This is a genomic window from Reichenbachiella ulvae (genome assembly GCF_025833875.1).
Taxonomy (GTDB): domain Bacteria; phylum Bacteroidota; class Bacteroidia; order Cytophagales; family Cyclobacteriaceae; genus Reichenbachiella; species Reichenbachiella ulvae.
Genome location: NZ_JAOYOD010000001.1, coordinates 2825903 through 2941245, shown reverse-complemented (window position 1 = coordinate 2941245; position 115343 = coordinate 2825903). Strand labels below are relative to the sequence as shown.

Genomic DNA, 115343 nt, shown 5'->3' with positions numbered 1-115343 from the left:
CTGGTCGTGGGCAGAGAGATGAGGTGAAAGTACCTGTAGGTGCGATCAAGATATTAGACGGAGCTACCAGAGGAGATGTGCTCATGATAGTGAATGATCAATGGAATTATACGAAGATGGGATTAGGTAACTATATGAAACTGCCTATTTACATCGAACCAGGATATAAAAATCAGGTGCAAATGAGATTAATTGGTAAGGAGTCATTCAACAATTGAGAGGGATGAATCATTTTGATTGGAAAGGGATAGTAAAAGGAAAGCGAGCTTTGAAAACTGAGAACATCCTCATTCAGAGCGTTTTTCTTATGGCATGGTTCACTTTGGTCAGTTGTGATGAAACATCATTTGTAGATCTTTCAGGACAATGGATGTACAGATTGGACACGGTAGAAGTAGGGGAACAGGAAAAATGGTTTACGCAGCATTTTGAAGAAAATGGTTTGTTTTTGCCAGCTGCCCTTCGGGATCAAAATATTGGTCATACCCCATCAGTGGAAACCCAATGGACAGGTGGTATATATGATAGTTCCTGGTACTTTTTGCCCGAGATGGCTAAATACCGAAATGCCGTTCCATCAAAATTTCCTTTCTGGCTGACACCCGTCAAGCGATATGTAGGAAAGGCGTGGTATCAAAAAGAAATCAACATTCCGGCAGATTGGAAAGGGGAGCAACTGGAATTGTTCCTGGAGCGGCCACATTGGCAAACCCAAGTTTGGTTTGATGATCAGGAGATCGGTAGTGAAAACAGCCTGTCCACTCCACATGTTTTTATCCTTGCATCCGCGCTGGTTACGAGCGGGCAGCACCGTATTACTATTTGTGTGGACAATGCCATTCGGGGAATCGATCCGGGCATCAATTCCCATAGTATCTCAGACCATACTCAGGGTAACTGGAATGGAATAGTTGGGAAGATGGAGTTAAGACGCGTCGAGTCGATCTCCATAGCTCAGGTTCGTATCATGCCCAATCTTCAGAAACAGCGGGTAAGTGTTGAGATATCACTTTCCGGTAATAATGCCACCGGCGAGGTGGATGTGACGCTGGCAGCAGTCGGGGTTAATCATTCACATGAGGTAAAGGCAAATACTAAGACCTGTAACCTCAAGGATGGAAAGATACTGGCCCATTTAGACATGGGCGAGGATTTTAATACCTGGAGCGAATTTGCTCCTAACCTTTACGAGCTATCCATTGCCTTAAAAGATTCAAACGGCAACTCGCTGCAACAAACACAGACTTTTGGTATGCGTGAGTTTACCATAGATCAGAAGCAATTTGAGATCAATGGTACGCCTGTTTTTCTGAGAGGCACTACAGATTGTAGCGTTTTTCCATTGACAGGCTACCCCCCGACTGACGTTCCATCCTGGGAAAAGATATTCAAAAAGTGCCGGTCTTTTGGGCTGAATCATGTTCGGTTTCATTCCTACTGTCCACCCGAAGCAGCCTTTGTAGCGGCAGACAAGATCGGTATCTATCTGCAAGTGGAGGGGCCGAGTTGGGCGAAGTATTCCGTCACATTGGGAGACGGCCTGCCAATTGATCAGTATTTGATGGATGAAACCAGGCATATCATAGATACCTATGGCAACCACCCATCATTTGTCATGATGGCTTATGGAAATGAACCTTCGGGCAATTATGTGCCGTATCTGGAAAATTGGGTAGATTATTTCAGAGAATATGATCCGCAGCGTGTATTTACAGGCGCTTCCACGGGACGTAGTTGGTCAATTATAGACAACAGTGATTTCATCGTTCGCTCTCCACCACGTGGACTAGAATGGGATAAAAGAAAACCGGAAAGCGATTTTGATTACCGGGATAAAACAGAGAATCAAAACCGGCCTTATGTAACCTTCGAAATGGGGCAGTGGTGTGCATTCCCGAATTTCGAAGAGATTGACAAATACACAGGTTCGCTAAAGGCGCTCAACTTCGAGCTTTTTCAAGAAAATCTGCATGATCATCATATGGGAGATCAGGCGCATGATTTTCTGATGGCATCAGGAAAACTACAAGCCTCTTGCTATAAACAGGAAATAGAGGCGACCTTGCGAACGCCCAATCTGGCCGGATTCCAATTGCTAAGCCTCAATGATTTTTCAGGACAGGGGACAGCACTGGTGGGCGTGCTGGATGCCTTTTGGGAGGAAAAAGGTTATATCTCTGCTGATGAGTTTCGACAATTTTGCCAGGAGGTCGTACCTCTGGTTCGATTGCCGAGGTATACTTTTTCTAGTCAGGAACAGTTGAAGGCTGAAATAGAGGTGGCTAATTTTGGTGCTGCGGTTATGAAAGATGCCTCCATCGGATGGAGACTCTCTACTACTGATAGCACCGTCGTGAATAAGGGTGAATTGGATTCCAGGGACATACCCATTGGCCTTGTGGCTGTTGGAGGTATTAGCGTACCTCTTGAATCCATCAAAAAAGCTCAAAAACTTATTCTGGAAGTTCAGATAGGAAACTATCGCAATCAATGGAGCATTTGGGTATATCCACCCATTCAAAATCCCGCAGAAACGAAAGATATCTTCATTACCGATACCTTGGGTGAAAAGGCAGTCAATATGCTAAAGGATGGAGGTAAGGTGCTTTTGCAGGCCGCAGGCAAGGTGGAGAATGGCAAAAATGTGAAGCAACACTATATGCCAGCATTCTGGAACACATCATGGTTCAGGATGCGTCCTCCACATACTACCGGAGTGCTGATCGATGAGGCACATCCTGTTTTTGATCAATTTCCCACGGATTACTACAGTGATTTGCAGTGGTGGGAGTTGGTAAATCAACAGCAAGTGATGAATTTGGAGTATTTTCCTCCAGCATTTAGACCAATTGTTCAGCCCATTGATACCTGGTTTCTCAACCGCAGGCTGGCCATGCTGTTTGAAGCTAAAGTAGGGGAAGGCCGATTAATGGTTTGCAGCATCGATTGGGATAAAGAAAATTCGGGTGTTGTATCTCAGCAATTTCGACAAAGTCTGTTGTCGTATATGAATTCTACAGCTTTTCAACCTGAAAACCAGATGGAGCTGTCTGTAATACAGGAGTTGTTTGAAGAAAAAGAACGTGAAGAATGGCATTCCTTTGTGAATGATAATCCATAAGTGAATAGAAATGAAAGTGAATATAAGAATGAAAATGAGAGAACTACTATTAACGCTATGTTTCGGATTAGTAGCGGTTACTGCATCCATGGGACAAAGCAATTACTCTATCAATATAGACGTGCCCGAAAAGCAAATTAAAAGAGGCCATCTGGATCTTGGAGGTACTAATCCCGGAGGGGACGTTATCGATGTAAACAGCTATTACATTACCATAAATGATAAACCCTTTTTTCCGGTAGTAGGTGAACTTCATTTTTCCAGGTATCCTGAGCAATATTGGGAGGAATCTATCCAAAAGATGAAAGCTGGCGGGATCAATGTCATTGCCACCTATGTCTTTTGGAATATTCACGAACGTGAAGAGGGAACGTTTGATTGGTCTAAGAATCTCAATCTCCGACGTTTTGCTGAGCTATGCGAGAAAAACGATGTATTTCTGATTGTACGAATGGGGCCTTTCTGTCATGGCGAAATGCGCAATGGAGGGATTCCGGACTGGATGTATGGGCGGACTTTCGAGATCCGCTCGAATGATCCGGATTATCTCAGTTATGTAGATCGCCTGTATGGCGAGATAGGCAAGCAATGCAAAGGTTTGCTCTACAAGGACGGAGGTCCGATTGTAGGGGTACAGTTGGAGAATGAATTCCAGCATTCGGCCGCACCGTGGGAAATCACCTATCCGGGAGCCAGAAAAGAATTGACAGTGGCAAACATCAATACTAATGTGACACACGAGCAAATCTCAGAAACGCAAGGACAGAACCCATATGCAGACATGGGTAAGGATCACATGGCCAGACTAAAGCAACTCGCAAAAAATCATGGAATGGATGTGCCTCTGTATACCGCCACCGGTTGGGGAAATGCCGCCATAGTCGAGAAAGGAAGTATCCCTGTTACCGCGGGCTATGCCTATCCATTTTGGGCGCCACCGAGTCCTTCTACTTTCTACCTTTTCAAGGATATTCACAAATACCCCGATTATATGCCAGTGAGTTATGATACGGATTTGTACCCATCAATCCCAGCCGAGATAGGGCCAGGCATTCAAGTGAAATACAGCCGAAGACCTGTGGTAGATCCTGCCAGTGTGCTTCCGCTGATGGTGCGCATCATTGGTAGTGGATCCAATGGGATCGGTTATTACATGTACCATGGTGGCTCTACACCCGTGTTTGATGGCAAGTATTATAATGAAGAGGTGAATGGGATACCAAAGGTTAATTATGATTTTCAGGCGCCTATTGGACAATATGGACAGGTTCGCCCTCATCATAGTAGTTTAAAGACGCTTCACATGTTTTTGGATGAATATGCCGAAATGCTAGCTCCGATGAAAACGGTACTTCCTGAAGGATATGAAGACATCAAACCGGAAAATACCCAGACCTTGCGCTATGCGGTGAGGTCGAAGGGTCAGCAGGGCTTTCTTTTTATGGTCAACTTTCAGGATGACGTGGAGATAGCCGATATCAATGACGTAAGTGTAACAGTGGAGAGTGGTGAAGAGACCCTTCGTTTTCCATCCACAGGAACCTTCGATCTGAAAAAATCTACCTCTGCCATTTTCCCTTTCAATCTAAAACTGGGGGAGACGATGATCAAGTCAGCTACAGTGCAACCGCTCACTACGCTCAGAATGGAGAAAGGAAATTGTTATGTTTTTAGTTCATTCGAGGGGATTGTGCCAGAGCTGCTTCTTGCTGGAAATGTTAGCCTTTCAGATCTTCAAAACGCGAATACCAGCCAAATAAAGAGTCACACGCTGGTGAAAGGAAAGAATGAGAAAGTGTTTTCATTTAGTGTTGGCAAGGATCAATTTCTCATCATTCCACAAGCCATGGCCTTGAATGCAACTAAGGTAGATGAGCGCCTCATCATCTCAGATGGCTTAATCCTGAGCGATGGGGATCAATTAACTATGGTCACAAGATCGTCTAATGCAGCCATTTATATTTATCCTTCGACTACTAATAGTCCTAAAGTGGTTAATGCCTCTATTAGCAAAGCTAAAGCAGTTTTTAAAGGCGCTTCTTCATATGAATTGAGTTTTGAAGAAGTAAAGGCACCTGTATCTGTCAAGCAGGTAACGGATCGAAAGTATACCATTACCACCGATGGAGATCTGGGGCAACTGAATGACGTTTTTGTAGAAATAGACTATGTAGGTGATCGGGGCATGGCTTTTATCGATGGCTTGCTAACCACGGATCATTTTTATCACCAAAAGAAATGGGAAATAGGCATGAAAAGCTATCTCTCAGATTTGGCAGGAAAGGAAATGGTTTTGATTTTTCATCCCCTTTATGATGATCAGGAGACATTGGTGGATTTTTCAGAACTGCCGAAGTTTGAAGGTGGTAATTATCTGGATATCCGAGGTATCGAGGTAGTGAATGAATATAAGGCGATCCTGACTTTTTAATAACAATTGCAGGGAGTGAGAGTCGATAAAGTGGATATTGAAAAGGAGTTTTTTGGCTTCATAGAGGGTCAGCCGGTATATCTATATACACTCAAGGCAGGTCATATGGCTTTGAGTGTGATGAATTATGGAGCTACGATCACAGCCATAGAAGTGCCCGATCGCAATGGCCAGATGCACAGTGTGGTCGCTGGGTTCTCGACACTGGAGAAATACCTGCAACCACATCCATACATGGGGGTGATCGTAGGTCGCTTTGCCAATCGCATTGCCGATGGAAGATTCACTTTGGATGGAAAGGAATATCAGCTTTCGATCAATGATAGCCCCAATCATCTGCATGGAGGAGATAGTGGCTTTGATAAAAAGGTCTGGATGGCTGAAGATCCGATGATAGGTCCAGACCATTGTGCGATTGCATTTACGACTTCTTCGGCAGATGGGGAAGAAGGGTATCCTGGTAATTTGTCCATAAGGGTGGTTTATAAGGTGACAGAGCAGAATGAAGTGGAGATCAGCTATCATGCGATTACTGATAAAGCCACTCCGATTAGCTTAACTAACCATTCGTATTTCAACCTGTCCGGTTTTCAGAAGTCCCGTATTTTGGATCACGAACTGTCCATCAACAGCGCATTTTTCACCGAAAAGAATGAGAATAACACTTCAACTGGCCGCTTAATCAAATGTGCGGATACAGCCCAGGATTTTCGTCTTCCTAAAAAGTTGGGAAAGGATATAGATCAACTCGTAAGCGATAGGGGGTACGATCACAATCATGTGATTGAGGGGCATGGTTTTCGATCGGTGGCACAGCTCGTGGATCCCTATTCCGGAAGGATGCTGGAGGTGCATAGCGATATGCCTGGTGCACAGATCTATACCTCCAATTGGTGGGACGCTACATTGATCGGATCGCAGGGAATCCCCTATGAGAAGCATGGAGCCATCGCCATCGAGACACAACAGTTTCCTGATGCACCCAACCACACGAATTTTCCCAATGCTATTTTGAGACCGGGAGAAACTTATGAATCGAAGACTCGATTCAGCTTTTCGTGCCAAGCTGATTGATAAGTTTTTGACATTCAAGAGAGGACTAATATGGGACAATAATTACGATAAGCTTATGATCCAGATTTTGCTATAAATGCCAATGAACATTGAAAGATGAATTATCATCCAAAAGAGACGCATATTGACCATAAAAAGACCAATTATCCCCCCATCGGAATCCTGATTTTATGGGAGTTTTGAAAATAAGAAATTCCTGTTAAGCCAATTTATGCTTTAGATAATATGAATGCGCTGAATGAATTGCCAGCCTAATGGCAAGGGCGTTTATGGAATTATTTGACTTGAAAATCGAAACAAGTAGATGTGCTTATTGCTACGTCTAATTGGTTTCTCAATGAATTGAAATTATGAAGACATTAAATCAATTGCTATTTATTCTTAGTGCCCTATTATTTTCATTTGGATGTTATGGCCAGGTGTCCTTTGGTGATCCTGTCAAAATCAACAATCAATGGAAGTTCAAATTAGACGATGTAGAGCAGGCACAAGCATCAGATTTCGATGATGAAAAATGGCAAACCGTAGACCTGCCTCATGATTGGAGCGTGACACAGCCCTTGAGTCCTACACTCGCCAGTGCCCAGGGTTATTTGCCAGGTGGAATAGGCTGGTATCGCAAAGCCATTCATATCCCAAAAGACAAGGTGGGAGAGAAGGTTTACCTCTATTTCGAGGGAGTATACAATCGTAGTGAGGTATACATCAATGGACAACTTCTGGGCAAACGACCCAATGGGTACATCTCCTTTATGTATGATGCTACGCCTTACATAAAAACAGGAGAGGAAAATGTGATTGCCGTACGTGTGGATCACAGTAGACAGGCCGATTCCAGGTGGTATACGGGCTCAGGGATCTATAGAGATGTTTGGTTGGTATATGCCAACCCTATGCATATTAGCCAGTGGGGTGTATATGCTTACCCAGAGCAGGTAACTGAAAAACAAGCTACCCTAAAAGTAGAAGTGTCTATTGCCAATGAAGCGGATAAAAAAGGGAAGTTAACCGTAAAGAACGAACTGCTTTCCCCTCAAGGGAAAGTAATCAGTGTGTCTAATTCTAAGCTTACAGTAGCGGCAGGCGAAGAGGCAAAAGTTGTCATAGATATGCCAGTGGCTAATCCACAGCTTTGGAGTATCAATAGTCCAAACCTATATCAACTGAAGACCACTGTGTACCGTGGCAATCGTGTGATCGATGAAACTACCACCACTACTGGTTTTAGATCTCTTAGTTTTGATCCCAATCGTGGCTTTGCGCTGAATGGAGAGTGGATGAAAGTCAAAGGTGTTTGTCTGCATCATGATGCAGGTGTATTGGGTTCTGCTGTGCCTAAAGAAGTATGGAGAAGAAGACTCCAGACGCTAAAAGAGGTGGGAGTAAATGCGATTCGAACCAGTCACAATCCACAATCTCCCGACCTATATGAGTTGTGTGATGAGCTGGGGTTGTTGGTCATGAATGAAGCCTTTGACGAATGGGAATTTCCAAAACGCAAATGGCTGGAAGGCTGGAATGTGGGTACGCCGGGCTTTGAAGGCTCTTACGATTATTTTAAAGAGTGGGCAGAGCAGGATATGGCCGATATGGTACAGCGCGACCGAAACCATATATCCATATTTGCCTGGAGTATAGGCAATGAGGTCGATTATCCTAACGATCCTTATTCTCACCCTATTTTGGATGGTAGCAAGGAAGACGGCTTTACACAAGCCATCTATGGAGGCTACAAAGAAGACGCTCCTGATGCTATGCTGCTAGGTGATATTGCGAAAAAACTGGTCGCTACTGTGAAACAATATGACAATTCGAGACCAGTGACGGCCGGATTGGCAGGTGTGGCCATGTCCAACGAGACAGCATATCCTTCAGCCTTGGATATCGCAGGATATAATTATACCGAGAGCCGCTATCAGTCGGATCATGAGAAATACCCGGACCGTGTGATTTTCGGAAGTGAAAACAGACACGAAATCTACGCATGGCAGGCAGTGGTAGACAATGAGCATATTTTTGGCCAGTTTCTATGGACGGGTATCGATTACCTGGGAGAGTCGGGCAGATGGCCTTCTCGTGGGTTTTACTCGGGACTTTTGGATTTTGGTGGTTTCATCAAGCCAAGAGGCTATTTTCGTCAGTCGCTATGGGCCGATGAACCGATGGCTTACATAGGCACCTATCCTACTAGTACGATCAATAGATGGAACCGCTATTCGATAGATGCCTGGCCTATCTGGAATTATGAAGAAGGGGACAGTATCAGAGTGGTATGCTACACCAATGCAGCCAAAGCAAGACTGGAGTTGGATGGAAAAGTAGTGGGGCAGGTGAAGGATTATGATAAGAAAACAGGTGTGATATTCTGGGACATTCCTTTCCAGTCTGGTAAATTGGAAGTCATAGGACTGAATGAAAACAATGAAGAAGTATCGTCATACTCCATTTCATCATCTAAGAGACCAGAAGCTCTGACTGTTATCAAAAGTGATAAGCAGATCGATGAAGAGAGTGGTCTGGCTCAGGTGGTGATTCAGGTAGTGGATGAAAATGGAGTCCCAGTGATGCTCTCAGACAATGAGGTGACCTGCACCATCGAAGGGCCAGGTGAGCTGCTAGGATTAGAGGCCAGCAACAATTCGGACATGGGCGATTATACGGACAACAAACAGCGGGTCTTTCATGGTCGATTGTTGGCTTACATCAAATCGACTGGTCAGACTGGTGATATTACTGTCAGGTTCACTTCGCCATGGCTGAAATCCGCGGAAATTTCGATCAAAGTGCGATAGTAAACAGGAGACTAAAATAGACTTTGCGCATTTTTTGAAATACCAGAGGCTGGAAGGATGAACGGTTATATCATAGACCTTCATCCTTTTAGCCTAAACTTAGAATTCCTTCTTAACCCTCATAAAACTTTACGGTTTAGAGAGCTCTATTGACCTGGTCAAGCGTGTCGCCTAAGGTAATTCTTAGATAAAGGAGATCACGAAATGCTAACAGCATATGCATTAAACGAACTACTAGAGGAATAACAACCTCCCACATCAATATTGCATGTGGGGATTTTGGTAGTCAGCGGTCGCAGAGACCTAAAATAGTAAGAGGATCTTAATCTTTCTGAACTACGACTAATTCATCATCTTTCCATATTCCACTCGCGACTATCTCGCCATGTTTGTCATAGAAGATGCCTTCTCCATTGCGGAGGTCCTTTTCCCATTGACCGGTAAATTTCTCTCCGTTGGGCCAGTAGTAGGAGCCGAGCCCTTGTCGTTGATCATTGTGGTACTCGCCTTGATAGTATTCCCCGTCAGGCCAATAGAAGGTCCCTTTTCCGTGACGCAGGTTGTTTTTCCATTCTCCTTCGTAACGGCTGCCCGTACTCAGTAGTGCGATGCCCTGACCGTTGGCTTTTTCATTGCTGACTTCCCCTACGAAATAAATCGTAGTACCCTTTGTGCTTTCGAAAGTGAGGTATTCGCCATGAGATTTACGTTTGAGCTGCCCTTTGATCTTTTCTAGTTCTACCTCTCTTTTGCGTAGGACGAATTGTAGCGAATCATAGTCTCTCACCTCTTTTGGAGTGGCTACAGAGGGGATAATCTGAAACGTCTCGATCGCAATGGAGTCAAGTTGAGAGGAGTCCAAATGATAGATTTTTTTCTGAAGGCTGAGGAGTCTTTTCATCAATACGATTCGAAGCTTCATCGAGTTGGTATCGAGCAGCAGCCCCTGATTCAATTTACTTTCGCTTTCAGCCAGGGCTTTGGTGTAGTTACCCTGCATCATCAGCGAATCGATGCTGATCAGTTGTTCCTGTTCTAGTGCTATTTTTTCCCTTTGATCTAAGGAGGAAGTGACTGCAAACTCACGTTTCACTTTTCTGGTCTGAAGAAAAAAGTAAACGGCCAAACTGGAACTCAGCAGGAGCGCGATGAACAGGGCGGTATTGATTCCTTTAAATTTCATATTAGACACTAGTCGTTGGTGTGTATGGACGGGAGTTTGTTTTTGACTCTTCTAAAATCCGGTGAGAAATATAAGTGACAGCGTATGGCCCACTTTTGCTTGTAATAGGCACCATTGGACAGGTCCTGGCCCAGTGAATACATGAGCCCTGTGGCCGCTGTGATTCTGGGACTGATGATATAACCGAGGGTGGTAGTGATCCGAAGATCCTCCATCGGGCTATCGATCACGGGTTTTCCACTCTGCATGATCAGTTCCGTCTCTGGTGCTATGTAAAAGGTCTTTGGGACGAGCTTGTGTTGATTGAGCGGAATCTTAAGTCGCAGCATATAGCGGTAGCGATTGCGATAGAGGTATTCACTGTCCTCGTTGAATCCTTTGGCCCATCGATGTTCGATACGCAAGCGGTGGTATACCATCACTCTGGATAGGGGCATGGCAAACTGGTACTGGTGCCAGATACGCCATTCAGGCACTGCATATTTATCATACTGGTTGTCGCTGGTATTGAAGTTGACACGCAGTACGCCTCCTACAGCCATGTTGAAACTTTTGGAGAATAGATAACCAATCGCATGGCGGTTGTAAATCTGTGCGATCTGACCTGCAAATGGTGTGTTTTCATCCTCCTGAAAACGGAAGTGGGTCTGTGCTACCCAAAACAACCTTTTAGTCAATCGGATGTTGCCATAGGTATTGACCCAGAGTAGGGATACAGGTTCTTTGATGACTGATTCTTCAGGTCGGGGCTTGTCCTGTGCCTGGACTGGAGACGAATAGCAGACTAACAGTAGTGCAGCTCCGATAAGAATATTCCTGACATTCTTTTTCATCCCTTCGATTTTTGATAAGCTGGTTGAATACCGAACAGTGCCATGATTCGAATTGGCTCCTGTTCTTTTCTTAGTTTCTTTTCGATTTTGTAGGTGTCCTCTTCCTTCATTTGGATCACTCGCTTGTATATCGAATTCAGGTCCGAAAGTACTGCATTCACTTCCTCACAGGACATATCTGCCTGAGTCGCTTTCAGGTAATAGGGAATCAAAACATGATTGTAGGCTGAGGTGATTCTTTTCTTGCCCTCTTCGTCCATCAGTGTGGCGGTAAATGGATTCCAAACAGCATCGGTATAGGTTTCCTTGATTTGTGCCGATCGATCAGGTAGTTCAGCTAGGGTAGTCGAAAGTGCCTTCAAATTGGTGAGACAAAGTATCAGCTGATCTGCACGGGTGCTTTTTTCAGCAACAGTCTCCAGGGCTGAATAGGCCTGTATGTCCTGATCGATTTTTTCATTTAGACTTTTGAGTGCCTTGCTTTCTGCAGAAGGAGTGACTGTAATGAGAGAATCCAGGATTTCCTTGAGTGCGGTAACTTGCAATACCATGTGCTCTTCTTTTGCCTCCAGTTCTTTTTCACGTTCGCGCTGGGTGAGTTTGTGATCCAAAACTCGGTTGATAGAATCAAGGTTAGACCAGGTGAACTGGGCTATTTGTTCAACCTTGGCTACACCGACTAGTGCAGTGTCTAACTCTTCAAAGCTTTTCATTCTGTATGATTCTGATATCTCTCCCTTGCTGCCATCATAGGCAATGGCTAGTTCTGCATCAGGTGTTTGAGGCCATAGTTTGTTTCTGTTTACATATTCCAGCACATTTTGTTGATGGTAGGTCGATATTTGAGCGAGAGGTTGGACATACTGTTGGTCGATGGCTGCTACTACTGCCAGATAGTACTTTACCTCATCGTCGGCCAATTTTAGAATCTTCAGCTGAGTGCTTTCCAATAAGGTCCTGGCCACTCCGCTGCAGTTTGCTGATACTTTCGAGAGAGTGGAGAGCGATTTCTTCTCCTCTTCGGATAGAGGAAAATGTGATACTTTGACTTTGAATTCCGGCATGAATTCCGAATCCCCCAGCTCAGATAGGATGTCGTCTATCTTTTGGTAGTGCGCGGCATTTTCGGCCAGTAGATCGTCCATATTGGTGATGATCTGTTTGTTGGCGCTTGTGTCCTTCAGTTGATTCTGGAGGTAAAGGATGTCGATATACTGTTTGTCAAGGTTGATGATGGTAGGCTGAGTCAGTTCCGAATAGCCCTGAATGGTATAGGAGCTGTCCTTCTCTTGTACTTCGATGTTTTTCAGTTTTCCTTCGTCAAAGTGCCAATCCTCCATGGACCCAAGCGCATCGGTACTGTATAGTTCCCAGATGTCATGCGCCAGTCCATCTCTGAGAAAGCGCCCCACTAGGGTCAGGGATTCGTTTTCGATGCTAAAGCTCTGTTGAGGTATACCCTTGTCGAAACCTATGATGCTTTCAAAGAGGAGTTTTTCGACTTGGCTGTCCTTGAGTTGCTCCATCTTAACGGTCCACTGGCCATCGGGCTTTCCTTCCTTCATAGTTCCCGATATGGTGTGGATGATTCCAGAGACATTGACTTGATACTGACGATTCGCAAGGGTGGCGGTATTACCTGCTTTAAATTTCCCAAATTCAAACTTCCACTCCCCTATAGGTAGATTTTGATTAAAAAAGCCCACAAAGGAGAAATAAGAATCTCCATGGCCTAGTAGTTCTTGAGGTTGTGCTTTTTGGAGTGAAAAGTCCCCATGAAGGATCGTGTCACCTTCGTCTAGTAAATAGTCGAATTCAGCGAGACCAGAATAGCTGTCGACAGTGAAAGACCCACTGTAATGCTGGGTGGTCTGTCCCTTGGCCAATAGCGGTTGAAGGGCAATCAGTAGCAAAGCAACTGATCTAACCCGGTGGATTGTTTTGAGCAGAAACATTAACGCAAATAACGAAAAATATCACAGTAAGAAAATAGTTGCAGGAATTGTAATGGATTGCGCAAGAGATATTTGGCATGTACTGTGAAAAACACATGGCGGGAAATGCCAAATGAAAGTATTTGGTTTAAATATTGTTATTTTATATATTTAAGAAAATTAAATATTATGAATTCGAAAGAGTACATCAAGGGGACTATCAAAACTATCGTGCTGAAGCTGCTCGCCGAGCAGGAAAGCATGTATGGTTATGAGATAAGCCAGAGGGTGAAAGAGCTGACATCTGGTGAGATTGAATTGACCTACGGTGCGTTGTATCCTATCCTATACAAGCTAGAAAAGGATGGTATGCTGGTGACCCAGTCGGAGATCGTGGAGGGGCGTGTTCGTAAGTATTACTCTCTGACCCAATCGGGTAATGAAACGGCCAAAGTGAAGATTGCTGAACTTAACCGCTTTGTAGAATTATTACAAAATATCATGGCTCCAATGCCAGGATCAAATCTCAGCACATGGGGAGCTTAAGTCAAGAGCAAATCAATCGAGTGATCGAAGATCTGGATCAGGAGGGCATCACTTTCGAACCGTTGCGTTCGGAGCTGATCGATCATATGATCAGCGACATAGAGTCTAAAGTATCCGAAGGTATGTCATTCGAAGAGGCCTGGCAGGTAGTCAAGGCTCAAATACCGGAAAATCATTTCAAACAACTACAAAAAGAGACCATGGAAGTACTAAGTGGAAAATTCAAATGGGTGAGCCTGTTCGCCTGGATAGCAGCGGGATTGTTAGCCTTGGGTGGAGTCTTTAAGATGATGCACTGGCCGGGGGCGGGCACTATGCTGTTAGGCTTTTTGGTCATGTCTGCAGTGACTCTTTTGGCTGGATCGGGAGTAAGCGTTCGAGTATATAAAGAATCTAAAGGTCGGGCGGCCATCTGGGCCATTTCTTTGCTGGCTTCTGTCTACACGCTGGGGCTTTGTTTCAAGGTGCTGCATCTACCCGGTGCTAATCAACTCATCTTTTTCTCGAGTTTGGGTGTCACTGTTTTATTTGCAGGGTTGTCTATTTACTTTTTCCTATCTGGAGGTACACTGAGAAATCATCTACTGATTCGCCTGATCGAGGATAACCAGAAAAGGATGAGACAGATCGCCCTTTTTCTGATCGGGTTTGGAGTGATGATGAACTATGGACCGCTATTTCAAGAGGTACCTAACTATACTGGGACTATTTTCTTTCTCTTCTCGATCATTTTGGTTGGTATGTATACCTATGCTTTTTCGTGGAAGTATTTCATTGACCAGCCTAAAGACAATAGCAGTCGACTATGGTTGCTCCTTAGCTCTGTGACTGCTTTCGTCATGTTCATGATGCCGATGTTGGTCATTTATTTCTTTGGTGGGGGCGAAGAAGGATTGGGGTATGTGATTCGCCAGTTCGCAGCTTTTGGCGCTTTGATCCTTTTCGATGTGATTGTTTGCGTTCATTATGCTAAATATTCCGATTCTGAATACAAAAAGTGGCTCGCACCGTTGAGTACCTTTTTGGTGTTTTACCCATTCATGAGATTAGGAATCAAACTGGAATGGTTTGAAGGAATGCTGGGAGGCTTGATGACCAACCCTGTCTTTGTCCTTAGCTTTATGGTTTTTCTGGTAATATTACTCATCAGATTCCGAAAGGAACCTTTGTTTTCTTCATTGATCATTCTGACCATGACCTCTCATATGTTGCCCAATATTGGGTAGGAGTGAAAAATGCAAAATATGACTTCTTAATTGTCGATGAATTGCCTCACTTCATTCATATAAATTTTTGATGATATAAGTTTGTTTAAGAGTAGTTGTCTGATCTGAAAAACCACCTCTGAATCGATTGAAAGCCCAATGACGGGTAAATGACGGGTGAAGATTTTGATCTAAATTTCAGCATTCGAACGTATGGGTATAGCATTGCCAACGAAACAAACACACAAATGATGAAACAACCGGAACTCGGGAAAAAGATCAGTTCCCTCAGAAAGGAGCAGGGCTTGACGCAAGAAGAATTGGTGGAGAGATGCAACATAAGTGTACGTACGATCCAGCGGATCGAAAATGGTGAAGTAACCCCACGGCCGTATACTGTTAAACTCTTGTTGGAAACCTTGGGTCATGATTTTAATACCATTCGGCAGGAAGCTCAAGGCTTGCAGCACTACGTCGATCAATTTCTACAATTCTTTTACCTCTCAGAGGAGGAGGTTGATCCTAAGCAAGCCAAGGCGGATCTAAGAACTTCCTTTACCTTGGGACTTTTTAGCTTCATTCTGGGCTTTGTAGAAGCTGGCTTTGACTTCAATTTTTGGTTCGATGAGTTTTCCTCATTTACTAGAGGCATATACATCATGGTGAAGATCAGTGCGCTGGTGGCAGCCGTCTTCTTTTACCGTGGGTTTGTGATCATTGGCGCTCTGCAAAGAAATGCTTTATTAAAGATCATATCGCTGTTGCTCATAGCGAGTTTCACTGCCACGATCGCCTATGACATCATAGCGGTAGGATTCGATAGCATCAATTTTGATTTTGTACTGGGTATGGAAGCTTTGACTTTTGGGGTGTTGGAGTTGGCCTTTGGGATAGCACTTTTTAGGCAAGGAGCGCAATATGGCACTACAGCCAAACTATCTGGAGTAGGGGAGATCGTATGTGGGTTGTGCTTTCTCACTTTTGTGCTGGCACCTGTAGGGTTGGTGCTGCTCATCCCCACCATGATTTTGGAACTACTCCTGCTCTATAAGGCGATGGACAGGAGCTAGAAGCCATGGTATGTAGGAATACTCCCACCTTCCATAGCATCTAAAAAGTAGAGCGCTTTTGATTTTTCGACGAATCGCAGGGCGGGCTGGGATGTTAGCTGTCGATACAATAGTTTGGTAGCACCAAGCAGGTCAGCAGCCCGCTTCTCTGCAAATATTGGAGAAAGACTTAATAAGAAATAATGGGAACTGTTCTCATTATCCATTAAAATAGTAAGTGTTAAGCGCACCCTGCGCATTGATCAAAAGTTTTGCTTCTTAAAAATCAATAGCTAACCAATGATAAAGTTCTTTAGAAAAATTAGACAAAATCTCATCACTGAAAACAACTTTAGCAAATATCTCTTTTATGCCATTGGCGAAATTATTCTTGTGGTAATTGGGATTTTAATTGCAGTACAAATAAACGACTTTAAAAATACAAGTGTTGAAAATGAATTAGAGCAAAATTACCTTACGAATCTTATTATAGAACTAAGACAAGATTCTGTTGGCTTCACTAAGAATTATAGAGAAATAAAAACACAGGCACGAACCAAGAGTCTTTTTTTAGATATAATCAGAGGACGCAATAAAAGTGATTCTATTATAGTGTTTTTTGAATACCAATGGAAGCCAATTCAACCTTATATCCCGGTCAAAGCAACATTTACCGAAATGAGTTCAAGCTCACACTTGAGAATAATTAAAAATGATATGCTGCGAGAGAAAATAATCAAATTGTATAGTTCATATGAGGCGTTCGAGAAAGAAGAAACCCTATTACTTCAGACTTCAACTCAAAATATAATAAATAGAATATCTCAAAGAATACCAGATATGTCTAATTACAATACAGATGATATTATGTCATTAAAATCTGATAATTATCTGTTGAATTGTATTCAATTGAATGGTGCATATACGAGAAGAGATAATTATAAAGAAATGATCGATAGATGTACTGACTTGATTAAAAGTATTGAACAATATAGATTACAGAAATTTCGATAAATAAAATGTGGACCAATGGATTCTCACTAACACCACCATACTGGTACTGCAGTGGTTCAGTGAATAAGGGTAAATCAGGGATAGTGAAATAATAAATGGACTCATCCCCATTATTTAGGAATCGAAACCCAAAATTGGGTGCCTAGTCCTTCTTCGCTTTTGACCCAAATTTCTCCCTTGTGTTTTTCAACGAACTCTTTGCAAATAAGCAACCCAAGTCCAGTGCCCTTTTCGTTATTAGTCCCCTTAGTCGTGGATTTCTGGTGAATGTTGAACAAAGCATCTTGCTGTTTCTGATTCATGCCCACACCAGTGTCCTGTACGGACAATAAAATTCGACCTTTTTCTTCTATTGCCATGATGGACACCTTTCCGCCAATAGGGGTGAATTTGATAGCATTGGACAGCAAGTTTCTTAGGATGGTTTTGATCATGTTTTTGTCAGCGAATAATGAAAGCTCCTCCACGTTTTCGGCATCCAATACGACCTGCTTTTCTAGCGCATTGCCTTCCATTTCTAGTAGAGCCTCATCCGCTAGTGACTTCAATGACAGTGGCTCTGGGCGGAAAGGGATATTGTCCGATTGAGATCTAGCCCACTCCAACAAATTTTCCACCAGCTTCAATACGATCTCCGAATCTTTCGACAGCATTTCCATCAATTCCTCTTGTTTTTCCTCCTTGAATTGTCCCTGTTTGATCAGGCGAGTCAAGCCAACTAAGGCAGACAAAGGGCTCCTAAGGTCATGAGATATAATTCTAAAGAACTTATTCTTGGTCTCGTTGGTCTGGGCAAGTACTTTATTGATTTCTTCTACCTGTTGATTTTTTACAGCTAGCAATCGATGGGCTTTCTTTTTTGAGAAGTAACTGGTAATGGCAACAAATAGTAATAATACCAATAGGGCAAGAGCTACCAAAGTAAGTTTAAGCACGTTTTTTTCATGTTTCAATTCTGCTGCGAGAATCTTTTCTTTCACTTCCTGCTCTAACAATAGGGTTTGCCTTTCTTTATCGAACTTAAATTGTTCCTCGAGACTAGTGACCTTTCTTATGTTATCCTTGTTCAGCAGGCTATCACTGACTTGCTTAAAAGTCTGATGATACTGATAGGCCAACTCGTAGCGAGACAAGGCAGCATAGATCTGTGACATAATCTCAGCCCCTTCCTTGATGTAATCTTTTTTACCTAGCTTTTCTGCAAGATCAAAGCCCTTTTTGCCAAATTGTAAAGCTTCGGAATAGGAACCTAATTGATATTGCGTTTTGGCTATCCCCAGGAGGCTTCCAACTATGTCACTTTGATAGCCGAGAGCTTCTGAACCTTTCAAAGACTTTTCAAAGTAGTCAAGCGCCTGCCGATACTCTTCTTGAGAATAATAATTGTCTGCAATATTGAGGAAGCACCGCACCACCCCAATTTTATCATCTAATTCAGTTTTGATCTCCAGAGACTTTTCGTAGTAATTGAGCGCCTGGTCATATTCTCCAAGATGGTTATAGATGATGGCCATGTTGTTGTAGCACTTAGACGCCCCGGATTTGTCCTCTAATGCCAAATCAATCTCCAGAGATTTGTTGTAATACTTTAAGGACTGATCATAATTTTTCTGATAATAATATACAATCCCAATGTTGTTGTAAGCAATGGAAATACCTGTTTTGCTATTGATTCTCTGGGCCAAATCAAGCGATCGTTGATAATATTCAAGTGCTTTGGGATGATTGCCTTGAAAGCAACTTATTGTCCCCAGGTTGTTGTAACTATTCAATATCCCATCCTGATAACCTGCCTCAGTAGCAAGTTGCAAGGACCTGTCGTAGAAGGATAAAGCTTCTGTATAATCTCCCTTGTATTCAGATATAATGCCCAATTGGTTGAATGCTCGAGATTGATAGGTAATGTCTCCTAATTCCTCTGCCAGTGCCTGCGATGCCTGGCTGTACTGGAGGGCAAGAGTCAGATCAGAATTGATGGTATGGCACCTCGCCAACATCAATTGACTCATCATATGTCCCCTTTGAAATCCGATGGTTTTGGACAGGCTATCTGCTTCGAGCGCATACTGGATGGCTCGCTTCGTATCATTGAGTATCAATAACTCAGAGAGACTATTCAAATAACTGAAACGAAGGGTATCCACATCAGGATAACTGGAAAGCAGTTGTTCCAAACTGTCTACTTTGACTTGTTGGGCAAGAGTCGGACTACAAATCAAATGGAGATGAAAGATGAACAAAATCTTTAGTACTCCACCCCTCAAAAGTCTGAATGTAGCCATGTACTTAATGTGTTTTTGTTTCAATCTGTGTAAGCACAAACATTGTTATCCAAATTAAGGATTTTCTCTTTTTTCAGGTGCCGGTTTCCTAATATAATGCATTCAGCCCATAGATAGTCTAAAAAGCCATTTTTTGACTAAAAGGATGATTCAAAAAACTTACATCTTTCAAGAAACAGGAGACGAATAAATAACCCAACTGAACAGCATCTTCCAAAAGGTGATAGAAGAGGAGCAGTGTGAATATGCCTTTAAAGCTGACCTGATTCGCAAATAGATTCACTTGATTCACCAACTTCTACTCGCAATGTGGATATGTGAGTTGAGGGGTTGTGTCATTTGATTTTTCGATGAATCGCAGGGCGGGTTGGGATGTTTGCTGTCGATACATTAGTTTGGTAGCACCAAGTAGGTCAGCAGCCTGCTTCCCGCAGCAAGTATTTGAGAAAGAGAAGCATTTTTTTAAACGTTTATAAACGACAACAAACGGGTATATAGTGCACTGGATCACCCCTATATATAAGTTGGGACAAAGTAAAATAGAGTTAGTTCTAGGTAGTTGTGAATGATTTTTTATAAATTTAGGTACACTAAATATTATCGTTATGCCAGAAGAAGAAGACAAGCCGATAAACATTCCCACAAATGAGTCCATTATGAAAGGTGAAAGATCAGATGCACCAAAACCACAATCTGGAGGCGATAAGAGTCAGGGGGATAAGAAGTAAAAATATCATTGCCCAATTAACGTTTTTATGTCGTTTATTATTTGAAGCGCTGACAAAGGTTATTCTAGTTTGATATTGTTGGCACTCACTATACAGTAAGTTTTTCAATTGATTTTCCGGCTTTGATTTAAGCAATGATTCTACTCCCATAATTTTTGATGGGCTAGACCCTATAACATGCGTTTCATAAGACCACAGCGGTCGTATGAGAAGAATTAATGAAAACAGACTTAGTAATATTGACATTTTAGCAGCAAGGGTAAGTATTTCCTCGCTTTCATTACTAAAAATGTATCCGAAGCAAATTATTAGAATAGTTATAGCTATTCCTAATATTTTATGTGCCTTGTCAGTAATTTGTTCACTCACTCTATCAAGCTCTATCAACAATTTTTCAGCTTGATCAAATGAGAATTTTAAAAATTCAATGTCTAGGTTTTTATAATTTTCTTCAACGAATTTCTCAAACCTCCATTCTTGCCTATTGGATTTTCTTTTCTTCCAGAACATTAATAAATCGTTTATTCTCATGTTACTACCTATTAACAAGTTAAACGATCTATTCTAATTTTTACAATCGCTAAGAATTAAGCAGATCAAAACTGCCTACCTGAAAGGAATAGAGTTAACTATTAATCCCTAGCTCTTTTGTCAAAGAGCGATTTGTAAGCTGTCAATATTCATAGTCGTATCTTCCTCTATGATGCTCCTGACATACGGCTATCACCGACTTACTTTTTATTAGTATTCTTAGTAGAAGCCTTTAAAACATCATCAAAGCTTCCTTTGATTTCTATCTTCTCTTCTAGTTCTTTTTTTGTCGGTTTCTTTTCTTTCTTTTTGTCTGACATATTTCAAATATAATCAATTAAGCTTTGGCTTATTTTGCAATAAGCCTTTTGTAACTCAAATAACTCTCGCTCTGATGCAAGAAGGTTTTAATCTTTTCCTCAGATTTCAAATCTCTTGCATTAAACCTAGATGAAAATTCATCTAAATATCTTTCTAGGTGCTTCTCGCTCACTTGATGATAAACACCGTACAAGCCCCTTTTTAGAACGCTCCAGAAGCTTTCTATTGTATTGGTATGTATGTCACCCTCTGCATATACTTGAAGGCTGTGAGTAACTGTTTCGTGAGTATAGATGTTTCCTAATCCAGTGTATCCTTTGTGATCATCAGTATAAAGAGTTGAGTCTTTTGATACATTAGACTTGATGAAGTTTTGAAGGTTTGTTTTAGTTGCTCTTGGAACATGCTTTAGAACTACTCTACCACTTCTTTCTATTATTCCTAGTACTACTTTTTTATCCTTAAACACCTCACCATTATTAAGCAATGCAGGGTTTTCTTCTGATCTTCTTTTGCTGTAATGCTTGTTTCCTTCTTTACCTCCTATATAAGTTTCGTCTGCTTCTACTGTATTGTTTTCTCCTAGCATTTGAGGTGCTTTATCTTTCAACATTTCACGGATTCTATGAAGCACAAACCACGCAGTCTTTTGGGTAATTCCTAAGTCAATAGATAGTTGAACTGAACTAATACCCTTCTTATGAGAAGTAGCTAAATAGATAGCTGCAAACCAGATTCTAAAAGGGATTTTAGAGTTCTCGAATATTGTTCCTGTTTTAACTGTGAACTTCTTGTAGCACTCACTATTTCTACACTTATAGCCTCTAGTAGTTACATATGCCTTATCAGTATTGCAGTGAGGACATGTAGGATTTCCAGCCCAACGAATATTAGCATAATACTCTTTACCAGTTTCTTCTTCTTTGAAGTAATCTAAAAGCTGTGGAAGTGATTTAAAGTTCATGGCTCTATCTGTTAACTATAATGCTATTATAGTCGGTTATTTTATCATTCACAAACAATAATGATAATTTATTCGGATTATTTATCATATATTTGAGTCATGACAACATATCAAGAGCGAAAAAAGAACGAAACCAAGTTTGTGCTTTTAGAAAATGATACTGTGCTGGGTGTGTTTGGTAGCCTTACTAGAATGTGTAAATTCATGGAAGGTAAAGACTTTCCTAGCTATTCCTTTCTGTCCAAAAAGAAAGCAGATAGAATAGATGCTAAAGGGTATTCTATACAGAAAGTGAGGAGTTATTAATAGTCCAAACATACAAATATGAATAATGAAGTAGAACGGGATGAAATTCTCAAAAACATGGCTGATTTATGCTCAAAGTACAGGGGCATAATTATACATGAAACAATTTTTATTGAAACTGGAATTGACTTATTGATTAGTGGATACTTTACTAATAATGACAAAATCAGATCAGAGGATTTACATATATTAATTGCTCATAAAAGCTCTGGAATTAGCTTTTCCTCTAAGTTTCAAATACTTTCATATTTATTAAACACTCACTTTATAGACTTTAAAAAGAAACATCCTAAATTTTTAAAGTCTCTTGACGACTTAATGAATATTAGAAATAAGGTTGCACATAGACGAATGCTTGTGCCAGAGAAAATAATTGACTTTGATAATGATACAATACATCTTTATTGGTCAAGCACAAAGAAGGGTAGATTTGTAATGGAAACCGAAATACTAAATTCAAAAGTCATTAGTGATTTCATTGATAGTAAAAATAAAATTTATCACCAATTAAATGAATTAATAGATTTAGCAGAAAATAGGTGAGTGATTAGTGTTTTGCTTTTCAACTCTACCATCTTACGCCCTAACTACTAATCACCCCAGATCTGAACCTATCTCAAACTTTTCGTCAAAAGTCTAATTATCTTTAGAAACCAATAAAACAAAGAACTTATGGAATTAAGAGAGCTTATTTACAAATATTATCAAGCCAATAGCCTGAAAGAAAAGGCAGAATTAAAAAGTAAAATAATGAAGGCTAAGGAAGGCCTTAATTTACCCCTAGCCTTCGAAGTTACTGTAATGGCTCATTATGATGCTTATGAGATGGGAGGAGTAATAACTTCAATTGATACAATGCTTAGTTTCCTGCCTGAACAAGGATAGATAGTTTTGCATATTCCGATTCAACCTTAGAATCATCAAAGGTCACCTTATACCCCTTTGTTTTTAGAAGGCTTTTTATTTCATCTGCAATTTCATAGTTATTGTAAAGGGTTATTATTGATATAGCTTTCTCTTGTCCCATGTTAATCTCTTCTTTATTTTTAAAGGGTGATACAGATCGTTTGAGTTAATCTTTAACCAAATACCATGTCTGACAAACGTAGGCAGGACTGTGCTATTAAGTGGGTGTCGTTAGCCCTAATAGCTGCTAAAATCCTTTTGGAGTATTTTAAATACTTTCAATAAAAAATAACTACCAGATCGTATCTTATCACAAGCCCTTGGTTAAAACCTACTAATCCTAGGGCTTATTTTATCCCTTTAAATTTATTGTCCCAATTTGTAAGTAAGTTCCCACTGGATGTAATGTAGATATAGTGCATTGCTTATATTCGGATGTTGTGCACAACTATCACATGAGTAGAATTCTTTTAATCATTTCAACCATTTGTCTGCTTATAGGGTGCGAGACCTCTTCAAGTTCCCATAAAGGAATCGATATTCCTCATTCAACAAAGTATAAAACCACAGTCATAGAAACTGAAAGATTTAGGATACATTCGTACACGAACGATACCATTTATCAGAATTGTGGCTATGAACTGGTAATGGAACCACATGACTCTTCTGCTAACTACACTTTCGAACCGTCAAATGGGAGATTACTTCGCCATAGTTCTGATCCTTATAGGTTTGTAGTTCAACCTAGTGCAGAATCATTTGAACTAACAATAATTGAAAATGGTAAGGATTCCACGATACTTAAATTTGTCTCACCTAAGTTGCCAAGCCCCAAATTAGCAGTCGAAAAATTCTCAGATTCAGTCTCTCTTACATTGACTTTTTCAGATGAACGTTTAAAACAACTCTTGCCAAAAGACATCAGGTATGCATTCAGGTTGGAAGATGAACTCAGCAAAGAAATGACCGTAAGTATGGATGCTTTTGATACCATGACAGTCAAACCAGTTAGGTTGAATTATCGAAACGAAATCTACGATATAGAAGTAGAGTAAAAAGTGCATAACATAATATGTGCAGTCATGGCTGGTGAGTGAGTTATCGTGGCTTTGGCTGTTGTAGCTGGGCCGTCAATCCGCTGGATTGACTCTGTGGTAAACTGAAAGTTTATATCTTTAAATCAGCCACGATTCTTACAGTGGCGTTAGAGGATCATAATTCCAATCAAAAGAGAATCCTGAAAATACTTACCCACTCGTCCTCGTTTAGCGGAGCGCAACGAGGATGACCGAGCCTAGCGTTTGCAACGCGGAGGGATTGTCTACTAACCCCCACTAAGAGTAGTTTTCAACTGCACTTGCTTATCTTCAGTGAATTTGATTTCCGTACTAATCCCCCTGGCCCCCTTTTAGAAAGGGAGCATCATCAATAACTGTCATTAAATCGCAACTGAGAGTATAGCGCATATTTGGGTAAGAGGAATAACGCATCATTCTTACTCCCCAAAGCACAGCCGGTCACCACGCATAATTCCCCATTTTCTCTCCCAAATAATGGGGCGACTGTAGAACCCTTCCATTTTCGAAAAAGTACCTTGATCATTTGGTGTTAGGGCTTTGAATTTTTTGAATGAGGAGACTCATTTTTTAGTTGACGAGGGTGATTTTTTGACGAGGGGTACTCATTTTCTGACCGAGGAGGGTCATTTTCTGATGGAGAGCACACGTTTTTTACTCAATGGTGGTCATTTTCTGGCTGAGGATAGGCATTTTCCAATTGGCGATGGTCATTTTCTAGCCTACGGCATACATTTTTTGTCTGAGGATGTCCATTTTTTAGCTGTGGATGGTCATTTTCCACTTGAAGACAGGCATTTTCTGAGTTGTAGATTCTATTCCACCAGGCCTCATGAGGTCTATTCAGTAAACTGTGTCAATATTAAGGAAAGTGCCCTAGTTCAAAACAAGCGAAGGAATATCCGTATCCCTGGCCATTTGCTTGCTTACACTTTTGTCGAATAGCTGTTCGAAGAAATTGCGATCCCTTGGAATGAGCACTAGCATGTCGGGTTTGTGTTTGGAGATGTAGTCTATGATCCCATCGTACACGCTTTCGTTGATCATGGATACATGTTTGTGTTCTATCTCCTCCATATAGCGGTGCATGGCGGTGTCTTTCATGGATACAGATTTTTCTTTTTCTTCCTCACTTTCGTAGACATGTACTACCTCCAGGGCCGCATCGTGTTGGTCGATCAGGTCTTTGACCAGCTTCAGTGAAGTATAGGGGATGTGGAGAGGCTCCAGATCTGTGGCAAAAGCGATGGTTTTGGGGCTTTTGCTTTTTGCCTCACGGGGTACGATCAGCACGGGTGTCTCGGCGTTTTGTGCCACTTGCAGTGTGTTAGAGCCAAAAGTCATGCGTTCGAAAAAGGATTTTTCTCGAGTAGCCATGACCACCAGATCGTGGCTTGAGTCGTTTTTTTCGAGTCGGTGGACGACCTCATAGACCCCACCTCTTTTCAGTTCAGGCTCTACGTCGATCGTGTACTCATCCTTCAGGTTCCATTGCATTTCTTCCAATTCCTTCTTCAACTTGTCTTTCAAAGCTGGGTTTTCCAGCACGGGAATACTTTTTTCTCCACTATAGCTAACCATAGGCTTGTGGGCGTGAACTAATTTGTACTTCACCTGGTCTTCTTTGGAGAGTAGTTGGATGGCATAATCTATCGCGTTCTTTGACGAGTCTGTAAAATCTGTTGTGAGTAATGTTTTCATGATGGTTTTATTTTAGGAGTTAATAGGTGATAGAGTGAAAAGACAATGCCATCAGCCATAGGAGGTGATAGCGCCAGATTGGCGAGTTGCGGTTGCGTATCTGCTTGCACATGGTGTGAATTTAGTTGCACATAGTAAAGTCAACGGAATGCATAGCATATGGAGGGGCAATAGGTTTATTCAACGAATTATGTGAGGGGCAATGCTAATCGAAGAGGACAATGATACTGGGATAGACCAAAGAGCAAGATAGCTTCCTGCAATTGAACTGTTGACTTTCGATTTACCTTTCTATCTTCACGGTAGATTCAAACAAACCATGCCTGCAAGTCAATTATTTCTTATTATCATCAGTGGACTGGGAGTGATCCATGGTTTGTTTCTGGCCATATTTTTATGGGCATATCCTAAGGGCAACCGTTTGGCCAACCGACTTCTGGCTACTCTTTTGATTGTTTTGTCGTTTCGAGTGGGCAAATCTGTCTTTCTGGAATTTCTGGAAAATCTGGATGCCAAATTCATCTTTATCGGTTTAGGGACCATGATGGCCATTGGCCCGTTGTTTTATCTCTATGCCAGGGCCAGTATAGATCGTTCATTTGTATGGACGCGAAAATTATGGCTGCATTTTGTACCCTGCATTTTTGCCATTCTTTTTGGTTTCTGGATACATGAGGAAGACATGGAGGCCTTGCCTATCATGTTTTTTGTGTTTCTTTTTTTTAGCTACTACGGTCATTTCTTATTCTACCTGATCTGGACCCGATTGTACGTGTCCAAACAGCGCAAGATTGGGTTGTCAGACAAGACTTATCAACTAATGTTGTGGCTCTTTTATGGTCTGTTGATTGTTTGGTTGGCATACTTTACCAATTTGTTTGATGACTTGATTCCCTATATCGTAGGGCCGATTCTCTATTCCCTCGTGGCATATGTGGTGAGTTTTGTGGTCATATCCAGGGGATATCTGGATGAGGCCAATCAGGACAAATACAAAACTACCCGAATATCGGACGAACAAATGGAAATCTTATTTTCTAGAGTACAGAGGGCTGTCGTAGACGAAAAGCAATACAAGAATCCAGCACTCACGCTCAAGTCCTTGAGTGCGTCGTTGCATGTGAGTACGCAGGTGCTATCGATGGTTATCAATCAGATGAGTCAGAAGAATTTCAATGCCTATGTCAACCATTATCGAGTGGAGGAGGCCATAGGGTTGTTTAAGGAGCCAGAAAACAATCACCTGACGATCTCGGCTATCGCCTATGCAGTGGGTTTTAACAGTCTTTCGAGTTTCAATTCGGCTTTCAAAAAACAAACCAAGCTCACCCCTCTGGCATACAGGAATCAGCTGACTGAATGATCTATTGCTCTGACGAAATGATCATTTGAAAAGCAATTGAGTGTTTTCGATCGTTGATTTGCTTCAAAAAAAATGAAAAGCATGTCACGATTTAAAATAATCTTGAAAAGATCTCTTGTCACCATCCTTGGATTGGTTCTGATAGTTTTCCTATTTGGATATTGGTTCTTCAGTTTGATTCCAGCACCTGACAAAGAAAATAATATAAGACTGTCGCAGGTTCAATCAATTCCTTACTTGAATGAAAACCCTGTGGAATATCGAGGTAGGATTTTGGCAGTGGTGACCAGCGCAGGTACGATGGGGTCAAGTGGGAAACCTACTGGCTATGAACTCACCGAGTTATCCCGTGCCTATTATGTGTTTCAGGCCAATGGTTGGGAGGTGGATGTGGCAAGTCCAAAAGGAGGAGAGCCACCCGTGATCATCGACGATGAGGATATGGGTATCTACGACTATGCCTTTCTTAATGATGCAGCGGCCCAATATAAGATACGACACACGCTAGCGATGTCCGATGTGGAACCCTCTCGATATGATGCCATTTATTTTGCCGGAGGCAAAGGGGCCATGTATGACTTTCCGGACAATCCTCATATTCAATCTGTGGTCAAAGCATTTGATCAGTCAGGCAAAGTGATGGGTGCTGTGTGCCATGGACCCGCGGCACTGGTTAATGTCAGGTTGGAGGGTGGTCGGTCCATGTTGGCGGACAGGAAGGTCTGCGGTTTCACCAATGAAGAGGAGTTGTTTCTCATCCCGGATGCCCAGACCATTTTTCCCTTTCTGCTGGAAGATAAGTTGGCGGATTGTGGGGCCCACTTTCAGGAGGGGCAGATGTATCTGGAAAATGTAGTGCAGGATCAAAACCTGATCACAGGCCAAAACCCCTGGTCCACCTGGACAATGGCCGAAACAATGGTCAAAGCCTTGGGCTACCCACCTAAATCTCGAATCAAAACGCCAGAAGAAAACACCATACAGGTATTGGGGATCTTTCATACACAGGGTTATGAATCGGCTAAAAGCCGGATTTCTACAATGATGCATGAGGGTAGAGCATTGGATCGAACTTTACTCGCCATGCATAGTATCGTAGCGGCTATGCAATGGGACCTGGTCAAAACAATCAAGCTGATAGCCTTATTAAAACATGCAAAAGACGAATTTGAGCAATAATAGCTCGACAATTGTAAGAGAAAGGGATAAGAGAAATAATGGGAACTGTTCTCATAATGCATTATAATAGTTGCTGTAATGAGTGCTTTATGCGTGTTATTATGATTTTATCGGGATACAAAAACATTCAAAAATGTTCAGGAAAATAACCCTTGGTTTTACTTTCTCACTTCTCTTTTTTCAATTGTACTCTCAAAATGAGTTTAACTCTTTGAACGAGCAATTAAGTATTTATGAAGCAAACAAAGATTTCAACGGAGTTATTCTAATAGCTAGTGAGGATCAAATCATTTTTAGTAGAAGTGTAGGTTATGCAGATATAAAAAACGATATCAAATTGGATCTTAGTACCCCCATGCACCTTGCATCAAATACGAAAGCATTTACGAATATGGGGATTATGATTCTTGCTGAAAGAGGCTTGCTGGACTATGATGATAGGGTTGTGAATTATTTGCCAGGCTTTCCTTATCCCAATGTAACTATCAGACACCTCATGACAATGACAAGTGGGCTAAAGAGACTATATAACAAAGACCTGGACAAGGATGGATTTATCACCAATAATGAGATTTTAGAATATTTATCGAAGAAAAAACCAAAGCTCTCTTTCTCGCCGGGCGATCAGTTTCAGTCTAGTGTGGTAGGGTTTTGCATCCTTGCTGAAGTAATCTCAGAAGTGGCGAAGAAGGATTATATCGAGTTTATGAAGGAGGAAATATTTCAACCCTTGCAAATGTCTGACGCATTTATAGTCAGTAAAGAAAACCTGGATAAGTTCAGGGCCATCAGCTACAATGACAAGTTTGAGGAGGAGGAGTGGTTTTTAGGTTCTTATATTGGTGGAGTAGGCATCTACGCATCTGCAAATGATATGTTAAAATGGGGTCAGTCTTTTTATTCTACTAAACTCATATCCAATGAAACCTTGAACAAAGCTTACGAAAAACATCACTATAACAATGGCGAGGAAAGTCATATAAGCTTAGGCGGTTGGATGTACTGGAAGGGGTACGACAATCTTATTTTTAAAAATGGGGAATGGGTGGCAAACCAATCACTACTCTGGCGTGATCTTGATAGAAAAACGACGATTATCATTTTAAACAATCGAAAAAGTAAAATATCTAAGTTTGAAATGATGGATCTGATTTTACCAATACTTGGATATGACTTAGGAAAATCCTGATGGTATCTATTGACTTTCATGGGGGTTATTCTCTACTTCAGATCGTAGATTAGCAAGTAACTTTATCTTTAGATCCGTAGGGGATAATCACCTCTAATAGGCCATTCACTAAGTCTGTATAACAAGAGGTAACACTACAATTATTGAAATGAAGAAAATAATCATAACTCTGACTTGTTGCTTGTTCATATGCATGAACGTAAACGGACAAGCTAGCTCTATTGATGTTTTTGAAGAACTGTGGTCAGAGTTTGAACAGCAATATGCTGGTTTTGAAATAAGGGGTATAGACTGGGATAAGCTCTATGATACCTACAGATTACAAATTAACGAACATTCTGATCCTGAAAATCTGTTTGAGGTATGCTGCGAGTTACTTCAAGAACTTCAAGATTCTCATGTTAATCTAATAGATAAAACTGGAAGCCAAGTAAACCGATGTAATTCTAATGATTTCCCAAATTCTACTAGTATTCTAAGGGAGTATTCTGAATATGACTTTTATAATATTGTCGACGGTACTTTGTATAGCAATGGGTTTGCACCTTTAAAAAAACGGCAAGTCATTGAATACTCTAAATCAGATAGCATAGGGTACATTAGGATTTCCAAGATGTCAGAAAACTCAAAAGGGTTAAATCAAGCCCTTGATGAATTAAGGGATACTAAAGGAATTATTCTTGATATTAGACTTAACCCAGGAGGTAATGATCAATATCTATATCAAATAGCGGGTCGATTTGCAGACAAGAAAAGAATAGGACATTATAAAAAAGATAGAATTAAAGGGACAAATAATTTTAGTAAAGCCAAGGCTTGGCACTTAAAGCCCAATGGCAAATACCAATACAATAAACCTATTTTAATTCTTACAAGTGACTTCACTGCTAGTGCCGCCGAGATATTCGTACTGGCAATGAAAGAACTTCCATATGTCAGAACGATTGGTGGGGTCACCAATGGGGCTACTTCTCATATGAAACCAATTAAGTTGAGTAATGGATGGGTAGTTACACTATCCAATCAAATAGCCTATTCCGCTAAAATGAAAAATTATGAAGGAAAAGGAATTGAGCCTGATATTGTCCTTAAGAACAATGTTGAAGGTGATACGGATGTCGTATTGGTAAGAGCAATTAATGAATTGAATAAAGCCCAGATAACAAGCTCTAAAAATCCATAGAATAATGGCTTTTTGAAAAGCGTGATTAATCATTGTTACTCGCAGTTTCAAATGCTCACTTTCTCTCTTGTGCTATTTTTAGAGCATATACACATCTATTGGTTTGTTTCCTCCAAAGTTTTTAGCTTGGTTTAGTTTATCGAATTGATTGATGACTCACGCCATGGATTCATTGTTAGCTGAAATTAAGAATTGCACGCTTTGCCAGGCCCATCTGCAGCATGGTGTCAATCCAGTATTGTCGGCACATGCCACGAGCAAGGTGGCAATAATCGGACAGGCCCCTGGTAGTGTCGTGCATCAATCCGGCATTCCCTGGGATGATAAGAGTGGAGAGAGGCTCAGAGATTGGTTAGGAGTGAAGGAGGAGGAATTTTACAACCCTCAATTATTTGCCTTGATCCCTATGGGCTTTTGCTATCCCGGAAAGGGGAAAAGTGGAGACCTGCCACCCAGGCCTGAGTGTGCGGTCAAATGGCACGAGGCACTGATGAGTCAAATGAATGATCTGGAACTCATACTGCTGATAGGGAGCTATGCGCAAAAGTATTACCTGGGAGAGAAAGCCAAAGGCACCCTGACAGCTACCGTCAGGAATTTCAATGACTATTTACCGAAACACCTGCCATTGCCTCACCCTTCGCCCCGAAATAACATCTGGCTGAAGAAAAATCCCTGGTTCACAGATGAGCTTCTGCCCTCACTCAAAGCCAGGGTGAAGCTGTATCTGTGAAAACTAGTAGAAAAGTAGGAATGGATTTAACAATTAATCAACTTTTGAACAGAAGTTAAATCATTGATTTGTCTTTAATTACTTCCAATCCAACGCCGGGTCTTTTTCTGGTAGTCTAGATAGGGTTGCCCATGTTCTAGTTTCAGGAATGCTTCTTCGAGTCTGATCTGCGTATTGATGGTCACTGTCGATAGTGCGACTATCAGCAGGGTAAAGGCATTGGGGAGGATGAGAAACAAACCCAAATTGGCTGTCATGATGCCCAGAAAGATGGGGTTTCGCGAGAATGAAAATAGACCGTGTGTCACCAGTTCAGTAGTGTTCACCTCATCGATTCCTATTCTCCAGGATCGAGACATTTGTACCTGAGCGATCCAAATCCATATTAAAGAAAAAAAGAGCAATCCCCAACCTACATAAGCGAGCGTGGTACTCTCCAGGTACCAAAAGGGAAGAAGGTAATCGTACCAGTCCAGCCGGAACGCGTAGAGACCTACGAGCGTCAATTCCAGAATCGAAATGATCTTGAAAACATTGCCATTGGAGCTATGTGCATCGTCTGTGCGGCTAAAGGTGAAAGGATTGATGCCTGTCCTTTTCCAAACAATCAAGGAACGAAGCACGAAAACGATCAAATAGAAACAAATGAAAAAAAGGAACAAATACATGACTTCTGAGTCTTAGTGAACATTTAATTGACGGGTCAAAGATAGATTTCTATCGCTGCAACCTGATTGCAAAGTTGCTAGCTGGCTTCCGCTAGGAGGTCGAGTGCGCAAGTGAGGGATGAATGGTAAAAAAAAATCGCCACCATGTCTAACTATCATGGTGGCGGGAATACAGGTAATTGATGTGTCGAACTACTGGCCTTGTTCAGCCAGTTGATCCGAAGTTAGGCTTGTTGATGTGTTGGAGCTATTCTTCCATTTGGTGAGTGGTATCATCATCGGTGTCTTGTTGGCATAGGCTCGGTATTTCTCTCCAAAGGCCTTCTTCAAATCTCGTTCTTCGAACAGAGCTCCTATGAAGAAATAGGCGGTCAGACTGATTGCGAATACCAGATGGGTTCCTGACATCACAGGAGTAAACCAAAGCCCCATTATCCCACCCATATAGAGTGGGTGTCTTACATATTTGTACAGCGAAATCACCTTGAAGTTAAGCTCTTTGTAGGGCTTGTTTTGCAACTCCAAGAAGGTTTGTCTCAGTCCGAATAGATCAAAATGGTTGATCAAAAAGGTGCTCAGAAATAATATCCCCCAGCCCAGAAAGAACATAACATATATACTGTAGTACAGCGGGGTGCCTGGAGTGACTGTCCAAATTGTACCTCCCAGTGGTGACCATTGCCATACCAGCAGGCCCAGCAGCAGACCGGCCTGCAAAACATAGGTGCTTCGCTCTATAGGTTTTGGGATGTGTTTTGTGATCCAGTCTTTGAATGATTTGCGTGCCATCACGCTATGGGGCACAGCAAAAAGTAGGACGAGACCCAGGTTCTTGAGAAGAGCCAATGGCATACTCAGTTCTACAGGTCTATCAATAGATATGGCTGGTATCAAATCGTTGAGTGAAAGAATCCAAAACAATATGGATGCAAAGCCTATCAGATAGCAGATGATCGAATAGGCGAACATGGCGTACTTTTTCATAGTCATTAATTTTTTAGGATAAGTATCTATTAGTAATGAAGCAAAAGTACAGGGTCATCGAGCCTCGCTGATAGGACAAAAAGTCTAATAAATAGACTAAAAAGTTTTTTGTGGGTTAGCTCGCCTGATCCAGTAGGGATTGACGGTATTGCAGGGGAGGGACTTCATATTTCTGCTTGAATACTCTGATGAAATGCGATGGATCTTCGAATCCGCATTCCAAGGAAAGCTGATTGATGGGCATTTCGCCATGCAGAAGTTTTTGGTGCGCCAGTTCTAGTTTTCTTGCTTTGAGCCATGCCGCTGGCGTGTCTTTGTAGTGAGCCTTGAATATTTGCTTGAATTTGGAGAGACTCATGTGGCACAATTTGGCGTAATCCTCTAGTTTTAGGTTGTAGGCATAGTTTTCTTCCATCACTCGGGTCAGATGGTACAACTCGTCCTGACAAAGGGAAACGAAATAGCTTTTGAGGTCCTGATTTTGCTTATCGCTAAAGAGACTTAGTAGCAATTCTTCGAATTTGAGTTTGAGCAGGTCTTCGTTGGGAGCCTGATCCAGAGATAGGTAGGTCTGAATCGATTGGCAATAGTTGGTCAGCAGTTCATTGGTATGAAGCCTCAAGACAGCATCCTGACTCGATAGGTCTGGCTGATGCGCTTCCAGAAAGGTCGAATACTTTTTCAAGAAAGCCTGGATGAATTCGTCAGGGATGAATAAGAATATGGCACAAAATTCATCATCAAAAAATTGATGAACCAGATTAGCTCCTTTTTTAATAAAGAGAATGTCACCCTTATTGGCATCATAGTCATTGTGGATGGTTCGCCACATTTTTTTGCCAGAGGTGACAAAAGCGAAGTAGTTGTTGTCAGACCAAACCCCAAATCGGGTTTCTTCCCTAAGACAGGTGTATTCTGCAAAAAGCATCTCGCTCACTTTCAGTTTGCGAATGTATGGACCGTCTTTGAGAAAGGAATGAAGGTTTATCATGGTTTAGTCAGGTGTTTCCCTACTTTAAACCTAATCTATTTTCAGAATAAATGGTAGGGCAGCGTTTCCTCCGATGCATAAAAAAGGCGAACCCATCCGGGTCCGCCTTGACTAAACGACTAAATTATTGTGTTTTAGAGTTTTAGAAACTCACAGGCCCACCAATCGAAACGCTGACATTGTCAAAACTCATAGAGTAGAAAATGGCATCAGGATCGTCAGACAATGGGAGGGTAGTTCCGCCACCATAAGCTCTCCTGACGGAAACGCCTATACGATTCATGTCTGCAAAACTGAACTCACCCAAAGCAGCACGATCCTCGAATAGCGTAGCAGGAACAGAGATGCTGATCCAACCATCCTCGTTCGCTTCAAAACCCATGTCACTCAAATCTTGTAAGGTCGGATTGTATTCGTAGTAGTCATCTGCAAATCGGAATCTCAATCCAGCTACCATCTGACCATCATCCTCAGCACCTGTGTATCCTTCAGGTAAGTCTCCCACATGCAATTGGATGTTGAAATAAATATCCTGCGCCAGGGCATCACCGAAGAAGTCGGCATAGGTCCCTACCTCCTGTGTAGGTGTCCCAACATAGCATACATAACTACCTGAAAAATCTGTGCTGCTGTAGCCTTCCATGTGGAAGAAAGTACCATCTATTGCAGCAGGCAATGCAGTCGCTACATCAGCTACGTTACTCACATCATCGCTTCTGCCATATACAGTAGACTCTTCTGTATCAGGACTTCCAGAGTATGATAGTTCTACATCGTCATTGTCAAAAGTCATTCTGTATTCGGGAGCCAACATTTTGATGACATAAAAGGCATTGGTTTCACTAGAAGTCGTCGTTGAGCCACCGTCATTGACAATAGTGAGGCTGCTAAGGCCCAGTGCAGCGCCTTCAGGCACGGTTATGACAGCAGATGTTTCGTCATTGCTGACGATGCTGGCTGCTACATCGCCTATGTGTACAGAAGAAACGGTAGCGAAATCCACGCCAGTGATAGTCACTTCTTCACCTACTTGTGCAGACATAGGGCTGATACCCTCTACGATCACTGCACCCACGATGATCACGGTGAATTCCTGAGCACTTTCTGCAACTCCCCCTTCTGTTCTGACAGTCACTTTACCTGTAGTGCCATCTTCAGGAATGGTTGCTACGATTTCAGTCTCAGTATTAGAAACTACCGTAGCAGTACCTGCTCCGAAGGTGACAGAAAGTGCCTCGCCTAAATCCGTTCCCGTGATGGTTACATCTTCTCCTGGCTCACCGCTGGTAGCGCTTAGTGAAGTAATAGTAGGGATGCGGGGTTCGTTAGACTCGTCATCGCTACAGGAGCTAATGGCCGAAACCATGATCATGCTAGCGAGTAGCCAAAGACTACTTTTCTTGATTTTATTAGATAAGTTTTTGTACATAGTAATTTACTTTTTGTTTCTGCCTCATAGTTAAGGAGCATAGGGATTCTGAAAATTCAGAAATGGGGGTAGGATTGTACAAAAAACTTTATCCCTGTTATTTTAAGGTGTTTTTTGTCTTTCTTGCTTCAAGAAAATTAGGACAAAGGAGAGATCTGTTTTGGTAGGATGAAATATTTAGAAACGCAGTTATGGATTTTGATTTCTACGGTTAATAGGTACATTTGTCGAAATAATGTTAACGTACACGCAATGCCACACGCTTTTCGCGTGTTTTTTTAAGGTAAGATGCGGTAACGTACACATAAAGCAACACACACATGAAATTATTAGAAAACAAAGTAGTCGTCATCACAGGGGGTGGTGGAGTGCTATGCAGCACGATGGCAGAGAAGACTGCCGAATTGGGCGCGAAGGTGGCCATTTTGGATTTGAAAAGAGAGAACGCAGAGAAGGTGGCTCTGGAGATCAACAAAAATGGAGGTCAGGCGATAGGCCTGGAAGCCAATGTACTGGACAAAGCCAGTTTGCTCAAAGCGCAGGCGGAGCTACATAAGAACTTTGGTCCCTGCGACATCCTGATCAATGGTGCAGGTGGGAATCACCCGAAAGGCACCACTTCCAAGCCCTATTTTGAGGCAGAAGATCTGGAGAAGGATGAGGATTTGATCACCTTTTTCGATTTGGATCCAGAAGGAATCAAGTTTGTATTTGACCTCAACTTCATAGGTACTTTGCTACCCTGCCAGGTTTTCGCCAGAGACATGGCCAAAAGCCAGTCAGGTAATATTATTAACATATCGTCTATGAATGCCTTTACGCCATTGACGAAAATACCTGCCTACAGTGGAGCCAAAGCAGCGATCTCAAACTTTACGCAATGGCTGGCTGTGCACTTCTCTAAAGTAGGCATCCGAGTCAATGCCATGGCGCCAGGTTTTTTCCTCACCGAGCAAAACAGACGCCTGTTGACCGAAGAAAATGGAGACTTGACAGCCAGAGGCAATACCATTATCGATCACACCCCTATGTCTCGATTTGGGACACCGGAGGACTTGCTAGGCACGCTGGAATGGTTGTGCGGCGAAGGGTCCGCATTTGTGACTGGAGTGACTGTGCCGATTGATGGTGGATTTAGTGCATTTAGTGGAGTTTAAATCGATGAATGATATGAAAGAAATTAAGCTAGAACAAACATGGAGATGGTATGGGCCGAATGATGGGGTGTCATTGGCCGATATTAGAATGGCTGGGGCAACTGGAGTAGTGTCTGCCCTGCATCACGTACCGAATGGTGAAGTATGGACCATAGAAGAGATCGAAAAACGCAAAGCGGAGATCGAGGCTGCAGGGTTGAGCTGGAGCGTGGTGGAGAGTGTGCCTGTGCACGAAGACATCAAGAAGCGAACAGGTAATTATCAGCAATACATTCAGAACTACCAGCAGTCGATTCGCAACTTAGGACAGTGCGGGATAGATACGGTTTGCTACAATTTTATGCCTGTGCTGGACTGGACGCGAACGGACTTGGCCTATGACTATGGAGACGGTTCTACTGCCCTGCGCTTTGATGCTACGGCCTTTGCTGCCTTTGAACTTTACCTGTTGAAAAGACCGGGTGCTGCCGAGAGTTATAGCGAGAGCCAAATCGAAAAGGCCCAGGCCTATTTTGACGGGATGACAGAGGAGCAAAAGGAAGAGTTGGTGTCTAACATCATAGCTGGCCTACCAGGAGCCGAGGAAGGCTATACCCTAGAGCAATTTCAGCAAGTGCTATCCGCCTATGATGAGATCGACGCACGAAAACTCAAAGACAATCTCTATGCTTTCCTCGCAGCGATAGTACCCGCTGCAGAAGAAGCAGGTGTGCTGCTATGTATCCATCCTGATGACCCTCCATTCCCAATTTTGGGACTCCCGAGGGTAGTGAGCACCGAACAGGATGTCGAAGAGCTATATGCAGCAGTGGACAGCCCGAACAATGGCTTGACCTATTGCACAGGATCGTTTGGCGTACGAGCAGACAATGATCTGGTAGGCATGGTTCAGCGATTGGGTCATCGGATTCACTTCATTCATCTGCGAGCGACGAAGAGAGACGCAGAGGGCAACTTCCATGAAGCCGATCACCTGGATGGAGATGTAGATATGTATGGGGTGATGAAGGCTTTGGTAGAGGAGCAGGAAAAACGCCAGGCAGCTCGTAGAAAGGATTTGCGCATGCCTTTTCGTCCGGATCATGGTCATAAGATGCTGGATGATCTCAGCAAAAAGACCAATCCGGGCTATTCTGCCATTGGTCGCTTGAGAGGCCTGGCTGAGCTGAGAGGTTTGGAGCTGGGTATCAGACGCAGCAAGGGTTGATTTAAGATTAAATTGGAGAGATGATTTCCGGTTTTCATGCTAATAGAACTCCCCATCGGTAGCCATACTGGTGGGGATTTTTTTGTCAAAGCTCTAAGTTGTGCTTTTGAATAGGGTGAGTTCACAGTTAGAAAATAATAGGCAAGGAATGAATTTCGTTCTTGTGATTAACTCTCTAAATTGAATAATTTGTGCTCTCATTTGGATTTGCATCTAACGAGGACGCTATGGCTGAAAAGGAAAATGGACAGGAATTAAAAGAGTTGGCCCAGACGCTACTTCAGATCGGTGCATTGCTTATGAGCAGTGGGGCCAATAGCCAGCGCATACGCAAAACCTTGCATCGCATCGCTGGAGAATTTCAATGTCATATAGATTTATTAATTACCCATCGTGCCTTGATGCTCAATATCAGTGATGCTCAGAAGCAGCACTTTTACAGTGCGATCAAAAGAACCGAACCTGTGGGGGTGAATTTTAAAATTGTCTCTGGGATCAGTCGAATGAGCTGGAGGTTGGTACAGGAGCATTGGTCAATCGCTCAGCTGAAAAAGGAGCTTGATGGTTTGCTATCTCTGACACATTATCCACGCATCGTGATCCTTCTGATGGTGGGGCTGGCTGGAGCCTCTTTTTGTCGATTGTTTGGTGGTGAGTGGCTGGATATGGTCGTGACTTTTTCGGCGACTTTTATAGGTCTGGTAGTTAGGCAGGAGGTCACCAAAAGGAGTTTCAATCCTTATCTATGTATTTTCTTTGCCGCTTTTACTTCCTCACTCATCGCGGGATTTCCTGTGGTTTATTTTGATGTGATACACGAGCAAGCCTTATTTTCCGCTGTGCTCTATTTGATCCCGGGAGTCCCGTTGATCAATTCCTTTTCAGACCTGATCCATGGCGAAACCATGACGGGGATTGTGAGAAGCGTGAACGGTTTGCTCATCGCCTTTTCCATTGCACTGGGTTTCATGTTGGCCACCAAAATCTGTGAATTGTACTTGATATGAATTGGATACATTTATTAGAAAAGGGCATTTGGTTTGGTTTTGCGGCCATGGGGTTCGCGGTTTTGTTCAACGTGCCAGTAAGAACGCTTCGATTGATTTTTCTGATCGGTGCAATAGGTGGCTTAATGAAAGCACTACTCCTGGAATTGGAGGCCAATGTGATATTCGCTAGTTTGGGAGGGGCTATATTGGTAGGCTATGTCAGTATTCTGGCAGCCCACAACAAACATGCACCACCTATGGTTTTTGCCATTCCGTCAGTTATCCCTATGGTACCGGGCGTATTTGCCTATCGGATGATGTTAGGCGTTATCCAGCTTTCCGGAATGAAAAATGAGCAATATGATTTGGTTTTGGTAGAGACCATCGACAATGGATTGAAAGCCACTTTCATTCTTTTTTCTCTTGCCTTGGGCGTGGCTATCCCCTTGCTGATCACGAGGAAGGACTCGATAAAGAAGAGGATCATTAAGTGATTTTCGAAAGGCCTGTTCATGCACACGATATACTGTTTCAATTGGTTTAAAACCAATGAGTGGCTTTCTGTAAGTACTATATTATACCCAAAATTGTACGATTGTTTCTCATGAAATGAAGAACTTTATGCTGGGTTTTCAATTGCCATGGCATGAATAATCCACAACATTGACTAAATGACTATTTGCGGCGTGAGAAAAAGATTGACAGGGGTACTGCTCGGAGTATTTTGTGTACCTATTATACTGTGGGCTCAAAGGGAGGAATTGGCATTCAAACAATTTCATTCACAGGAGGGGCTTTCACAGAGCGCTGTTATTGCCATCAATCAGGATCCATTTGGGATGCTTTGGTTGGGGACCCGCGATGGTCTCAATCGATACGATGGTAGGGATTTTCAGGTTTTTCGTCATGATCCTTCAGACAGCGTCACACTTTCCAATAATGATATTTTAGATATAGAGATTGACGCGAAGGGGAACCTTTGGGTAGGGACTTACAATGGTCTCAACTACTATGATCAAGGCAATCAAAATTTCATCAGATGGTTTACCGATCAGGATGAAGCGCTGAGTAGTACGATCATTCGTAGTATCGAGATGGCCGATGATCAGACGCTATGGTTGGGTACGCAGGAGGGTCTTTATTCTTTTCATACAACAACTCAAAAGTTGAAACTGCATCCTTTGACGAAGCTAAAGGATATTGAATTCATATCTGACGTTTACCTGTACAAGCAAAGCCGACTCTGGGTGGCTTCAGACTTGGGATTGTTTTATAGTGATCAACTGGATACAGAAAAAATCACTTTTCAGCGTGTGGATATAAAAGTACTCGAAGCAGGCGTGCAGGTGGTCAAACAAGATGCTGAGGGACGATTATGGGTAGGTACCCGGGAGGCTGGTTTGATACAATTAAACGAAAACCTTCAAGTCAGCCAGCATCTACATGAACATTCATCCCCCGCATTGGTAAATAACAATGTCCGAACGATTGAAAGCTCGGAGGATGGGGCTTTATGGATAGGAACCTATAATGGTCTTAACAGAATCTACGATGGACAGGTTCAAACTGCTCTGGCAGATCCTTTGAATCCCAATTCTATTTCAGAAAACAAGGTTAAAAAAATCTTTGCCAGCAAGGACGGATCGATCTGGGTGGGTACCTATTATGGGGGGCTCAATATGTGGCATGATGTCAATTTTAATTTCAATACCATCAACCAAAGGTCCGAAGGAGGAGGACTGAGTAGCAATGTGGTCAGTTCTATCTTGCAGCACGAGGGCGTCTTTTATTATGGAACGGAAGGAGGAGGACTTTGCATATCGGACCCTAAAAAGGAGCGAATGATAATCAAAAGTGCTGCCTCTGGTAAAGTCCCCAGTGACAACATCAAGTTCATGGCATGGAAGGAGGTAGGGAAACAAATTTGGGTATGTACCTATGATGCAGGAATGGCTATCTATGATATCGAAAAAGATGAGATGGGGATACGTTTGAATGAAAGCACGGGATTGAGTCACAATAGTGTCTATGACGTAAGGTTACTCCCTAATGGTCAGTGGTGCATTGGAACTTTTGGAGGGGGGATTAATTTTTACAACCCTAAGGACCAAAGCATCAGAATCTATCATGCCAATCATTCGGACCCAAAAGGTTTGTCTGATGATCAGGTCAGATCCTTGTGGGTAGATCAGGAAGGCCAACTTTGGGTGGGTACTCAAAATGGACTCAATTGCGTTACATTTGATACGGCTTTTTCTTTTTCTAATTGCAAAAAATACTTTTACGATCCACAATCTGGCAATGGTCAGGATGTGCTGTTTATCTATCAGACAGGTGGTGGGGATATATGGACGGCCACTAAGGAACAAGGGCTTTACAGACTAGAACAAGGAAAGTTTGTCTTTAAAAATATTTTCAAAGAGATCAAGGGAGCCAGCCAAATCATTCATTCGATAGAGGAAGACGATCAAGGATATCTATGGGTCAGTTCTAACAATGGGATTGCCAGATACCAACCAGAAAGCGAGGAGTTGAAGCTTTTTACCAAATCCGATGGATTGGTTTCTAACGAATACAATAACAAAGCTTCTTGTCGAACTGAATCAGGCCAGCTTTATTTTGGTTCACCATCGGGCGTGACCTGGTTCAACCCAACCCAACTCAAGGAGAATCCTTATACCACACAGGTGATCTTAAATGAACTTACGGTCAATAGCGATCTGGTTTTACCCAATGATTCTACAGAAATATTAGAGCAATCATTAGCCACTACGGAGCAAATAGAACTGAATTATGATCAAGCGAATTTTAGCATCAGTTATTCCTTACCGAGTTTCGTGAATTCAGCAAAAAATAGTTTTAGCTACCGAATGAAAGGACTGGAGGAGGATTGGCGGAGCACTTCAGCTAATGTGGCGAGCTATACGATTCAGAATCCAGGCAGCTATGTTTTTCAGATCAGAGGAGCCAATAGTGATGGGAAATGGTCTGAGAATCTGACAGAAATGACAATAAAGGTGAGTCCTGCCCCTTGGCGATCGGGCTGGGCATTTGCGATTTATGGTTCTTCGATCGGCTTGGCTCTCTTTATTTTCTTGCGGGTGACTCGATCTCGAGAGCAGCTCAAATACGAACTGAACCTGGAGCAGCAGCTGCACAAAAAAGAGCAGGATTTAATTCAAAGCAAGCTGCAGTTTTTTACGAATATCTCACATGAGTTTCGCACTCCTCTGACATTGATTCTGGGTCCTCTGGAGAAAATCATGATGGATTTCAAAGGCAGCAGCGCCATCTATAAACAGATGAAGACCATGCACCAGCATGCTGGCCAGTTGCTGAAACTGATCAATCAGCTCATGGATTTTAGGAAGATCGAGAACAATCAGGCGAAGCTAGAGGCGGCTGAAGGGAACCTGGTCAAATTTGTTCGCGAGGTATACCTATCGTTCAAGCCTTTTGCGAAAAATGAGGGGTACCACTATGATTTTAGATCAGAGATGGAGGGGCTTCAGGTATATTTTGACAGAGATAAGTTGGAGCGTGTACTTTACAACTTGCTGTCCAATGCATTTAAATATACGACTCCCGGAGGTGAAATATTAGTGGAAGTGAAGCAGGAAGGAGGAGAGGCAGTGATCCATGTCAAGGATTCAGGTGTGGGAATATCGAATGACCAACAGACTTTGATTTTTGATCGCTTTTATCAAATCTCTGGGGAAGACATGCCAAATGAAACGCAAAAAGGAACTGGAATCGGATTGGCACTGACCAAGAGTATTGTTGATCTCCATCATGGTCAGATTAAAGTGGAGAGTGAGAAAGGGGAAGGCAGTCGATTCACGGTGACACTTCCTTTGGGCAAAGCACATCTCAAGGAAGAAGAAATCATAAGTGATTTTTCAGATAGCGAGGCATTGGAAAATTACGAGCAGGAACTTTTCCTATCCAGCCATAGCAAAAAGGAAAAGCATCTCATCAGACCAGAATTGGATGGGGCTAAGGTCGTGTTGGTAGTAGAGGATAATCCAGATGTGAGGCAGTTGATTATTGCTTCCTTGATGAATGAATATCAGATATTAGAAGCTGAAAATGGAAGACAGGGACTAGAAGTGGCCATTGATAAAATGCCTGATCTGATCATCAGTGATGTGATGATGCCGGAGATGGATGGGATTGAGTTTTGTTCTCAGATCAAATCCAATCTCAAAACCAGTCATACGCCCTTCATTCTGCTCACAGCTCGAACTTCATTGATATTCAAATACGAAGGCCTGGAGTCTGGTGCTGACGAATACATCAACAAGCCGTTTAATATCAAAGAATTGCAATTGAAGGTCAGGAATATGATTCGTTTCGTGGACAACCTGCGTGACAAGTTTAAGTCCAACGAGATTGTAGCTCCTAGTGAAGTCACCTTGTCGTCTATTGATGAAGATCTGATGCAGAAGGCCATCGAGATCGTAGATCAGAATATCGATAATCAGTTTTTTGATGTGTCTCTGTTTTGCTCTGAGTTGGGAGTGAGCCGGACCATGCTTTTTACCAAGGTCAAAGCCTGGACCAACATGACTCCCAATGAATTCATTCACTCGATGCGGATGAAACGAGCCGCCAACCTATTGGAGCAGGCGAAAATTAATGTGAGCCAGGTGAGTTTTAAGGTGGGATACAAGAATGCGAAGTATTTCAGCAAGAATTTTCAAAAGTTCCATGGCTGCACACCAACCCAATACGCGCAGAAATTCAAACTGGAACCTCAGGGTTAAGTCTAAATGGCCATTTTTATAGAATGGAGGGGCTTTTTTGTACGATACTACACCTAAGTCTGAACGATTTGAACATGAAATAAAGCTAAGATTGTCAATGAAAACTTTAGAAGCATGAATCTAAAAAAGCATTGGCAAGAGTGGTTACTGGGGGCGTTTATCGTCCTGATGTCCCTCGTGCTTATTTATTTCATTTAATCAAAAAGCAAACTTATGAAAGAACAATTATTAAAGAAGCTAAGCATGCTGCTGGCTTTGTGCTGGCTGGTCTACCTGCCGGTACTGGCCCAGGATGGTAAGGCGGTGAGTGGAGTGGTCACCTCCTTTGAGGATGGATCTCCACTACCGGGAGTAGCTGTGTTGATCGAAGGATCCAATACTGGTACGGTTACAGATTTTAACGGAGAGTTTAGTCTCAACGCTTCTCCGGAAGATGTACTGGTGATTTCCTTCGTGGGATTCAAATCCGTGAAAGTTCCTGTAAAGAACCAGACGGATTTTAACATTATCCTGGAAGAAGACCTTGTCGCTTTGGACGAAGTAGTCGTAGTAGGATATGGTACGGTCAAGAAAAGCGACCTTTCAGGTTCGGTATCCTCTGTTAAGGCGGATGATATTGCTGCCTTTCCGGCCTTGTCTGCCACACAGACACTACAAGGTCGTGCAGCAGGTGTGCAAATCAGCTCGAACAATGGGGGACAGCCAGGCGCTAATTTCAACGTAAAGATCAGAGGTGGTACGTCGATCAATGCCAGTAGCGATCCGATCGTAGTAGTGGATGGATTTGTAGGAGCAGAGATGCCACCTCCAGAGGATATAGCTTCGGTAGAGGTACTAAAAGATGCTTCGGCAACAGCGATCTACGGTTCGCGCGGGGCGAATGGTGTAATCATGGTGACGACCAAAAAAGGAAAAGCAGGTCAAATTAAAATTGACATCAACTCTTCTTACACGACACAGTCTCCTACCAAGCAATTGGATCTATTGGATGCAGATGAGTTTACCGATTATATGAGCGAGTTTGGTGCCTACACCAATTTAGGAGGTAACACCAATTGGCAGGAAGAAATATACAGAACGGGCGTCATCTCTAACAATCAGCTTTCTGTGAGCGGTGGCTCTGATAATGTGACTTATTACCTGTCTGGGACCTATTTCGATCAGCAGGGAGTGGTGATTGGTTCGGATTACAAAAGATATTCTCTGAATGCTAATGTGAATGTCAATGCCACAGATTTCTTGAAAATAGGAATGAGTGTATATGGGAGAAAAAGTGAAAACATAGGAGTAAGAACACAAGAAAGCTCTGGTGGATCTGGTCAGGCTGGGGTGACTAGTGCGGCTTTGCGTTTCAATCCAGATTTAGGCATTTATGATGCCAATGGTAATTATTCGACTTCCAGAGTAGGAGATGAAATCGACAACCCTGTAGCCATGGCTACTGAATACGATCGTGAGAGAGTAACCGACCGTTTTCAAAGCAATGCCTACATGGATTTTAAATTGACTGAATGGTTGAGTTTCAAAACGACATTAGGTCTTGGGTCTACCAATTGGCGAGATGGTGAATATTGGCCACAGACCCTCATCAGAGGTCGCAACACCGGAGGATTGGCTGGCATAGAAGCCAGAAAACAGAGCTCTACGGTTAGTGAAAACTATTTCACGATTGACAAAGAATTTGGTGCGCATCACTTGACCTGGGTGTCAGGGTATTCTTACCAAAAGAATGTATCCGAAGCATGGGAATCTTCCAGTCAGGGTTTTATCTCAGATGGGGGACGTTTTTGGGCTTTGGATCAGGGATCAGCTCCTAACTTTCCGACTTCAGGTCTTACCGAATCAGTAATCAAGTCATTTTATTCAAGAGTGAACTACTCTTTGCAAAATCGATACATCGTGACCTTTACGGGTCGATACGATGGGGCTTCCAACTTTGCGAAGAACAACAAGTGGGCCTTCTTTCCTTCAGGTGCTGTAGCGTGGGATATCAAAAGTGAGAGCTTCATGGATGACGTGAATTTCATGACTCAGTTCAAATTGAGAGCCAGTTATGGTTTGACGGGTAACCAGGCGATTGGACCTTATCAATCATTGGCCACATTGGAGCCGACCTATTCCATCATAGCTGGACAAAATGCTTTGAAAGTTGGTGGGTTGGCCAATTCAGATTTGACATGGGAGACGACCTCTCAGATGGATATAGGTTTGGACATTGGGATACTTGATGGCAGAGTCAATTTCGTAATGGACTATTATGAAAAGGAAACCAGAGATCTTTTGTTTCAGAGACAATTGCCATCATACGTGGGGGTTCAGACCCAGCTACAAAACATAGGTCGTGTAAGCAACAAAGGTTTTGAGTTTATGGTAAGCACCAAAAATCTGGTGGGAGAATTAACCTGGGATACCGATTTCATCATTTCTTCCAATAAAAACGAGGTGCTGGAGTTGCCTGATTCTGTTGAATTCTATGGTGAGTCGCCAGGACATTTTCTTCTAGACGGAACCTCCCAATTACTCCTGGAAGGTCAGCCCGTGGGTGTCTTTTATGGATATGTTTATGAAGGGATTTACCAAACTGGAGACACCTTTATACCAGGGTCGAACTTTGAGCAGGAAGCTGGAGGCGAGAAGTATGCAGATATTTCTGGTCCTGATGGTGTGCCTGATGGCCAATTGACAGCAGATGATAGAAAGCTGATCGGAAATCCACATCCAGATTTCATCTGGTCTCTGAATAACACATTTGGGTATAAGAACTTTGATCTGAGCCTTTTCATCCAGGGTGTGCATGGCAATGACATGCTCAATTTCACTGCGATGGAGTTGCAAACCATGTCTGGCAAGAGTAATGCTTCGACTTATGCACTAGACAGATGGACACCGTCAGATCCTAACACTGATGTGCCTAAGGCTTCTTCTGCCAGACCTTACAGGGTGTCTTCTAAGTATATCTATGATGCTAGCTACGTGAGGCTGAAAAATGTGACATTAGGTTACACATTCCCTAGATCAATGTTGGAGAAAGTATTCATCCGCTCGCTTAGAGTCTATGTCAGTGGTCAAAACTTGCTGACAATGACAGACTATCCAGGACTGGATCCTGAGGTGGGATATCAAAACTCTGGAAGTGGAGGAGATGGAAATAGAAACATCGGATTGGACTATGCCAGTTATCCGAATGTACGTGCCTACACTTTTGGAATCAATCTGGGACTATAAAAGAGGAGAATCATGAAAAAATTTAAATATACAATTTGGGCATGTTTGGCTTTGGTGATGACACTCGGAGCAAATTCATGCGGAAGTTTAGAAGAAGAACCTGTAGGGATTTTGTCTCCAGAGGCGATCTACAGAACCCCTGCAGATGTAGCCAATGGAGTCAATGGTGGTTACTCCCTGGTCGGACACGAAGGTTTCTGGGGTAGGAAGCTGTCCATGTCCCTCATGTTAAGAGGCGATATGGTATCTATTGGTGATCAAACTACTTCGTCCAGAAGGATAGAAGTGGATCAAATGAGCATGAGCTCAAACAATGGGATGGTGTCTGCTTTCTGGCCCAAAGGTTACGAAATACTGGCAGCTGTAAACTATGCCATCGAGGGAGCTAAAAATGTGGAAGCGGACGAGGACGATATCAATCCTATCGTCGCAGAAGCGAGATTCTTGAGAGCTTTCGTACACTACAATTTTGTGAGACTTTTTGGAGAGATTCCTTATATAGATTTTGCTTTCTCTGATCCTGATCTGGCGTACAGTCTGCCACAGACCAGCGAAGCTGAAGTGTATACCGGAATCATCGAAGATTTGGAATATGCCAAGCAGTGGTTGCCGGATGTGCCGATGGTGAGATCCAGACCTGGAAAGGGAACAGCCGCAGGGTTTTTAGCTTCTGTTCATCTGACTTTGGGCAACTGGCAAAATGCATACGATGAAGCCAAATATGTCATTGACAACAGCGGAGCTTTCCAGTATGGCTTGGAAACAGACTATTCCGAATTGTTCAATCCGGCGGCTGTAGAGAGTTCTGATGAGGTATTGTTTGAAGTGAGTTTCATCGGGGGAGATGCCTCTGGTAATCCGGGTAGTTTAGGGGGAACCAATGCTGCGATTGATTATTTGGCCTCTGTGACTGGCCCAAGAGGAGACGAGCGATTCGAACTAGGCGAGGGCTGGAGTGTAGCCGTTCCGACGATTGAAGTATTCAACACCTGGTCAAACCAGGATTACAGACATGCCGTGAGCTTTGACACTCTTCTCGTTTACGAGGGGGTAGAGACTCCATATACGGATTGGGGCGCCATTGCTCGAAATGTCCCTAGACCTCACATTGCCAAATACTTTAGAGCAGTGGGCGAATCGGGTCTGCCAGCAGGTAGCAATGGTCGTGATTCAGAATTGGATTTTCCTGTCATGAGGTATGCTGAAGTACTGTTGACTGCAGCAGAAGCATTGAACGAAATCAATGGAGGACCGAATGCTGAGGCAGAAGGATATGTGAATCAAGTGAGGTCCAGAGCCAGAAGAGAGCTCGATGGAGATGCCAGTAACGATCGCACCGTTCCTGCCAATGTCAACAGTGGTTTGGGTCAAGATGCGTTCCGCGATTTGGTGTTGGACGATCGTAGGTTGGAGTTGGCATTCGAAGGAGTAAGATGGTTTGATATCAAAAGAAGAAATCTGGGTGTACAGGCATTTGGTGCTTCTGGACTGGAACAACAAAACTTCGATCCTGCCAGAGACTACTATTTCCCGAAATACCAGGCGGATGTAGATCGAAATGAAAATCTTTTCCAAAACGACGGATACTAAGAAATGAGCAGACTGAATCTTTTAGTGATAGGATGCCTGTTTTTCTTTTTCTCATGTGAGGAGAAAAGCAGCAGTGAAGAAAGTAAAAAGGAGCAGCAACACACGGACATCAAATCGACCCTGACGGGTCGGTTTGATTATCTACTCCAATATGAAGTGGATTCTGTTGGTTTTCCAAGGTGTTTAGAGGAGGACAAATCGGTGAGAGGCGTACCTTCTAAAGACTGGACGAGTGGCTTTTTTCCGGGTAGTCTGATGTATATCTATCAGCTCACGGGCGATCAAAAATATCTGGATCGTGCCCTGGAGTGGTTGCCTTATATGGAGAAAGAGAAATGGAATGACTATACCCATGACATGGGCTTCAAAGTCTATTGCAGTTTTGGCAATGCCTATGAAATCACAAAAGAGGAGTCATATAAGGAAGTGATCATTCAAAGTGCCAAAACCCTAATGACGCGCTATAGCCCTACAGTGGGGTGCATCAAGTCCTGGGAATTCGGTAAAGAAAAATGGGACTTCCCAGTCATCATCGACAACATGATGAATCTGGAGTTGCTCTTCGAAGCAACACAGCTATCAGGAGACAGCAGTTTTTATCAAGCGGCAGTTTCTCATGCAGAAAAAACGATGGTCAATCATTATCGGCCGGATCACAGCAGCTACCATGTCGTGGATTACAACCCAGAAACGGGCGAAGTGCAAAACAAATTGACCCATCAAGGGTTGAATGTAGAGTCGCTATGGTCCAGGGGGCAAGGCTGGGGATTGTATGGTTATACCATGGTTTACCGCTACACTGGCGATGAAAAGTTTCTGAATCACGCCAAAAAAATCGCTGATTTTGTCATAGAGCTATCCAATCAAACGGATGATAATATCCTATACTGGGACATGAGCGACCCGAATATCCCCGATGCTCCAAAAGATGCTTCTGCTTCTGCAGTAGTGGCCTCTGCATTGCTGGAACTAGCGGCTCAAACCAACGAGCAGTCTTATTCGGATTATGCCAATTCATTGATTGAGGTGTTGAAATCTGATGCCTATGTATTGCCCTCTGGTTTAGTGGTTCCATTTGTATTGGGACACAGCACGGGCAACTACCCCAAAGATGATGAAATAGATGTGCCTATTGCCTACGGTGATTATTACTTCCTGGAGGCGATGTACAGAGCAAAAACGAACCAATACGAATAAAGAAAAGGAATAATGAAAGTAGCCAGAATAATGGCCGTGGCTCTGGGCTTAATAGCAGCTGTCGGGGTGCATGGAAAGGATAGACAAAAAACGAATTTCAATTCTGGATGGGAATATCTGGAACAGGCAGCACCCACAGTCAGGGAAGCCAATGAGGCCAACGGATGGGAAGATGTAGTGCTACCCCATACCTGGAATGCCGAGGATGTCATGGATCAGATACCCGGCTATCGAAGAGATGCCAGCTGGTATCGCAAAAGCTTTAAAATCGAGAAATTAGCTGATTCTCGCTACTTTCTAAATTTTGAGTCCTCCAATATCGTGACCGAGGTCTATGTCAACGGAAAGAAGGCAGGAGGACACATTGGAGGCTACCTGTCTTTCGAAGTAGAACTGACGGACTATTTAACCGAAGGGGACAATCAGATTGCGGTAAGAGTAGACAATGGATATGACCGTCAGATCATCCCATCTCAAAAGTCTGACTTCTTTATTTATGGTGGAATTAATCGTGACGTTTGGTTGGTACAAACTGCCACTTCACGTATCAGGGGATTGAAAATTTCTACTCCCGTGGTATCAAAGCAATCTGCTAAAACTGAGATAGAGGTGCAAGCAGATGGTAAGGTGCAGGATGCTACGATGCGTGTCAGGGTATATGACCCATTGGCTAAACTGGTGTTCGAAAAGCAACAATCAGCGGTCAATCAGCGCCTTTCGTTCGAACTGAGTAAACCTAAGCTCTGGCATGTGGATCGGCCGCAGCTGTATACAGTCAAGGTGGAGTTGTTGCAAAATGGGAAGGTCATAGATCAGGCACAGGATAGAGTGGGCTACCGCTGGTTCGAGTTCAAGCAGAATGGTCCTTTCTATCTAAATGGAGAGCGCTTGCTGCTGCGTGGTACGCACAGGCATGAGGAATCCGCTGGAGTCGGAGCTGCGATGAGCAACGAGATGCACCGCAAGGACATGGCCATGATCAAAGAGATGGGAGCCAATTTCGTTCGCCTGGGTCACTATCCGCAAGATCCTGAAGTGTATAAGGCTTGTGATGAGTTAGGGATTTTGGTGTGGGATGAGCTGCCATGGTGCCGTGGGGGTGTAGGAGACGAGGTGTGGAAAGACAACACCCGAAACCTACTGACAGAAATGATCCAACAGAACTACAACCATCCGAGCATTGTGTTTTGGTCATTGGGCAATGAGATCTACTGGTTGCCGGATTTTGAAGGGGGCGATGATGAGGCGGCTATCAATGCCTTTCTCTCTGAACTAAATGATCTGGCTCATCAGCTGGATCCCAGTCGAATGACCTCCATTCGTAAGTATTATGCTGGGGCTGATATCGTCGATGTGTTCAGTCCTTCGATCTGGTCGGGCTGGTACAGCGGTACCTACAAGGGCTATCAAAACGCTTTGGAAAAATCCCTGAAGAAATACGACCATTTCTTGCACATGGAGTATGGGGGGTCGAGTTTTTATGGCAGACATACGGAAAACCCAATTACCGGAGATGGTGAGATCAGCACCGGAGACTGGGAGGAGCCCATCAATCAGGTGGAGTATAAGAACATCGCCAACGAAGGGGATTGGAGCGAAAATTACATCGTGGATCTGTTCGATTGGTACCTGAAGATCACTGAGACGCACGAGTCATTCGCGGGATCGGCACAGTGGGCTTTCAAGGATTTCGGGACCCCGCTGAGACCAGAAAATGACATCCCTTATCTCAACGAAAAAGGCTTGGCGGACAGAGCCGGAAATCCTAAGGATGCCTTTTATGTATTCAAGAGTTATTGGGGAACTGAGCCATTCGCCTATATCGAATCTCATACCTGGACTGAGCGATCAGGGCCAGAGGGCAAGAGCAAGAACCTCTGTGTATTCAGCAATGGCAAAGAGGTAGAGCTGATTCTCAATGGTCAAAGTCAAGGCAAAAAGAAAAAGGACATCAACCAATACCCGGCTTCAGGACTTAATTGGGACATTGATTTCCGTGAAGGAGTGAATACCCTGGAGGCCATAGTATATGATGGAAGGAAAATAGTAGCTAAGGACAGCATGGAGGTCAATTATAGCTTTGAGCAAGCGGGTTCGCCCGACGAACTGGTTTTGTCTGCTTCTATTCTCCCTAATGGCAACTATCTGGTCACCGCCAAAGCCATAGACACCAATGGACTGCAATGTCTGGACTATCAGGATCGGGCTTATTTTCAATGTCTGGCAGGAGGAACGCTGATCAAAAATCAGGGCACTCCGACTGGTAGCGAAGTAATCAATATGGCCAATGGAAAAGCGGCCATCGAAGTGAAGCCAGATGCGAAAACAGGTAAGCTGGTGATGGCAGTATACAACCAGAATTTCAAGGGGACTTATCTAGAGGTGGACCTTGGAGTCACTAGCCCATAATCGAAAGCAATTTGATCTCTTAACCCCAGAGATGATGGGGTTAGGAGTTTTATCAAACCAAAAGCGAAGCATGAGAAAATTATTACTATTCATAATGGCCATGAGACTTGTGACTTTTTCTAAAGCACAAGTAGCTCCCATATGGGAGGAATATGTGGCTGACCAAGAAGCGGGTCAGATCAGTAGGCTACCTGATTATTCCTATGCTGGCTATCATTTTTCTGAAGAGGAAATCCCGGATGTCAGTGGATGGACCTACTTTGATGTGACGGACTATGGAGCTGACGGGACGGATGAGTTGCATGACGACACGGCCATTCAGGCAGCCATAGATGCAGCTCAGGCCCACGAAGGCCCTGCTGTTGTTTACTTTCCTGCCGGACGCTTTGTGGTCAGTGAGGATAATGACGTCAACCACTTTCTGCAAGTATCCAGAGATAGCATAGTGCTCAAGGGAAGCGGTACTGACCAAACGGAAATTTACATGGACCAAATGCGAGTCAAGAATGGCCATTGGCAGTTCTTGTTTAAACCTGACGATATTTCGGCTCCTGTGCTCACCTATCTAGAGGGCTCATCGCTGAGGGGAAGTCATGAGGTAATGGTCGAGGATCCTTCAGCTTTGGAACCGGGAATGATCGTTTACATCAGTCACAAAAGTGAGGCTTTTGCGAGGGCACATTTTGGAGATCTGGAGTTGTCCAGCGACTGGACGCGCCTGTTTGGTGCTACTGGGGGTATGACAGTGCATGAACCGCATCTGATTGAATCCATAAGTGGGAACCGTGTCAGGTTTAAAAATCCTGTTCAGACAGATTTGCCTGAAGTAGATAGTAAATATCAGCTGCGCCTCTTACCTACTATCAAGGAGGTAGGAGTGGAGGACATCCTTTTTAGCTCCAATTGGGAAAACTATGGGGAAGACTTTGTACATCACAAGGATGACATCCATGACTATGCGTGGAATGCCATTCAATTCAACAATACGAGCAATGCCTGGATACGCAATTGCGAATTTCGCAGCTGGAGTCAGGTGGTGGATGTCAGGCATTCACTGGCTGTGACCATAGAGAATATTACCCTCTCAGGTAAAAAAGGGCACGCTTCATTTTTAACGCGAAGAAGCTATGGTTTACTGGTCAAAGACTGCATAGATCAGGCGGGTCAACACCACGGACCAGGTACAGGCTACTCTGGAGTGAATACCGTTTACCTCCGACATGAAATGCAGGTGGATCAGTCATTTGACAGTCACAGTGGGCAGCCCTATGCCACTCTGGTGGATAACGTAAACGGGGGCGTGTTCAACAAGAATGGCGGCCCCCACGAAAGCTACCCACACCATGCGCGTCATTTGACTTTCTGGAATTTCAAACATCGATCTACTGGCAACATTGGCTATGATCTATGGAGCATGTCTCGCAATGGCAATACTTATGCAGAACCATTTTTCGTAGGCTTTCAGGCGGATCAGAATGTGACCCTTACCGATACCGGCCTCAACGAACTGGAAGGACAACAAGTGGAGCCGGCTTCTTTGTTTGAGGCGCAATTGTCATTGAGGCTGGAGGCCTTGAATACCTTGCCAAAGCTGAAGTTTGTCTCTCCGGGACAAGGGGACCGACTAGCGATAGGTACGGATCTCAGTGTAGAAGCAGAGGCCAGTGACCCTGATGGCAGTATCACTGCGGTGAGTCTGTATATCAATGAGCTGTTGATTCGAGAAGATACTGAAGCGCCCTACCTCTGGAATGGCGATCTGGATACTCCCTTGCAGCAAATGGAAGCAGGACAATACAAGCTGAAACTGGAAGCGATAGATGATGCCGGTAATGTGACCCGTGAAGAAATAGAGATCATCGTCGGAATGGAACCCCTAATCGAATTTGTGAGGCCCGCGGAGAGCGAGCTGATGGAGGCGGGGACAGATGTCGTAGTGGAAGTATCTGCGAGCGATGAAGATGGCAGTATCGCATCAGTAGATTTGTATCTGGATGGTGCGACGGTGTCTACCTTAACTGCGTCACCTTATGTCTGGGAAGGAGAAAATATGCTCAGTGCGATGCAAAGTGGAAGCTATCTCCTAAAGGCAGTGGTGACCGACAATGACGGCCTGACTGCCGACGTGGAACAAACGTTGATAGTGAATGAACTCCCTACAGTTAGCTTTTCCGAACCTACTGCCCTAAGTATAGATGAAGGTGTACCTGTCTATGTGGATGTCCTGGCTGAGGATGGAGACGGCTCTATCGCCAGGGTGGATCTTTATCTCAATGATGAATTTTTAAGGGAAGAAGTTAACCCGCCCTACATCTGGGGGGATCGCGAGGATCTGGACCCAGAGTTGTTTGCCCTGGCGGCTGGAGACTATACATTGAAAGCCATCGCCATTGATGACAAAGGGTCAAAGAATGAAGCAGTCATAGACATCAGCATCATAGCTGAAGAGGTGCTTGGATTGGATGAAACCCAATCCGCATTTCATATCTATCCTAACCCTGCCAGAGATCGAATCACACTCATGGCGGATCAGGACATAATAGGGGTTCGCGTTCTCGATTCTTCAGGGCGCCTATGGAAAAGCTGGCAGCCCACATCCAGACGATTCGAAATGGATCTAACGAGTTTGTCACCTGGAGTATACCTGTTACAGCTTTTGTCTCCGAATCAACAACAAACCTTGCCATTGATCAAACAAGAATTTTAATCAAGACCAAAATGAAAAGACATCTATTCTGCGCGATCTTCTTATTTGCCAGCGCAAGCTTACAGGCGCAATTGCCACAGATATTGACCCAGTCCAGTGTCCAGAAGGAACATTATTTACCTGATTTCTCTTATGCAGGCTATCATTTCAGTGAGGAGGAGATTCCATTTCAGACAGAAGCTGAGGTAATCAATGTCAGCGATTTTGGGGCGATCCCTGATGATGGACTCGATGACAGTCGGGCGCTGCGCCAGGCGATGGAGACAGCCCACCAGACTGAGGGAAAGGTACGAGTCGTATTTCCTGCTGGGAGATTTATCTTGAGCGAGGTTCTTTATATCCGAAGGAGCGATTTGGTACTGAGTGGGGCAGGTAGCGGCAGTGGAGGGACGACACTTTACTATCCCAGACCTATGCGCTATTTCGAAGATCCCGAGGCGCTGGCAGAGCTGCGCGAATACCTCGTAGAGCTGGACAAAAGACAGCGCGAACCAGAGAATAATCTAGACTTACCCTTTTCCCAATATGCCTGGTCGGGAGGCATGATTTGGGTGCAAGTAGAAGGGGCAAGAGTAAAGTCCTACCTGGATAAATATGATGAGGCTCCCCATGTACTGGCGGAATTAAGCGCTGGTCAAAGAGGCCAACACTGGATCAAAGCCTCATCAACACAAGGTCTAAAGGTCGGAGATGTCGCTCTGATAGAATGGTACAATCCGGAAGGAAAGGAGGGGTCACTGATCGAGGAGCTCTATGATGGAGCAAAGCTCAAAGTAGGGTCTCATCACTGGAACTACCCGGACCATGCGCTGGTGATCCAACAAGTACAAATCGAAGAGGTGAAAAAGGGAAGCTTCAGAATCAAAGACCCTTTGCTACATGATATTAGAGTCGGCTGGAATCCCAAGTTGGTGGAGTGGAAACATCTCGAGGAAGTGGGGATTGAGCATTTCAATATTGAGTTTCCAATGGCACCCAATATCGCCCATCATGTAGAGGACGGATACAATGCCATCTACCTTACCAACTTATTCAATGGCTGGGTCACAGATGTGAAGATCAAAAATGCAGACAGTGGAATCCTGACGGAGCAGATATCCAATGTGACCATTGACAATATCGAAACCACAGGCGAGAAGATGGCTCACTACTCGGTGAGTATGGGCAGTGTACACAATGTGTTCGTGTCTAACCTGCATGTACGCAATCGTGTGAAACATCCTCTGAGTTTCAATACCCACGCGACCAAAAGCGTATACTCCAATTGTTTTGTCTATCAGGAACCCGTCCTGGACCAGCATTCAGGGGCCAATCACCAAAACCTGTTTGATAACATCACGGTATATGTGGATCTGAATGGTCAGCAGAGCTATCCGCTTTTTGCAGGTGGAGGGGCAGGATATTGGAAACCTTCGCATGGGGCGTTTACCACTTTTTGGAATGTCAAGGTGAACTTTCTGAATGGCTTTGATCAGGAGGAGGAGGTCACCCTGGATGGCATGAAAGACGGCCCCTCAGCTCGACTGGTGGGGGTTCATGCCAATCGCCCTATCAAAATCCAATATGGTCCTCAACCCTACATCGCAGCTACCAATCAGGAATTGAGAAAGGTGCCCTCACTTTTCACTTATCAGTTGCTCCAAAGAAAAAAATAGTACAGTACTTATTCAGTTTTTAGTCAATGCGATCCGGTTAGGGTCGCATTTTTTGTATCGCTTAATCCCTTAATTATTCACTAGAGCTCTTTACGATACTTTTATCTTGAAATAGTTTGTACAGTTTTAGATTAAAAATCCCCGATTCAATTGATTTTCCACAAAATCAACTCCTATTAACTCAATATCCTAATAACTATTAACTACAGCTTTTGCTAAACCCTCGGCTTGGGCAAGCCACGATCGTAGAGCACTATACTGCCGGCCACTGCCACGTTGAGGCTTTTTTCGGATTGGAACTTGACCAACATGTGAGACTTTTCGATGGCCTTTTTGGAGAGGCCGTGATCTTCTGCGCCTAGCAGATAGACACACCGTCTGGGGTGGTGAAAACTCTCCAGCGCTTCGGATTTAGGCGTCATCTCTACGCCTACCAAACGAGCCCCCTTAGGTAGGTGAGCATAGAAGTCATCAAAATCCTGATAATGAAAGTAGGGCATGGATTTGACTGACTGGTGTGTATCGCAGGCCTGGTTGTCGTAGCGATTGCCAATGGTGAATATGAAACTCGCACCCAGGTTTTGGGCCGACCGCCATAGCACGCCCAGATTTTCAGGCGTTTTCCCATTTTGAATCCCTATCCCAAAATACTCCGAATCAAAGTTGTCTATTCCCATTTCGTCCATGTTCCCAATTGCATGGCAAAAAGCAGCAATTCAGGAGAAGATTCCAAAAGCCAGGAGGATTTTTTGGGTTAGGGGCAGATAAGGCTATCAAACCATAATTGATTCTACAATGCTAGTGAATAAAACTCTCCCAAAAGATCATAGCCTAGCTATCACACCCTGTTGCAACCCCGCCGCAATTTGCAGCAACGGATTACATGTTGTTGCAAGGCCGCCACAAATTGTAGCAAGAGATTTAATAGAGTTGCAACGGCCCTGCAAATTGCAGGGACAGATTTACCATAGTTGCAAGCTTCCTGCAATTTGTAGGAGGCTTGCAACAGCATATAATTGCTTCCTGCAATCTGCGCGAAGCTTGCAACTCCGTGCGATGGCTTGCTGCAACTTGCAGGAGCCCTGCGCATCAGGTTCATTTCCCGCATAGCAGGTGCTAAGTAGGGAGCTTTGGCTAAAATATGCGTTGTGTTATATTGCGGGAGTACTGAGTAGAGTAAGTTTAATTATTATGCTTGATTTATGAAATTCCTCATCATTATAATTTTCACTTTATACAACTATACTTGTTTTAGTCAATCACTCCTTGAGCAACTGTTTATCGATTTACCACTTGATGATCAATTTTTCAAAAAATTAGATGCAAATTCAAGACGTACTTTAATAGGTTCTAAAAAGATGTATATGAATTTACCTAATTATGAAGTATTGCCTTTAGATGAAAGCGTCGAACAAAGATTAGAAGAAAACCACATTACATATTTTATAATAAAATTTAATCCGGAAGAAAAATACATGGAGTTCGCAGCTCATACATTCTCTATTGATGATATAAAGTATTACTCCATGTCTTATTGGACTTTGTCAAATGACACAATCCTTATTGGGATAACTATTCAAGAGCATCATGACAAAGAAAGTGAATTGATAGAATTCTACATTAAGAATAAAGATGAATATTCTAAAGTAAAAAACAATCAATATCTACCTAATATCAAATCTTTTGACAACATTATAAACTTACATTATGTAAATGAAAGAGGTGTGAGTTTCAAAGACAAAATGAATGTCTTAAATGAAATAATGATTGACCAATTTTCATTTCAAACCGATAATCAAAGTATAAGGTATTCTTATTATCTACACCCTGATTTAGAAATTTATAAAAAGAATAAAGGATACATAGAATCAATTGAACCATATTTATATAAAATAATTGATTTAGAATGGAAGAATGATAAATTTGAAATTGTAAAGAAATATTAAGCACAACATCATCTATCCAATCCCTTCCTCATTTAGCAGAACGCAACGAGGATGTGTGAGTTGAGCGTTTGCAACGCAAGAATATTGATACTCATTTTTTCTCCAATTTGCACCAAAACCCCCTACCAAAGGCATAGTTCAACGGTGAGTCTCTTAACCAATGCCCAATGAAACTCTCCAAATCATTTTTATCTCTTATTTTAGGGCAACAGTTAATAGAATAATTAATTGACCCTCTCAATTATATGAAACGTTATTACTTTAGTTTAATTCTACTTCTAATTGCATTTACTGGATTCTCTCAAGAATTTCAAATGCCTCAAATAAAAACTGACCAAATTCAGGATGAGTATGAAAAAGCTGGGTATTCTGACGATTTAATTTATTTGTACTTAACAAATACTTTGGATAGTGTCGAAAGAAAAAAGGAAGTCATTTTCTACGATTATCCAGATTATAGTATTTGTTCGTTTAATCAAGATTTTGAATACGGAATCAATTACTCATTCGAACAGTGTCGAGAAGCAGGAGGGGCTTCAATTGTTATGATTCTACCTAAAACCGATCGGCAAAGTTTGGTCAGGTTTGTTGAAGAATTATACAAAATCGATAGAACTGAAATCGAAAATGAATGGAATACAGAACAGACTAAGTTTCAACCTAAAGACAAAGGAGTCGGTTGCTATTTCCAAATTATCGAACAGGAGAAATGCACAATGCTTAAGAACTATTGCGGTTGCTAAAAAATGAGAATATCAGACGTCTCTATGAATGGAGTTTCATTGGTCAACATGTTTAGAAGGGATTGTAAAGCCCATCTTCCAATCTGATTCTTTGCGTCCACCGGTAGATTCACTATTTTGCTGCCATGAGCCAAAACAGGGCATTGTTATAAATGAAACAGAGAAGTCTAAGACTGTTTAAAAAGAAAAGGGGCATCCCTTTAAATCCAGAACAATGGATCGGTGTTTCTTTAACCATAGGTCTTTTCTTTATTGGCTATATGGAACATTCGTTTGGAAACGACTTTAATGGATGGGGTACTAATTTTGCCATTGTCTGGTTTATTTATATCATTGGATTAATGGTAGTGAACTTTTTTAGGTACGAAAGTGAATTTGGTGAGTACACGGGGGAATTGATTTTTTGGAATGACCGAGTGCAAATCGATCAGGAGAGTTATAGTCTTTCGGAAATTAAAATCCTGGACTTTGTACAAATTGAGGACATTCGAGGTAGGTTCATGAACTCAATAGTGGAATTTACTCCACATTTATCAAATGGACTTGATAATCTACTAGTAGTAAAACTAAAAAGTGGAGAGGAGTTGAGGTGTGTATTTCAGCAGACTGAAACTGAAAGGTTAAAGCACTTCAAAGAAGTATTGGTCCATTATCACAGAACTGGAATTATAACCTGGCTGCAGCTATTAGATTTACTTGATATTACCGATTATGAAAAAATTCAGGTTTTTAAGAAAGAGGTGTGTCATGACTAATACAGAAGGAGAAAGGTTCAATTATACCCAGTTTAAATAGATTGTTCAACTGTCTTAATTGGAATGAACATCTTTCCTGTTCCAGAAAGCTCGATAAAACCATATTTACCATAAAATTTAGTTGCATCGATATCAATTGGATCAACAACTATTGCCAATGTTCCCAAATTTTGTGAGATTTCAACACACCTATTTAATGAATCAATTAAAATTAATTCACCATAGCCCTTTCCTTTGAAATTCTTATCAATGGCCAGCCTTCCTAACAATATCGTCGGAAGATTAACATATGAAGGTGGCAACTTTTTAATTAGATAATCTGGAAAATCGTCTCTTGGTATTGAATTAGATGATAATGTGTAGTAGCCGATTACCTTTTGACTCAATTTATCATTGAGAACAAAGCATGCAGATAAGTCCCTTTTAACATCTTGTCTAGCTTGTTGCCGAATGTAATTATTCAGCATTGAGTTTCCACAGTCAAACTCTTTCTTTTGGTGGCTGTTATTTAGAATTTCTATTATTGGTTTCACTGGCCTCAATAAAATTTTTGTAATTCAATTGAGCTTTCCTAAGGTTTGCATTGGGAGATGGTGGATTTAAAATAGCCTCAATAAATCTTTCTTTGTCTTCTATTGTGTTGACAATAAGGTTGTTGTCCTTAATGATTTTATTTGACTCTTCGAAGACACAGTGTATGACAAATTCTGACAAACTTTTAAATCCACGTAACTCTGACGCATACTTGAAAAACTCTTTTTGTTCTTTACTAATTCGAACATCAATTCTGTCTTTTGAAAGTGTTGACATGACTTATCCTTTGTCTTTTATCGTGGCTTACCCTTAGGCCTTGAATACCAACAATGTAAATGTACGTCTTATTTCCGTACAATACAAAATAAATATTTGCAAGCTACAATTGACACCATCTCTAAAAAACCATCCAATCCTTTTTGAAGGGACTGTTGAGACCGAGAGTATGAATGTTAATTGAGGTCAAGGATCATTCGATTTACAAAATTCACCATTTACCATTACTCCATCATCTCGACACTTTTTCTATCCCCCTATCTCAGGACGGGATCGATTCACTGCATTTCTTAATTAAGTATTTTAAGTCTGCTATTTCTTGATGTATATCATATTGCTTCCTGATGGTGCTCATTTTTGAGAATAGATATTGAAGCTAAATTGAATCCAAACAAAATATAGCATGTCATGGAAACGCTCAATGTCTACAGCCAGGCCGAACAGCTTTTAGCAGCGGCCAGAGAGGAAATGATGCGTCCTGAGGAAGATATAGTCCCCTATCTCGTATGCGAAAATTGCCACCTGGCTATTGCTGATTACTTGAAGGGTTACTTGATAAACGCAGGCGTAAATTTTAGCCGAGAAGCAGAACTAAAGGAACTGCTAGATCTCGTGACCCAACGAGATAGGAAGTTTGGGGAACTCAACCAATCTTTTGTCCAACACCCCAAAGACACAGATGATTATTGGATGAATATCAATAGGGCTCAGGATTATCTAAAGCTCGCTGAGAAAACCCAATTGATGGTAAGACCTATATGATCCACCAAACTTTACGATTATGTCTTCAGATAAAAAATTTAAATATCCAGGCGTCCGAGTCGCATTGGATGGAAACACTGCGGCCATTATGTGCGAGCGTGAATCCTCTGATGCCGCAGGCGCCTATCCCATCACACCCTCCACCCAGATGGGGGAATACTGGGCAGAAGAGGCCGCCAAAGGCCATCTCAACATTTCGGACAAACCACTGATCTTCATCGAACCAGAGGGAGAGCATGCAGCTGCCGGCGTTACTGCCGGCCTTTCTATGACCGGCCAGCGAGCCGCCAATTTCTCCTCCGGTCAGGGGATCGCCTACATGCACGAGTCCTTATATGCTGCGGTCGGCAAGCGCCTGACCTACGTCCTCAACATAGGCGCACGAGCCATGACCAAGTCCACGCTCAACGTGCACGCAGGTCACGACGACTACCATGCCATCGACGACACGGGCTTCTTCCAGATGTTTGCCAAAAATGCCCAGCACGTGGCAGACCTCAACATCATCACGCACCGTATCGCAGAGCTGTCCCTTACCCCGGGGGCCATCGCTCAAGACGGATTCCTCACGACTCACCTCATCGAGTCCTTGAATCTACCAGAAAGAGACTTAATCAAAGAATATTTGGGTCGGCCCGACGATATCATCAATACGCCGACTCCAGCCCAGCGCATGATCTATGGCGATCAGCGCCGACGCATCCCAGAGCTATGGGATGTCGATAATCCGATGATGGCGGGGATCGTCCAAAACCAGGATTCCTATATGCAGTCGGTAGCTGCTCAGCGTCCTTACTTCTTCGATCATATCAAGGAGTTGACCGATCAGGCCATGAGCGAATTCTATCAGCTGACCGGTCGTCGCTACCATCGCGTCATGTCCTATAGGGCTGCCGATGCAGACTATCTGATCCTGGGTCAGGGTAGCGTGGTGTCTAGTGCCGAAGTGGTGGCCGACTACATGCGTGACAAGTACAAAGTGAAAGTCGGCGTGGTGGACCTGATGATGTTCCGTCCCTTCCCCGGCGATTTGCTGGCCAAATTGCTCAAAGGCAAAAAAGGAGTGACGGTTCTCGAAAGACTGGATCAACCGCTGGCGGCTGACCTACCGATCATCAGAGAGACCCGCTCCATCCTCAACAAATGTCTGGAGAATGGCCGCAGCAAAAACGGCAAGCCTTATCCTGAACTGGAATCCTTCAGACCAGAAGATATGCCTGCATTGTATTCTGGTTCCTTTGGGATGGGAAGTAGAGATTTGCAGCCAGAGGGTATCATAGGTGCGATAGAAAATATGCTACCGAAAGGCAAGCATAAGAAATTGTTTTACCTGTCCATCGATTTCATCCGGGACAAAGCCTATACGCCAAAGCAGCGTACGCATCAGGAAAACATCATGGCCAACTATCCTAATGTGAAGGAGCTGGCCGTGCATGGATCTGAAAATCCTAATCTGATGCCTCAAGGTTCGATCACCGTTCGTTTCCACTCTGTGGGGGGATGGGGTGCCATGACCACAGGTAAGAACCTGGCCATGACGCTTTTCGATCTGCTGGACTATGACATCAAGGCCAACCCTAAATATGGCTCTGAGAAGAAAGGTCAACCGACGACCTACTACCTCACAGCCGCCCCTGAACCGATCCGAATCAACTGCGAATACTTCTTCGTAGACGTGGTGCTATCCCCGGACCCTAACGTATTCAAACATACCAATGCACTGGCCGGTTTGAAAAAAGGCGGATGTTTCATCATCCAAAGTGACAAGAAGAAACCAGATGAAGTCTGGGCGGACATACCGAAGCACTATCAGAAATTGATCGTCGATCAGGACATTCATATCTTCTACATCGATGGATTCAAAATCGCCAGAGAAGAAGCGACTGATCCAGAGCTGCAGTTGAGAATGCAGGGGATCGCTTTCCAGGGGGCTTTCTTTGCGGCATCTCCACTGATGAAAACAGCGAATCTGACGGAGCAAACCCTACTGAAAGCCATCGAAGATCAGGTCACCAAAAAATTTGGTTCCAAAGGCCAGCGCGTGGTGGACGACAACATGCGCGTTGTTCGCAGAGGTTTCGACGAGGTAAAAGAGATCACCAACAAGGTTGTATCCAAAGAAAAAATCAATGTCACCAATGGCCTGACACCACCTATTCCGGAAATGCTAAAATCCATGCCGAAGAGCCAATCAGAGCAAAGTGATGTGCATCGTTTCTGGGAGCAAACGGGTAGTTTTTATGCACAAGGCATGGGCAATGACAATATCACCGACCCCTTCATCGGGCTAAGTGTGATGCCGGCGACTACTTCGCTGTTCAGAGACATGACCGGCATACGTTTCGAGCATCCCGAGTGGATCCCTAACAACTGTACGGCCTGTGGCAATTGCTACACGGTCTGTCCCGATACCGCGATACCGGGCCTGGTCAGCAAGCTGTCGGATGTGCTGGATACGGTGGTAAAACGAGTAAGAAAAAATCATGGAGAACTAGAGCAACTGCCTAAGGTAGTCCGTACGATGGAGCCCAAGGTTCGTGCTTTGTTCCCCGAGACAGAAAAAGGTGCTACGGTCAACAACCTGATTCAGGATGTGATCGACGACCTGATCAAAGAGGGCGATGAAAAACTGAGCAAAGAACTGACCTGGTTTAGAGAAGAGCTGGGAGACTTCCAGTTCGCGCTGACTCGTCCCTACTACGATCTACATGAGAAGAAAGAAGCCGGATCGGGTGGTCTCTTCAGTATCACGGTCAATCCACAGACCTGCAAAGGCTGCATGGAATGTATCGAGGTTTGCGAGGACAATGCCCTACAGAAAGTGATTCAGACCGAGGGATCGGTAGCCCGACTCAGACAGGATTATAACTTCTGGACGGATCTGCCGAACACTCCAGATCAGTACAAACGAATCGATAGTCTGGAAGAGAAAATCGGTCCGCTAGAAACCCTGCTTCTCAACAAAGAAGCCTACAACAAATTCGCCAGTGGAGATGGAGCTTGTCTCGGTTGTTCTGAAAAATCTGTGGTGCATCTATTTGTCGCGACTGTAGAGTCACTGATGCAGCCAAGGATCGAAAAACATGTAGCGCATCTGACCGAGCTGGTCGACAAATTGGAAAAACATATTCAGTCCAAGCTCTTCGATAATGTAAATATTGGAGATCCTGACTTGATCTCTAAGGTGATGGCCAATCATCAAAATTCGGATCTGACCATTTCAGAAATAGCCGATCGCATAGAAGCAGAAAACGGCAAACAACCTATTGATCAGGAATGGCTCAGAACCATGACGCAGGTGCTGGCCAAACTGAAAAACCTGAAGTGGAAATACACCGAAGGCGTCACCGGCAAGGGCCGTACTTCGATGGGTATGACCAACTCGACTGGGTGTACTTCGGTCTGGGGCAGTACCTATCCTTTCAATCCCTATCCATTCCCTTGGGCGAATCATCTCTTCCAGGATGCACCGTCACTAGCGATGGGGATCTTCGAAGGACACATGTCCAAAATGGCTGAAGGCTTCAAAGCCATCCGCCAGGCGGAAATAGAATTGAGCGAAGGTTACAAACCTGCACAGCATCAGGAATTCTTTACCTACTTTACCTGGCAGCAGTTTACAGACGAAGAGTGGCACCTGTGCCCACCAGTCGTGTCGCTGGGAGGTGATGGTGCGATGTACGACATTGGTTTCCAAAACCTATCCCGAATGATGGCTTCCGGCAAGCCGATCAAAGCGATCATTGTCGATACGCAGGTTTATTCTAATACAGGAGGTCAGGCATGTACTTCGGGCTTTATCGGTCAGATTTCGGACATGGCCCAATACGGCAAAGTCTGGAAAGGAAAGCCAGAGCCAAGGAAAGAAATCGGCCTGATCGCCATGGCCCACAGAAACACCTATGTGATGCAGAGCTGCATGGCCAATACCAGTCATATGATTGAGGGCTTCATTGATGGACTGATGGCCAAGCGGCCTGCACTTTTCAATCTCTACACTACCTGCCAACCAGAGCACGGTGTGGGGGATGATCTAGGCGTGCACCAGGCCAGGCTCGCAATGGAGTCACGTGCATATCCGATCTTCAAGTACAACCCTGATGTCAGTATCAAAGCGGCAGAAGCTTTCGACCTATCCGGCAATCCGGACATGGACAAAATCTGGCCGACTTATCAGTTGAAGTACAGAGAGAACGGTCGCGAAAAAACCATGGAAGTAGCAATGACCTTTGCGGACTTTGCGATCACCGAGGCACGCTTCAGGAAGCATTTCAGAAAAGCGCCACGCGACACCTGGAATGATGACATGGTAGTCCTGGCCGACTTCCTCGAAATGAGCGAAAGCGACAGAGAAGGCAAGTACCCATTCATTTGGGCGGTAGACAAAAAACAACAGCTCAGCAGAGTGATGGTCGCCAAGCCGATCGTCGAATCCTGTGAGGAGCGCAGAGATTTTTGGATCATGCTCAGAGACATGGCCGGTATCAAACCAGACGAAAAAGAGCCAGAAGATCTGGAAGCCAAAATCCGATCAGAAGTAGTGGGCAAGATTGCTCAGGGACTGATGAAAATGGCAGGAGATCCCGAGGCTGGCGTCATGAATCTGGTACAGGATGCAGTAGAAAAAGTAGAGGAAGCACCGGTAGAGGCTAGCACCAACGGGTCCGCTCAGGAACCCTGGATCGAGTCGGAGCATTGTACCTCTTGCGATGAGTGCATCAAGATCAACTCCAAGATTTTCTCCTACGATGGTGATAAGCACGCCTACATCAAAAACAGTGATGGCGGCACCTATCAGGATCTGGTGAAAGCGGCAGAAAAATGCACCGCAGGTGTGATTCATCCGGGATTGCCAAAAGATCAAAACGAAAAAGACATAGACAAATGGATCGCCCGAGGCGAAAAATTCAACTAGTCTGAAAATGGAGAGGATCTATGAGTCTGATTACTTTTAGTAAACGAACATTTAGACACGGGGTCCACCCCCCGGAAAACAAGCATGGAACTGCCGGATCAGCCATCCGACAGTTCCCATTTGCTCCTGAAATCATATTGCCTATTGCACAGCATCTCGGGGCTCCCTCCAAGATAGTCGTGCGAGAAAAGCAGGAGGTACTCCGTGGACAACTGCTGGCCAAAGCTTCGGGCTATGTCTCGGTTCCCTTGCACTCTCCTGTTTCAGGAGTGATCACCAAAATCAACAATGTGCCCACGCTATCAGGCAAGATGGTGCCGGGGATTCATATACAGCCTTATCCCGCTTCCGGACAGGAAGCGATTGAGGGAGAACCTATAGATGTAGAAACAGCCACTCAGGAAGAGATACTGGCTGGTATACAACAAGCAGGTATTGTAGGATTGGGCGGAGCGGCCTTTCCTACTCATGTGAAATTGAAAGTGCCAGAAGACAAGAACTGCCAGGTTTTGATGTTGAACGGGATCGAATGCGAACCCTTCCTCACCACCGACCATCGCGTGATGCTAGAGCAGGAAGCTGATATCATGACCGGCATTCGCTATCTGCTGAAAGCCACTGGGGCACCCAAAGCCATCATAGGCATAGAGGCCAACAAGAAAGATGCGGCCATTCACCTATCCAAACACATTCCTGAAGATCTACCGGTGACCGTTCAAGTTGTGCCAGTCAAGTATCCTCAGGGCTCTGAGAAGATGCTAATCACTTCGGTGCTGGGGAGGGAAGTACCCTCTGGCGGATTGCCCATAGATGTAGGTGTAGTGGTGGTCAATGTGGCAACTGCCGCAGAGATCGGTCGATTGCTACCCCATGGGCGGGGCATTCAGGAGCGGGTGATTACCATCACCGGACCCGGTGTACTCGACAAGGGCAATTACCTAATCCCCATCGGTACGCCGTTGCGTTTCGCACTGGAGCAGGTAGGTATTGAAGGCACGATCAAAGAAGTGTACATGGGAGGTCCGATGATGGGCATGGCGGTATCCAATCTGGATATCTCCATCACCAAGGGGACTTCTGGCGTGGTGGTATTCACCGAGCGAGACATCAGGGCCAATCAAAAAGTCTATCCCTGCATCAACTGCGGGGCTTGCGTGGATGCCTGTCCGCTTTTCCTCAACCCCTCGCGAATGGGCATCCTAGCCAAGTCCAAAGCCTATGACGAGATGGCTGAGCAGCAGCACCTGATGGATTGCTTCGAATGTGGTTCTTGCTCTTACGTCTGTCCCTCTCATATTCCCTTGGTACAGCAGTTCAGGCTCGCCAAAGGGATCGTCCGAAAACGCAAAGCCAAACAAAAAGTCGCGTGATGGAAAGAAAGACTTTACATATCAGCACTTCGCCCCACCTAGTGAAAGGCGTGAGCACCGTCGACATCATGCGCAATGTGGTTTATGCCCTACTGCCTGTGGCGGCCTTTTCCATTTATGCTTTTGGATTAAATGCTTTATTGGTGATAGCCACAGCGGTCATTGCCTGCGTGCTGACGGAGCATGTGCTGTGTCGATGGTCTACTAAGGATAGTACGATTGGAGACTGGTCGGCCGTGATTACGGGCTTGCTTTTTGGTCTGACGCTACCACCATCCTTTCCACTTTGGATGGTCTTCATCGGTGGAGTCGTGTCCATCGCACTTGGCAAATTCGTCTTTGGCGGTCTGGGTTACAATGTGTTCAACCCCGCTCTGGTAGGACGTGCTTTTTTGCAGGCTGCCTTTCCAGTAGCGATCACGACATGGAGCGAGCCTTTTGCATCGGATCGTTTTGGCTCGGTGGCTTCCTCTGTATTGGCGCTTCCTTTTATGGAGCCGGTAGTCGATGCGGTCAGTGGTGCTACCCCACTTTCGGCCTGGAAGTTTGATAAGGTCGTCGCTGAGACGCAGGATTTGATGCTAGGATTAGTCAGTGGTTCTGCTGGCGAGACTTCTACGCTGGTTATCCTCATTGGAGGGCTTTATCTGATCATAAGAAAAATGATGAACTGGCGCATCCCGGTAGCCATCCTCACTACAGTGTACTTGCTTAGCGCGATCATGCATTTTTCCCATCCCGAAAGTTATCCCAGTCCTCAGTTTATGTTGTTTTCTGGTGGGCTGATGCTGGGTGCGGTATTTATGGCGACCGATATGGTGGGGTCTCCGATTACATCTCTAGGCGTGGTGATATATGGAATCATGATTGGGCTGCTGGTGGTGGTCATTCGTCTATTGGGCGGACTGCCAGAAGGTGTGATGTACGCCATATTGATAGGCAATGCTTTGGCTCCTCAGATAGACAAAGTCATACAGCCGCGTGTTTACGGAACTAAAAAGATCTCCTCATGACTGAAATGGTAGATAGCGAACAAGTCAGCAGTCAAAAGATGCTTTTGACCATGGGAGGCATAGGTGTCATTTGCGCCTTGCTGATTGTCCTGACCTATGAAGGGACTTTGCCTCGTGTGCAGCATTTGAAGGCTGAGGCGCTGGAGAAGGCCATTTTCAATGTGGTGCCTGGTACTTCAGAGACCGTAGCTTTTGCTCTAGTAGATGGAAAACTGGAGAAGGATGGGCCGGGTGAAGAGTTGATCTATGCCGGCTATGACCAGGAGAGGAAACTGGTGGGAGTGGCGATAAAAGGCGAAGGTCAGGGCTATGCCGACAAAATCAAAGTGCTCTATGGTTATGACCCGATCCAGGAGCAGGTGATAGGTTTTCAGGTATTGGAAACCAAAGAGACTCCCGGGCTCGGAGATAAAATAGGAAAGGAAGAAGACTTTTTGGCCAACTTCCATGCCTTGGATGTGGCCTTGAATGAGGATAAATCTGGATTGGCACATGAGGTCGTCACGGTGAAGAATGGCGAAAAAGAAGAACCCTGGCAGATAGATGGCATCACCGGTGCGACGATATCTTCTCGTGCAGTTGGTGCGATTATCAATCAAAGTGCCAATCGCTGGACGCCCATCATTCAGCAGCATTTGGATCAACTACAAAATCAACTCAGCGATGAATAGGAATCAGGAACATGGCTTTTTTGCAACGCTGGCGAGTAGTCCCTCCACCAATGAGTTTGTCAAAGGACTCTGGAAGGACAACCCGGTCTTTGTGCAGGTGCTGGGGATGTGCCCGGTATTGGCCGTTTCGAATACGGCAGAAAATGCACTGGCCATGGGACTGGCTACTACTTTCGTCCTCCTGATGTCCAATATCCTGGTATCACTGCTTCGCAAGTTCATTCCCAAACAGGTCAGGATCGCTTCCTATATCCTGATCATTGCCACCTTCGTGACGATGACCGATTATGCCATTCAGGCGATCAGCGTCGAGCTGCACAACAGTCTGGGTGCTTTCATTTCACTGATAGTGGTCAATTGTTTGATCCTGAGTCGAGCAGAAGCTTTTGCTTCCAAAAACGGAATGGGCAAATCCATTTTGGATGCCCTGGGCATGGGATTTGGCTTTGTCTTCGCACTGTTTTGTTTAGGTGCGATCAGAGAAATTTTGGGCAGCGGCAGTCTTTTCAATATCGCGCTCTTCCCCGAGGGCTTTCAGCCATGGGTGGTGATGATTTTACCAGCAGGCGGCTTTTTCACGCTGGCGCTTTGGTTACTGTTTTTCAATCTACTTAAACACCGAAAAACATCATGAACGAATCGATCTGGTATATCTTCATCTCAGCGAGTTTGGTCAACAACTTCGTGTTGGCCTACTTCCTTGGTATCTGTCCATTCCTTGGGGTCTCAGGCAAGATGGCTACTGCCACCAAAATGGGTGCAGCGGTGACCTTTGTGATGCTGATCAGCTCGATGTGTGCCTATGGGATCCACTGGGGACTGGAGGCGATTAACGCACCCTTCTTGCAGTTGATCAGCTACATCGTGGTGATTGCCTCCACAGTTCAGCTGGTCGAGATGTTCATCAAGAAAATGAGCCCTGCGCTGTTCAGGGCATTAGGGATTTTCCTTCCATTGATTACTACCAATTGTGCCATACTCGGATTAGCCCTCTTTCAGACAGCCAAAGGCTATGGCTTTTTGCAGAGCATCGTGTATGCGCTGGGGGCAGGTGCCGGTTTTACGCTGGCGCTGGTATTGATCGCAGGATTGAGAGAAAAATTGGACTTTGCTGATGTGCCGCAGACGGTCAAGGGCACGGTCCTCACTTTGCTGGTAGCCGGGATTTTGTCTCTGGCATTTATGGGATTTTCAGGATTAGGAAGCCAATGATTTATTCACTCAGCATAGGGATAGGCGCAACGGTAGCCATGGTATTGGGGTGGATTAGCATCCAGACTGTATGGAAGCGACTTTTCGAGGACTACATCAGTGACGAAGATGCACTTGCTGGCCGCCGATCTAGCTGTCAGGGCGGGGGCTGTGGCTGTGGATTGGCCTGTCCGAGGAAGGTAAATAAGAAATTGAAACATGATTAATAAGACTATAAACCAATGAACCGATGGCACATTTAGAAGAATTAGATAAGGCAGATGCCCACCTCGCAACGGTGATGCACTCTGAGCGATTGACTCCTGTAGGAACAGAAGAAGTCAGAGAGATACTCCTCGAAGTAGAAGATCCCAACTGGGAACCCAAGATTGACCAGAGCTTTGGAGTACTGATCAATTACAAAGGCCAATTTGGCAATAAGAGACACCACAGACTTTATAGCGTGGCAGATTTGCCTAAGAAGCAAAAAACAAGCACACAGATCAAAGTGCTGGTGAAGCGCTGCAACTATGTAGATGAATTTAATGGAGAGCTCTACCATGGGGTGGCTTCCAATTATTTGTGCGACAGACATCCGGGAGATCAAATCACTATTACCGGTCCACACGAGCTTCCTTTCGAAGTTCCTGAAGACAAGAATACGGATTTGATTCTGATCGGTATGGGCACGGGCATCGCTCCATTTCGTGCTTTCGTCAAGCATATCTATCATGATGTCAAAGACTGGAAAGGAAAAATCCGTCTCTTCTATGGAGCCAAAAGTGGTTTGGAGCTTCTTTATCTGAACGAAAAGGATGGCGACCTGACCAACTATTATGATCAGGAAACATTCATGGCTTTTCATGCACTGAGTCCACGCCCCCATATGAAGGATGATATTCCTTTAGCTGCCCGAATGGAAGAGCGAGCAGACGAGATCCTGGAGATGCTCAATAAAGTGAATACCCGAGTGTATGTGGCTGGCTATGACAAGGTCTACGAGCAACTAGACATAGCCTTTTCGAACATTCTGGGATCATACGGCGCATGGCAGACCCGAAAAGCCGAACTGATAGCGGGTAATAGATGGAGAGAAATTATTTACTAATGCTATGATTGTAACTGCCTTAATCGCCCTGGGAAGTCTTACGCTGATATTGGCTGTCATGCTCGTGATAGCCAATAAGAAGCTCTATGTCTATGAAGACCCCAGGATCGATCAGGTGGAAGATATGTTGCCCCATGCCAATTGCGGGGCTTGTGGTTATCCCGGCTGCCGACCTTTCGCTGAGCAGTTGGTAGAAGGCAAAGTGCTGCCCGGAAAGTGTACTGTTAGTTCAGAGGACGCCAGACAAGAGATTGCCAGCTTTCTGGGTGTTTCACTTGGCGCAGAAGAAAAGCAAGTCGCTCGACTGGCTTGTGCCGGAGGAAAAAATGTAGCTCGCAACCGGGCTCAATACGAAGGGCTTGATAACTGCACTGCGGCTGCTTTAGTCTCTGGAGGAGGTAAAGGTTGTTTTTGGGGGTGCCTGGGCAAGGGTGACTGTGCGGTAGTCTGTGACTTTGATGCCATCTCTATGGATGAAAATTCGCTGCCCTTTGTAGACCCTGATAAATGTACCGCCTGTGGGGATTGTGTAGAAGTCTGTCCGAAGAATTTGTTTTCGTTAGAGCCCATCAGTCGTAGGCTATGGGTAGCCTGCAAAAGCCTGGATGCTGGCGATCAGGTTTTGGAAGACTGTGAGGTAGGCTGCACCGCCTGTGGCAAGTGTGCCATGGACGCTGGCCCACTCATCGAAATGGAAGGCAACTTGCCTCAAATTCTTTATTCAAAAGGCCATGCAACTGATAAACCTATTCAGCGCTGTCCCACAGGAGCCATAGTTTGGTTAGAAGATGACGGAACGAAACGAAAAGGTCTGGAGAGTAAACCTGTATTGAGAAAAAGCGAGAAAGAAATGGGTTGGACCTAATGAGTGTTAGATTAAGTATGTTTTTGGTTAATAGTATAGGGCATCCGCATCGTCGGGTGCCTGTTTTTTGAAGTATAAGGCTTAGAAAATTACCCTAGTTTTTGTGAGGGTTGAACTCCTGGCTTTCATTATTTTAGTGAACTTGTGTGTTTACATGAACACAGACTATATTCACCTATATAAAGCTAAACATCAAATGAAAACTAAATTACTATCTCTACTTGTCGTAGTGTTTTGCTGCGTCAGTTTATCCTATGCTCAAGTTTCACCCTTTAGTCATGAAGCTTATATAAGTGATGCGGGTGATACCTTGCTATACAGGAGAATGGTGTCGGACTATGATACGGTCAGTCGATATCCGTTGGTGATTTTCTTACATGGATCAGGGGAGCGAGGCAATGACAATGAGGCCCAACTCAAATGGGGTGTGATGAATTTTGCTACAGATCGAGTGATGAAGAACTACCGTCCGATCGTGATAGCGCCCCAGTGCCCTTCAGGCAGCGGTTGGGGTAATTATACTTATGGAGATCAACTGACTCTGCAGCCAACTCCCACGCCTACTATGAAGCTACTGATTGAGCTCATCAATCAAACCATTGCGACTATGCCTGTAGATCCAGATCGTGTTTATATCACAGGGCTTTCGATGGGTGGATTCGGTACTTTTGATGCGATCTCTAGATATCCGGATTTGTTTGCTGCAGCAGTGCCGGTTTGTGGAGGGGGAGATGTCAGCAAGGCTCAGACTTTTGCACATATGCCCATTTGGGTTTTTCATGGGGCCTTGGATGCGGGAGTCTCGCCATTTTTGTCAACCCAAATGATAGCCGCATTGATGGAGGCCGGTGCAAACCCTGGCTTTACACTTTATCCTGAGGCTGGACATTTTTCCTGGGTGGCGGCTTATAGCGATCCCATGTTGATGGAATGGTTATTTAGTCAAAGAAGGTAGACTTATGGGGTGAATGGATAGTGTTTGATGATTTGGACTTCACTAAAGTCTTTGTAGGTAGGGTTCAAAATGTAGTTAAAGGAATCAGGATCACAAATCGAAGGCACCTTTAAACAGAGGATGTCTGGGTTTTTAAGTAGTTCGCTACCGATTTTTTTGGTTTCAGAATCTTCAGGGTCAGCATTCCATCCATCAGGTATAGGGTCTATCGTACGATGGTGATGATCTGGTATTTCGATTTCATATACTCTGAAATTGTCAGGAATACACTCCAGGTTGACATGTCTGGCGAGCTCTGCACGAGCGAGTGCCAAAGAGGACGCTGTGTAAACTGCATAACTACCTTTATGGTTCCATCGTCCTCCATTCAGAAATGCGCCTCTTCCATCCAATGGATCATGATCTGGAGGGTAGGTTTGGCAGATTCGATAGACTCTCATGCAAAAATGCCATGCTTGATTCGACCAAGCTCATCCGTAATCATTTGGATGCCATGATGTGTATCCAGCCAATCTTTGGGACGAGTGTTTCCTAGAGCAGGAAGGCTTGAACTGAGCCACCTTAGGAATTTCTCTTGACTACCAAAAACATCTAAGCCTTCATGAAATAATTCTGCCAATTCTAAAATGCGATCAGACTGCAAGCCTGTGAAAAACTTGCCTGATTGGATATGCCTGTCCAATGTCTTGGAGGAAATGTCAGTTAAACGAGAAGCTTCTTGTTTCGAAAATTGATAAACAGTCATCAAGTCCAATACAAACTCCGGAGAAACCCCTTGACGTGAAAGTTCAATCTTTTTGGTAGGAGTGTCATAACTGATGGCGGCCTCTTCTACTTTGTCTATGGCTTGTTTTAGCTCGCTATATTTTTTCAGTTCAGACATTTGTCTTTTTGTTTTAGACAAATTTACTATTTTTATTTTGTGATCAGAAATTTCTCCTAAATTTATTTCATCCGATTTCTTCATATCTGTCTGTTAGATTCGATTTATTTCATCTCATTGCTTCGTTTTTAATTTTCAAATCCTAAACTTCAAATCTCGATTTTTCCAGCATATTTGCAGCCTGATGGATAGAAATGCACCAATTGGTATTTTTGATAGTGGGACAGGGGGACTCACCGTTGCTCGCGCAGTAAAGAATTTGTTGCCAAATGAAGATATGATCTACTTTGGTGATTCTGCCCATCTTCCTTATGGGGATAAATCTGCCACTACTATCCAGTCTTATTCGATCAAGATTACCAATGTGCTTCTGGAGCGCGGATGCAAAGTGATATTGATCGCCTGTAACTCCGCCTCGGCAGCAGCTTACGAATTAGTTAAGGAATATGTCGGCAGTAGGGCAAAAGTGCTAAATGTAATCGATCCCGTGATCGACCTTTTGGGCAAAAACTACGTACAGAAAAAAGTCGGATTGATCGGCACACTTCAGACCGTCAATTCCGGGGTTTTCGAATCTAAGATCAAGGCAAAGCAAATCGATGTGCAGTTGGCCTCTTTGGCCACACCGCTGTTGGTACCCATGATCGAGGAGGGGTTCATTCATGACAATATTAGTCATGAAATCATAGCCAAATACCTCGGAGATGAACGTTTCGAAGGGATCGAAGCATTGATATTGGGATGTACACATTACCCGATTATCAAAAGGGATTTAAAAGAATTCTACAAAAACGAGGTAGAGTTGATCGATTCGGCTAATATTGTGGCTCAGAATTTAAAACAACAGCTAGAGACCCAGGGTTTAACCAGAGAGAAAAACAAAGGCAATGACCAGTTTCTTGTATCCGATATCACTCCCGCTTTCGAAAAGGCTGCCAGTCTTTTCTTCAATCAAGATATCCATCTTGAGAAGTACCCGCTTTGGGAGTAGTTGCTGTTGTTGTTGATTGATTGCACCCCGAAAACTTGCTGATCTGGGATCAGGGTTTTCCCTTCTTAATTTTTTATCTTGCGACTTCTAAAATCAATCAATGTTCGCCTTTTTATTTTACCTTCCATTTGTCCTCATTTTTGCGCTGATCGGTGTCTACGCTGAGCGTAAGGTGTCTGCCTTTATGCAAGACAGGCTAGGTCCTATGGAGGTGGGTAAGTTCGGTTTGCTGCAGACGCTGGCAGACGGACTCAAAATGATGCAGAAAGAAGACATCATCGCCACAGCAGCGGATCGTAAGCTGTTCATGTTGGCGCCAATCATCATATTCGTATCGGTCTTTACTGGGTTTGCTGTTTTGCCACTCACTGCTTCCATCAATGGCTCTGGGGCAGAAACAGGAATTTACTTCCTGATGGCTGTGATTTCATTGGATGTTATCGGTATCCTGATGGCGGGTTGGGGATCCAATAGCAAATTCTCGCTCTTCGGAGCTATGCGATCGGTAGCCCAAATCGTTTCGTATGAAATCCCTTTAGGGCTATCCATCCTTTGCGTGATCATGCTTTCGGGTACTGTTAGTTTGCAGGAGATGTCTTTTTTGCAGCAGGGTGAATTAGGTTTTGTTCACTGGAATATCATCCAGTATCCATTTCTGATCATTGTGTTTGTCATCTATTTTATTTCCTCCTTGGCAGAATCTAATCGTACGCCATTTGATTTACCGGAATCTGAATCCGAGTTGATTGGTGGCTTTCATACAGAATATTCGGGGTTCAGATGGGGAATAATTATGCTGGCGGAGTATGGTATGATGCTACTGGTGTCGTTGATTGCCGCCATTTTGTTTTTGGGAAGTTGGAATACGCCGCTGCCTAATATCGGGCCCGTAGCATTGGCTGAATGGACCACCGGTCCAGAAGGAAGCATCATTGCGGACTTTTGGGGTGTGTTTTGGTTGATGTCCAAGGCCATGTTTTTGATCTTTGTGCAGATGTGGGTGCGTTGGACTTATCCCCGCGTGAGAGTAGATCAAATGATGTCGCTCAGCTGGAAGTACCTAACACCAATCGGCCTTTTGATGGTTTTTGTTTCAGGGATTTGGAAATTGTGGATGTAAAGGATGAGTAGCTATTTCAAAAATATCGCCCAAACCACCGGTTCGCTTCTATATGGTCTGAAGTTGACATGGCGCCACTTTGTACAGGCCAGACACTCACGCAAACCGATCGGGGTTTCGGATAAGAACTACTTTGAGCAGAAGGAAGGGATATTTACTCTGCAATACCCAAGAGAGGTGCTACCCGTACCGACCAATGGCCGCTATCAATTACATAATGAAATCGAAGACTGTATCGTATGCGACAAGTGTGCGAAGGTCTGCCCGGTCAACTGTATCGATATAGAACCAGTACGGGCAGTTGAAGAAATAGGGAAGACCTCTGATGGGACTTCTAAAAAGATATACCCGGCCAAGTTTGACATAGACATGTCCAAATGCTGTTTCTGTGGGCTATGTACTACGGTATGCCCTACGGAATGTCTGACGATGACCAGTGAATATGACTTTAGTGTGTTTGACCTGAAGGCGCATAATTTTGAGTTCTCGGATATGACCGAAGATGTCATCGATGCGAAAAAGAAAGAGCTGGAGGAATTCAATGCGCAGAAAGAAAAGGCGAAAGCAGAAGCTGCCGCCGCTAAAGCTGCAGAAAAGAAGCCAGCTGCAAAGCCTGCATTCAAGCCAAAGGTGAAGCCTGCGGCTACTAGTCAAGAGTCAGGAGACGAGCGTCAAGAGACTGCGGAAAAGCCAAGCGCACAGCGCTCAGCGTCAAGCGCAAAGCCGATGTTTCGTCCGAAGGTGAAGAAGTCGGAAGATGGGAGACAAGAGTCGGGCGAAGTGAAAGCAGAAGGTACAAAGCCGAAAGCAGCCAAGCCAGTGTTCAGACCTAAGATCAAAAAGTCAGCGGACGACAGTCAACAGTCGACCGTCGACGGTGGACAGTCAACCGATAAGCCAAAAGCAGCTAAACCTGTCTTCCGTCCAAAGATCAAGAAGAAGGAAGAAAGTCAGGAGTCGGGAGTCGAGAGTCAAAAGTCTGCCGAAGTGAAAACGGAAGAAGAAAAACCAAAAGCGGCTAAACCTGTTTTCCGTCCAAAAATAAAGAAGAAACCTACGGATGAAACTCCAAAGGAGGAAGGTGCTGATCAAGGCGCTGAGCGTGAGGCGTCAAGCGCTAAGCCAAAATTTAGGCCCAAGATAAAACCAAAGAAAAAAGACGACTAAGTGGAAGCGATCGATTTTAACATATTGGCTTTTTACGCATTCGCCGGACTGGCGGTGGTGTCAGCTTTGATGATCTTGTTTTCTAAGAATATCGTGCATTCGGTATTCATGCTGGTGATCGTGTTTTTTGCAGTGGCAGCTATTTATCTCACCTCCAATGCGGAGTTTGTAGGCGTAACTCAGATCATGATCTACATTGGTGGGGTTTTGATCCTGATGATGTTTGGCGTGATGCTGACTAATCGAATCGATGGCAGCAAGCTCGAAACGCAGAACAAAAGAATATTTCCTGCTCTGATCGTAGGAGTAGGGTTGGTGCTGATTTTTGCTGCGGCACTGAAAAGTGATTTTCAGTTGGCAGATTTTGGAGCAGCATGGGATCTGGAATTGAGCACTACGCAGACCATTGGCGTCAACTTGATGACACGTCAGTTGGTGGCGCTGGAATTGACAGCCATGCTTTTGCTGATGGCATTGATCGGAGCGGCTTATTTGGCGGGCTCAAAATTTGAAAAGAAGTGATACCTGTAGAACACTATATCGTCCTAAGCGCAGCGTTGTTGATCATCGGTTTGTTGATCATCATTGTCAAGCGAAATGCCATCATGGTACTGGTAGGCGTGGAGCTGATCCTCAATGCGGCCAATATCAATTTCGTGGCATTCTCGCAAAATGATCCGATGTTGACGGGGCAGATGATGTCGCTTTTTGTGATCGTAGTGGCCGTGGCAGAGTCTGCTGTGGCACTGGCTATCGTGTATCAGGTGTATCGCCACCAACAGGTTTCTGACATTGACGAACTAGATGAATTGAATGGGTGAGGTAGCGGCGATATGGATATTAGTGATTTTGCTCCTTCCATTGGTAGGAGGATTGGTGACTTACCTGTCGGGTAAACGATCGGCGGGCAAGGTCCTTACCTCTGTCTTTGCGGCAGTTTTGATAGCGGCAGTTTACGCTTATGTACAAGTACCATCTGGAACTTCTTTAGAAGTTAGCTGGATTCCTCTGGGTGAGATAACATTCTCTGTTGGGCTGTGGTACGATAAATTGAGTGGAATCATGGTGCTGGTCGTGGCGATCGTGGCACTGCTAGTCGCTATTTTCTCTCAAGAGTACATGAAGCACGACGAAAGTCGAGCACGATACTTTGCGCTGCTGGGGCTCTTTGCCTTCTCGATGTACGGCATTGTGCTTTCTTCTAATCTACTCCTAACCTTTGTGTTTTGGGAGTTGGTAGGTTTCTCATCCTACTTGCTGATCGGTTTTTGGTTTTCTCAGGAGAAACCACCGATCTCTTCATTCAAAGCTTTTGTGATGAACAAAGTAGGGGATGCGGGCTTCTTGCTGGGTATTTTTATTCTTTACGCTTATTTCGATACGCTCAATATTCAGGAGCTACTAGCTAAAACCGATTTGTTGCCAAGTATCCCGGCGGCCATGTTGACGATGGCTGGAATTGGACTGTTTCTAGCTGCGGTTGGTAAGTCGGCACAGTTTCCCTTACAAACCTGGCTTCCGGATGCGATGACTGGGCCTACTCCAGTATCAGCCCTCATCCACGCAGCGACCATGGTAGCAGCTGGTGTGTATCTATTGGTAAGGGTTTTCCCTTTGCTTTCTTCGGATGTGCTCCAAATCATCGGGGTGATAGGTGGAATCACAGCCTTCACGGGTGCTTTTGCAGCATTTGCTCAAAATGACATTAAGAAAATATTGGCCTACTCGACGGTATCTCAGTTGGGCTACATGGTGATCGCAGTAGGCGCAGGTTATCCGATGGCGGCATTCTTCCATTTGGTGACACACGCTTTCTTCAAGGCCGGTTTGTTCCTTTGCTCGGGTAGTATCATCCATTACTATCATGAGACCAAGGAGCATGGGTTCGACGGTCAGGATATCCGCAATATGGGTGGATTGAAGAAAGTGCTACCGACTACTTTTCGTGTGTTTACGATCTGTACTTTGTCGCTAGCAGGGATTCCTTTATTCTCAGGTTTCCTATCCAAGGAATTGATTCTGGGAGCTGTGTTGTCCTCTGATTTGCCGGGTGTTGTAGTAGTGTTTGCTTTTGTGTCTGTGTTTATGACTGCCTGCTATATGGCGAGGTTGTACTTCAAGGTTTTCTATGGAGAGACAGAAGAAGGTTTGTTCCAAGAAAACATTAGAGTGAAAGTTCCCTTGTTGATCTTAGCGGCACTGTCTTTCTGGTTGGTGTTTGCATGGAACCCTTTCGGTGCGCATGGTTGGTTGACTGATCAACTGTCTACGCTTATCGTGAATACAGAAATGGCTCACTATACATGGCTGCCTGTGGTGTCCTTTGTGCTGGCAGCTAGTGGGATAATGGTAGCTTTCTTCTATGTGAGAAAAGGCCAGTTGCTAGGACTAGTCGGTGGTACCAAAAAGGTGTTTTATTCCCTATCATCAGAGAATTTCTATCTGGATCATTTCCACAGAAAAGTGATGGCAGTAGGGACGATGAAGACAGGCGCAGTGCTGTTCTTCTGGGATAAGAAAATATTGGATCGGGCGCTCGATCTGTTGGCGAAAGGCGAGGTAGTCTTTGCGCATTTCGTAGGGCTGATCGATAAGCATGTAGTGGATGGACTGGTGAAGTTCAGTGCATGGCTGACTCGCTTTGCGGGTGATCGCACACGCAGCTTTCAGGGCGGCAATGTGCAGATGTATTTTGTGTGGGCGCTGTTTGGGCTCATTGTAATAGTTTATTTTTTGATTTAATCATTCGGGGTTATGATCCTTGATCACATATTGTCATGGTTGATATTCGTCCCGCTCTTAGCAGCAGGGATCATGCTTTTCGTCCCCAGGGACAAGGCTCAACTCTTCAAAATTATCGCCCTGGCGGCAACTGCTGTGGAGCTTGTGCTCTCTCTGGTTTTGCTGGCAGGTTTCGACAAGGGACTGGAAGGCTATGGCGCCTCCAGCTTGCAATTCTCAGAGAAGATGGATTGGATCAGCCTTAATATCGGCTCCTTTGGTAGCCTGTTGATCCAGTACTTTGTGGCCGTTGATGGACTCAATATATTGATGGTCTTACTTACAGCCATCGTGATGCTGATCGGTGTGATCTCCTCCTGGAGCATCCAAAAAAGCGTGAAAGGCTACTTCCTGCTTTACATGATTTTGACAACCAGTGTGGTGGGTTGTTTTGTGGCCATGGATATGTTTTTGTTCTTCCTTTTCTTTGAGTTCATGCTACTACCGATGTACTTCCTGATCGGAATCTGGGGAGGCAAAAGAAGGGAATACGCTTCAATGAAATTTTATATCTACACCCTGGTGGGATCACTTTTCATCCTGATGGTGATGATCGGACTGAACCTCTCTGTAGTAGAAGCACCTGGGTCGACGGTGCATACTTTTGATATCATGAAAATGATGGATCCGGCCAACTATCTACCAGATGCCCTATTGGGCTTTGGTGCTGCGACAGATATTCGCATGTGGGCATTTGTGTTCCTGATGATTGGGTTCGCGATCAAGCTACCTGCTGTTCCGGTTCATACCTGGTTGCCAGATGCGCACGTGGAGGCTCCAACCCCTATTTCGGTGGTATTGGCAGGTGTGCTGTTAAAGATTGGAGGGTATGGGTTTTACCGTATCGCTTACAGTATCTTCCCTGAATATGCAGCTGACTTTGCCTGGGTAATTGGACTGTTTGGTGTTCTGGCGATTATCTATGCAGCATTGGTTGCTATGGCTCAGTCTGATCTAAAGAAATTAATCGCTTACTCCTCTGTGTCTCACATGGGATTTGTGATGCTGGGATTGGCATCCCTTACCATAGAAGGTAACTCTGGAGCGATGTTCCAGATGTTTAGCCACGGGGTGATTTCTGCCCTACTCTTCATATTGGTGGGTGTGATTTACGATCGTACGGGCAATCGAGAGATCGGCAACTTCAGCGGCCTGGCTGCTAAAATGCCATACTTCAGTGCGACAGTGCTAGTTGGATTCTTTGCGGCACTTGGATTGCCAGGGTTTTCTGGGTTCATTGCGGAGTTCCTGGTATTGATTGGAGCCTTTGATGCGGCGGTGAATGATGCCACGCTGAGCACCTGGATGGCGATAGCCGGATTGGTAGGTCTGATTCTGGGAGCAGCCTACTTCCTTTGGGCATTGCAGCGCATGTTCTTTGGTAAATTTTGGATCAAAGACGAAAGCTGGAATCTACCTGATCTGGACAAAAGAGAATGGTTGATGATCTTGCCTTTGGCTGTATTGGCGATCCTATTCGGGATCTTCCCAGGACTGCTGCTCGACTACTCCAATGAGACGATCATCGGATTTGTTGAATACATCCAGTCTCAATCTGAAATCAATGTTTCACTCATAAGCGGAGGCAATTGAATCAACAAGGATTTCATAGCTATCTGACGAACCTGATCGGTGAGTTTGCTTACCTGCTACCAGAGCTGACTTTGATCATTGGTAGTTTGCTGGTGGTGCTGTTCGATCTGATCTACGGTAGAGGCAAACAAGCGCAGATCAAGACGATGCTGACACTACTCGTGCTGGCGGTAACTGCTATGGTAGTACCTATGATGACAGTCGAAGGCTACTACCTGAACGAAATACTTTTTCAAGACTCGACGACTCATTCACTCAAATATTTGTTCCTTTTCATTGCGGGCGCATCGCTGTTATTTCCCAATAGTAAGCGTCAGAGTGAAACAGGAGAATATCAGTTTCTGATTCTTATGATCGTGCTAGGAGGTTTCTTCCTGATTCAGGTAAGAAATCTATTGCTCTTTTATGTGGCACTCGAGCTGGTATCGATTACTTCCTATGTGCTGATTTCTTTTGCTTTCGGACGCAAAGGATTTGAGGCAGGAATCAAGTACCTGCTATTTGGAGCAATGTCTTCCGGTCTGATGCTTTATGGTCTATCCTTGATCTATGGATTGATTGGCGGACTGGAAATTAGTCAGATCGCAGAGGTGTACATGCAAGGCTATGATACGACTTGGCTGAATTTATCCCTGTTGCTTTTTATGGTGGGGATCTTTTTCAAGTTGTCTGTGGTGCCATTCCATATCTGGTCACCGGATGTATACCAGGCCGGACCTATTTCTGCAGTGGCTTTGATCTCTGTATTGCCGAAGATTGCCGTTTTGGTTTTCTTCTTCCACTTTACGCAGAGTATCGCGGTTTTGGGATACAATATTTTCGATTGGAAACAGGTGCTGAGTGCCATAGCTCTGATCTCGATGTTCGTGGGTAACTTATCCGCACTCCTTCAGGACAATGCCAAGCGCATGATGGCCTATTCGTCCATCGCTCATGCGGGTACATTGCTGATCGCGATAGTTGTAGGTTCTGACTTTGCTTATGAGGCCATGCTCTTTTATGCGGTAGTTTATGGTGTGATGAACATCGCACTCTTCTACTTCATCGACTGGATGGAAGAAAATGACATTCAAAACATCTCTGAACTGGCAGGGTTAGGCAAGCAATTTCCTCTGTGGGGCGTGGCTGTGACAATAGTGTTACTATCATTGGTCGGTCTGCCACCAACCGGCGGATTCTCTGCCAAGCTTTTGATCTTCTCTGCCCTATGGGAAGAGTACCTCAAGCTCGATCAAGCTTTTTTACTTTGGCTTTTCGCTTTAGGCCTTTTGAACGCAGCTCTATCGCTTTTCTACTACCTGAAGATTCCTTTTTATCTCTTCGTGAAGCCAGCTGTCGCCGATCTGTCACCACAGCTGAGTATTCGTAGGCTGATCTATTTATCGATAGCTGCTCTCGTGGTACTAGTCGCCTTCTTCAAGACCGATTGGGTTTTGGGGTTGATGGTTTAGCCTGAATTGGGGATTCAGGAGTTAAATAGATAATAGGATATTTAGTTATTGGCGATAGCGTCTCTTTATAGCAGTGTTATTTAGGAACTACGTCACTCTGACAGAGTAGATAAGCACGTGAGTTCTGAGCGGATTCATTTTGTTGATATAAGTAGCTAATTAATATAATGTCTCATCTACTAAATACATACCCGACTGCAATATTAGCGGAGAAATTAACGTCGTAGCTATCTTCATTGATGATGGGGACACCTTCTACATTATTCACATCTCTGTATATATTATATCCAAAACCTAAACCCCAATCAATAACCCACCGTCCTGAAGCTGGAAACGTCAATTGATAGCCTGGTTTTATGCCAATACCTGCAGTCACAATCTCATCTTTAGAGTCAATCATTATATTATTTTGTTCTATTGGTCTTGCCACTACAAAATCTTTAAAGAAGAGGTAAGTGCCAATATAGAAGCCTCTTGGCCAAGCATTTTTTTTAGAAAGGTGAAACCTATATTCGGGAGAAATCTGAAGGTCATAGTAATTAGGGTTGATCAGATATCGCAGGTCATAATTAACAATTATTGATATGCTGCTTCTGTCTTTAATTTTTTGAGTGAAATGTAATCCTCCATGTACTGTTTCAAACTTAATCATACTATTGTATTCAGTATTTTGAGCTTTTGAAACTAAAGAATAGGTAATAAAAAGGATCAGTAGTAGTATGCGTTTCACGGGTTGATTTTAACGGTGAGGCACGAAATTAAAATAAAAAGGGATTAATATTCTTGAATTGGCAGTAGAAAGTCTTTCAGCGGTTCTGCTAGTTTGTATTGTCCTTAACCAAAGGTCAAGTCTATGTGTGTACAATGCCCCCTTTCAAAATTCCTTCCCTATCCCTTCAGGTTTTTATGCCTATGAAATTTTTCTTAGATACGTATCTAAGGAAAATCTTATCACTATGTTTTTGTTAAGAGATACGTATCTAAAGAAATTTTTATAGTTATGTTTTTTGTTTTAGATACGTATCTAAACTAGAAAGTGTAAGTATGAAATGCTTGGGTTATGCTTTTAGAAGGCTTGTCGCCAAAGTACCGGTGACTAAACCATCGCTGTTTAATCAGACTTTAATCCTTGAGGATATAAACAAAAAAAGGCTACCCACTACAGGTAGCCTCTATCATCACCAATAACCGATCAAAATTATTGCTCTTCTAAGGCAGCTTGTTGCTGCAATTTTTCTAATCCTTTTTTACCATAGGCGATGCGGGTGATTACCACATAGAGCACAGGCACCACGAAGATTGCCAGGAAGGTAGCGGCTAGCATACCTCCGATCACTGTCCACCCGATGGTCTGACGAGCCACGGCTCCAGCCCCCGAAGACAAGGCCAATGGCACCACCCCGAGTATGAAAGCGAGGGAGGTCATGACGATAGGTCTTAGTCTCAGCTTTACCGCTTCGATAGTAGCTGCAATGATTTCCATCCCACGGTCTACCCGCTCCTTCGCAAATTCCACAATCAGAATGGCATTTTTTGCTGCCAGACCGATCAGCGTGATCAACCCGATCTGTGCGTACACGTTGTTGCTCAGGTGTGGCAGGCAGATCAGTGCGATGATCGCTCCGAAAGCTCCCAGAGGTACCGAAAACAGAATCGAGAAGGGTACCGACCAACTCTCATAAAGCCCTACCAATAGGAGCAAAACAATAATGATCGACAGGGCAAAAATCATAACTGTACTATTACCCGCATTCAGTTCCTCGCGGCTCAGACCAGAAAAGTCATAGCCATAACCTGCTGGCAGTACTTCTGCTGCCACTTCCTTCAGTGCGCTCAGTGCCTGACCACTACTGTAGCCTGGAGCTGCTGCTCCATTGATCTCTGCCGAACGGAAAAGGTTGTAGTGGTTGATCACGGGTGCATTTTCTTTTACTTCATAGCTCACCAATGCACTCAAAGGCACAGATTCTCCATTTCTGTTTTGGACGTAGTATTGCTCCAAATCTTTAATGTCCATGCGGTAGCTGGTGTCAGCCTGTGCTACTACGCGGAAGTTTCTTCCGTACTTAGTGAAGTCGTTGATGTATTGGCTACCCATGAAAGAAGACATGGTCGCGAAGATGTCTGATACAGCCACTCCAAGTTTTTTGGCTTTGTCCCTGTCCACTTCTACATGATAACCTGGTGCTTTTGCCGTAAAGAAGCTGTAAGCCATCGCGATCTCTGGTCGTTGGTTGGCTGCCATCAGGAATTGTCCGAGAACTCCCTCCAGTTCCTTAACTTCTCCTCCTGCTCGCTGCTCCAGCATGAAACTAAATCCACCCGTGCTACCCAAACCAGGGATGGCAGGAGGAGCCACTACGCGGATGTTGGCTTCATGTATGCCTGCAAACTGGGCATATAGCTGTCCCATTACGGCATTGAGTTGCATGGATGGGTCGGTTCTTTCTGCCCATGGATGCATCTGAATGAAGTAGGTCGCGGAGTTGGACTTGAATGAGAAATTGATGGCATTCAGACCTGCTATACCTGTATAGTTTTTGATGGCAGGGTTCTGAGCTAGAATAGCTCCTACTTTGTCCATAGTCTCCAGCGTACGTGATGTCGAAGCTGCTTCAGGCAGTTCCATGGCTATGAACATCCTACCTTCGTCTTCGGATGGAATAAAACCCGTAGGTTTGATCTGGAACATTCCAGCTGTGCCCACATAGACACAGATCAAGGCAATCAGTACATAAGGTGTTGCTTTGATGGTTTTTGCCACGCCACTGCCATAGGATTCGGTCACACGAGCAAACCAGGCATTGAATCGGAAGAACAGACCATTGATCCCCGTCGATTTCTTGGACAGGTTCATGGGCTTTAGCATCAAGGCACATAGTGCAGGTGTCAATGTCAAAGCGACAAAAGCGGAGATCAATACCGAAATCGCGATAGTAATCGCAAATTGTTGATAGAGACGACCTACTATTCCTGGAATAAAACCTACCGGAATGAAAACAGCAGCCAGAATCAATGCAATGGCAATTACCGGCGCAGTGATGTCCTTCATGGCACGTTTAGTAGCTTCCCTGGCAGAGAGCTTTTTGTCATCTATATAATGTTGAACGGCTTCCACCACCACGATAGCGTCATCCACCACGATACCAATGGCCAACACGAAACCGAATAGCGTTAGCGTGTTGATCGTAAAACCTAGTGGAATGAAGAAGATGAATGTACCCACGATAGACACAGGGATAGCCAAAATCGGAACCAGAGTAGCTCTCCAACTTTGTAGGAAAAGGAATACTACGATGGTCACCAATATCAATGCCTCAAACAAAGTATGGAGCACTTCTGAGATCGATACGTCTACAACCGAAACAGATTCGAAAGAAACGACATAGTCCACATCGTTAGGGAAGGAAGCTTTGAGCTCTTCTAATCTTTCGTAGATGCCATCGGCCGTACTGAGGGCATTGCTACCAGGTGCCTGGTAAACCAAAAGCAGCGCAGTAGGCTTGCCATTCACCGTGGATGAACGGCCATAGTCAAAGCGTCCAAATTCGATTCTGGCGATATCCTTAAGGTAAACAATAGAACCGGTATTCGGATCCGTTCGTACGATGATTTGCTCGAACTCCTCAGGATCGGAGAGTCGCCCATTCACCGTGATCGGATATTCAAAGGCTTGCTCACCTACCTGAGGCATGGCGCCAACTTTACCTGCAGCTACTTGCAGGTTTTGCTCCTGGATGGCGGCACTTACTTCCTGCGTTTTAATTCCGTATTGCGCCATTTTATCTGGCTTCAGCCAAAGTCTCATACTGAAATCCTGCCCGATAGAATTGATGTCGCCTACTCCAGGTACACGTAGCAAAGCATCTCTCACGAATATGTTGGTGTAATTGTCCAAATAGGAGGGGTCGTGTGTGCCCTTAGGAGAGTAGATCCCTACCACCATCATGATACTAGGGTTTCTCTTTCTTACCACCATACCCAGTCGTCTTACCGCCTCAGGAAGAGTGGGTTCGGCGATGCTTACACGGTTTTGTACATCCAGCGTGGCTATGTCCACATCTGTTCCCACCTCAAAGTTCACATTCATGGACATCTGTCCGGTACTGGTGCTGGTAGAGGATAAGTAAGTCATGCCCGGAGTACCGTTGATCTGTGTCTCCACTGGTGTAGCTACGGTTTGTTCTACCGTTTCGGCATCAGCACCGGTATAGTTGCCCGATACGGATACCACAGGAGGGGTAATCTCCGGATACTGCGTCACAGGGAGGTTTAGGATAGCCAAAGTTCCTGTCAGAAGAAGGAGCACGGATATCACGATCGCCAGATTAGGGCGTTTGATGAATATGTCTGATATCATTTTGTTTCTTTTTTGATTATTGAGATAATAGGTTATTTAGTTACTAAGTTGACCAAGAGCATCTGTCAAGAAATGATGGATGATAGCCAGCTCTAATCCAATAACCCAGTAACTCAATTTCTAATAACCCAATAACTATTTAGCCGCTTCTACAGGTGTTCCCTCACGTAGTTTCTGTATGCCATCTACGATCAGTGTTTCTCCTCCTTTAAGGCCTTCTCTTATCACGATGTCTTTGCCGACTACCGAGCCCAAGTGCACTCGCTGCTGATGCGCTTGACCATTTTGATCTACATAGACGAAGAATTCACCCATCTGCTCCACTACTGCTTTGTATGGAATGGCTATCTGATTTCCGTGGTCCTGATTCAGCACGTTGACGTCTACAGTCATACCAGGGATTAGGTCTTTTTCTGGATTAGGGAATCCCAAACGTATGGTCAAAGTACCCGTCTGTCTTCCCACCGCTCGATCGATGGCAATGACACGTCCGGGATAGGGATAATCACTATTGTCACCAAAGGCCAGGCTGAAGAGGGAGTCTGAAGAATGGTCCTCTTTTTTCAGTCTATTGAATCTTGGGATCTCTTTCTCATTGATGACAAAATCAACTGCCATAGGATCGTAAGATGAAATGGTATTCAAAAGAGGTTGTCCTGGAGATACCTGCGCTCCGATTCGCACTTTGTGTATCCCAATCGATCCATCAAAGGGCGCCTTTACTGTAGAGTAGTTCAGGTCATTCGAAGCAGATGATAGCTGAGCTTTGGCTGCATCTACCTGAGCTTTTGCTGTCTTCAGGTCTGCTTTGGCATAGTCTACCTGCTGAGATGCAATGGCGTCTTGTTCTTGTAGCGATTGGTAGCGCTTGTAATCTTGCTCTACTCTTGCCAGGTTCGCCTCAGCAGTGGCGACATTGGCTTTTGCCTGTTGGTAGGCGGCCACATATTTGGTTCTGTCAATTTCGTAGAGTTTTTGCCCTTTTTTTACAGTTTCACCATCTTCTACAAAGATTTTGGTGATATATCCTGAGAGTTGAGGTCTCAACTCTACCTCTTTGACAGGTACTACCGTGGCGGGGTAGCTATCTAGCCCCGTCACTTCTTTGGCCTCTACTTTTACAGTGGTTACAGTAGCGGCCGCTCTTTGTTGTCTTGGTGCACTATTGCCTCCGGTGCAAGCTGCAGCAGTGAAAACTACCGCAGCGAGCAGGAGGTTGCTTGGGTTAAAAATGCTTGTTATTTTCATGTTGATTGTGATAAATGCTTTGCTATCAATTGATTTCAATGGTTCCTATGGCTTTTTGAAAATCCAGCTTGCTAGATAGCAACTGGAATACTGCGTTTAGATAATTGAGTTGTGCGGTTTGTAATTCGGTTTCTGCCACGATTACTTCCAGATAAGACTTTATTCCTTCGTCATACTGTAGTTTGATGGTGTTGTAAACTTGCTGAGCCAGATCTGCATTGCTACGCAGGGTGGTCATGTCCAAATAGTCACTTTTGTAGCTTGCCAAAGCCGTTTGATATTCCGTATTGATGGCTCGCTTTGTGTCTTCGATCGTTACGTCCAATCGGCTCTCCTGTAGCTTGGCTATTTTGATTTGCTGAATTCTTTTATTCCCTGTGAAGATCGGAATGCTAGCCGTCAACCCTACAGAAGATGTAGGATATGCTGTGCCATACAAATCGCCAAAGTTGTTGTTGAAATATTGAGGATTGTAGTTGACATAAGCTGAGACTCTGGGGATCAAGCCCATTTGATAGTAGTTGGTGTTCAGCTTTAGTAGCTCACGATCGGTTGTCAATTGTCTGTATTCAATCCTGCTTTCGATTTGCAAATCCTGTGTAGTATCCAATTGGATTTCTCGTTCAAGAACTTGCTGGGAATTATAATTCAAGTCGAATTCTTCCTCAAGGGGGAAACCGATCAGTTGCTTCAGGTAAGCAAACTTAGCTTTTAGGGATTCCTGCGTCCTATTTCTTGAGCTACGGGTGTTCGCCAAAGTGATACTGGCACGCTGATAATCTGTTTTGTCTACGATCCCATTTTCATACTGGGCAAAAGCATCATTGTATTGCTTTTGTTGGCGCACAATGTTTTCGTCCAAAATGTTGAGTTGCTCACGAGTCAACAGTATATCGTAAAAGGCTTTGCTTACATCTACTACGGTATTGATTTTGGTGGAAGCTACATCCTGCTCAAGTCTCAGTCGGGTGTTTCGGGAAGCTCTACTTGCCAGAAAAGCTTCATTACTATACAAAGTTTGATCTGCCCTCAGTTCGATGTTCGAGTTGTAGTTCTGTCCCATTCGGATGGTCTGATCTCCGATCACCATAGACTGTCTCTCAATGTTGTGATTGAGTGCATAATTGGCTGAAATCTGCGGTAACCATTCAGCCAGACTTGCATTGATTTCATGTCTGCCTATTTGCTGGTCAATCAGAGATTGTTCTAGTGCAGGTTGGTTTTCGAGTGCATATTCGATGCATTCGTCCAGTGTGAGTGAAGTTGTCTGCCCCAGGCTCGGTAGCGATCGGCACAGCACCAGAATGAATAATAAGAAACCTAAACTTTGTTTCATCTTTTTGTTTGTTGTTATATGAGTCTTTTTGGATAGCGCAGGGTCCTTGAACTTCAAATGATTCGGAGCCCTGCGATCCAATGAATAAATAGTTTGCTCTTCTAAGTTTTTTGGTGGTTACAGAAGGTGAGGTGGCTTAAGCTTATTTTGACATTCCTTTCCAATGCATGTCTATGATGTCAGTCAAATCTTCTCTACTCAGTTTCATTTTTTTGTAAAGTGTCATCTTCAAAGCGGAAATAATGCCTCCAATAAATAGACTGGCCAGTATTTCGGGATTTTGCTTTGCCAGGTGTCCTTTTTCTATTCCTTCTTTCAATAGTTCATGATAGAAATCACTGATTCTCATTCGACTGGTATTGTTGAAGAAATAAGGAGAATTGACGAATTGTTCGTAAAAGCGTAAAAACATCGGGTTGTCTACGTGAAATTCATACATCGAGAACCATATGCGATAGTAGCGCTCCTTGTATGGCAAGGTGGGGTCGTCCGTTAAGGCAAGTTGGTCAAGTACTCGATCCACTATATGGGTATGTACTGCACATATCATGGCTTCTTTGCTATCGAAGTAGTGGTAGATCGTCCCTGCAGCTACATTGGCGTGCTTGGCCAGATGACTCATAGAAGTGCCATGAAAGCCTTGCTCGTTGATCAACTCCAGAGCACTTTTTAGTATTGCCTTTTTCTTATCTCCTTGCATGATGCAAATATAGATTGAATGTTCATTCGGTTTTACTTTGAAACTGTCAGGAAGGTTACATGTTGCAACAATTATTTTTGTAAATAATGTTTTCTGGTCGTTGAGCAGCAAAAAAATTGAATTCCAACCAATGACCAGAATCAAGGGTCTTAATCCATAGGTAGATTAATTTTGATATGTCTTCTACAAAAACACTATGAAATCGATTCGAATACTTCTAGTTATTGTGCTGAGTTTGTTCAATCCTCTGATATCATGCATCAACCAGGGTGATCCATGGGGAGAATGCCCAGATACTCACCCATACTTTGCCATTCAGGGCATCAAATCTTACAATTATCAGTCTACCACTATAGGTCCGAGAGCGGTAGATCAGGCAACAGAAACGCCATGGGATTCTTTTTTTATCCGCTATGAGATGGAGGTGGATTACATTGCCCAGAGAATAGATCGAAATGGTTCACTGATGGCTTTGTCCTGTGTTGAAGGAGGGTATAAAGGAGACAAGATTGGGATCGATACGCTCTATGTAAAGACCGTCAATGACTACAGTGACAATTATTCTGCGGGAGCAGTGGTTAACGATATCGTTGTGATGAATATCATAACTAATTCTACCAATGATTTTGATTCATTCTTTTCGCTAGAGGATTATATTTCCAACAACGAGGAAGGTGTATTGTACTATTTCTTTGAAATCAAATTAACAGAGGGACCTTCCCAATCTGGAGCACAAATATTCGAATTGGAATATGTGTTGAATGATGGGCAGACCTTTACGGATATCAGTACGAGCGTGATACTGAGTAATTAGTTAGGACTGGTATCAACCTTCAAGAATAACTATAAAAAAGAGGCTGTCTCAACATGACAAAGAAAGACTTTTGAGACAGCCCCTTTTTTATTGATTAATCCATCACTGACTGGTAGACCAATACTCTAAGTTTACCATGGTCATCTACTGTAGCTGGTATTAGGTTGGTGAAATATACCACGATCATGTCTTCAGCTGGGTTGACCCAATAGGTAGAATGGTAAGCACCACCCCAGCCGTACTCGCCTTTGTCGCCCATCACGCCATTTGCACCTTGATCTTCTATGGTTTTGAATCCCAGACCAAAACCAACGCCATCTTCCCATGGGAATGGGATGTCTCTTAGGTGGTTCATTGTCATCAGTTCGACGGATTTTGGTGCAAGAATACGCACCCCATTGTATTCGCCTTTGTTCAGCATCATCTGCAAGAAGATGGCATAGTCATAGGCAGTGCTTAGTAAACCTGCTCCACCCGAGTAGCACTTTTGCGGACCGCTAGCGTATTGGCCCTGGCTTTCCATTCCTGCTTTTTCTGGTGCTCTTTTTAATCCCTGATCAGTAGATGAATACACGACGGCCAATCTATCTTTCTTCTTTTTAGGCAAGTAGAAATGTGTGTCGTTCATACCGAGTGGTTTGAGAATGCGGCTGGTCAGGAACTCGTCGAGCGACATGCCAGATACCACCTCGATCACGGCACCTAAAATATCTGTATTGTAACCATAGACGAATGTAGTTCCTGGTTGTGCATCCATAGGGAGGCTCGCCATGCGTTTAATTACATCCAGTACGGGTTCATCTCTATCCGCAAAGTACCACCCCTGAATTCCCGCTTCTCTCCATTCTTTTTCTGCAGGTCCCCAGCCATAGCCGATTCCGGCGGTATGAGTCAGTAAATCGCGGAGTGTGATGGCTCTTTTGGCTTTCACTACTTCATAGCTTCCGTCTTTTTTCTTTTTAGCCACAGTGGTTTCTTGCCATTCAGGAATGTATTTGCCCAAAGGGTCAGAAATAAGGAGTTTTCCTTCTTCTTGCAGCATCATGATGCCGACTGAAACTATGGCTTTGGTTTGTGATGCGATTCGAAAAATGGCATCCTTGCCCATTGGGTTACCTTTTTCAAGGTCATTTTGACCGAATGACTCATAGTAGGCGATTTTTCCTTTTCGAGCGACCAGAGTTACACCCCCTGATAGTTCTCCATTGCTGGCATAATCATTCATTACCTGAGTCAATCTTTCGAGACGTTCAGTAGACATTCCTACCTCTTCGGGAGTGGCAGGTTCTAGTTCTTGAGCGTTAGCAATGAAGCCTAATAGGAGGAGTATCAATAGGCCGGAAGTGGATAATGTTTTTTTCATAGCTTTTAGTTTGTTTCTGTGTAATCAACTGCCAAAGTAAAGAGGAATTAGATAATATCGAGAGGTAGCTTTGACTTATTGATGGGGTACATAAGTCATTTAGGATTGAATTTTTCTAAAGAGAAGAAATTGCGAAATAAACTGTCTATTAGCTAAAGTTGCTCGCGCTAAAGTTTATAGCTTTAAAGCACATACAATATTATTTTTCAATTCCTTAATTATGAAAGCAATGATTAGAAAAATCGCATTTCTGTGCATGCTGATGAGTTTGTCAACTCTAATGTATGCACAAAAGAAAGTAGTCATCAATCTAGAAACTCAAACGGAAGGTCCACAAATTAGCAAGCACATATATGGGCATTTTGCAGAGCATTTGGGCCGCTGTATTTATGGTGGATTTTATGTAGGAGATGACGAAACTACTATCCCAAACACTGATGGCGTACGAAATGATATAGTCGACGCACTCAAGGAACTTCAGATTCCAAACCTCCGATGGCCGGGTGGTTGTTTTGCAGATACTTATCACTGGCAAGACGGTATTGGTCCTAAAGATCAAAGACCGACTATCGTTAATCGCTGGTGGGGTGATGTGACCGAGGACAATAGCTTCGGTACGCATGAGTTCTTGAATATGTGTGAACTGCTTGACACAGAGCCTTACCTCTCTGGTAATGTAGGTAGCGGAACAGTAAAAGAGTTTGCAGACTGGATGCAGTACGTGAACAACGATGGTGTGAGTCCAATGTCTGATCTGAGAAGAGAGAATGGACGTGAAGATGCCTGGGGTGTACGCTACTGGGGTGTCGGCAATGAGGCCTGGGGCTGTGGTGGTAATATGACAGCCGAGTATTACGCTAATGTTTATCGCCAGTTTGCTACCTACATGGGAGGATGGACCAATGACGGTAAAGTCATGCGCATCGCATCTGGAGCCAGTAGCAACGATTACAATTGGACAGAGGTACTCATGAAGAATATTCCTAATCGTCTGATTGATGGGATCGCTTTACACCACTATTCTGTGATCGATTGGGGAGCCAAAGGACCCGCTGTTGATTTTAATGAGGAGCAGTATTTTACCATCTTGCAGCGCGCCTATGAGATGGAAGAACTGGTAACCAAGCATGTGGCCATAATGGATAAGTATGATCCAGAAGGAAAGATTGATTTGATCGTAGACGAATGGGGTGGCTGGTACGAAGTAGAAGAAGGTACGAATCCGGGTTTTCTTTATCAGCAAAACACCATGAGAGACGCAATGATTGCGGGTATGACACTCAATATTTTTAACAACCATGCAGATCGAGTAAAAATGGCCAATCTGGCACAGGCCGTCAATGTACTGCAGGCAGTAATCTTAACTGATGAAGAAAAGATGATCCTGACGCCTACTTATCATGTGATGCGCATGTACACAGCTCATCACGATGCAACATTGATTCCAATGGAGATTGAAAATGTGAGCTATAAGCGAGGAGAGGCTGAGTTACCCGCTATTTCGGCTTCTGCCTCAGTAGACAAAGATGGAAAGAAGCATATCTCTCTTGTAAACATTGATTCAAAAGAAGCTTACACGATAAGTATTCCACTTGCTGGATTGAAAAAATCAGCTGTTACAGGTGAGATACTGGTGTCGGACAAGATACAAAACCACAACAGCTTCGACGAGCCTAACAAGGTGATACCAACAGTTTTCAAGGACTATAAAGTCAAAGGAGATCAATTGGAAGTGACCCTGCCAGCTGTGTCAGTAGTGATGTTGGAGGTGAAATAGGCATTAGAACAAAGACCGCCCATTGCGAATTGTAGTGGGTGGTTTTTACCTAAATTGAAGGTGTTATCAGCTGATTAAAGCTGAGTTCTACTTTGAATAAAAAAATCGAAAAGATTATTTATCCTTTGATAATCAGGATAGTTTTTCATACCCTTACAGGATTTTTATCAATTCATGATTGTGAACTCGCCTCTAAAATACGATAAAAATGATCGCTCGGTTGAGAATAAAAAAGAGCGTTCTGTTCAGGTTTTGAACGAGAAGGAGGAGCGCTATGCATGGGAAAATTTCATAAAGGGTGATGATCAAAGTTTGATTTCTATATATCGAAAGTATGCGGATGTCCTATATCAATATGGCCAGCAATTTTCGAAAAGAGAGGTTTTTGTTCAAGACTGTATTCAGGATTTATTCATCGAGTTGATAGAAAAGAGGGATAGGCTAGGGAAGGCCAATTCTGTAAAAGGTTATCTCTTTTCTTCCTTGAAAAGGAAAATTATTCGGCAACTCAAAAAAGAGGATAAAATCCAGCTAGAAGAGGGCTTCACATTTGTCTTTGAATTGCCCGCCATTCCCATTGAATTAAAAGAGGAAGACTTGGTCATAGTCCATCAAATGATCAATAAACTCCCTTCCAGCCAGAGAGAGGTTATATTCTTGTATTTCTATCAGGGATTTAGCTATGCGGATATAGCTGAGGTTATGGGGATCAAAGTAGGCTCGGCCCGAATACTTACCTATAGGGCACTGGATAACCTGAAGTCTAGTTTGGGGCCGCATTTAGATAAGTTTTATTTCTTTTTGCTTTTTTTGGAAAGATTGTAAGTCTCTGTTGTTCAGCGGGTTGCTTTGTGTTTGAATGTTTTTTTGAAAAAAAGTCAAAAAATCTAGTAATAATATAGCGCCCTCTTGTCTCTAGCTAAGTAAACAGGGGATCTGTTTGGCATGAGATAAGATATGAAAGATACCAGTCAAGGCATATTTGAGCTTTTAAAGAATGAAAACTTCATTCGATTTGTAAAACATCCTACGGAGGATTCGATTTACTACTGGGAAAAATGGATGGAAAATGATCCGGAAAGACGAAGACAAGTAGTCGCAGCAAGTAAGATCATTCAATCTTCTAATCTGAAGAGAAATCAAAAAATGTCAGAAGAAGTTCATGATCGTATCATGAGCAAAATAGTGGATCATAGCCATGTGGTCAGCAGAAGAAGCGCTCGCCCCTCAATTCAACGTAAAATCTGGACATATGCAGTAGCTGCATCGGTAGCACTTGTGATAGCCATCTCTTATTTCAACAATGAGCAGCCGATTGAGGAGCAGCCAAAGATTGCCTGGGTGGAAAAACATGCTGATTTAGGACAAAAGATAACTACACACCTACCTGATGGCTCAGTTGTGGTATTGAACTCAGGGAGCACATTATCATTTCCAGAGACCTTTGATAAGGATCATAGATCTGTTAAGCTTATAACAGGGGAGGCTTTTTTCGATATCAAAAGGAATCCTGATCAACCTTTTTATGTCCATATCAATGAGGATAAAGTGAAGGTGTTGGGGACTTCCTTCAACATTAGGAACTACCCTGAAGATGAATTCACACAAGTAGCAGTAGCTACAGGACAGGTTGCTTACACTCCTGGTTCTGGAGAAAAAGCAGTTTTGAAGCCTAATCAAATGGCTTCTTATTCAAAAGTGGATGGTAGCCTCCGAACTTCTAAAGTGGATTCTAGACTGTCCTTTGGTTGGAAGGAAAAAGTCCTTTATTTCAAGGGAGATACACTAGAAGAGATTGTAAGAAAATTAGAAAGATGGTATGGTGTGAGTATACATTTAGCCAACGGGTTTAAGCGCAACGGTACTTATTCAGGTGAATTCACAAACCAGAGTTTAGAGCATGTACTTCTGGGCTTGTCATTCATCTATGAGTTTGAATTTGAGATAAATAAAAAAGATAAGGAAGTATGGTTGAAATAAACGAAACGCCTATGATATAAAACAATAATTGCAGAAAGATTACTATAAAAAAACCCACAACCCTGGCTCATCCGCTAAAATGTTACAGGAACTGTGGGCACAAATTTTCGATAATTTTTAATTACCAAAAACATGAATTCATGAAGACAAAATTACTAAAAAATCTAATTATAATGTCTAGGATATTTATTTGTGGCATTGTATTTCAGCTATCTGTTTTCACCTTGGCTTTTAGCATGGAAGGCAAGGGACAGAGTCAAAGCGTATACGATATTCAACTTGATTTTGAATCGAGTCCAGAGGCCCGTCCTTTAGATGAAGCCTTAGAGCTGCTTTCGCAAGAGACGGGGTTTAACTTCTCGTTTATTGATCAGGAAATTAATCCTGCTTCATATGACATAGTACTCAACACAAGCGGGGTAGCGATGGCTGAAGTATTGGAGAGTATTTCTCAACAAACAGACCTTTCTTTTAAAAGGGTCAATGACAATATCTTTATCAAACGAAATAAGGTAGGTGTCAAAAGAATCGTTGAGGTAATAATGGCGGTCGTTTCAGGAAAAGTAACTGATGAATTTGGTGAGTCACTTCCGGGTACTACCGTTTTGGAGAAAGGCACAAGCAATGGTACCGTTACTGATATAGATGGCAAGTATAGTCTGGAAGTATCAGGAGAGGAATCCGTTCTTTCTTTTTCATTTGTAGGTTATACATCTCAAGAAATTAGAGTGGGCAACCGAAGCACAATCGATGTGATCTTAAATGCTGATATGACTTCTCTCGAAGAGGTGGTTGTAGTAGGATATGGTACTCAAAAGAAAGAAGAAGTAACTAGCTCACTGGCACAGGTGGACCAAAAGGAGTTTGTTCAGGGTAATGTGGTAGATGCTGGTCAATTGCTGCAAGGTAAAGTCGCGGGTTTGACTGTGGCCAACCCTTCAGGTGATCCTACTGGTGGAACTCAAATTTTGTTAAGAGGTAACTCTACACTTTTGGGTAGTAACAATTCACCGTTGGTCTTGGTCAATGGGGTGCCAGGTGATTTGAAGCTGGTAGCTCCAGAAGATATAGAATCTATCAGTGTTCTTAAGGATGGTTCTGCTGCTGCTATTTATGGTACCAGAGGTACCAATGGGGTGATTCTAATCACAACCAAACAAGCTTCAGATAACTATGCTAGCTCGGTTGATTATTCTGCCAATTTCAGTACTCAGCAAATCACACGACAGTTAGATGCAGAGGACTACCGACAAGAAATAGCAGATGGTTTAAGACCAGCTGGACAAGATTTAGGTAGTTCAACAGACTGGATGGATGAGATCACTCGTACTCCTTTTTCTCAGATTCATAATATTACCTTTAGAGGAGGAAATTCAAAAACGAATTATCTGGTAAGTGGTAACATTAGAGATTTAGAAGGTATTTTTATTAAGTCTGACAACAGAACTTATACGGGCCGTATCGATGTAAACCACAACATGTTTGATGAAAAATTGAGATTCAATTTAGGTGTTCTTAGCCGTACAGTCAGATTTAACAATACTGGTGATGGAATGAGTTTTAATGGTTACACCTACAGACAGGCTCTGATCAGAAACCCCACAGCACCAGTAACCAATGAAGATGGTTCTTGGAATGAGGATACGGGTAATTTCAACTATGAAAACTCAGTGTCTCGATTGAGAGAGTCTGATGGTCAAATTAGATCTCAAAACACGAGGCTGACCAGTACGATTGTATATGAACCTATCAAAGGACTACAATTCAAAAGTCTGATGTCTTACAATCAGTTCAACAATACAAGAGGGTATGCAGAATCCAGAAACCATATCTCTACTCTGAGAGACGGACGAAATGGTTTTGTGTCTAATGGCACTAGGGATGTGCAGGAAAGATTAATTGAATTAACGGCTCAGTATTCTCATAACACACCTAATCATAGTGTAACCGTTTTAGGAGGTTATGGATACCAGGATACATATGGTAGAGATTTCTGGATGCAGAATAATGATTTTCAGACGGATGCCTTTTCATATCACAACCCAGGTTTGGGTAAGGGTATCCAGGAAGGTGAAGCCAATATAGGTGGAAGCACTTGGTCTACTAACTTGATAAGTTTCTTTGGAAGAGGTTCTTATAGTTTCAAGGATAGATATTTATTGTCAGGTTCATTGAGATATGAAGCAGCCAGTCAACTATACGGTACAGAAAACCCATGGGGTCTTTTCCCAGCCATATCTGCGGGGTGGAGACTAGAGAATGAACCGTTTATGTCTGGAGCTGATTTTGTAGATCAGCTGAAAATAAGAGCGGGTTATGGTGTGACAGGTAACCCTAACAATGAAGGATTCCGAGCGGTGACTTTGTTGACATATGGCAGTCCGATGTATTACAATGGTCAATGGATTAATACTATCTATACGGCACAAAACCCGAACCCAGATTTGAAATGGGAAGAAAAGCATGAAACTAACATTGGGGTAGATTTTGGTTTGTTTGATAATTTCATTACCGGTTCGGTGGATTTGTATAAAAGAGAAATCAAGGATTTGCTTTTTGATTATGCGGTACCCACACCACCCAACCTGGCACCAACTACACGTGCTAATGTTGGTGTGATGGAGAACAAAGGGATAGAAGTACTTTTAAACATTACACCAATATCTACTTCTGATTTTAGTTGGACTACAACCTTTTTGTTTTCTACCAACTCGAACAAACTCGTAAGCTTATCTAATGATCTATATTAGACTCAAAACGATTGGTTTACTACTGGAGAAACTGGAGAACCTATTCAAACACATACACATATTGTCGAAGTGGGAGAGGAAATAGGAAATTTCCATGGATTCAAGGTAGTAGATATCGATGAGAATGGTCAGTGGATTTACGAAACTGTAGATGGTGAGCGAGCTACTTATGATGAGTTTGGGCATTCGTTTGATGATAAACAAGTCCTTGGTAATGGTTTGCCAAACTACTATGCAGGTTGGAACAACTCTGTCAGATACAAGAATTTTGACCTGAACATTACTATGAGAGGAGCTTTCGATTATCAATTGCTCAATTTTGAAAGAATGTATTTGGAAAATCCTTCTATCACTAATTACAACCGTTTGAGTTCTTCACAAGATTTAGTATTTGGAAAAGAGCGTTTGGCATCTCCACTTGAGTATAACAGTTATTATGTTGAAGATGCAGACTTCTGGAAGATTGATAACATCACATTAGGTTATAATCTGCCTTTAGAAAAGGTTGGTGCAATACAATCAGCGAGAGTATATGTCTCTACTCTGAATACATTCATTTTTACAGGATATAAGGGAATAGATCCGGAGGTGAATCGTGGCGGTCTAGCACCTGGTAATGATGGCAGGGACAAATACCCAACGGCCAGAAGCTTTACTGTTGGTTTTAATGTATCCTTTTAATCGAAAATATTCACAGATATGAAAACGATAATTCATAAATATAGATTGAACAAAATATTGTTAGGTATAGTGGTGATTTTATCTTCTTGTCTTGAACTGGAGGATACAAATTACTCAACTATTGTGGCGGAGGATTTTGAGCCTACACCTGATGATGCTGCAGCTATTGTAGGGTCAGGTTATGTCGCCTGGAGAGAAACTATGTTGCTATGGAATGGGATATGGAGAAGTCAGGAAGTAACGGCCGATCAAATCGTGATGCCAGCTAGACCCAATGGTTGGGTTGATGATGGTTCTTACCGAAGGTTGCATGAGCATAGTTGGAACCCGAATGATGATCAAGTTTATCAGGGGTGGTTCAGAACTTACAGTGGTATTACTAAATGTAATGAAATCATTTATCAGATAGAGACGGGTTTCATTCCTCTAGAGGAGGAACTTTATGAATCAACGCTAGCTGAAATTAAGGTTTTGAGAGCTTCTTATTACTATTTGTTGCTCGACTTGTATGGCAATGTGCCTATCATAACGGACTTTGATGTAGAGGATGGTTACCTTCCAGTGCAGAATACTCGTCAGGAAGTGTATGATTTCATAGTAGATGAAATCACGAGTAATGTCGACAATTTATTGGAAGAAAATAATGGTACTACTTATGGTCGATTCAACAAATGGGCTGCGTATATGTTGCTGGCAAAAGTATACTTGAATGCTGAGGTATACACAGGAACTTCTCGATGGGCAGAGTGTATGACTGCATGTGATCAGGTAATCAATTCAGGAGCCTATGCCCTGGAGCCTAATCAAAAGAATGTTTTTGTGACTGACAATGAGAATTCAATCGAGATCATTTTTGCTTTGGCTATAGATGAAGATTATACCACTTCATGGAATCAGTTTGATATTCATATGCAAACGCTTCAACCATCTATGCAGGCTAAATATGGATTGCAATTCTCTCCATGGGGAGGAATGTGTGCCATTCCACAGTTTATCGATACTTTCGACCCTGAGGATAGTCGTCTGACTCAAAATTTCATTTATGGTCAACAATATACTCCGGCTGGTGAAGAAATAATGGCTGCTTTAGGTGCGTATGCTGGTCAGCCATTGAATCTTATCAATGAAGTGCCAGGTGTGGATTATTCTGAAGCGATTCATGGCTATCGTTTTGGTAAGTATGAGATAGCTCCTGAATCAACCAATATCCTTAATAATGACTATGTTGTATTCAGATATGCAGATATCCTTATGATGAAGGCTGAATGTCTTTTGAGAACTGGTAGTGCTGATGAAGCGGCACTTTTGGTGACAGAGGTGCGAAACCGATCTTTCGCTTCGAATCCTGCAAAGGCGACTGTGTCCGGAGCTGATTTGCAAGAAGGAAGTGTATATGATTATGGCTTGAGAAATCACCTGGAAACAAGCATAGAAGGTGGTGACGATATTCAGTTTGGTAGATTCCTGGATGAGCTTGGTTGGGAGTTCAATCAAGAAGGAAGAAGAAGACAAGATATGATACGCTTTGGTGCGTTTGATACTAAATCGTGGTTGTCACATTCTCCAAATGGATCAGACAGAACGTTGTATCCTATTCCTCAGACCGTATTAAATGATAACCCAAATTTGACGCAGAATCCGGGATATTAAAAGCTAATCCATAAGATGCTATTTCATTTTTTGGAATAGCATCTTTTTTATTGCTCTGGTACCTGTTCAGAGATCAATCAAAGTTTAATTGATTTATTATTTATTTAGAAAAATGAAGTGTATCGTATGTTTCATAATAATACTGCTATGTCCATTTATTTATGGATGTTCAGAAAAACCAAATGATTTGGCTATTAAGCAAGAGGTCTTTGAGTATCCCCTCAAGCCATTAAATATTAGGGATGTACATGTTGAAGATGATTTTTGGTTACCGATTATCCAGCGAGTTCAGCAGAAGACTATTTCCTATGCCATAGAAAAATGCCAGGAAGAAGGAAGGTTAGATAATTTTTTGATTGCTGGTGGAAAAATGGAAGGAGAAGTCAAAGGGAGTATGCCTTTTGACGATACAGATGTTTATAAAATCATTGAAGGAGCATCCAATTCTCTCATTAGCTCCCCAGATGCTCAATTAGAGGCCTTACTTGATTCATTGATTGATATTGTAGCTATTGGTCAGGAAAAGGATGGATACCTGACTACCTGGAGAACCATAGACCCTGCTAGTCCTCCAGCCACCTGGGTAGAAGTGGACAAAGGCGTACGATGGGAAGGGTTGTCCATGAGCCATGAGTTGTATAATGCCGGGCATCTATATGAAGCAGCAGTAGTTCACTATAAGGCTACTGGCAAAAGAAATTTTCTAGATATCGCAATTAAGAATGCAGATCTGATTTGTAAAACTTTTGGCGCTGGTAAATTAGAGACGGTCCCTGGGCATCAGATTATTGAGACAGGGCTGATCCAGCTTTATAGGGTTACTAAGAAGAAAGAATACTTAGAGTTAGCCAAGTACTTTTTGGATGCCAGAGGGGATCTGAAGGCGGAGAGAAAGCATTTTGGTTCCTATGCGCAAGACCACCTCCCTGTGGTTGATCAGGATGAAGTAGTAGGGCATGCGGTGAGAGCGGTTTATATGTATGCAGCTATGACAGACATTGCGGCTTTGTATCAGGATTCATCATACATTCAGGCTGTGCATGCACTATGGCACAATATGACCGAAAAAAAGATGTATCTAACTGGCGGAATTGGAGCTAAGCATCAAGGGGAATCCTTTGGAGAAAACTATGAATTACCCAATCTAACAGCCTATAATGAGACATGTGCTTCGATAGGTGATGTTTACTGGAACCATCGTCTATTCATGCTGGATGGAGACAAAAAGTACTATGATGTGATTGAAAGAACTCTATACAATGGGTTGATTTCAGGTTTGTCATTGGATGGTCAAAAATTCTTTTACCCTAATGCGCTGGAGTCAGACGGAGAGTACAAATTCAACCAGGGGGCATGCACTCGAAAAGGGTGGTTTGATTGTTCCTGCTGCCCTACCAATGTGATACGTTTTATTCCCGCCATACCAGGATTGATTTATGCCAGAGAGGATAATAATGTTTACGTCAATTTGTATATCGACAATGAAGCCGAAATCGATGTTGATGGTCAAAAAGTTCATATTAAGCTAGAATCTGGATTTCCATGGTCCGGGAAGGGGCGTGTGATCGTCAATTCTAGCCAACCAGTAGACTTTAATCTTTACCTAAGGATTCCTGGCTGGTCCATGGGGGAGGTGCTCCCTGGAAGCTTGTATTACTATGAAAATCCTGCTCCTGAATACTTTTTCAGCGTAGGTGAAGGACTGGATAAAGGGGTGGAAGTAAATGGATACTATAAATTTTCAAATACCTGGAAAGGTGGCTCTGTTATCAACTTTGATTATCCGATGAAAGCTCATATAGTCAAGTCGGATTCGTTAGTTGCTGAAAACATAGGGAAAGGTGCATTGGAGTATGGTCCTATTGTGTATGCTGTGGAAGAAATAGACAATCCTGAAAATTTCGATTCAATAAATTTGAGCCAAAAAAGTATTGTTAAAGCAAGCTATAATGAAGAGAAGCTTAAAGGCATCAATGAGTTGATGATTGAGGCCAATTCAGGCAATTTCGTAGCAATACCCTACTATGCATGGAGTAACAGAGGAGTGGGCAAAATGAAAGTTTGGCTGCCATGGGATTCGAGCCAATAGCATGAAGAATAACAATTAGTTAAACAAATAGTCATCGGTATGCTCTATAATGGGCATATCGATAATTTTTCAATAAGTTTACTTACTTCACAAATACCGTCTTGGTATTCACGAATTCTTTGATGCCAAAGGAACCGAGTTCTCGGCCATAGCCACTGTCTTTGATGCCGCCAAATGGCAAACGTGGATCGGAATGAACCAACTCATTCACAAAGCATGAGCCTGCTTGCAGTTTCGTCTGGGCGATGGCTTCTCCTCTTTTAACATCTCTGGTGAAAATGGCAGCTCCCAGTCCGAAACAGCTTTGATTGGCCAGGTCGATGGCTTCTTCCTCGTCTTTGGCAGAAATGATAGATGCAACCGGTCCAAATAGCTCCTCATCAAAGGCAGGCATGCCGGGGTGTAGGTTGACTAGAATAGTAGGAGGGTAGAAGGCCCCTTTTTCTTTAGGAATTTTTCCTCCGAGTAGACAGTACGCTCCTTCGTTGATACTGCTAAGTACTTGCTCGTGTAGTTCGTCTCGAAGTGCCGTGCTGGCCATAGGGCCCAGATCCACTTCAGACAATGGGTCGCCATAGGTTTTTTGCTTCATCGCTTCCATGAAGGTTCTTTTGAAATCTTCATATATCGACTCCACTACAATGAAACGCTTCGCCGCAATACAACTTTGACCATTGTTGATCAATCGACTCTTCAGACAAGTAGAGACTGCCAGATCCAGATCTGCGTCTTCCAGAATTACATAGGGATCGCTTCCTCCTAGCTCCAGTACTGTCTTCTTCAGTTGTTCACCAGCTTTACTTGCCACCGCGCGACCCGCTTCTGTACTTCCTGTCAGGGTTACGGCGGCCACTTTAGGGTTTTCTATAACTCGGTCCATCTTTTTTCCTGGTATCAGCAAGGTCCTGAAACTATCCACAGGAAAGCCTGCCTCTAGCATTACTTCCTCTATGTCTAAGGCACATTGAGATACGTTGGAGGCATGCTTCAGTAGGCAAGTGTTGCCCGCCATCATGCTGGGGATGATGTATCTAAAGGCCTGCCAGAAGGGGAAGTTCCATGGCATAATGCCAAGTACGATACCCAAAGGCTCGTAGGCCACACGACTGACGCTGGCTTCAGTGGAGATGTGTTCAGTCGCCAAGAATTTCTCTCCGTTTTCGGCATAGTACTCACAGGTTACAGCACACTTTTCTATTTCTGCTTCGCTTTCAGATAGTACTTTACCCATTTCTGCAGTTATGGTCTTGGCATATCTGTCTTTATTTTTCCTAAGGGCAGCTGCTAGCTGAATCAAAAGTTTTGCCCGATGATCGAAGGAAGTAAGTTTCCATGATTGCCAAGTGTGATGCACCTGATCGATGATCTGATCAACTTGGCTTTCGCTCATTTCATCAAATTCTTGAATGACTTCTAGATTGCTGGGGTTAATGGATTTCATAGGCGCTTCATTTGTTTCAAAATAAACGAACTCTAGTCAAACCGCTGTCCGAAAATTGCCTTTTTTGGCATTATGTCTTCCCAAATGAAGGGGAAGAGGAGTACAAGTAGCAGTAATTTTCATGCCAATCGAGATTTTCGAGATGGCGTATTATTGGTGTAATCCATTGCGCTTATTTGCTTATTTAGGCTGGTTTTTGCTTTGTAAGACGGGAAAAGTAAAACCGTTTCGTACTATTTGATGAGTTTTTGTTGTGGTGAATTTTTTTGTGGAAGCTGTTAGCAGTCAGAGTTTTAAAGTTGGGTCATGCATGAGACCCGACTTGAAACTTTTAAAATCACTTAACATGAAAGACTTAATGAAACGAAAAGGAAAACTTTTCCTCACCTACCTATGCTTACTAATTAGTTTCTCACCCCTTTATTCCCAAAACTTATTGTGGTCAGACGAGTTCAATGGCAATAGCCTGGATACCAATGTCTGGGACTTTGCACTTGGCGATGGCTGTGCCGAGGGTATCTGTGGATGGGGCAATCAGGAGCTTCAAACTTACACCAACCAAAACACCTCTGTAGCCAACGGTTATCTATCTATCACTGCCCGAAGAGAAAATGTGGATGGTAAAGAATTTACCTCTGCCAGACTACTGACCAAGGACAAACTGAGTGTCAAGTATGGTCGTATCGAAGCGAGCATCAAGTTGCCGGATATGAATAATGGGCTATGGCCTGCCTTTTGGATGCTGGGAGATGCCAATCGATGGCCCTTCACCGGAGAGATTGATATCATGGAGGCGGGCTTCAGTGCCATGTCCACTGATGTCAACAATGTAGCGAAGGCCAATGTATTCTGGAGAGCGGAAGATGCCGGCGTAACGGGCAACCTCCAGTATGGCAATGAAGATACCTTCAAGTATGATGCATTGGCTGAAGCAGGAAAACAGTTGGACGATGACTTTTTTGTCTATCGCGTTCATTGGACACCAGATTCTTTAACCTCTATTATTCTTCAAACGGATGCTCAAGGGGAGCCCATCGAATCAACCGCCAAAACGATTTTTACGATTCAAAATTCTGCCACCTTTGAGAACGAATTCTTCTCAGGTGATGATTTTTTCATCTTACTGAATATGGCAGTGGGAGGATGGCTTCCATTTGATGTCAATGCAGGCGAGAACACTTCTGCAAATGTGACTGCTCTGCCCAATGCGGGTTCGGAAGCCCATATGCTTGTGGACTATGTCAGGGTATACGATATCCAGGGAGTGGGCACTGTGACTGCAGGTCAGGTCGATGCTACCCCCGTTCGTGCGGGTGGTCTGGGAATCTATGATGAGATCAACAATACTGCGGCCCAACTGAACTTTGGTGTGGATGCTGAAATTTTCACCTGGGAGGCTGATGTAGCCCCAGCTATGAGTATCGAGACCATTGCCAGTGTCTATGGGGATTCTGCCTATAGCATTACCTTTCCCGCTGCTCAGTGGGCTGGCTTGGGATTCAATAGTTCTGATGTTTTGAATCTGGAAAATTACAGCAATGGTTCTCTTAGATTCAAAGCAAGAACGAGTTCTCAAGAACCCTTCCGCATCTCGGCGGAAAGTGCTTCGGGTAGCGCAGGGATTGATTTTCTTGCTGGTGAAGAAAAATATGGATTAGTCAGAGATGGCCAATGGCATGATGTGGAGATTCCTCTGTCTCTTTTGGTCAATGACTTCAAACATGTTTATATGCCCTTGATCATTGGTAACGTTGAGTTCAATGAGCCTACTACGAACTTAACTATCGACCTGGATGAAATTCATTACTCGATAGAACCTTCTACCAAAGTCACCAAAGTAGTGCCGCCCATCGGGGATTTTGGACTCTTTACCGAAACGGCAGTAGCTAGCACTTTCGAATTAGGGACCGATGGCGATCTTTATGTATGGGAAGAAACGCTGGTTGAAGGTCCTACTGAAACCTATAACGGACAAGCAGCCTTGAGCTATACTCATAATAATAAGGGCTGGTTTGGTTTCGCTTTCACTGCGGACGAGCTTCTTGATTTATCAGCTTTCGAAACGGGTTATTTGCATATCGCCATGAAATCTAGTGCGACAGAAACCCTGGAGATGAGAATCAATGTAGGGCTGCAGGAAGACCTCGTACTATTCGAGGCGGGCAGTGATCCATATGGATTTGCGAGAGATGGTCAGTGGCACGAGTTAGAGATCCCACTTTCGGATTTCGAAAATGTCAACTTTAGCAATGTTCTGCAATTGTTGAGTATCAGTGGTGCTGGTAATATTTCAGATCTGGCTATTGCTGATGTGTATTATAAATATGATGGTTCGAATACTGCGCCCACCGCTTCCTTCATAGCGAGCCCAACCAGTGGTCAGGCTCCATTACAGGTGCAATTCGATGCGAGCGCATCGAGCGATCCAGAAGGTGATGCCTTGACCTATTCGTGGAATTTCGGAGATGGAGCTACAGGTAGTGGTGTTGCTGTTTCTCATACCTATTCAACAGCTGGTAATTACATTGCCACACTGACTGTTTCGGATGGAGCGCTATCCGATAACGCCACAGCTGCTATTGCAGTCAGTGAAGCCCCTGCTTGTCAGGGAGCAATTGCCATTCCCGGTCAAATAGAAGCTGAGAATTATACGGCTATGCAGGGTGTAGATACAGAAGGTACCTCAGATGTAGGCGGAGGTATCAATGTGGGATGGATCGATCAGGGAGACTGGTTGGAGTATTTTATCGAAGTGCCTGAAGCAGGAGATTATCAATTGGATTTGCGTTTGGCGGGTGCTGGATCTGATAGCAAGACCATCGATATTTCCACTGACGGAAGTGCAAAAGGAAGCCTTAGCTTCGGTGCTACTGGAGGGTGGCAAAACTGGGTTACCGAATCGATATCTGTGAACCTGTCAGCTGGCTGTCAAACCTTGCGATTGACCGCAGCGACCTCTGGGTTCAATATCAACTGGTTGGAATTGCAAGGGGGTGTTTTTAACCCTGTGGTGACTACCATTTCAATCAGTCCAGAAAACGCTAGTATTGATGAAGGAGCTACTCAGCCATTCACTGCGCAGGCTTATGATCAGAATGGAGATCCTATGTCAGCGAGTTTTGAATGGACTGCAAGTGCGGGAAGCATTGATGCGGCTGGTCTCTATCAAGGTACAGTTGTGGGTACGCATCAGGTCACTGTGAGTGCCGGAGGTATTTCGACTGGTACTTCAATAACGGTCAATTCTGTACAAACTGGTGTAGTTATTCCATCTTTGATTCAGGCTGAGGATTATTCTGCGATGATGGGAATTCAAACAGAAGCAACTAGTGATGCCGGTGGAGGTGTCAATGTCGGGTGGATCGAGTCTGGAGATTGGTTGGACTATGAGGTGAATGCCCAAAGTGCTGGTACCTACCAGATCGATGTTCGAGTTGCAGCGGCAGGTAGTGATGCAAAGAGCTTTGAGATTTATTCTAATGGAAACCTTCTGGAGACTGTCAGTTTTACCGCTACAGGTGGATGGCAAAACTGGACGACTGTCACAACATCCGTTTCTCTCAATGCAGGGAACCAAACCATCAGATTGCAAGCGGTTACCAGTGGATTTAATATCAACTGGATAGAGTTTGTCGAAGATAACTCATCGAATACTTGTGGTGGAGGTCCTGAAAGTGGAGACTATACTTATGCAGTTAGTGAAGGACCAGCCTTGACTTTTGAACCGGGCTATGCCGGAGTAGGAGACAATCTGGTATTGCTGTACTATGGAACCAATCCAACAGGTCCATTTCCTGGGTATTTAGTTGACGTCAACGTGCCATTCGATCTTTCAGGTGTTAGCGATGGACAGACGGTATACTTCTATTATACCTATAGCGTGCCAGAGGGTGGTGAAAGAAATACAGCTGCCACACCTCACAGTTTTGTGGTGGGAGCGTCCTGTGCAGGGGCTCGTAGCATCGCTGATGCATCTATATTGGAAGAAGCACTGCAGTTGCAACTCTATCCTAATCCAGCTCAGGATAGGTTGCAATTGGAGAAGAAGGGTAGTGCGAGTGCTGTTATTTCGGTGATGGATATTGCTGGCAAGTCCTACGCTCGATTAGAGTGGGCGGAAGGTCTAAGGACTTACGAATTGAATATTGAAAATATGAAGAGAGGTCTTTATCTGTTGAAAGTAGAATCTGCAGGGGAAGTGATCACTCGCAGATTTTTGAAAGAATAAAACTGATCTAGCTAAATCCCAGGTTGTCTCGTGCAGCCTGGGTTGATTTTGGGATCACTTAGTAAAGTTGGGGGATAAAACGGAATAGTCTACTTTTTATTTTAATTGACAACTCTACTAGTCAAGGCAATCCTTTGTTTTTGTATGGATACTTTCGCCTTGCCGGCTAGGCATTACTTTCTTCCTTGATGAAGAAAGTAATCAAAGAAATCAAGGCTGCTATTCATTTCTTAACGCTTTTTACAACTTAAAATCAGGAATCAAAAGAAACTCGCCCACTTTGAATCCTTGATATTTATCTTATTCCTGTTAGGACTCAAACAGTCTTTTGCTTCTTGTCTGATTTGAAGCAACAAAAAACTAAAATGAATAAAGGCCATCCCTCAGAAAAATAGATTGTCCTGATTTTAGCTATTCTGTAAAACGAAAAAAGCCTCTGAATTTCAGAGGCTTTTTGTTTGGATAGTGATTGGTCTGGGGCTCGAACCCAGGACCCACGCCTTAAAAGGGCGTTGCTCTACCAACTGAGCTAACCAATCGAAAATCACTAAGAATAAAAAACCCGGTACGACTACCAGGTCTCATCTGTGATTGGTCTGGGGCTCGAACCCAGGACCCACGCCTTAAAAGGGCGTTGCTCTACCAACTGAGCTAACCAATCGACATTTTGCAAAAGAATTTTCTATTTTTATAGGTCATTCCCTTATTTTGCGGTTGCAAATGTAGGCGCCTTATGACGAAAATGCAAAACAAATTATTCAATTTTATTACAGTCTTATTTTTCACTTTTCTAAGTGCTTCATTAACAGCGCAAGACCTCTCAGCGGATCGTGCACTTTTGCACGCGGATTCGCTTTTTTCAGAAGGGAAATATACCGAATCTTTCGAGATATATGATCGTTTGCTCGAGAAGGAAAACGAAGCTACGCCACAAATGCTCATGAAAATGGCTTATATCAAAGAAGGTTTGGGCAATTACAGCGAGGCACTTTTGTATCTCAACAAGTATTATTTACTGACTTCTAACAAGCAAGCCAGATACAAGATGGAAGAAATTGCCAGCGAATATGATCTCGAAGGCTATAAGGTTACTGATTTTGACTTCTTCAAAGGAATCGTCAATAGACACTATATGATGAGCAATGCCATCGTTTTAGGAATTGCTCTTTTGCTGATGACCGTGGTGGTATACAAGAAGTTCAAAAGTAAGGAAAATGCCTTGCCCTATGCCATTAGTCTCTGCGTGGTGCTTTTGGTGTTTTTCTTTATATCCAATTTTCAGCTTCAAAGAGAACAAGTGATCATATCTGCTGATCATGTGTATTTGATGAATGGTCCATCGGCTGGTTCTGATTTGATCGAAGTGGTCAAGAGAGGGCATAGATTGACTGTTTTGAGTGAGGATGATGTTTGGGTCAAAGTAGATTGGATGGGAAGTGAAGCCTATATCAAGCAGTCTAAAGTCAAGAAGGTCATTTGATGTTCTGATATTCTCCTAAATCTTTTGGCTTAAAGGGAAAAGTCTTTGGTTTTCCTCTAATTTTGCGCCCCATGGCTAGAAAAAGAAAGCAAATCAGGTTAGAAAATCTGTCAATAGAATCGGTAGCTGCTGAAGGTAAGGCGGTTGCAAGGCATGACGGGATGGTGGTCTTTGTAAAAGGGGCCGTTCCCGGTGATGTAGTGGATGTTCAGGTGACCAAAAAGCGTAAGGCTTATATGGAGGGCAATCCAGTACATTATCACCAGTATTCTGATCTGAGGGAAGAGGCCGTTTGTGACTATTTTGGCACTTGTGGAGGCTGTAAGTGGCAGATGTTGAACTACCAGTCTCAACTGGAGTTTAAACAGCAACAAGTGGCCGATAACCTTTCGCGCATTGGTAAAGTGGATTTGCCTGAGATTGCACCGATTATTGGATCGGTAAAGACTTTGCGCTATAGAAACAAATTGGAATTTACTTTCTCTAATAAAAAATGGTTGACCAAGGACCAGATTGATACTGGTGAAGACTTGAATCGAAATGGTTTAGGGTTTCATATCCCAGGGCTTTTTGATAAAGTGGTGGATGTTGAGACTTGCCATCTGATGGAGGAACCAACCAATGCCATCAAAAATGAAGTGAGAAGTTATGCTTTTGCCAATGGACTAACCTTTTTCGATATCAGAGATCAGCATGGCTTGTTGCGTAATCTGATGATTCGTTTGACAGATATTGGAGAGTTGATGGTTTTGGTTCAGTTTTTTGAGCCTGATAGAGAGGCGATCGAAGGCCTGATGGCTCATCTGAAAGAGAAGTTTCCTGAGATCACCAGTTTGCTCTATGTGATCAATCAGAAGAAAAATGATACCATCTTTGATCAGGAAATTGTGTGCTACTCGGGAAAGGATCATATCGTCGAAGAGATGGGTGGTTTGAAGTTCAAGATCGGACCCAAATCTTTTTATCAAACCAATTCTGCACAGGCCAAGGTTCTTTACGATAAGGCTCTGGAGTTTGCTGAATTGTCTAAAGAGGATCTGGTGTACGATTTGTATACGGGGACTGGTACCATTGCGAACTATTGTGCCAGCCAGGCCAAAAAAGTGATCGGTATCGAGTATGTAGAGGATGCGATCAAAGATGCTTTCGTCAATGCGGAGGTGAATGGAATCGAAAATACAGACTTCTACGCAGGGGATATGAAGGATGTCCTCAACGATGAATTCGTGGCTAAGAATGGTCAGCCAGATGTAATCATTACCGATCCGCCGCGTGCAGGTATGCACGAAGATGTGGTCAATATGATTCTGAAACTCTCACCCAAGAAAGTCGTGTATGTGAGTTGTAATCCGGCGACACAAGCACGTGATATTGCTTTGATGAGTGAAGATTATCAAGTAGAAAAGATTCAGCCGGTGGATATGTTTCCGCATACCCATCATGTAGAGAATATTGTATTGTTGGTTTTGAAACAGGATATTTGAATTAACTGTAGTATTTGGCTCAAATAAGGAAGGGGAAAAATATAGCCTATAAATCCCCCGGACTTTGTTAAAATTCCCTTAATTTGCCGTTAATTTTTTAGATCATATGGTAAAGATAGCTATTGCGGGTGTTGGTAATTGTGCTTCTGCATTAATACAAGGAATTGAGTTTTATAAGAACGAGTCAGAGCAAACCGGTTTTGTTAGAAAAGAGATTGGTTCTTATAAGATTGGAGATATACAAGTTGTAGGTGCAATCGATATTGACAAACGAAAGGTAGGTAAGGATGCGTCTGAGGCCATTTTTGCAAAACCTAATTGTGCCCGAGTATTTTCAGAGGTTCCAAATTTGAACGTAGAGGTTGTGTCTGGACCAGTACTTGATGGAGTAGCTTCACATATGTCTGAATCTTTTCAAGTGGAGGCTAATCATGAGTCAGTAGACGTGGCTGCCTATTTGAGAGAAACTGGTGCTGAGTTTCTTGTTTGTTATCTACCAGTAGGAAGTGAGGAGGCTGCCAAATTTTATGCAAGTGAAGCTCTGAAGGCAGGAGTTGGGTTTTTGAATGCCATTCCAGTTTTCATTTGCTCACAACCTGAGTGGAGTGATAAGTTTAAAGAAGCCGGCCTAGTTTGCGCAGGTGATGATATTAAATCTCAATTTGGCGCTACCTATCTAAATAGGGTATTAGTAGAGAGCTTGATGACCAGAGGGTTCAATATCGATGATTTGTACCAGCTCAATGTCGGTGGAAATACCGATTTTGAAAACATGATCGACGAGTCACGGCTTATGTCAAAGCGAATTTCTAAGACCAATGCTGTAAGTACTCTATTTAATTGTACTACAGATCCTGCAGTGCGTATAGGGCCGAGTGATTTTGTTCCACATCTTAATGATACCAAAATTTGCTATATCAATGTCAATGGTTCTCAGTTTGGTAATCAGCGTTTTGAACTGGAACTCAAACTAAAGGTAGAGGACAGTCCTAATAGCGCAGGGGTTATGCTGGATGTGATCCGTTTGGCTAAATTGGCAAAAGACATGGGACATGCCGGAAATGTGCCTGTTGTTTCTGCCTTCGGATTTAAATCGCCCGCAGATAAGTTCAGTGAAACAGAGATACTGAAAAGGATGAATGAATTTTTGGAGACGGCTAAAGCAAGCGTCTAAATTTAAATAGCGCTACTATAGATATTGAAAGCATTGTCACGTCAGTCGACAATGCTTTTTTGTTTTATAGGTTTTTGAACGAAATTCCTGCTTTCTTTTAAAACGTTCCAGTCATGCTTTTCTCAATCTGAAAAAGGTTGAATTGTTATCAATGACGAAATTCAGGACTTCTATTTTTAAGAAAAGGATCAAAGATAAGGTGTCAGCTATATAGCTTGCGGGTAATATCCAGATCCGAGTGATTGTCCACATCATTCCATAGATAACCTGTCACATCAATAGTAGTGGCATTGTATTCCTGAATTAAAGAGGTGACAAGATCTGATATGGTATACTTTCCTTGAGCAAAGCACTTATTTAATGACTCGAATACATCAGGCTTCATATAAAACAAACCTGTATCGTATCTATTAAACTTTGCAATCCCTTTTCCAATTTGTTCGATGTATCCTGTTTCTTGTATTAAAACTTTGGTTACATCTTCGATATCAATATGACGGTTTAATTCGGACGGGGTATCAACCGCGAGACACAAAGCTTCTTTTCCATCTCTTTTAGTTATATCTTTTTGAAAGCTGGAAATAAACAGAGAGTCGAAAACATGATCGCCCATTGTAAGAAAAAAGCCCTCGGAGTTTATTGATTTTACCCAGTTCTGAACAACACTTATTGAAAATCCATTCTCTAAGTCATAACGGTCGTTGTGTGCAATGTTAATTGCAACCTCGTATCGCTTTTTTAACTCTTCAACCTTCTCTTTAATAGGTTCAGGGTTATGGCCTGTGACTATGCAAAAGTTATCGCAGCCCTCTTTACTGAATAACTGAATATGACGTTCCAGTAGTGATACTCCATTAATTTCTAAAAGTGATTTGGGCTTACCGGTATCTAACCTACTATTCCTGCCGGCGACTAATATGACACAGTGCTTAACCATAGACATCAAAATTATCATATCTTTACGAAGACAAGTTGTCTATGAAGTATAAAATTATTTGGACAAGAGAAGTGAGGTGTTTATGCCCAGTAGTTTGATAGACTTCAAAAGAGGATGTTCCAAATCTTTGTAATCCGGTATTA

General features: G+C 43.5%; 87 protein-coding genes and 2 tRNA genes (1 of these 89 cut by a window edge). 63 read left to right on the top strand and 26 right to left on the bottom strand.

What is annotated here, in order from left to right:
* The 5 genes from N7U62_RS11730 to N7U62_RS11710 all read left to right on the top strand — a co-directional run.
* Positions 1 to 218 carry the 3' portion of a glycoside hydrolase family 2 TIM barrel-domain containing protein gene (locus N7U62_RS11730; protein ID WP_264138162.1) on the top strand. The gene continues 3136 nt to the left of window position 1, outside the view, so 218 of the gene's 3354 nt are visible here — the last part of the coding sequence; its start codon lies beyond the left edge, outside the window; its stop codon occupies positions 216 to 218.
* Between the two features lie 5 nt (positions 219 to 223).
* Entirely contained in the window at positions 224 to 3121 is a 2898-nt protein-coding gene (locus N7U62_RS11725; protein ID WP_264138161.1) for a DUF8487 domain-containing protein, read from the top strand.
* Between the two features lie 34 nt (positions 3122 to 3155).
* Positions 3156 to 5552, top strand: a complete 2397-nt coding sequence (locus tag N7U62_RS11720; protein WP_264138160.1) for a beta-galactosidase — start codon at positions 3156 to 3158, stop codon at positions 5550 to 5552.
* A 15-nt stretch (positions 5553 to 5567) separates the two neighbouring features.
* Positions 5568 to 6626, top strand: a complete 1059-nt coding sequence (locus tag N7U62_RS11715; protein ID WP_264138159.1) for an aldose epimerase family protein — start codon at positions 5568 to 5570, stop codon at positions 6624 to 6626.
* Positions 6627 to 6976: 350 nt separating this feature from the next.
* Positions 6977 to 9418: a glycoside hydrolase family 2 TIM barrel-domain containing protein gene (locus N7U62_RS11710; RefSeq protein WP_264138158.1), complete on the top strand. Its 2442-nt coding sequence runs from the start codon at positions 6977 to 6979 to the stop codon at positions 9416 to 9418.
* 322 nt (positions 9419 to 9740) lie between these two features.
* On the opposite strand, the gene N7U62_RS11705 is transcribed toward N7U62_RS11710, so the two are convergent.
* The 3 genes from N7U62_RS11705 to N7U62_RS11695 are packed head-to-tail and all read right to left on the bottom strand — an operon-like array spanning position 9741 to position 13347.
* Positions 9741 to 10601, bottom strand: a complete 861-nt coding sequence (locus N7U62_RS11705) for an MORN repeat-containing protein (RefSeq protein WP_264138157.1) — start codon at positions 10599 to 10601, stop codon at positions 9741 to 9743.
* 8 nt (positions 10602 to 10609) lie between these two features.
* Positions 10610 to 11434, bottom strand: a complete 825-nt coding sequence (locus tag N7U62_RS11700) for a DUF2490 domain-containing protein (RefSeq protein WP_264138156.1) — start codon at positions 11432 to 11434, stop codon at positions 10610 to 10612.
* On the bottom strand, positions 11431 to 13347 hold the full coding sequence (locus tag N7U62_RS11695; protein WP_264138155.1) for a hypothetical protein: 1917 nt from the start codon (positions 13345 to 13347) through the stop codon (positions 11431 to 11433). The genes N7U62_RS11700 and N7U62_RS11695 overlap by 4 nt, the downstream gene beginning before the upstream one ends.
* A 210-nt stretch (positions 13348 to 13557) precedes the next feature.
* Here N7U62_RS11695 and N7U62_RS11690 point away from each other — a divergent pair, with 210 nt between their 5' ends.
* The 4 genes from N7U62_RS11690 (at position 13558) to N7U62_RS11675 (ending at position 17182) form a co-directional block, all read left to right on the top strand.
* A complete protein-coding gene (locus N7U62_RS11690; protein ID WP_264138154.1) occupies positions 13558 to 13914 on the top strand; it encodes a PadR family transcriptional regulator in 357 nt (118 codons plus the stop codon).
* Positions 13902 to 15140, top strand: coding sequence for a hypothetical protein (locus tag N7U62_RS11685; RefSeq protein WP_264138153.1), 1239 nt, complete (start codon positions 13902 to 13904; stop codon positions 15138 to 15140). Before N7U62_RS11690 ends, N7U62_RS11685 begins: the two co-directional genes overlap by 13 nt.
* Positions 15141 to 15367: 227 nt before the next feature.
* Complete coding sequence (locus tag N7U62_RS11680; RefSeq protein WP_264138152.1) at positions 15368 to 16189, top strand: helix-turn-helix domain-containing protein; 822 nt, start codon at positions 15368 to 15370, stop codon at positions 16187 to 16189.
* A 279-nt stretch (positions 16190 to 16468) separates the two neighbouring features.
* Positions 16469 to 17182, top strand: coding sequence for a DUF6090 family protein (locus N7U62_RS11675; RefSeq protein ID WP_264138151.1), 714 nt, complete (start codon positions 16469 to 16471; stop codon positions 17180 to 17182).
* Between the two features lie 110 nt (positions 17183 to 17292).
* Here the strand turns inward: N7U62_RS11675 and N7U62_RS11670 are convergent, their stop codons facing one another.
* The 3 genes from N7U62_RS11670 to N7U62_RS11660 form a co-directional block, all read right to left on the bottom strand.
* Entirely contained in the window at positions 17293 to 19464 is a 2172-nt protein-coding gene (locus tag N7U62_RS11670; RefSeq protein ID WP_264138150.1) for a tetratricopeptide repeat-containing sensor histidine kinase, read from the bottom strand.
* 671 nt (positions 19465 to 20135) lie between these two features.
* Complete coding sequence (locus N7U62_RS11665; protein WP_264138149.1) at positions 20136 to 20723, bottom strand: hypothetical protein; 588 nt, start codon at positions 20721 to 20723, stop codon at positions 20136 to 20138.
* A gap of 349 nt (positions 20724 to 21072) precedes the next feature.
* Positions 21073 to 22008, bottom strand: coding sequence for an IS1595 family transposase (locus N7U62_RS11660; RefSeq protein WP_264138148.1), 936 nt, complete (start codon positions 22006 to 22008; stop codon positions 21073 to 21075).
* Between the two features lie 99 nt (positions 22009 to 22107).
* Here N7U62_RS11660 and N7U62_RS11655 point away from each other — a divergent pair, with 99 nt between their 5' ends.
* From N7U62_RS11655 to N7U62_RS11640, 4 genes are all read left to right on the top strand, one after another.
* Positions 22108 to 22314, top strand: coding sequence for a hypothetical protein (locus N7U62_RS11655; protein ID WP_264138147.1), 207 nt, complete (start codon positions 22108 to 22110; stop codon positions 22312 to 22314).
* A gap of 18 nt (positions 22315 to 22332) precedes the next feature.
* The gene (locus N7U62_RS11650) at positions 22333 to 22857 is read left to right on the top strand and encodes a hypothetical protein (RefSeq protein ID WP_264138146.1); all 525 of its coding nucleotides are present in this window, start codon (positions 22333 to 22335) and stop codon (positions 22855 to 22857) included.
* Positions 22858 to 22986: 129 nt separating this feature from the next.
* Positions 22987 to 23199, top strand: coding sequence for a hypothetical protein (locus N7U62_RS11645; protein ID WP_264138145.1), 213 nt, complete (start codon positions 22987 to 22989; stop codon positions 23197 to 23199).
* Between the two features lie 668 nt (positions 23200 to 23867).
* Positions 23868 to 24275, top strand: coding sequence for a hypothetical protein (locus tag N7U62_RS11640; protein ID WP_264138144.1), 408 nt, complete (start codon positions 23868 to 23870; stop codon positions 24273 to 24275).
* Between the two features lie 897 nt (positions 24276 to 25172).
* Here the strand turns inward: N7U62_RS11640 and N7U62_RS11635 are convergent.
* Complete coding sequence (locus tag N7U62_RS11635) at positions 25173 to 25997, bottom strand: universal stress protein (RefSeq protein WP_264138143.1); 825 nt, start codon at positions 25995 to 25997, stop codon at positions 25173 to 25175.
* A 319-nt stretch (positions 25998 to 26316) separates the two neighbouring features.
* Between N7U62_RS11635 and N7U62_RS11630 the strand changes: the two genes are divergently transcribed.
* The 5 genes from N7U62_RS11630 to N7U62_RS11610 all read left to right on the top strand — a co-directional run bounded on the left by N7U62_RS11630 (position 26317) and on the right by N7U62_RS11610 (position 31644).
* Entirely contained in the window at positions 26317 to 27360 is a 1044-nt protein-coding gene (locus N7U62_RS11630; protein WP_264138142.1) for a helix-turn-helix domain-containing protein, read from the top strand.
* Positions 27361 to 27441: 81 nt separating this feature from the next.
* A complete protein-coding gene (locus tag N7U62_RS11625; RefSeq protein WP_264138141.1) occupies positions 27442 to 28539 on the top strand; it encodes a type 1 glutamine amidotransferase domain-containing protein in 1098 nt (365 codons plus the stop codon).
* 133 nt (positions 28540 to 28672) lie between these two features.
* Positions 28673 to 29728: a serine hydrolase domain-containing protein gene (locus N7U62_RS11620; protein ID WP_264138140.1), complete on the top strand. Its 1056-nt coding sequence runs from the start codon at positions 28673 to 28675 to the stop codon at positions 29726 to 29728.
* A gap of 193 nt (positions 29729 to 29921) precedes the next feature.
* Entirely contained in the window at positions 29922 to 30911 is a 990-nt protein-coding gene (locus tag N7U62_RS11615) for a S41 family peptidase (RefSeq protein WP_264138139.1), read from the top strand.
* 163 nt (positions 30912 to 31074) lie between these two features.
* Positions 31075 to 31644, top strand: coding sequence for a uracil-DNA glycosylase family protein (locus N7U62_RS11610; protein WP_264138138.1), 570 nt, complete (start codon positions 31075 to 31077; stop codon positions 31642 to 31644).
* Positions 31645 to 31718: 74 nt separating this feature from the next.
* Here the strand turns inward: N7U62_RS11610 and N7U62_RS11605 are convergent, their stop codons facing one another.
* The 4 genes from N7U62_RS11605 to N7U62_RS11590 all read right to left on the bottom strand — a co-directional run bounded on the left by N7U62_RS11605 (position 31719) and on the right by N7U62_RS11590 (position 35716).
* Positions 31719 to 32312 carry a methyltransferase family protein gene (locus N7U62_RS11605; RefSeq protein ID WP_264138137.1) on the bottom strand — a complete coding sequence of 198 codons (594 nt, stop codon included), beginning with the start codon at positions 32310 to 32312 and terminating at the stop codon, positions 31719 to 31721.
* Positions 32313 to 32504: 192 nt separating this feature from the next.
* The gene (locus tag N7U62_RS11600; RefSeq protein WP_264138136.1) at positions 32505 to 33296 is read right to left on the bottom strand and encodes a methyltransferase family protein; all 792 of its coding nucleotides are present in this window, start codon (positions 33294 to 33296) and stop codon (positions 32505 to 32507) included.
* A gap of 115 nt (positions 33297 to 33411) precedes the next feature.
* The gene (locus N7U62_RS11595) at positions 33412 to 34287 is read right to left on the bottom strand and encodes a helix-turn-helix transcriptional regulator (protein ID WP_264138135.1); all 876 of its coding nucleotides are present in this window, start codon (positions 34285 to 34287) and stop codon (positions 33412 to 33414) included.
* A 142-nt stretch (positions 34288 to 34429) separates the two neighbouring features.
* On the bottom strand, positions 34430 to 35716 hold the full coding sequence (locus tag N7U62_RS11590) for an IPT/TIG domain-containing protein (protein WP_264138134.1): 1287 nt from the start codon (positions 35714 to 35716) through the stop codon (positions 34430 to 34432).
* A gap of 320 nt (positions 35717 to 36036) precedes the next feature.
* Between N7U62_RS11590 and N7U62_RS11585 the strand changes: the two genes are divergently transcribed.
* The 11 genes from N7U62_RS11585 to N7U62_RS11535 all read left to right on the top strand — a co-directional run bounded on the left by N7U62_RS11585 (position 36037) and on the right by N7U62_RS11535 (position 56618).
* Positions 36037 to 36873 carry an SDR family oxidoreductase gene (locus N7U62_RS11585; RefSeq protein WP_264138133.1) on the top strand — a complete coding sequence of 279 codons (837 nt, stop codon included), beginning with the start codon at positions 36037 to 36039 and terminating at the stop codon, positions 36871 to 36873.
* A gap of 22 nt (positions 36874 to 36895) precedes the next feature.
* Positions 36896 to 38080: a mannonate dehydratase gene (uxuA, locus tag N7U62_RS11580; RefSeq protein ID WP_264140432.1), complete on the top strand. Its 1185-nt coding sequence runs from the start codon at positions 36896 to 36898 to the stop codon at positions 38078 to 38080.
* 227 nt (positions 38081 to 38307) lie between these two features.
* On the top strand, positions 38308 to 39087 hold the full coding sequence (locus N7U62_RS11575) for a threonine/serine exporter family protein (protein ID WP_264138132.1): 780 nt from the start codon (positions 38308 to 38310) through the stop codon (positions 39085 to 39087).
* Positions 39084 to 39563, top strand: a complete 480-nt coding sequence (locus tag N7U62_RS11570) for a threonine/serine exporter family protein (protein ID WP_264138131.1) — start codon at positions 39084 to 39086, stop codon at positions 39561 to 39563. Before N7U62_RS11575 ends, N7U62_RS11570 begins: the two co-directional genes overlap by 4 nt.
* A 192-nt stretch (positions 39564 to 39755) precedes the next feature.
* A complete protein-coding gene (locus N7U62_RS11565; protein ID WP_264138130.1) occupies positions 39756 to 43835 on the top strand; it encodes a hybrid sensor histidine kinase/response regulator transcription factor in 4080 nt (1359 codons plus the stop codon).
* 213 nt (positions 43836 to 44048) lie between these two features.
* On the top strand, positions 44049 to 47060 hold the full coding sequence (locus N7U62_RS11560) for a SusC/RagA family TonB-linked outer membrane protein (protein WP_264138129.1): 3012 nt from the start codon (positions 44049 to 44051) through the stop codon (positions 47058 to 47060).
* A gap of 12 nt (positions 47061 to 47072) precedes the next feature.
* Positions 47073 to 48650, top strand: a complete 1578-nt coding sequence (locus N7U62_RS11555; protein WP_264138128.1) for a RagB/SusD family nutrient uptake outer membrane protein — start codon at positions 47073 to 47075, stop codon at positions 48648 to 48650.
* A 3-nt stretch (positions 48651 to 48653) separates the two neighbouring features.
* Entirely contained in the window at positions 48654 to 49847 is a 1194-nt protein-coding gene (locus tag N7U62_RS11550) for a glycoside hydrolase family 88 protein (RefSeq protein WP_264138127.1), read from the top strand.
* 12 nt (positions 49848 to 49859) lie between these two features.
* Positions 49860 to 52256 carry a glycoside hydrolase family 2 protein gene (locus tag N7U62_RS11545; RefSeq protein ID WP_264138126.1) on the top strand — a complete coding sequence of 799 codons (2397 nt, stop codon included), beginning with the start codon at positions 49860 to 49862 and terminating at the stop codon, positions 52254 to 52256.
* A 70-nt stretch (positions 52257 to 52326) separates the two neighbouring features.
* Positions 52327 to 54963: a DUF4955 domain-containing protein gene (locus tag N7U62_RS11540; RefSeq protein ID WP_264138125.1), complete on the top strand. Its 2637-nt coding sequence runs from the start codon at positions 52327 to 52329 to the stop codon at positions 54961 to 54963.
* Positions 54964 to 54974: 11 nt separating this feature from the next.
* Positions 54975 to 56618, top strand: coding sequence for a glycosyl hydrolase family 28-related protein (locus N7U62_RS11535; RefSeq protein WP_264138124.1), 1644 nt, complete (start codon positions 54975 to 54977; stop codon positions 56616 to 56618).
* 215 nt (positions 56619 to 56833) lie between these two features.
* Here N7U62_RS11535 and N7U62_RS11530 read toward each other — a convergent pair whose 3' ends face one another.
* Positions 56834 to 57304, bottom strand: a complete 471-nt coding sequence (locus tag N7U62_RS11530; RefSeq protein WP_264138123.1) for an RNA methyltransferase — start codon at positions 57302 to 57304, stop codon at positions 56834 to 56836.
* Positions 57305 to 57820: 516 nt separating this feature from the next.
* On the opposite strand from N7U62_RS11530, the gene N7U62_RS11525 reads away from it, so the two are divergent.
* The 3 genes from N7U62_RS11525 (at position 57821) to N7U62_RS11515 (ending at position 60062) form a co-directional block, all read left to right on the top strand.
* On the top strand, positions 57821 to 58564 hold the full coding sequence (locus tag N7U62_RS11525) for a hypothetical protein (protein WP_264138122.1): 744 nt from the start codon (positions 57821 to 57823) through the stop codon (positions 58562 to 58564).
* Positions 58565 to 58809: 245 nt separating this feature from the next.
* Positions 58810 to 59307 (top strand): hypothetical protein, encoded by a 498-nt coding sequence (locus tag N7U62_RS11520; protein ID WP_264138121.1) that lies wholly within the window; start codon positions 58810 to 58812, stop codon positions 59305 to 59307.
* 152 nt (positions 59308 to 59459) lie between these two features.
* Positions 59460 to 60062: a hypothetical protein gene (locus N7U62_RS11515; protein WP_264138120.1), complete on the top strand. Its 603-nt coding sequence runs from the start codon at positions 59460 to 59462 to the stop codon at positions 60060 to 60062.
* A gap of 32 nt (positions 60063 to 60094) precedes the next feature.
* Here N7U62_RS11515 and N7U62_RS11510 read toward each other — a convergent pair whose 3' ends face one another.
* The gene (locus N7U62_RS11510; protein WP_264138119.1) at positions 60095 to 60595 is read right to left on the bottom strand and encodes a GNAT family N-acetyltransferase; all 501 of its coding nucleotides are present in this window, start codon (positions 60593 to 60595) and stop codon (positions 60095 to 60097) included.
* Complete coding sequence (locus N7U62_RS11505; RefSeq protein ID WP_264138118.1) at positions 60567 to 60872, bottom strand: type II toxin-antitoxin system TacA family antitoxin; 306 nt, start codon at positions 60870 to 60872, stop codon at positions 60567 to 60569. The genes N7U62_RS11510 and N7U62_RS11505 overlap by 29 nt, the downstream gene beginning before the upstream one ends.
* A 408-nt stretch (positions 60873 to 61280) precedes the next feature.
* On the opposite strand from N7U62_RS11505, the gene N7U62_RS11500 reads away from it, so the two are divergent.
* The 11 genes from N7U62_RS11500 (at position 61281) to N7U62_RS11450 (ending at position 73722) form a co-directional block, all read left to right on the top strand.
* Positions 61281 to 61634, top strand: a complete 354-nt coding sequence (locus tag N7U62_RS11500) for a HEPN domain-containing protein (protein WP_264138116.1) — start codon at positions 61281 to 61283, stop codon at positions 61632 to 61634.
* A gap of 19 nt (positions 61635 to 61653) precedes the next feature.
* Positions 61654 to 66549, top strand: coding sequence for a 2-oxoacid:acceptor oxidoreductase family protein (locus N7U62_RS11495; RefSeq protein WP_264138115.1), 4896 nt, complete (start codon positions 61654 to 61656; stop codon positions 66547 to 66549).
* A 20-nt stretch (positions 66550 to 66569) separates the two neighbouring features.
* On the top strand, positions 66570 to 67919 hold the full coding sequence (rsxC, locus tag N7U62_RS11490) for an electron transport complex subunit RsxC (protein ID WP_264138114.1): 1350 nt from the start codon (positions 66570 to 66572) through the stop codon (positions 67917 to 67919).
* Complete coding sequence (locus tag N7U62_RS11485; RefSeq protein ID WP_264138113.1) at positions 67919 to 68932, top strand: RnfABCDGE type electron transport complex subunit D; 1014 nt, start codon at positions 67919 to 67921, stop codon at positions 68930 to 68932. Before rsxC ends, N7U62_RS11485 begins: the two co-directional genes overlap by 1 nt.
* Entirely contained in the window at positions 68929 to 69603 is a 675-nt protein-coding gene (locus tag N7U62_RS11480; RefSeq protein WP_264138112.1) for an RnfABCDGE type electron transport complex subunit G, read from the top strand. The genes N7U62_RS11485 and N7U62_RS11480 overlap by 4 nt, the downstream gene beginning before the upstream one ends.
* A complete protein-coding gene (gene rsxE / locus N7U62_RS11475) occupies positions 69596 to 70237 on the top strand; it encodes an electron transport complex subunit RsxE (protein ID WP_264138111.1) in 642 nt (213 codons plus the stop codon). The genes N7U62_RS11480 and rsxE overlap by 8 nt, the downstream gene beginning before the upstream one ends.
* A complete protein-coding gene (locus N7U62_RS11470; RefSeq protein ID WP_264138110.1) occupies positions 70234 to 70815 on the top strand; it encodes an electron transport complex protein RnfA in 582 nt (193 codons plus the stop codon). Before rsxE ends, N7U62_RS11470 begins: the two co-directional genes overlap by 4 nt.
* On the top strand, positions 70812 to 71021 hold the full coding sequence (locus N7U62_RS11465) for a hypothetical protein (protein WP_264138109.1): 210 nt from the start codon (positions 70812 to 70814) through the stop codon (positions 71019 to 71021). The genes N7U62_RS11470 and N7U62_RS11465 overlap by 4 nt, the downstream gene beginning before the upstream one ends.
* Before the next feature lie 23 nt (positions 71022 to 71044).
* Positions 71045 to 71902 carry a ferredoxin reductase domain-containing protein gene (locus N7U62_RS11460; RefSeq protein WP_264138108.1) on the top strand — a complete coding sequence of 286 codons (858 nt, stop codon included), beginning with the start codon at positions 71045 to 71047 and terminating at the stop codon, positions 71900 to 71902.
* 4 nt (positions 71903 to 71906) lie between these two features.
* Positions 71907 to 72767, top strand: a complete 861-nt coding sequence (locus tag N7U62_RS11455) for an RnfABCDGE type electron transport complex subunit B (RefSeq protein WP_264138107.1) — start codon at positions 71907 to 71909, stop codon at positions 72765 to 72767.
* Between the two features lie 196 nt (positions 72768 to 72963).
* A complete protein-coding gene (locus N7U62_RS11450) occupies positions 72964 to 73722 on the top strand; it encodes a carboxylesterase family protein (protein WP_264138106.1) in 759 nt (252 codons plus the stop codon).
* A gap of 2 nt (positions 73723 to 73724) precedes the next feature.
* On the opposite strand, the gene N7U62_RS11445 is transcribed toward N7U62_RS11450, so the two are convergent.
* Together N7U62_RS11445 and N7U62_RS11440 are read right to left on the bottom strand one after the other, a co-directional pair.
* Positions 73725 to 74162 (bottom strand): RES family NAD+ phosphorylase, encoded by a 438-nt coding sequence (locus N7U62_RS11445; RefSeq protein ID WP_264138105.1) that lies wholly within the window; start codon positions 74160 to 74162, stop codon positions 73725 to 73727.
* Complete coding sequence (locus N7U62_RS11440) at positions 74159 to 74689, bottom strand: Xre family toxin-antitoxin system antitoxin (RefSeq protein WP_264138104.1); 531 nt, start codon at positions 74687 to 74689, stop codon at positions 74159 to 74161. Before N7U62_RS11440 ends, N7U62_RS11445 begins: the two co-directional genes overlap by 4 nt.
* A 100-nt stretch (positions 74690 to 74789) precedes the next feature.
* Between N7U62_RS11440 and murI the strand changes: the two genes are divergently transcribed.
* From murI to N7U62_RS11400, 8 genes are all read left to right on the top strand, one after another.
* On the top strand, positions 74790 to 75596 hold the full coding sequence (gene murI, locus N7U62_RS11435; RefSeq protein WP_264138103.1) for a glutamate racemase: 807 nt from the start codon (positions 74790 to 74792) through the stop codon (positions 75594 to 75596).
* A gap of 100 nt (positions 75597 to 75696) precedes the next feature.
* Positions 75697 to 76716: an NADH-quinone oxidoreductase subunit NuoH gene (nuoH, locus tag N7U62_RS11430; protein WP_264138102.1), complete on the top strand. Its 1020-nt coding sequence runs from the start codon at positions 75697 to 75699 to the stop codon at positions 76714 to 76716.
* A 3-nt stretch (positions 76717 to 76719) separates the two neighbouring features.
* On the top strand, positions 76720 to 77883 hold the full coding sequence (locus tag N7U62_RS11425) for a 4Fe-4S dicluster domain-containing protein (protein WP_264138101.1): 1164 nt from the start codon (positions 76720 to 76722) through the stop codon (positions 77881 to 77883).
* On the top strand, positions 77884 to 78405 hold the full coding sequence (locus N7U62_RS11420; RefSeq protein WP_264138100.1) for an NADH-quinone oxidoreductase subunit J family protein: 522 nt from the start codon (positions 77884 to 77886) through the stop codon (positions 78403 to 78405).
* A complete protein-coding gene (nuoK, locus tag N7U62_RS11415) occupies positions 78402 to 78704 on the top strand; it encodes an NADH-quinone oxidoreductase subunit NuoK (RefSeq protein ID WP_264138099.1) in 303 nt (100 codons plus the stop codon). Before N7U62_RS11420 ends, nuoK begins: the two co-directional genes overlap by 4 nt.
* Entirely contained in the window at positions 78697 to 80625 is a 1929-nt protein-coding gene (locus N7U62_RS11410) for an NADH-quinone oxidoreductase subunit 5 family protein (protein WP_264138098.1), read from the top strand. The genes nuoK and N7U62_RS11410 overlap by 8 nt, the downstream gene beginning before the upstream one ends.
* A 12-nt stretch (positions 80626 to 80637) precedes the next feature.
* Positions 80638 to 82257: a complex I subunit 4 family protein gene (locus N7U62_RS11405; protein ID WP_264138097.1), complete on the top strand. Its 1620-nt coding sequence runs from the start codon at positions 80638 to 80640 to the stop codon at positions 82255 to 82257.
* Positions 82254 to 83708 (top strand): NADH-quinone oxidoreductase subunit N, encoded by a 1455-nt coding sequence (locus tag N7U62_RS11400; protein ID WP_264138096.1) that lies wholly within the window; start codon positions 82254 to 82256, stop codon positions 83706 to 83708. The genes N7U62_RS11405 and N7U62_RS11400 overlap by 4 nt, the downstream gene beginning before the upstream one ends.
* Positions 83709 to 83880: 172 nt before the next feature.
* Here the strand turns inward: N7U62_RS11400 and N7U62_RS11395 are convergent, their stop codons facing one another.
* The 5 genes from N7U62_RS11395 to N7U62_RS11375 form a co-directional block, all read right to left on the bottom strand.
* Positions 83881 to 84438, bottom strand: a complete 558-nt coding sequence (locus N7U62_RS11395) for a DUF3575 domain-containing protein (RefSeq protein ID WP_264138095.1) — start codon at positions 84436 to 84438, stop codon at positions 83881 to 83883.
* A gap of 468 nt (positions 84439 to 84906) precedes the next feature.
* Positions 84907 to 88068: an efflux RND transporter permease subunit gene (locus N7U62_RS11390; protein ID WP_264138094.1), complete on the bottom strand. Its 3162-nt coding sequence runs from the start codon at positions 88066 to 88068 to the stop codon at positions 84907 to 84909.
* A 135-nt stretch (positions 88069 to 88203) separates the two neighbouring features.
* Positions 88204 to 89316 (bottom strand): efflux RND transporter periplasmic adaptor subunit, encoded by a 1113-nt coding sequence (locus tag N7U62_RS11385; RefSeq protein WP_264138093.1) that lies wholly within the window; start codon positions 89314 to 89316, stop codon positions 88204 to 88206.
* A gap of 25 nt (positions 89317 to 89341) precedes the next feature.
* The gene (locus tag N7U62_RS11380) at positions 89342 to 90652 is read right to left on the bottom strand and encodes a TolC family protein (protein ID WP_264138092.1); all 1311 of its coding nucleotides are present in this window, start codon (positions 90650 to 90652) and stop codon (positions 89342 to 89344) included.
* A gap of 142 nt (positions 90653 to 90794) precedes the next feature.
* Positions 90795 to 91352, bottom strand: a complete 558-nt coding sequence (locus N7U62_RS11375; RefSeq protein WP_264138091.1) for a TetR/AcrR family transcriptional regulator — start codon at positions 91350 to 91352, stop codon at positions 90795 to 90797.
* Between the two features lie 196 nt (positions 91353 to 91548).
* Here N7U62_RS11375 and N7U62_RS11370 point away from each other — a divergent pair, with 196 nt between their 5' ends.
* Positions 91549 to 92166 (top strand): hypothetical protein, encoded by a 618-nt coding sequence (locus N7U62_RS11370; RefSeq protein ID WP_264138090.1) that lies wholly within the window; start codon positions 91549 to 91551, stop codon positions 92164 to 92166.
* 94 nt (positions 92167 to 92260) lie between these two features.
* Here the strand turns inward: N7U62_RS11370 and N7U62_RS11365 are convergent, their stop codons facing one another.
* The gene (locus tag N7U62_RS11365; protein WP_264138089.1) at positions 92261 to 93529 is read right to left on the bottom strand and encodes a serine hydrolase domain-containing protein; all 1269 of its coding nucleotides are present in this window, start codon (positions 93527 to 93529) and stop codon (positions 92261 to 92263) included.
* 220 nt (positions 93530 to 93749) lie between these two features.
* Between N7U62_RS11365 and N7U62_RS11360 the strand changes: the two genes are divergently transcribed.
* From N7U62_RS11360 to N7U62_RS11330, 7 genes are all read left to right on the top strand, one after another.
* The gene (locus N7U62_RS11360) at positions 93750 to 95306 is read left to right on the top strand and encodes an alpha-N-arabinofuranosidase (RefSeq protein WP_318840678.1); all 1557 of its coding nucleotides are present in this window, start codon (positions 93750 to 93752) and stop codon (positions 95304 to 95306) included.
* Positions 95307 to 95480: 174 nt separating this feature from the next.
* Positions 95481 to 96131, top strand: coding sequence for an RNA polymerase sigma factor (locus N7U62_RS11355; protein WP_264138088.1), 651 nt, complete (start codon positions 95481 to 95483; stop codon positions 96129 to 96131).
* 132 nt (positions 96132 to 96263) lie between these two features.
* Complete coding sequence (locus N7U62_RS11350; RefSeq protein WP_264138087.1) at positions 96264 to 97286, top strand: FecR family protein; 1023 nt, start codon at positions 96264 to 96266, stop codon at positions 97284 to 97286.
* Positions 97287 to 97459: 173 nt separating this feature from the next.
* Positions 97460 to 100036 carry a SusC/RagA family TonB-linked outer membrane protein gene (locus N7U62_RS11345; RefSeq protein ID WP_264138086.1) on the top strand — a complete coding sequence of 859 codons (2577 nt, stop codon included), beginning with the start codon at positions 97460 to 97462 and terminating at the stop codon, positions 100034 to 100036.
* Between the two features lie 69 nt (positions 100037 to 100105).
* Positions 100106 to 100717 (top strand): hypothetical protein, encoded by a 612-nt coding sequence (locus tag N7U62_RS11340; RefSeq protein WP_264138085.1) that lies wholly within the window; start codon positions 100106 to 100108, stop codon positions 100715 to 100717.
* 18 nt (positions 100718 to 100735) lie between these two features.
* Entirely contained in the window at positions 100736 to 102367 is a 1632-nt protein-coding gene (locus N7U62_RS11335) for a RagB/SusD family nutrient uptake outer membrane protein (RefSeq protein WP_264138084.1), read from the top strand.
* A gap of 187 nt (positions 102368 to 102554) precedes the next feature.
* Positions 102555 to 104456 carry a glycoside hydrolase family 127 protein gene (locus N7U62_RS11330; protein WP_264138083.1) on the top strand — a complete coding sequence of 634 codons (1902 nt, stop codon included), beginning with the start codon at positions 102555 to 102557 and terminating at the stop codon, positions 104454 to 104456.
* An 82-nt stretch (positions 104457 to 104538) separates the two neighbouring features.
* Here N7U62_RS11330 and N7U62_RS11325 read toward each other — a convergent pair whose 3' ends face one another.
* The gene (locus tag N7U62_RS11325; protein ID WP_264138082.1) at positions 104539 to 105897 is read right to left on the bottom strand and encodes an NAD-dependent succinate-semialdehyde dehydrogenase; all 1359 of its coding nucleotides are present in this window, start codon (positions 105895 to 105897) and stop codon (positions 104539 to 104541) included.
* A gap of 346 nt (positions 105898 to 106243) precedes the next feature.
* Here N7U62_RS11325 and N7U62_RS11320 point away from each other — a divergent pair, with 346 nt between their 5' ends.
* Entirely contained in the window at positions 106244 to 110125 is a 3882-nt protein-coding gene (locus tag N7U62_RS11320; protein ID WP_264138081.1) for a carbohydrate-binding protein, read from the top strand.
* 466 nt (positions 110126 to 110591) lie between these two features.
* Here N7U62_RS11320 and N7U62_RS11315 read toward each other — a convergent pair.
* Together N7U62_RS11315 and N7U62_RS11310 are read right to left on the bottom strand one after the other, a co-directional pair.
* Positions 110592 to 110664: transfer RNA gene (locus N7U62_RS11315), tRNA-Lys, on the bottom strand.
* Positions 110665 to 110713: 49 nt separating this feature from the next.
* A tRNA-Lys gene (locus N7U62_RS11310) sits at positions 110714 to 110786 on the bottom strand.
* Positions 110787 to 110867: 81 nt separating this feature from the next.
* Here N7U62_RS11310 and N7U62_RS11305 point away from each other — a divergent pair.
* The 3 genes from N7U62_RS11305 (at position 110868) to N7U62_RS11295 (ending at position 114263) form a co-directional block, all read left to right on the top strand.
* The gene (locus N7U62_RS11305; protein WP_264138080.1) at positions 110868 to 111605 is read left to right on the top strand and encodes an SH3 domain-containing protein; all 738 of its coding nucleotides are present in this window, start codon (positions 110868 to 110870) and stop codon (positions 111603 to 111605) included.
* Positions 111606 to 111676: 71 nt separating this feature from the next.
* On the top strand, positions 111677 to 113089 hold the full coding sequence (rlmD, locus tag N7U62_RS11300; RefSeq protein WP_264138079.1) for a 23S rRNA (uracil(1939)-C(5))-methyltransferase RlmD: 1413 nt from the start codon (positions 111677 to 111679) through the stop codon (positions 113087 to 113089).
* Positions 113090 to 113195: 106 nt separating this feature from the next.
* The gene (locus N7U62_RS11295) at positions 113196 to 114263 is read left to right on the top strand and encodes an inositol-3-phosphate synthase (protein ID WP_264138078.1); all 1068 of its coding nucleotides are present in this window, start codon (positions 113196 to 113198) and stop codon (positions 114261 to 114263) included.
* Positions 114264 to 114465: 202 nt separating this feature from the next.
* Here N7U62_RS11295 and N7U62_RS11290 read toward each other — a convergent pair whose 3' ends face one another.
* Complete coding sequence (locus tag N7U62_RS11290; protein ID WP_264138077.1) at positions 114466 to 115200, bottom strand: phosphocholine cytidylyltransferase family protein; 735 nt, start codon at positions 115198 to 115200, stop codon at positions 114466 to 114468.
* Positions 115201 to 115343: the final 143 nt, after the last annotated feature.

Bases quoted from the DNA above. Each gene is read 5' to 3' on its own strand.
- N7U62_RS11690 (WP_264138154.1), top strand. From the start codon at position 13,558: ATGAATTCGAAAGAGTACATCAAGGGGACTATCAAAACTATCGTGCTG.
- rsxE (WP_264138111.1), top strand. From the start codon at position 69,596: ATGAATAGGAATCAGGAACATGGCTTTTTTGCAACGCTGGCGAGTAGT.
- N7U62_RS11700 (WP_264138156.1), bottom strand. From the start codon at position 11,434: ATGAAAAAGAATGTCAGGAATATTCTTATCGGAGCTGCACTACTGTTA.
- N7U62_RS11540 (WP_264138125.1), top strand. From the start codon at position 52,327: ATGAGAAAATTATTACTATTCATAATGGCCATGAGACTTGTGACTTTT.
- N7U62_RS11605 (WP_264138137.1), bottom strand. From the start codon at position 32,312: ATGTATTTGTTCCTTTTTTTCATTTGTTTCTATTTGATCGTTTTCGTG.
- N7U62_RS11320 (WP_264138081.1), top strand. From the start codon at position 106,244: ATGAAAGACTTAATGAAACGAAAAGGAAAACTTTTCCTCACCTACCTA.
- N7U62_RS11600 (WP_264138136.1), bottom strand. From the start codon at position 33,296: ATGAAAAAGTACGCCATGTTCGCCTATTCGATCATCTGCTATCTGATA.
- N7U62_RS11405 (WP_264138097.1), top strand. From the start codon at position 80,638: ATGATCCTTGATCACATATTGTCATGGTTGATATTCGTCCCGCTCTTA.
- N7U62_RS11590 (WP_264138134.1), bottom strand. From the start codon at position 35,716: ATGTACAAAAACTTATCTAATAAAATCAAGAAAAGTAGTCTTTGGCTA.
- N7U62_RS11450 (WP_264138106.1), top strand. From the start codon at position 72,964: ATGAAAACTAAATTACTATCTCTACTTGTCGTAGTGTTTTGCTGCGTC.
- N7U62_RS11620 (WP_264138140.1), top strand. From the start codon at position 28,673: ATGTTCAGGAAAATAACCCTTGGTTTTACTTTCTCACTTCTCTTTTTT.
- N7U62_RS11455 (WP_264138107.1), top strand. From the start codon at position 71,907: ATGATTGTAACTGCCTTAATCGCCCTGGGAAGTCTTACGCTGATATTG.
- N7U62_RS11465 (WP_264138109.1), top strand. From the start codon at position 70,812: ATGATTTATTCACTCAGCATAGGGATAGGCGCAACGGTAGCCATGGTA.
- N7U62_RS11350 (WP_264138087.1), top strand. From the start codon at position 96,264: ATGAAAGATACCAGTCAAGGCATATTTGAGCTTTTAAAGAATGAAAAC.
- N7U62_RS11595 (WP_264138135.1), bottom strand. From the start codon at position 34,287: ATGATAAACCTTCATTCCTTTCTCAAAGACGGTCCATACATTCGCAAA.
- N7U62_RS11370 (WP_264138090.1), top strand. From the start codon at position 91,549: ATGAAATCGATTCGAATACTTCTAGTTATTGTGCTGAGTTTGTTCAAT.
- N7U62_RS11355 (WP_264138088.1), top strand. From the start codon at position 95,481: ATGATTGTGAACTCGCCTCTAAAATACGATAAAAATGATCGCTCGGTT.
- N7U62_RS11685 (WP_264138153.1), top strand. From the start codon at position 13,902: ATGGGGAGCTTAAGTCAAGAGCAAATCAATCGAGTGATCGAAGATCTG.
- N7U62_RS11520 (WP_264138121.1), top strand. From the start codon at position 58,810: ATGAAACGTTATTACTTTAGTTTAATTCTACTTCTAATTGCATTTACT.
- N7U62_RS11325 (WP_264138082.1), bottom strand. From the start codon at position 105,897: ATGAAATCCATTAACCCCAGCAATCTAGAAGTCATTCAAGAATTTGAT.
- N7U62_RS11365 (WP_264138089.1), bottom strand. From the start codon at position 93,529: ATGAAAAAAACATTATCCACTTCCGGCCTATTGATACTCCTCCTATTA.
- N7U62_RS11625 (WP_264138141.1), top strand. From the start codon at position 27,442: ATGTCACGATTTAAAATAATCTTGAAAAGATCTCTTGTCACCATCCTT.
- murI (WP_264138103.1), top strand. From the start codon at position 74,790: ATGGATAGAAATGCACCAATTGGTATTTTTGATAGTGGGACAGGGGGA.
- N7U62_RS11380 (WP_264138092.1), bottom strand. From the start codon at position 90,652: ATGAAACAAAGTTTAGGTTTCTTATTATTCATTCTGGTGCTGTGCCGA.
- N7U62_RS11425 (WP_264138101.1), top strand. From the start codon at position 76,720: ATGAGTAGCTATTTCAAAAATATCGCCCAAACCACCGGTTCGCTTCTA.
- N7U62_RS11385 (WP_264138093.1), bottom strand. From the start codon at position 89,316: ATGAAAATAACAAGCATTTTTAACCCAAGCAACCTCCTGCTCGCTGCG.
- N7U62_RS11375 (WP_264138091.1), bottom strand. From the start codon at position 91,352: ATGCAAGGAGATAAGAAAAAGGCAATACTAAAAAGTGCTCTGGAGTTG.
- N7U62_RS11720 (WP_264138160.1), top strand. From the start codon at position 3,156: ATGAGAGAACTACTATTAACGCTATGTTTCGGATTAGTAGCGGTTACT.
- N7U62_RS11500 (WP_264138116.1), top strand. From the start codon at position 61,281: ATGGAAACGCTCAATGTCTACAGCCAGGCCGAACAGCTTTTAGCAGCG.
- N7U62_RS11390 (WP_264138094.1), bottom strand. From the start codon at position 88,068: ATGATATCAGACATATTCATCAAACGCCCTAATCTGGCGATCGTGATA.
- N7U62_RS11525 (WP_264138122.1), top strand. From the start codon at position 57,821: ATGAAATTCCTCATCATTATAATTTTCACTTTATACAACTATACTTGT.
- N7U62_RS11295 (WP_264138078.1), top strand. From the start codon at position 113,196: ATGGTAAAGATAGCTATTGCGGGTGTTGGTAATTGTGCTTCTGCATTA.
- N7U62_RS11585 (WP_264138133.1), top strand. From the start codon at position 36,037: ATGAAATTATTAGAAAACAAAGTAGTCGTCATCACAGGGGGTGGTGGA.
- nuoH (WP_264138102.1), top strand. From the start codon at position 75,697: ATGTTCGCCTTTTTATTTTACCTTCCATTTGTCCTCATTTTTGCGCTG.
- N7U62_RS11515 (WP_264138120.1), top strand. From the start codon at position 59,460: ATGAAACAGAGAAGTCTAAGACTGTTTAAAAAGAAAAGGGGCATCCCT.
- N7U62_RS11570 (WP_264138131.1), top strand. From the start codon at position 39,084: ATGAATTGGATACATTTATTAGAAAAGGGCATTTGGTTTGGTTTTGCG.
- N7U62_RS11530 (WP_264138123.1), bottom strand. From the start codon at position 57,304: ATGGACGAAATGGGAATAGACAACTTTGATTCGGAGTATTTTGGGATA.
- N7U62_RS11550 (WP_264138127.1), top strand. From the start codon at position 48,654: ATGAGCAGACTGAATCTTTTAGTGATAGGATGCCTGTTTTTCTTTTTC.
- N7U62_RS11305 (WP_264138080.1), top strand. From the start codon at position 110,868: ATGCAAAACAAATTATTCAATTTTATTACAGTCTTATTTTTCACTTTT.
- N7U62_RS11610 (WP_264138138.1), top strand. From the start codon at position 31,075: ATGGATTCATTGTTAGCTGAAATTAAGAATTGCACGCTTTGCCAGGCC.
- N7U62_RS11645 (WP_264138145.1), top strand. From the start codon at position 22,987: ATGGAATTAAGAGAGCTTATTTACAAATATTATCAAGCCAATAGCCTG.
- N7U62_RS11640 (WP_264138144.1), top strand. From the start codon at position 23,868: ATGGAACCACATGACTCTTCTGCTAACTACACTTTCGAACCGTCAAAT.
- N7U62_RS11410 (WP_264138098.1), top strand. From the start codon at position 78,697: ATGGGTGAGGTAGCGGCGATATGGATATTAGTGATTTTGCTCCTTCCA.
- N7U62_RS11545 (WP_264138126.1), top strand. From the start codon at position 49,860: ATGAAAGTAGCCAGAATAATGGCCGTGGCTCTGGGCTTAATAGCAGCT.
- N7U62_RS11480 (WP_264138112.1), top strand. From the start codon at position 68,929: ATGACTGAAATGGTAGATAGCGAACAAGTCAGCAGTCAAAAGATGCTT.
- N7U62_RS11345 (WP_264138086.1), top strand. From the start codon at position 97,460: ATGTCTAGGATATTTATTTGTGGCATTGTATTTCAGCTATCTGTTTTC.
- N7U62_RS11725 (WP_264138161.1), top strand. From the start codon at position 224: ATGAATCATTTTGATTGGAAAGGGATAGTAAAAGGAAAGCGAGCTTTG.
- N7U62_RS11555 (WP_264138128.1), top strand. From the start codon at position 47,073: ATGAAAAAATTTAAATATACAATTTGGGCATGTTTGGCTTTGGTGATG.
- N7U62_RS11665 (WP_264138149.1), bottom strand. From the start codon at position 20,723: ATGAGAATAAACGATTTATTAATGTTCTGGAAGAAAAGAAAATCCAAT.
- N7U62_RS11335 (WP_264138084.1), top strand. From the start codon at position 100,736: ATGAAAACGATAATTCATAAATATAGATTGAACAAAATATTGTTAGGT.
- N7U62_RS11655 (WP_264138147.1), top strand. From the start codon at position 22,108: ATGACAACATATCAAGAGCGAAAAAAGAACGAAACCAAGTTTGTGCTT.
- N7U62_RS11680 (WP_264138152.1), top strand. From the start codon at position 15,368: ATGATGAAACAACCGGAACTCGGGAAAAAGATCAGTTCCCTCAGAAAG.
- N7U62_RS11660 (WP_264138148.1), bottom strand. From the start codon at position 22,008: ATGAACTTTAAATCACTTCCACAGCTTTTAGATTACTTCAAAGAAGAA.
- N7U62_RS11675 (WP_264138151.1), top strand. From the start codon at position 16,469: ATGATAAAGTTCTTTAGAAAAATTAGACAAAATCTCATCACTGAAAAC.
- N7U62_RS11575 (WP_264138132.1), top strand. From the start codon at position 38,308: ATGGCTGAAAAGGAAAATGGACAGGAATTAAAAGAGTTGGCCCAGACG.
- N7U62_RS11650 (WP_264138146.1), top strand. From the start codon at position 22,333: ATGAATAATGAAGTAGAACGGGATGAAATTCTCAAAAACATGGCTGAT.
- N7U62_RS11470 (WP_264138110.1), top strand. From the start codon at position 70,234: ATGAACGAATCGATCTGGTATATCTTCATCTCAGCGAGTTTGGTCAAC.
- N7U62_RS11445 (WP_264138105.1), bottom strand. From the start codon at position 74,162: ATGAGAGTCTATCGAATCTGCCAAACCTACCCTCCAGATCATGATCCA.
- N7U62_RS11460 (WP_264138108.1), top strand. From the start codon at position 71,045: ATGGCACATTTAGAAGAATTAGATAAGGCAGATGCCCACCTCGCAACG.
- N7U62_RS11485 (WP_264138113.1), top strand. From the start codon at position 67,919: ATGGAAAGAAAGACTTTACATATCAGCACTTCGCCCCACCTAGTGAAA.
- N7U62_RS11505 (WP_264138118.1), bottom strand. From the start codon at position 60,872: ATGTCAACACTTTCAAAAGACAGAATTGATGTTCGAATTAGTAAAGAA.
- N7U62_RS11630 (WP_264138142.1), top strand. From the start codon at position 26,317: ATGCCTGCAAGTCAATTATTTCTTATTATCATCAGTGGACTGGGAGTG.
- N7U62_RS11440 (WP_264138104.1), bottom strand. From the start codon at position 74,689: ATGAAGAAATCGGATGAAATAAATTTAGGAGAAATTTCTGATCACAAA.
- N7U62_RS11670 (WP_264138150.1), bottom strand. From the start codon at position 19,464: ATGGCTACATTCAGACTTTTGAGGGGTGGAGTACTAAAGATTTTGTTC.
- N7U62_RS11535 (WP_264138124.1), top strand. From the start codon at position 54,975: ATGAAAAGACATCTATTCTGCGCGATCTTCTTATTTGCCAGCGCAAGC.
- N7U62_RS11290 (WP_264138077.1), bottom strand. From the start codon at position 115,200: ATGGTTAAGCACTGTGTCATATTAGTCGCCGGCAGGAATAGTAGGTTA.
- rsxC (WP_264138114.1), top strand. From the start codon at position 66,570: ATGAGTCTGATTACTTTTAGTAAACGAACATTTAGACACGGGGTCCAC.
- N7U62_RS11710 (WP_264138158.1), top strand. From the start codon at position 6,977: ATGAAGACATTAAATCAATTGCTATTTATTCTTAGTGCCCTATTATTT.
- N7U62_RS11615 (WP_264138139.1), top strand. From the start codon at position 29,922: ATGAACGTAAACGGACAAGCTAGCTCTATTGATGTTTTTGAAGAACTG.
- N7U62_RS11360 (WP_318840678.1), top strand. From the start codon at position 93,750: ATGAAAGCAATGATTAGAAAAATCGCATTTCTGTGCATGCTGATGAGT.
- N7U62_RS11560 (WP_264138129.1), top strand. From the start codon at position 44,049: ATGAAAGAACAATTATTAAAGAAGCTAAGCATGCTGCTGGCTTTGTGC.
- N7U62_RS11495 (WP_264138115.1), top strand. From the start codon at position 61,654: ATGTCTTCAGATAAAAAATTTAAATATCCAGGCGTCCGAGTCGCATTG.
- rlmD (WP_264138079.1), top strand. From the start codon at position 111,677: ATGGCTAGAAAAAGAAAGCAAATCAGGTTAGAAAATCTGTCAATAGAA.
- N7U62_RS11705 (WP_264138157.1), bottom strand. From the start codon at position 10,601: ATGAAATTTAAAGGAATCAATACCGCCCTGTTCATCGCGCTCCTGCTG.
- N7U62_RS11635 (WP_264138143.1), bottom strand. From the start codon at position 25,997: ATGAAAACATTACTCACAACAGATTTTACAGACTCGTCAAAGAACGCG.